This is a genomic window from Dyella telluris, assembly GCF_014297575.1.
Lineage (GTDB): Bacteria > Pseudomonadota > Gammaproteobacteria > Xanthomonadales > Rhodanobacteraceae > Dyella > Dyella telluris.
Genome location: NZ_CP060412.1, coordinates 2,455,922 through 2,571,264 on the forward strand (window position 1 = coordinate 2,455,922; position 115,343 = coordinate 2,571,264).

89 protein-coding genes (2 of these 89 running past the window's edge) are annotated in these 115,343 nt (G+C 65.5%); 54 read left to right on the forward strand and 35 right to left on the reverse strand.

The window, feature by feature from the left end:
* The 4 genes from nagA to H8F01_RS11010 all read right to left on the reverse strand — a co-directional run.
* Positions 1–547 carry the 5' end (the start) of an N-acetylglucosamine-6-phosphate deacetylase gene (nagA, locus tag H8F01_RS10995; RefSeq protein WP_187059052.1) on the reverse strand. The gene continues 608 nt to the left of window position 1, outside the view, so 547 of the gene's 1,155 nt are visible here — the first part of the coding sequence; its start codon is at positions 545–547; its stop codon lies off the left edge, out of view.
* Positions 547–1,581, reverse strand: a complete 1,035-nt coding sequence (locus H8F01_RS11000) for an SIS domain-containing protein (protein ID WP_187059053.1) — start codon at positions 1,579–1,581, stop codon at positions 547–549. The genes nagA and H8F01_RS11000 overlap by 1 nt, the downstream gene beginning before the upstream one ends.
* A 53-nt stretch (positions 1,582–1,634) precedes the next feature.
* Positions 1,635–2,687: a LacI family DNA-binding transcriptional regulator gene (locus H8F01_RS11005; RefSeq protein WP_187059054.1), complete on the reverse strand. Its 1,053-nt coding sequence runs from the start codon at positions 2,685–2,687 to the stop codon at positions 1,635–1,637.
* An 87-nt stretch (positions 2,688–2,774) separates the two neighbouring features.
* Positions 2,775–4,061 carry a sugar MFS transporter gene (locus tag H8F01_RS11010; RefSeq protein ID WP_187059055.1) on the reverse strand — a complete coding sequence of 429 codons (1,287 nt, stop codon included), beginning with the start codon at positions 4,059–4,061 and terminating at the stop codon, positions 2,775–2,777.
* A 422-nt stretch (positions 4,062–4,483) separates the two neighbouring features.
* Here H8F01_RS11010 and glk (H8F01_RS11015) point away from each other — a divergent pair, with 422 nt between their 5' ends.
* Both glk (H8F01_RS11015) and H8F01_RS11020 read left to right on the forward strand, forming a co-directional pair.
* Positions 4,484–5,569 (forward strand): glucokinase, encoded by a 1,086-nt coding sequence (glk, locus tag H8F01_RS11015; RefSeq protein WP_187059056.1) that lies wholly within the window; start codon positions 4,484–4,486, stop codon positions 5,567–5,569.
* 91 nt (positions 5,570–5,660) lie between these two features.
* Complete coding sequence (locus H8F01_RS11020; protein WP_425490104.1) at positions 5,661–8,432, forward strand: TonB-dependent receptor; 2,772 nt, start codon at positions 5,661–5,663, stop codon at positions 8,430–8,432.
* Positions 8,433–8,488: 56 nt separating this feature from the next.
* Here the strand turns inward: H8F01_RS11020 and pcp are convergent, their stop codons facing one another.
* The 7 genes from pcp to H8F01_RS11055 are packed head-to-tail and all read right to left on the reverse strand — an operon-like array spanning position 8,489 to position 13,440.
* Entirely contained in the window at positions 8,489–9,142 is a 654-nt protein-coding gene (pcp, locus tag H8F01_RS11025; protein WP_187059057.1) for a pyroglutamyl-peptidase I, read from the reverse strand.
* Between the two features lie 28 nt (positions 9,143–9,170).
* Positions 9,171–10,145 carry a 5-oxoproline transporter, DUF979 family subunit gene (locus H8F01_RS11030; protein WP_238481224.1) on the reverse strand — a complete coding sequence of 325 codons (975 nt, stop codon included), beginning with the start codon at positions 10,143–10,145 and terminating at the stop codon, positions 9,171–9,173.
* Positions 10,142–10,828 (reverse strand): DUF969 domain-containing protein, encoded by a 687-nt coding sequence (locus H8F01_RS11035; protein ID WP_187059058.1) that lies wholly within the window; start codon positions 10,826–10,828, stop codon positions 10,142–10,144. Before H8F01_RS11035 ends, H8F01_RS11030 begins: the two co-directional genes overlap by 4 nt.
* Positions 10,825–11,616, reverse strand: a complete 792-nt coding sequence (locus H8F01_RS11040) for a LamB/YcsF family protein (RefSeq protein ID WP_187059059.1) — start codon at positions 11,614–11,616, stop codon at positions 10,825–10,827. The genes H8F01_RS11035 and H8F01_RS11040 overlap by 4 nt, the downstream gene beginning before the upstream one ends.
* The gene (locus tag H8F01_RS11045) at positions 11,613–12,596 is read right to left on the reverse strand and encodes a 5-oxoprolinase subunit C family protein (protein ID WP_187059060.1); all 984 of its coding nucleotides are present in this window, start codon (positions 12,594–12,596) and stop codon (positions 11,613–11,615) included. The genes H8F01_RS11040 and H8F01_RS11045 overlap by 4 nt, the downstream gene beginning before the upstream one ends.
* Complete coding sequence (gene pxpB / locus H8F01_RS11050) at positions 12,593–13,303, reverse strand: 5-oxoprolinase subunit PxpB (RefSeq protein ID WP_187059061.1); 711 nt, start codon at positions 13,301–13,303, stop codon at positions 12,593–12,595. The genes H8F01_RS11045 and pxpB overlap by 4 nt, the downstream gene beginning before the upstream one ends.
* Positions 13,300–13,440, reverse strand: coding sequence for a hypothetical protein (locus H8F01_RS11055; RefSeq protein WP_187059062.1), 141 nt, complete (start codon positions 13,438–13,440; stop codon positions 13,300–13,302). The genes pxpB and H8F01_RS11055 overlap by 4 nt, the downstream gene beginning before the upstream one ends.
* A 528-nt stretch (positions 13,441–13,968) precedes the next feature.
* Here H8F01_RS11055 and glk (H8F01_RS11060) point away from each other — a divergent pair.
* The 6 genes from glk (H8F01_RS11060) (at position 13,969) to H8F01_RS11085 (ending at position 25,248) form a co-directional block, all read left to right on the forward strand.
* A complete protein-coding gene (gene glk / locus H8F01_RS11060; protein WP_238481225.1) occupies positions 13,969–14,940 on the forward strand; it encodes a glucokinase in 972 nt (323 codons plus the stop codon).
* Between the two features lie 132 nt (positions 14,941–15,072).
* A complete protein-coding gene (locus H8F01_RS11065) occupies positions 15,073–18,027 on the forward strand; it encodes a TonB-dependent receptor (protein WP_187059064.1) in 2,955 nt (984 codons plus the stop codon).
* A 202-nt stretch (positions 18,028–18,229) separates the two neighbouring features.
* A complete protein-coding gene (locus tag H8F01_RS11070; protein ID WP_187059065.1) occupies positions 18,230–19,264 on the forward strand; it encodes a cupin-like domain-containing protein in 1,035 nt (344 codons plus the stop codon).
* Positions 19,265–19,351: 87 nt separating this feature from the next.
* The gene (locus H8F01_RS11075; RefSeq protein WP_238481226.1) at positions 19,352–21,235 is read left to right on the forward strand and encodes a glycoside hydrolase family 9 protein; all 1,884 of its coding nucleotides are present in this window, start codon (positions 19,352–19,354) and stop codon (positions 21,233–21,235) included.
* A 21-nt stretch (positions 21,236–21,256) separates the two neighbouring features.
* Positions 21,257–23,554, forward strand: a complete 2,298-nt coding sequence (locus tag H8F01_RS11080) for a family 20 glycosylhydrolase (protein ID WP_187059067.1) — start codon at positions 21,257–21,259, stop codon at positions 23,552–23,554.
* A 149-nt stretch (positions 23,555–23,703) separates the two neighbouring features.
* Complete coding sequence (locus tag H8F01_RS11085) at positions 23,704–25,248, forward strand: rhomboid family intramembrane serine protease (RefSeq protein WP_187059068.1); 1,545 nt, start codon at positions 23,704–23,706, stop codon at positions 25,246–25,248.
* A 1-nt stretch (position 25,249) separates the two neighbouring features.
* Here the strand turns inward: H8F01_RS11085 and H8F01_RS11090 are convergent, their stop codons facing one another.
* Together H8F01_RS11090 and H8F01_RS11095 are read right to left on the reverse strand one after the other, a co-directional pair.
* Positions 25,250–26,635 carry a sensor domain-containing protein gene (locus tag H8F01_RS11090; protein ID WP_187059069.1) on the reverse strand — a complete coding sequence of 462 codons (1,386 nt, stop codon included), beginning with the start codon at positions 26,633–26,635 and terminating at the stop codon, positions 25,250–25,252.
* A 127-nt stretch (positions 26,636–26,762) separates the two neighbouring features.
* Entirely contained in the window at positions 26,763–27,272 is a 510-nt protein-coding gene (locus H8F01_RS11095) for an Lrp/AsnC family transcriptional regulator (protein WP_187059070.1), read from the reverse strand.
* Between the two features lie 110 nt (positions 27,273–27,382).
* Between H8F01_RS11095 and H8F01_RS11100 the strand changes: the two genes are divergently transcribed.
* The 3 genes from H8F01_RS11100 to H8F01_RS11110 are packed head-to-tail and all read left to right on the forward strand — an operon-like array spanning position 27,383 to position 29,309.
* Positions 27,383–28,303 carry a DMT family transporter gene (locus H8F01_RS11100; protein ID WP_187059071.1) on the forward strand — a complete coding sequence of 307 codons (921 nt, stop codon included), beginning with the start codon at positions 27,383–27,385 and terminating at the stop codon, positions 28,301–28,303.
* Between the two features lie 4 nt (positions 28,304–28,307).
* The gene (locus H8F01_RS11105; RefSeq protein WP_187059072.1) at positions 28,308–28,604 is read left to right on the forward strand and encodes a cupin domain-containing protein; all 297 of its coding nucleotides are present in this window, start codon (positions 28,308–28,310) and stop codon (positions 28,602–28,604) included.
* Between the two features lie 21 nt (positions 28,605–28,625).
* Complete coding sequence (locus H8F01_RS11110; RefSeq protein WP_187059073.1) at positions 28,626–29,309, forward strand: glutathione S-transferase family protein; 684 nt, start codon at positions 28,626–28,628, stop codon at positions 29,307–29,309.
* Here the strand turns inward: H8F01_RS11110 and H8F01_RS11115 are convergent, their stop codons facing one another.
* From H8F01_RS11115 to H8F01_RS11145, 7 genes are all read right to left on the reverse strand, one after another.
* Positions 29,310–29,969, reverse strand: coding sequence for a Pr6Pr family membrane protein (locus tag H8F01_RS11115; protein ID WP_187059074.1), 660 nt, complete (start codon positions 29,967–29,969; stop codon positions 29,310–29,312).
* Positions 29,970–30,043: 74 nt separating this feature from the next.
* The gene (locus H8F01_RS11120; RefSeq protein WP_187059075.1) at positions 30,044–30,682 is read right to left on the reverse strand and encodes a TMEM175 family protein; all 639 of its coding nucleotides are present in this window, start codon (positions 30,680–30,682) and stop codon (positions 30,044–30,046) included.
* Positions 30,683–30,750: 68 nt separating this feature from the next.
* Positions 30,751–31,512 (reverse strand): bifunctional demethylmenaquinone methyltransferase/2-methoxy-6-polyprenyl-1,4-benzoquinol methylase UbiE, encoded by a 762-nt coding sequence (gene ubiE / locus H8F01_RS11125; protein WP_187059076.1) that lies wholly within the window; start codon positions 31,510–31,512, stop codon positions 30,751–30,753.
* A 1,296-nt stretch (positions 31,513–32,808) separates the two neighbouring features.
* A complete protein-coding gene (locus H8F01_RS11130) occupies positions 32,809–34,164 on the reverse strand; it encodes a metal-dependent hydrolase family protein (RefSeq protein ID WP_187059077.1) in 1,356 nt (451 codons plus the stop codon).
* A gap of 190 nt (positions 34,165–34,354) precedes the next feature.
* On the reverse strand, positions 34,355–36,985 hold the full coding sequence (gene plsB / locus H8F01_RS11135; protein ID WP_187059078.1) for a glycerol-3-phosphate 1-O-acyltransferase PlsB: 2,631 nt from the start codon (positions 36,983–36,985) through the stop codon (positions 34,355–34,357).
* 167 nt (positions 36,986–37,152) lie between these two features.
* Entirely contained in the window at positions 37,153–38,136 is a 984-nt protein-coding gene (locus tag H8F01_RS11140) for a hypothetical protein (RefSeq protein ID WP_187059079.1), read from the reverse strand.
* A gap of 316 nt (positions 38,137–38,452) precedes the next feature.
* Positions 38,453–39,355, reverse strand: a complete 903-nt coding sequence (locus tag H8F01_RS11145) for a 5'-nucleotidase, lipoprotein e(P4) family (protein ID WP_187059080.1) — start codon at positions 39,353–39,355, stop codon at positions 38,453–38,455.
* A 216-nt stretch (positions 39,356–39,571) separates the two neighbouring features.
* Here H8F01_RS11145 and H8F01_RS11150 point away from each other — a divergent pair, with 216 nt between their 5' ends.
* Together H8F01_RS11150 and H8F01_RS11155 are read left to right on the forward strand one after the other, a co-directional pair.
* A complete protein-coding gene (locus H8F01_RS11150) occupies positions 39,572–40,600 on the forward strand; it encodes an AI-2E family transporter (RefSeq protein ID WP_187059081.1) in 1,029 nt (342 codons plus the stop codon).
* Between the two features lie 342 nt (positions 40,601–40,942).
* Positions 40,943–43,843, forward strand: a complete 2,901-nt coding sequence (locus tag H8F01_RS11155) for a TonB-dependent receptor domain-containing protein (RefSeq protein ID WP_187055204.1) — start codon at positions 40,943–40,945, stop codon at positions 43,841–43,843.
* Between the two features lie 79 nt (positions 43,844–43,922).
* Here H8F01_RS11155 and H8F01_RS11160 read toward each other — a convergent pair whose 3' ends face one another.
* Both H8F01_RS11160 and H8F01_RS11165 read right to left on the reverse strand, forming a co-directional pair.
* Positions 43,923–45,500, reverse strand: coding sequence for a tetratricopeptide repeat-containing sulfotransferase family protein (locus tag H8F01_RS11160; RefSeq protein WP_187055205.1), 1,578 nt, complete (start codon positions 45,498–45,500; stop codon positions 43,923–43,925).
* 115 nt (positions 45,501–45,615) lie between these two features.
* Positions 45,616–47,598 carry a UvrD-helicase domain-containing protein gene (locus H8F01_RS11165; RefSeq protein ID WP_187055206.1) on the reverse strand — a complete coding sequence of 661 codons (1,983 nt, stop codon included), beginning with the start codon at positions 47,596–47,598 and terminating at the stop codon, positions 45,616–45,618.
* Positions 47,599–47,736: 138 nt separating this feature from the next.
* Between H8F01_RS11165 and H8F01_RS11170 the strand changes: the two genes are divergently transcribed.
* The 5 genes from H8F01_RS11170 to H8F01_RS11190 all read left to right on the forward strand — a co-directional run bounded on the left by H8F01_RS11170 (position 47,737) and on the right by H8F01_RS11190 (position 52,330).
* Positions 47,737–48,522 carry a sel1 repeat family protein gene (locus H8F01_RS11170; RefSeq protein WP_187055207.1) on the forward strand — a complete coding sequence of 262 codons (786 nt, stop codon included), beginning with the start codon at positions 47,737–47,739 and terminating at the stop codon, positions 48,520–48,522.
* Positions 48,523–48,596: 74 nt separating this feature from the next.
* Positions 48,597–49,937 carry an NAD(P)/FAD-dependent oxidoreductase gene (locus H8F01_RS11175; protein ID WP_238480952.1) on the forward strand — a complete coding sequence of 447 codons (1,341 nt, stop codon included), beginning with the start codon at positions 48,597–48,599 and terminating at the stop codon, positions 49,935–49,937.
* 129 nt (positions 49,938–50,066) lie between these two features.
* On the forward strand, positions 50,067–50,855 hold the full coding sequence (locus H8F01_RS11180; protein WP_187055208.1) for a sel1 repeat family protein: 789 nt from the start codon (positions 50,067–50,069) through the stop codon (positions 50,853–50,855).
* A gap of 55 nt (positions 50,856–50,910) precedes the next feature.
* Positions 50,911–51,543: a thymidine kinase gene (locus H8F01_RS11185; protein ID WP_187055209.1), complete on the forward strand. Its 633-nt coding sequence runs from the start codon at positions 50,911–50,913 to the stop codon at positions 51,541–51,543.
* Positions 51,544–51,571: 28 nt separating this feature from the next.
* Positions 51,572–52,330, forward strand: a complete 759-nt coding sequence (locus H8F01_RS11190; protein WP_187055210.1) for a hypothetical protein — start codon at positions 51,572–51,574, stop codon at positions 52,328–52,330.
* 103 nt (positions 52,331–52,433) lie between these two features.
* Here the strand turns inward: H8F01_RS11190 and H8F01_RS11195 are convergent, their stop codons facing one another.
* Positions 52,434–53,627 carry a DesA family fatty acid desaturase gene (locus tag H8F01_RS11195; protein WP_187055211.1) on the reverse strand — a complete coding sequence of 398 codons (1,194 nt, stop codon included), beginning with the start codon at positions 53,625–53,627 and terminating at the stop codon, positions 52,434–52,436.
* A gap of 175 nt (positions 53,628–53,802) precedes the next feature.
* Here H8F01_RS11195 and H8F01_RS11200 point away from each other — a divergent pair, with 175 nt between their 5' ends.
* The 6 genes from H8F01_RS11200 to mutM all read left to right on the forward strand — a co-directional run bounded on the left by H8F01_RS11200 (position 53,803) and on the right by mutM (position 59,671).
* The gene (locus tag H8F01_RS11200; RefSeq protein WP_187055212.1) at positions 53,803–54,540 is read left to right on the forward strand and encodes an ABC transporter ATP-binding protein; all 738 of its coding nucleotides are present in this window, start codon (positions 53,803–53,805) and stop codon (positions 54,538–54,540) included.
* Complete coding sequence (locus H8F01_RS11205; RefSeq protein WP_187055213.1) at positions 54,537–55,322, forward strand: ABC transporter permease; 786 nt, start codon at positions 54,537–54,539, stop codon at positions 55,320–55,322. Before H8F01_RS11200 ends, H8F01_RS11205 begins: the two co-directional genes overlap by 4 nt.
* The gene (locus H8F01_RS11210; protein ID WP_187055214.1) at positions 55,322–56,677 is read left to right on the forward strand and encodes a GldG family protein; all 1,356 of its coding nucleotides are present in this window, start codon (positions 55,322–55,324) and stop codon (positions 56,675–56,677) included. The genes H8F01_RS11205 and H8F01_RS11210 overlap by 1 nt, the downstream gene beginning before the upstream one ends.
* Entirely contained in the window at positions 56,674–57,168 is a 495-nt protein-coding gene (locus H8F01_RS11215; RefSeq protein ID WP_187055215.1) for a hypothetical protein, read from the forward strand. Before H8F01_RS11210 ends, H8F01_RS11215 begins: the two co-directional genes overlap by 4 nt.
* Positions 57,169–57,306: 138 nt before the next feature.
* Positions 57,307–58,716, forward strand: coding sequence for an NADP-dependent phosphogluconate dehydrogenase (gndA, locus tag H8F01_RS11220; RefSeq protein ID WP_187055216.1), 1,410 nt, complete (start codon positions 57,307–57,309; stop codon positions 58,714–58,716).
* Between the two features lie 127 nt (positions 58,717–58,843).
* Positions 58,844–59,671 carry a bifunctional DNA-formamidopyrimidine glycosylase/DNA-(apurinic or apyrimidinic site) lyase gene (gene mutM, locus H8F01_RS11225; RefSeq protein ID WP_187055217.1) on the forward strand — a complete coding sequence of 276 codons (828 nt, stop codon included), beginning with the start codon at positions 58,844–58,846 and terminating at the stop codon, positions 59,669–59,671.
* A gap of 12 nt (positions 59,672–59,683) precedes the next feature.
* Here the strand turns inward: mutM and H8F01_RS11230 are convergent, their stop codons facing one another.
* From H8F01_RS11230 to rpmB, 4 genes are all read right to left on the reverse strand, one after another.
* Entirely contained in the window at positions 59,684–60,097 is a 414-nt protein-coding gene (locus tag H8F01_RS11230) for a thiol-disulfide oxidoreductase DCC family protein (RefSeq protein WP_187055218.1), read from the reverse strand.
* Positions 60,087–60,635 (reverse strand): DUF4166 domain-containing protein, encoded by a 549-nt coding sequence (locus H8F01_RS11235; RefSeq protein WP_187055219.1) that lies wholly within the window; start codon positions 60,633–60,635, stop codon positions 60,087–60,089. Before H8F01_RS11235 ends, H8F01_RS11230 begins: the two co-directional genes overlap by 11 nt.
* 99 nt (positions 60,636–60,734) lie before the next feature.
* Positions 60,735–60,902, reverse strand: a complete 168-nt coding sequence (gene rpmG, locus H8F01_RS11240) for a 50S ribosomal protein L33 (RefSeq protein WP_008211962.1) — start codon at positions 60,900–60,902, stop codon at positions 60,735–60,737.
* A gap of 10 nt (positions 60,903–60,912) precedes the next feature.
* Positions 60,913–61,149, reverse strand: coding sequence for a 50S ribosomal protein L28 (gene rpmB / locus H8F01_RS11245; RefSeq protein ID WP_187055220.1), 237 nt, complete (start codon positions 61,147–61,149; stop codon positions 60,913–60,915).
* A 311-nt stretch (positions 61,150–61,460) separates the two neighbouring features.
* Here rpmB and secB point away from each other — a divergent pair, with 311 nt between their 5' ends.
* From secB to H8F01_RS11260, 3 genes are all read left to right on the forward strand, one after another.
* Positions 61,461–61,952, forward strand: coding sequence for a protein-export chaperone SecB (gene secB / locus H8F01_RS11250; protein ID WP_187055221.1), 492 nt, complete (start codon positions 61,461–61,463; stop codon positions 61,950–61,952).
* Positions 61,953–61,968: 16 nt separating this feature from the next.
* Entirely contained in the window at positions 61,969–62,997 is a 1,029-nt protein-coding gene (locus tag H8F01_RS11255) for an NAD(P)H-dependent glycerol-3-phosphate dehydrogenase (RefSeq protein WP_187055222.1), read from the forward strand.
* Positions 62,998–63,155: 158 nt separating this feature from the next.
* Positions 63,156–66,182, forward strand: coding sequence for a DEAD/DEAH box helicase (locus H8F01_RS11260; RefSeq protein WP_187055223.1), 3,027 nt, complete (start codon positions 63,156–63,158; stop codon positions 66,180–66,182).
* A 1,387-nt stretch (positions 66,183–67,569) separates the two neighbouring features.
* Here the strand turns inward: H8F01_RS11260 and H8F01_RS11265 are convergent.
* Entirely contained in the window at positions 67,570–68,091 is a 522-nt protein-coding gene (locus tag H8F01_RS11265; protein ID WP_425490114.1) for a c-type cytochrome, read from the reverse strand.
* A 377-nt stretch (positions 68,092–68,468) separates the two neighbouring features.
* Between H8F01_RS11265 and H8F01_RS11270 the strand changes: the two genes are divergently transcribed.
* The 7 genes from H8F01_RS11270 (at position 68,469) to chrA (ending at position 81,946) form a co-directional block, all read left to right on the forward strand.
* The gene (locus tag H8F01_RS11270; RefSeq protein ID WP_187055224.1) at positions 68,469–69,737 is read left to right on the forward strand and encodes an efflux RND transporter periplasmic adaptor subunit; all 1,269 of its coding nucleotides are present in this window, start codon (positions 68,469–68,471) and stop codon (positions 69,735–69,737) included.
* 161 nt (positions 69,738–69,898) lie between these two features.
* Complete coding sequence (locus tag H8F01_RS11275) at positions 69,899–73,135, forward strand: efflux RND transporter permease subunit (RefSeq protein ID WP_187055225.1); 3,237 nt, start codon at positions 69,899–69,901, stop codon at positions 73,133–73,135.
* Between the two features lie 142 nt (positions 73,136–73,277).
* Positions 73,278–73,790: an SLOG cluster 4 domain-containing protein gene (locus tag H8F01_RS11280; RefSeq protein ID WP_187055226.1), complete on the forward strand. Its 513-nt coding sequence runs from the start codon at positions 73,278–73,280 to the stop codon at positions 73,788–73,790.
* Positions 73,791–74,125: 335 nt separating this feature from the next.
* The gene (locus tag H8F01_RS11285) at positions 74,126–77,254 is read left to right on the forward strand and encodes an efflux RND transporter permease subunit (RefSeq protein WP_187055227.1); all 3,129 of its coding nucleotides are present in this window, start codon (positions 74,126–74,128) and stop codon (positions 77,252–77,254) included.
* 303 nt (positions 77,255–77,557) lie between these two features.
* Positions 77,558–79,786, forward strand: coding sequence for an NADP-dependent isocitrate dehydrogenase (locus H8F01_RS11290; RefSeq protein WP_187055228.1), 2,229 nt, complete (start codon positions 77,558–77,560; stop codon positions 79,784–79,786).
* A gap of 222 nt (positions 79,787–80,008) precedes the next feature.
* Entirely contained in the window at positions 80,009–80,641 is a 633-nt protein-coding gene (locus H8F01_RS11295; RefSeq protein ID WP_187055229.1) for a hypothetical protein, read from the forward strand.
* Positions 80,642–80,725: 84 nt separating this feature from the next.
* Positions 80,726–81,946, forward strand: coding sequence for a chromate efflux transporter (chrA, locus tag H8F01_RS11300; RefSeq protein ID WP_222615656.1), 1,221 nt, complete (start codon positions 80,726–80,728; stop codon positions 81,944–81,946).
* Positions 81,947–81,996: 50 nt separating this feature from the next.
* Here chrA and H8F01_RS11305 read toward each other — a convergent pair whose 3' ends face one another.
* Entirely contained in the window at positions 81,997–82,977 is a 981-nt protein-coding gene (locus H8F01_RS11305) for a hypothetical protein (protein ID WP_187055230.1), read from the reverse strand.
* Positions 82,978–83,199: 222 nt separating this feature from the next.
* Between H8F01_RS11305 and H8F01_RS11310 the strand changes: the two genes are divergently transcribed.
* Complete coding sequence (locus H8F01_RS11310) at positions 83,200–84,246, forward strand: TraB/GumN family protein (RefSeq protein WP_187055231.1); 1,047 nt, start codon at positions 83,200–83,202, stop codon at positions 84,244–84,246.
* A 46-nt stretch (positions 84,247–84,292) separates the two neighbouring features.
* Here the strand turns inward: H8F01_RS11310 and H8F01_RS11315 are convergent, their stop codons facing one another.
* Positions 84,293–84,535: a hypothetical protein gene (locus tag H8F01_RS11315; RefSeq protein WP_187055232.1), complete on the reverse strand. Its 243-nt coding sequence runs from the start codon at positions 84,533–84,535 to the stop codon at positions 84,293–84,295.
* A gap of 293 nt (positions 84,536–84,828) precedes the next feature.
* Positions 84,829–85,773, reverse strand: a complete 945-nt coding sequence (locus H8F01_RS11320; protein ID WP_187055233.1) for an aldo/keto reductase — start codon at positions 85,771–85,773, stop codon at positions 84,829–84,831.
* Between the two features lie 120 nt (positions 85,774–85,893).
* Between H8F01_RS11320 and H8F01_RS11325 the strand changes: the two genes are divergently transcribed.
* Positions 85,894–88,110, forward strand: coding sequence for a beta-glucosidase family protein (locus tag H8F01_RS11325; protein WP_187055234.1), 2,217 nt, complete (start codon positions 85,894–85,896; stop codon positions 88,108–88,110).
* Positions 88,111–88,146: 36 nt separating this feature from the next.
* On the opposite strand, the gene H8F01_RS11330 is transcribed toward H8F01_RS11325, so the two are convergent.
* The gene (locus H8F01_RS11330; protein WP_187055235.1) at positions 88,147–88,338 is read right to left on the reverse strand and encodes a hypothetical protein; all 192 of its coding nucleotides are present in this window, start codon (positions 88,336–88,338) and stop codon (positions 88,147–88,149) included.
* Positions 88,339–88,443: 105 nt separating this feature from the next.
* On the opposite strand from H8F01_RS11330, the gene H8F01_RS11335 reads away from it, so the two are divergent.
* The 4 genes from H8F01_RS11335 to H8F01_RS11350 all read left to right on the forward strand — a co-directional run bounded on the left by H8F01_RS11335 (position 88,444) and on the right by H8F01_RS11350 (position 91,747).
* On the forward strand, positions 88,444–89,361 hold the full coding sequence (locus H8F01_RS11335) for a LysR substrate-binding domain-containing protein (RefSeq protein WP_187055236.1): 918 nt from the start codon (positions 88,444–88,446) through the stop codon (positions 89,359–89,361).
* A 203-nt stretch (positions 89,362–89,564) separates the two neighbouring features.
* Positions 89,565–90,458 carry a class I SAM-dependent methyltransferase gene (locus H8F01_RS11340; protein WP_187055237.1) on the forward strand — a complete coding sequence of 298 codons (894 nt, stop codon included), beginning with the start codon at positions 89,565–89,567 and terminating at the stop codon, positions 90,456–90,458.
* 37 nt (positions 90,459–90,495) lie between these two features.
* Positions 90,496–91,029: a pseudouridine synthase gene (locus H8F01_RS11345; protein ID WP_187055238.1), complete on the forward strand. Its 534-nt coding sequence runs from the start codon at positions 90,496–90,498 to the stop codon at positions 91,027–91,029.
* 145 nt (positions 91,030–91,174) lie between these two features.
* A complete protein-coding gene (locus tag H8F01_RS11350; RefSeq protein WP_187055239.1) occupies positions 91,175–91,747 on the forward strand; it encodes an OmpA/MotB family protein in 573 nt (190 codons plus the stop codon).
* 55 nt (positions 91,748–91,802) lie between these two features.
* Here the strand turns inward: H8F01_RS11350 and H8F01_RS11355 are convergent, their stop codons facing one another.
* On the reverse strand, positions 91,803–92,597 hold the full coding sequence (locus H8F01_RS11355; protein WP_187055240.1) for a TatD family hydrolase: 795 nt from the start codon (positions 92,595–92,597) through the stop codon (positions 91,803–91,805).
* Between the two features lie 476 nt (positions 92,598–93,073).
* On the opposite strand from H8F01_RS11355, the gene H8F01_RS11360 reads away from it, so the two are divergent.
* The 14 genes from H8F01_RS11360 (at position 93,074) to hrpB (ending at position 113,596) form a co-directional block, all read left to right on the forward strand.
* Positions 93,074–94,903 (forward strand): S8 family serine peptidase, encoded by a 1,830-nt coding sequence (locus H8F01_RS11360; protein ID WP_238480953.1) that lies wholly within the window; start codon positions 93,074–93,076, stop codon positions 94,901–94,903.
* 234 nt (positions 94,904–95,137) lie between these two features.
* The gene (locus tag H8F01_RS11365; protein WP_187055242.1) at positions 95,138–98,479 is read left to right on the forward strand and encodes an ESPR-type extended signal peptide-containing protein; all 3,342 of its coding nucleotides are present in this window, start codon (positions 95,138–95,140) and stop codon (positions 98,477–98,479) included.
* 439 nt (positions 98,480–98,918) lie between these two features.
* Positions 98,919–100,652, forward strand: coding sequence for a type II secretion system ATPase GspE (gene gspE / locus H8F01_RS11370; protein WP_425490024.1), 1,734 nt, complete (start codon positions 98,919–98,921; stop codon positions 100,650–100,652).
* A 177-nt stretch (positions 100,653–100,829) separates the two neighbouring features.
* Positions 100,830–102,047 (forward strand): type II secretion system inner membrane protein GspF, encoded by a 1,218-nt coding sequence (gene gspF / locus H8F01_RS11375; RefSeq protein WP_187055243.1) that lies wholly within the window; start codon positions 100,830–100,832, stop codon positions 102,045–102,047.
* 42 nt (positions 102,048–102,089) lie between these two features.
* On the forward strand, positions 102,090–102,515 hold the full coding sequence (gspG, locus tag H8F01_RS11380; protein WP_187055244.1) for a type II secretion system major pseudopilin GspG: 426 nt from the start codon (positions 102,090–102,092) through the stop codon (positions 102,513–102,515).
* A 5-nt stretch (positions 102,516–102,520) separates the two neighbouring features.
* On the forward strand, positions 102,521–103,012 hold the full coding sequence (locus H8F01_RS11385) for a GspH/FimT family pseudopilin (RefSeq protein ID WP_187055245.1): 492 nt from the start codon (positions 102,521–102,523) through the stop codon (positions 103,010–103,012).
* Entirely contained in the window at positions 103,009–103,407 is a 399-nt protein-coding gene (locus tag H8F01_RS11390; protein WP_187055246.1) for a prepilin-type N-terminal cleavage/methylation domain-containing protein, read from the forward strand. Before H8F01_RS11385 ends, H8F01_RS11390 begins: the two co-directional genes overlap by 4 nt.
* A complete protein-coding gene (locus H8F01_RS11395) occupies positions 103,404–104,087 on the forward strand; it encodes a prepilin-type N-terminal cleavage/methylation domain-containing protein (protein WP_187055247.1) in 684 nt (227 codons plus the stop codon). The genes H8F01_RS11390 and H8F01_RS11395 overlap by 4 nt, the downstream gene beginning before the upstream one ends.
* A complete protein-coding gene (locus H8F01_RS11400) occupies positions 104,084–104,959 on the forward strand; it encodes a type II secretion system minor pseudopilin (RefSeq protein WP_187055248.1) in 876 nt (291 codons plus the stop codon). The genes H8F01_RS11395 and H8F01_RS11400 overlap by 4 nt, the downstream gene beginning before the upstream one ends.
* Positions 104,956–106,122 carry a PilN domain-containing protein gene (locus H8F01_RS11405; RefSeq protein ID WP_187055249.1) on the forward strand — a complete coding sequence of 389 codons (1,167 nt, stop codon included), beginning with the start codon at positions 104,956–104,958 and terminating at the stop codon, positions 106,120–106,122. The genes H8F01_RS11400 and H8F01_RS11405 overlap by 4 nt, the downstream gene beginning before the upstream one ends.
* On the forward strand, positions 106,119–106,745 hold the full coding sequence (gene gspM / locus H8F01_RS11410) for a type II secretion system protein GspM (protein ID WP_187055250.1): 627 nt from the start codon (positions 106,119–106,121) through the stop codon (positions 106,743–106,745). The genes H8F01_RS11405 and gspM overlap by 4 nt, the downstream gene beginning before the upstream one ends.
* Positions 106,742–107,452, forward strand: a complete 711-nt coding sequence (locus H8F01_RS11415) for a general secretion pathway protein GspN (RefSeq protein ID WP_187055251.1) — start codon at positions 106,742–106,744, stop codon at positions 107,450–107,452. The genes gspM and H8F01_RS11415 overlap by 4 nt, the downstream gene beginning before the upstream one ends.
* Positions 107,453–107,455: 3 nt before the next feature.
* Positions 107,456–109,876, forward strand: coding sequence for a type II secretion system secretin GspD (gene gspD / locus H8F01_RS11420; RefSeq protein WP_187055252.1), 2,421 nt, complete (start codon positions 107,456–107,458; stop codon positions 109,874–109,876).
* A 1,203-nt stretch (positions 109,877–111,079) separates the two neighbouring features.
* On the forward strand, positions 111,080–113,596 hold the full coding sequence (hrpB, locus tag H8F01_RS11425; protein ID WP_187055253.1) for an ATP-dependent helicase HrpB: 2,517 nt from the start codon (positions 111,080–111,082) through the stop codon (positions 113,594–113,596).
* A 68-nt stretch (positions 113,597–113,664) separates the two neighbouring features.
* Here the strand turns inward: hrpB and H8F01_RS11430 are convergent, their stop codons facing one another.
* Positions 113,665–115,056 (reverse strand): sugar porter family MFS transporter, encoded by a 1,392-nt coding sequence (locus H8F01_RS11430; protein WP_187055254.1) that lies wholly within the window; start codon positions 115,054–115,056, stop codon positions 113,665–113,667.
* 45 nt (positions 115,057–115,101) lie between these two features.
* A protein-coding gene (locus H8F01_RS11435; RefSeq protein ID WP_187055255.1) for an SMP-30/gluconolactonase/LRE family protein crosses the window boundary here: on the reverse strand, positions 115,102–115,343 show its 3' portion. The gene runs 685 nt beyond the window's last position; only the last 242 of its 927 coding nucleotides appear in the window; its start codon lies beyond the right edge, outside the window — the gene reads right to left on this strand; the stop codon is at positions 115,102–115,104.

A 115,343-nucleotide genomic window follows, 5' to 3' on the forward strand; every position in this document is an offset into this window, starting at 1 on the left:
TGGTGTCCAGCGGCACTTCTTCCACGGCCAGCGTGAGCATCACCACGCCACGGCGATTGCGCGTGATGGCGGCGAGGTCCTCGGCGCTGGGCAGGCGGAACAGGCTGGCGTCGTGGATGCCCTTGCGCGCGGTGGCGAGGAATGGGCCTTCCAAATGGATGCCGAGCACGCCCGGCACGCCTTGCTCGATGGCCGCGTCCACGGCGTCGAGCGCCTTGCGCATCACGTCGGACGTGTCGGTGATCAGCGTGGGCAGGAAGCCGGTGGTGCCGTACTTGCGGTGCGCCGCGCCGATGGTGGCCAGCGCTTCCACGGTGGGTTCGGCATTGAACAGCACGCCGCCGCCGCCGTTGACCTGCACGTCGATGAAGCCCGGCAGCAGCAGGCGACCCTTGAGGTCGTGCTGCTGTGCGCCGGTCACGCGCGGATCGTCGCTGTGCACGATGGCTTCGATGCGCTCGCCGCGCACCAGCACCACCAGCCCGTCGCGCGGGCCGTGGTCAGTGAGCACGCGACCGTTGACGAGTGCGGTGATGGGGGTGGTCATTACATCGTCTCCGTGACCTTGCGCAGGTGCGGCGGTACGTCCGGGTCAAAGCCGCGCGCCAACGACAACTCGCTGGCGGCGCGATAGAAGCTCTGCACGGCCAGCAGCGGCGTCACCATCGGCGATACGCCATCGGGGAGCGGCAGCTTGTCCGGATCGTGGTTGCCCGGCGCGGCGATGAACACGCGTGCACCGCGTGCGCGGAATTCGTTGGCGACGGCAATGGTGTTGTCCTGCGTGCCATCACCCTGCGCGAAGAACAGCACCGGAAAACCTTCGCCCACGATGGCCATGGGGCCATGCTTCACTTCGGCGGCGCTGAAGGCTTCCGCGTGCAGGCCGCAGGTTTCCTTGAGCTTGAGCGCCGCTTCCAGCGCGGCGCCGAAACCGTAGCCGCGGCCCACCACGAACAGGCTGCTCGCCTTGGTGAGGCCTTCGACCATCGGGCTCCAGTCGCAGTCCCAGCCGCGGCGCAGATCGTCCGGCAGGCGTTCGGCGATGCCGTGCAGTTCGGCGTCGTTGCCCCAGTGCGCGGTCAGCTGCAGCACGGCGGCGAGCGTGGCGAGGTAGCTCTTGGTGGCGGCCACGCTCAGCTCCGGGCCGGCGCGCAGCGGCACGAAGGTGTCGGCCATCTGCGCCAGGGGGGAGTCTTCCACGTTCACCAGCGCCACCACGTGGGCACCGGCGTCCTTGGCGGCCTGCGCGCTGCGCAGCAGGTCAGGGCTCTTGCCCGACTGCGAGATGGCGATGAACAGCGCGCCGTCCAGGTGCAGGTCGGCATCGTAGATGGAGGAAATCGACGGCGAGGCCGAGGCCGTGATCAGGCCCAGGCGGGTCTCGAACACATACTTGGCGTAGGCGGCAGCATGGTCGGAGCTGCCGCGTGCACAGGTGACGATGAAGCGAGGCGGCTTGGCCCGCAGCTGTTCGCCGAGCTTCGCAAGGATCGGCGCGTTCTCACGCAGCTGGCGCTCGACCACGGCGGCCGCTTCATGGGCCTCGCGGTACATCAGGGTGGAGCTGGCTTGCTTCATCGTCTATCTCTTGGCATGCGTGTGGGCGCACACCGCACGACTGAGGTGCGTCCTCAGCCCTTGCGTGGCGTTGGGGTTTGCGGCGGCGCGGTAGAGCCGCGCACGACCAGTTCGGGTACGAAACATTCGCTGTGCGGCAATTCCACCGCCGCACCGGACTTGCGTTGCAGTTCGGCCATCAGTTGCAGCGCCGCGTGGCGGCCGATGTCGCTGGTGGACTGGCGCGCGGTGGTCAGCGCCGGCCATGCCTGCTTGGAGAACGGGCTGTCCTCGAAACCGGCAATGGAAAGATTCCACGGCACGTCCATGCCGCTGGAGCGGGCAGCGGCGAGCACGCCGGCGGCGATTTCATCGTTGCTGCCGAAGATGGCGGTCGGCGGATCCTTCAGCGCGAGCAGCTTGCGTGCGCCGCGGAAACCGTCGTCGAACGCGTAGCGGCCGGGCAGCACCAGCTTCTTGTCCATCGGCAGGCCATAGTCGCGCAGCGCGTCGGCATACCCCTGGTAGCGCTCCGGGCTGGAACGGTGGTGCGGTTCGCCCCACAGGAATCCGATGCGCTTGTGGCCCATCTGGATCAGGTGTTCGGTGATCGCATAGGCCGCACTGCGGTCGTCGATGTAGACGCACGGCGCGCCATCATGGGGATCTTCGCGCGAGGAAATGATGCGCACGAAGCTGATGTCGTTTTCGGTGAGCGTGTTGATCAGCTCGGCCTGTTCGGACATCGGCGGCGCCAGCACCAGGCCGGCCAGGCGATTGCGCTCCACCAGCGAGCACAATTCCTGCGCGAGGTCCGGCGAGGTGGAATCGCAGGGATGGATGAGCAGGCCGAAACCGCGTTCGCGGCAGGCGGACAGCACGCCGTCCTGCATGCTGATCACGTAGTGCGCGTTCGGATTGTCATACACCAGACCGATGGCGTAAGCATGCGTACTGCGCAGGCCGCGTGCGGACGGGTTGGGCTGGTAACCCAGCGCCTCGATCGCACGCTCGACCTTCTCGCGCGTGTCGGCCCGCACCGAAGCCTCGCGGTTGATCACGCGCGAGACGGTCTTGAGCGAAACGCCCGAACGTTTGGCGACGTCCTTGATGGTGGGGTTGCGCAACGTGAAAACTCCGGCAATACAGAAAGTGGTGGCATCGTAGCCCAGCAGGCCTGGCCTGCGGATGGCGCGCCGTGCGCGCCACCGGGCTCAGTGCGTCTGCTGACCGACGCGGTGCCCCCTCAGGCCGTAGTACAGGATGTACAGGTAGCAGGGCACCATCAGTGCCATGAATACCAGCTGGAAGTTGAAGTGCTGTTTCAGGTGCACGAACAACTGCGGCACCAGCGCGCCACCCACGATCGCCATGATCAGCATGGCCGAACCGCGCTCGGTGAGGCGGCCCAGGCCGTGGATGGCCAGCGGGAAGATCGCCGGCCACATCATGGCGTTGGCAAAGCCCAGCGCGGCCACGAAGCCCACCGACGTGTGGCCCGTGGTGAAGTACGCGCCCAGCGTGAACAGCACGCCCAGTACGGCCGACACCGCCAGGTAGCTCTGCTGCGAAATGAAGCGCGGAATCAGCACCAGGCCGGCGAGATAACCACCGAGCATGGCAATCAGCGTGTACGAGGTGAAGTGCTTGGTTTCATCCAGCGGCAGGCCGAAACCCTGGCCGTAGGTGCCGATGGCGTCGCCCGCCATCACTTCCACGCCCACGTAGAGGAACAGGCACAGCACGCCCAGCCACAGGTGCGGGAAGCTGAAGATGCCGCCCTTGGCATGGCCGATGTCCGATTCGGCATTGGCGCCGGATGCCTTGATCTCCGGCAGCGGCGAGCGGATCACCCAGATCGCCAGCAGCACCAGCAGGCCGGCCATGATCATGTAAGGCATGTGGATCTTGGCGGCGAAGGCGTTGAGCAGGGCTTCCTTCGCTTCCGGCGTCGGTGCGGCTTTTACCTGCGTATCGAAGGTGTCGATACCGCTCAGTACCAGCGCGCCGAACACCGCCGGCGCCAGCGCACCCGCCACCTTGTTGCAGATGCCCATGAAGGCGATGCGCTGCGCGGCGCTGTCGATCGGGCCCAGGATGCTGATGTACGGATTGGACGCAGTCTGCAGCAGCGCAAGACCCGCGCCGATCACGAACAGGCCGCCCAGGGCGGGGTAGAAGATGCGCATGCTGACGAACTGGCCGAAGATCACGGCGCCAATAGCCATTACGAACAGGCCCAGGCCCATGCCCTTCTTCATGCCGGTGCGGCGAAGCACGCTGGAGGAAGGAATGGCCAGGAAGAAATACGAGAAATAGAACACCAGCGGCACGAAGAACGCGGACACGTCATCGACGTTGAAAGCGAGCTTCACGAAGGTGATCAGCGGCCCGTTGAGCCAGGTGACGAAACCGAAGATAAAGAACAGCACGCCGATGATGAGCATCGGCACCACGCTGGATGAGCGTGACTCGCCGGCGGCAAGCGTAGTGGCAGACATGGATCGACTTTACTCCCCGCGGATTGCCGCTGAACGACGGACCTGGAGCGGTCCGTACTCCCCCGAAAGACCTTTTATCGACGCTATGCGTAACGTTGTCAAATTTTGACACGACCGAGCCAAGGAATGGCCCGCGCAAGCTTGGCCGCAATGACCCCCTTTTCTGCGCGCTCTGCTGCGCCGCCGCAGGCGTGGATTGTCAGCAGTGCATTGCTTTCGGATGGACAAAATATTCTTTTTTAACAACATGTTGCGTAGCAGCATGTTCTTGCGGGAAGGGCGTCATTTGCTGCGATTGCTGGCCTGCGCCAAATCGTTGTTTCGCATGATAAAACGTTCTGTTGACAACGTTGTCATTACGGGACGAGACTCGGGCCAAACCGGGCCTTCAGGGGGCTGTGCGGTACCGGCGTGACGAGGGGATGGCTGTGTCGCAAAGCGGCAACCACAACCTGGGCGCGCGTCCCTTGCCTCTGCTGCGGCGAGCCTTCCTTGCTGCGGACGTCGGGGGCACGCATGCACGCATCGGACTGGTCAGTCGCGAGCCGGACGGCACGCGCCCGGTGACGGTGCTGCAGTACCACCGCTACGCGTGCGCGGACTGGCCGAGCCTGACGGCGGTGCTGCAGGACTTCGTGGGCCAGCTGGATCGCTCGGTGCACGTGGATCGCTGCGCCGTGGCCAGCGCCGGCTATGTGCTGGGCGATGCCATCGTCAACGACAACCTGCCCTGGCCCGTGTCCATCCGCGACATCCGCGACAGCCTTGGCATCGAACAGCTGGCCGTGGTCAACGACTTCGAAGCGGTGGCCTACGCCACCCAGTTCCTCAGCAACGCCGACACCACCGCAGTGATTGAAAGCGAAGCGCCGCCCGTCGCCGGTCCGGTGCTGGTGATGGGCCCGGGCACCGGCCTGGGTTCGGCCGTGCTGCTGCCCGGCCAGCCGCACGCCACCGTGCTGGCCACCGAGGCCGGCCAGATCGCCCTGGCACCGGGCAACGAACGCGAAATCGAGATCCTGCGCTACCTGGCACGCGACCGTGCCTACGTATCCTTCGAACACGCCCTCTCGGGCCCGGGCCTGCTCAACCTTTACCGCGCCCTGCGCGCGCTGCGCCACCAGCCGCCGGTCTTCACGCAACCGGCCCAGGTGACGCAGGCAGCGCTGGAGCGCAGCGACGACGCGGCGGTGGAAGCGCTGGATGTTTTCTGCGGCCTGCTGGGCAGCTTCGTCGGCGACCTGTGCCTGCTGTACGGCGCACGCGGGGGCGTGTTCCTGGCGGGCGGCATTCTTCCGCAGATCCGCGACGTGCTGCTGACCAGCAGTTTCCGCCAGCGTTTCTTCAACAAAGGCGTGATGCGCGCCTTTCTGCAGCAGGTTCACGTACGACTGATGGAGCACGGCCAGCACGGCGTCATCGGCGCCGCCGGGCTATTTCTCGAACAGCAAGACCGAGAGGGTGATCCACGAAACCCTCGCGCCGGGGAGAACGGAAAACCGAGGTAGTTCCCAACCAACCGGGCCCATGCCCGACCGACACGCTGCAGACCATGTCCCACGGCGTCGCCTGCAGTAAAGCCTTCGAGGGGAGGACGTCATGTCACACAGAAAGACTCTGCTAGCCGCAAGCATCGTTGCCGGACTGTGTATCTCCATGTCGCTCCAGGCACAGGATGCACCGCAGACCGGCACCACCACGCCGCCAGCGACTCCGGGTTCCACCACGCAGCAGACCCCGGACCAGTCGCAGGCCAAGCAGCTGGAAACGGTGACGGTAACCGGCATCCGCGCCAGCCTGCAGCAATCGCTGGACACCAAGCGCAACGCCGATGCCATCGTCGATGCCATCACGGCCGAGGATATCGGCAAGTTCCCGGCCACCAATGTGGCCGAAGCACTGGCGCAGATTCCGGGCGTCACGCTGGATCGGGCCTTTGGCGCCACCCAGCGCGTGAGCATCGATGGCATCGATCCCAGCCTGAACCTGGCGTTCCTCGATGGCCATCCGGTGTCGCAGGCCATGTGGCTGTATGGCGACAGCCCCAATCGCGGTTTCAACTATTCGCTGTTGCCGCCGGAAATCCTGGGCTCGCTGGAAGTGTTCAAGAGCCCGGAGGCACGCCTGCCTGAAGGCAGCCTGGGCGGTACGGTGATCATGCACACCATCCAGCCGCTGGACGTACCGGCGAACACGCTCAGTGGCTCGTTTGGCGTGAACTACAACGACATGGTCGACCAGAGCCGGCCGAATGCGTCGCTGTTCTACAGCTGGCATAACGCCGACAAGACCTTTGGCGCGGATGTGTCCATCCAGCACTACGAGCAGAAGACCGATCGCCAGGGCCAGGAGATCTTCAGCTATACACCGGTGTACCAGATTGCCGAGAAGAACGCGGGGATTGCCGGGCAGGTGGCCGCTGGCCAGCTTCAGCCCACCGATCTGATGCCCACCGAGCTCAACTCGGCCAACTTCCAGCAGACCGAAAAGCGCAGCAGCGTGCTGGTGAACCTGCAGTACAAGCCGAACGATCACTTCGACAGCACGCTCAGCCTGCTGTACATGACCGATCGCCTCGACAACCTCAATGTGTCGATGTACCCCATCGCCGGCTTCAACTTCGCCGGCATCTCGCACCTCAGCTCGGGCAACAACGGCATCGTCACGTCCGGCACGCAGGTGGGTACGCCCTGTTACAACACCACCTCGTGCACCAGCACGGCGGAAACCTTCATGGATAACGACGCACGCAAGTCGTTCATCCGCACCAAGGGCGTCGACTGGCGTGGTACCTACAAGGGCGACGGCTGGCGGCTGTCCGGGCAGCTCGGCATGAGCTCGTCCAACAACGACATCAGCCAGGCCTTCAAGGAGCTGTTCTACGGCGGCGGCTTCAACTGGGACATCAACAAGGGCTTCAACTTCACCGACCTGGCATCGGCGAACAATCCGCAGTACTGGGCGGACAACGACTTCGGCGGCAACATCGGCTACAAGCCGTACAAGGCACGCGATGAATACGCGCAGGTCGACTTCGCCTATGACCTCAATGGGTTCCTCAACAACATCGCGGCAGGCGTTCGTTGGGCCGAGCACTGGGAAAGCCAGTCGTTGCTGATCTACAACGAAGGCGTGCCGAACATGACGCTCAACCAGATCGGCTACGGCGGCCTGACCAACCTGCAGGGTGCGTCCAGCATCGGCCTGTCAGGCAGCTCGGTGCGTCATGTGCAGACGCTGGGCTTCCAGTCCGTCTACAACGCCGTGGTGGATGGCAACACGCTGATCGCCAACGACCCGGTGGACTACTGGGACAACACCTTCAATGTGAACCAGCAGAACACTGCGGCCTATGCACAGTTGAACTACGGCAACGACACCGTGCACGGCAACCTCGGCGTGCGCTGGGTGCAGACCAAGATCAACTCGTGGGGCTACAACGTGCCCAGCACCTGCAGCACCTGGGATTGCGTGTTCCCGCCGGGCTTCGGCTACGTGGGCTCCAGCAGCACGAACAACGAGTGGCTGCCTGCGTTCAACATCGCCTGGAACGTCACCCCGGACGTGATCATACGCGGCGCAGCGTCGGAAACCGAAGCCTACGCGCCGTACAACCAGTACGCGCCGTACTTCGAAGCCAATGACACCGTGCTCACCGCCACGGCCGGCAACCCGGACCTGAAGCCGTATCGTTCGGTGAACATCGACCTGTCCGGCGAGTGGTACTTCAACAACGAGTCCATCGTCGCGCTGTCGGGCTTCTACAAGAACGTGCTGAACTATGTGGTGAACGCGGCGACCACGCAGGGCCGGCAGAACGGTTCGTGGGCCCAGCTGATCCAGGGTTCCACCGGGCAGATGCTGGTGGCCAACGGCCTCTGCACGGAGGCGGGCTACTGCCAGTACAGCGTATCGGCGCCCATCAACGGCGGACGGGCCAAGGTGAAGGGCGCGGCCATCAGCTACCAGCAGGCCTTTGGTGAAAGCGGCTTTGGCCTGCGCGCCAACTATACCTACTCCGATTCGCACACCGCCTCCGGCGGTCCGTTGCCGTACAACTCCAAGAACTCGTACACCCTTGCCCCCTACTTCGAGAAGGGGCCGTACAGCGCGAGCATCTCGTACAACTACCGCAGCAAGTACCTCGCCGGCGGTTACGTGGCCGGTGCGCCCGATTCCTACACCGACAGCTTCAAGGAGCTGGATGCCTCGCTGGGTTACAAATTCAACCAGAACTTCTCGCTCACCTTCGACGCGCTCAACCTGCTCGATTCGACTTACAAGCAGTACTACGGCTCACAGATGATCGAGCTGGCCAACGAATACAGCAGCGGTCGCGAGTACATTCTCGAAGCCCATTTCAAGCTTTGATTTGTTGCAACTCCCCGAACAGGGCCTGGCGTTTTGCCAGGCCCCTTTTTTTTCTGTCAGTCCAGCGTGCCTGCACCGAGGCGTTCGTCCTCGTGCCGGATGGCCGCCACCTCGAGCGCCAGGGTGAGTCCGCGCACCACATCCGCGCCGCTCATGCTGGGTGCCTGTGGAAAGCGTGCCGCCTGCGACGGCAGGTAGGGAATGTGCATGAATCCCGCGCGCATGCCGCGATGGCCGGCGGCCAGATGCAGCATCACGTAGGCCACGTGGTTGCACACGAACGTGCCGGCCGTGTTGGACACTTCAGCCGGTAGGCCTTCCGCCAGCAGCGCCTTGAGCATGGCCTTGATGGGCAAGTTGCTGAAGTAGGCGGCGGGACCACCCGCGACTATCGCCTCGTCAACCGGCTGCGCGCCCGCGTTGTCCGCGATGCGCGCGTCCTGCACGTTGATCGCCACGCGTTCGATCGACAGTCGGCTGCGTCCGCCGGCCTGGCCTACGCCAAGCAGGATCGCCGGCTGCACCTCATCCACCGCCAGGGCCAGTTCGCGCTGCGAGTCGGCGAATACCGTGGGAAGCAGGCGGGACACCACGCGGTGGCCGCCGATGGTCTTGCCGTCCAGCTGGCGCACGGCTTCCCACGAGGGATTGATGTCTTCGTTGCCGAACGGCGTGAAGCCGGTCAGCAGGATGCGCGGATGCTTGCTCATGCGTCATGCCTCGTAGCCATGCCCGTGTTCAGCGGAACACCAGCAGCCACATGAAGAGGAAGGTGGCGACAAAAATGCCGAAGGCGCTCCATGCCTGCGCACGGATCACGCCATAGGGGTTGCGAAGCTCCAATAGCGCGGCAGGCACCAGGTTGTAGTCGGCGGCCATCGGCGTAAGCAACGTGCCGCAATAGCCGCACAGCATGCCCATCGAACCGAGGATGGCAGGGTTGGCGCCGTAGCGATGCACCAGCAGGGGCAGGCCGATGCCCGCCATCATCACCGGGAAGGCCGCGAAGGCATTGCCCATGATCACCGTGAACAACACCATGCCCAGCGCGAACACCAGCAGGCACAAGAAGGCGTTGCCCTCGGGGAGGATCATGCTGGCCAGCGCGGCGATGGCAGCCCCGACGCCGCTCTGCGTGAACACTTCGCCCAGCGCGGCCAGCAGCAGCGGCAGGAGCGCGGCCCAGCCAATGGCATCGAGCAGCCGGCGTCCTTCCGACAGCCCCTGCGGCAACGATGCCTGCGCCACGCGGGAGGCGGCAAGCAAGGCCACCACGCAGGCAAGCGCCAGGCCGGTCAAGGTCATCTGCGGCTTGGCGAACAGCGCGATGCCGCCGACAGACAGGTGCTCGCCAAACAGCGCGACCAGCAGGGTCACCAGGGGAATCAGCAGGGCGGGCACGAACAGCGTGTGGCCCAGGCGGATGGCCGACGCCATGCGTGCCGACGCGCTGGCCGTTTCCGGATGCGCGCGTCGGCGAAGCAGCGGCGCAAGCAGGGCCAGTGCGATCACGGCGACCCCGGCAAGCTGCGATGGCAGCGCGTTGCCTGCCTTCTGTGCGGCCAGCACCATGTCGCCACCGGCGAAGAGAAGGCCCAGCAGTGCCCAGAACGCCGCGCGATAACCCTGGCGCTCGCGGGCATTGCGCCATGCGGTGAACAACAGGAACGCCGCGATCAGCCAGTAGGCGTATTCAATGCGCAGCAGGCTCACGCGTTGCGCTCCGCCTGCGCACGACGCTGGAGTCGTCGCTGGAACAGCCATATGCGCACCGATTGGATCACGAAGGCCGCGATGGCCGTGGGCAGGGCCCACAGCGCGATGGAAAGCGGCGTAAGCTCTATGCCGTGCTGTGCATAGAAACCCTGGATCAGCAGCACGGCACCGAGTGCAATGAACACGTCTTCGCCGAAGAAGCGCCCGATGTTGTCGGTGGCGGCAGCCACGGCGCGCACCTCGTCACGATCCGCGTCAGTCAGGCCGGGGTGGATCTTTTCGGCGGCCGCTTCGCCCATCGGCGCGAGCAGCGGACGCACCGTCTGTGGCGCGCCGGCCACGCCGGTCAAGCCCAGCATGGCGAGCAGTTCGCGCACCAGCAGGTAACCAATCAGCAGGCGCGCCAGCGTCATCCCGCGCAATCGTCCCATCCATTGCTGCGCGTGCTCACGCAGGCCGGCGTGTTCGAGCAAGCCGATGGCGGGCAGGGTGAGCACGAACAGCAGCAGCATGCGCGCCGACACAAAACTCTTGCCCAGCAGCGCGAGCAGGTCGGGCACGTGCAGGCCTGCCAGCAGGCCGCTGGTCAGCGCGGCGCAGACCACCACGGGTACGGCGTTGAAGCGCAGTGCGAAACCGATGACGATGACCGCGACGCCCAGCAGCGGCCAGTAGTTCATGCGTGCGTCTCCGTGGCGTGCGGTGCGGCAATGCCAATATCGGCGGCCTCCAGCGCGACGCGCAGCTGGCGCGCGAAGGCGACCGCATGCGCACCGTCGCCGTGCACGCACAAGGTATCGGCCCGCAGCGTGATCACGCTGCCATCCACGGCGCGCACCTGGCCCTCACGTGCCATGGCCATTGCCTGGGCGATGGCTTCGTCGCTTTCCTGGATCACTGCGTCGGGTTCGCGGCGCGGTTGCAGGGAACCGTCGGAGCGGTAGCGCCGATCGGCGAAAGCCTCGGCGGCCACCGGAATGCCGGCGGCCACGCCCGCATCGACCAAGGCCGAGTTGGCCAGTCCGAACAGGCGCAGGCTCGGGTCGAAATCGTGCACGGCCCGCGCAATGGCGGCAGCCAGTGCGGCGTCGCGCGCGGCCATGTTGTACAGCGCACCGTGCGGCTTCACGTGGCGCAGGCGCGTTCCCGCCGCTTGGACAAAGCCGTGCAGCGCGCCGATCTGGTAGAGCGTCAGCGCGTAGGCCTCGTTTGGCGTCACCGCCATTTCGCGACGGCCGAAGCCCTGCAAGTCGGGTAACGAAACGTGGGCGCCGATGGCGACGTCGTGCTGTATGGCCATGGCCACGGTGCCGCGCATGATGTCCGGGTCGCCGCCGTGGAAGCCGCAGGCGATGTTGGCCGAGCTGACGATGGCGAGCAGCGCGGCATCGTCGCCCATGCGCCAGGCGCCGAACGATTCGCCCAGGTCGCTGTTGATGTCGATGGTCTTGGCGAAGGCGTTTTTCATGCGGGTTCCAGCCGTTGGGCGATGCGTTGAAGCAGGTGTCGCAGCGTGTCGTTGCGCGTGCGCAGACGTTGCAGTGCCTCGTCCATGGTGATCTCCCGGAAGCATACGGTATCGCCCGGCCGGCGCTGCGCGAGACGTGGCAGGTCCACCGTCGCGAGCTGGCCGATGCGCGGGTAGCCACCGGTTACCGGAGCTTCGGCCAGCAGCAGGATGGGCTGACCCGAGGGCGGCAGCTGCAGGGTGCCGGGCAGGGTGGCTTCGGAGACCAGTTCGAGCGGGCGGGCCAGCTGCAGGGCCTGGCCATCCATGCGGCTGCCGGTGCGGTTGCTGTCCTTGCTGACCGTGAAGCGTTGCACGAACAGGCTGCGCTGCGACGCCTCATCGAGAGCGTCGTAATGATGGCCGCGCAGCAGCCCGAACGGCGCGCCGGCGTAGTCGAGCCACGGTTGCGGATCCAGGCCCCAGCGCAGCGCCTGCACGCCGTGTCCGGCACGAAAACAATCGTCGGGTGCGCGCGTGCCCACGGCGATGGTGTCGCCGGCCTGCAGTGCACGGCCATCGAGCGGACCGACATGGGCATGCAGGTCGGTGCTGCGGCTGCCGAGCACGGGTTCGACATCGAAACCACCGCGCACGGCCAGATAACTGCGGCAACCATGCCGCATGCCGCCGAGGCGGAGCTGTGTGCCGGCCGGCAGGAAGCAGCGGGTCCATGGCGGCAGCGTCTGGCCATTCGCGCGTGCTTCGATGATGCCGCCGGTGAGCGCGATCACGGCATCCCGGGTGAACTGCAGCGTTGGTCCGGCAAGGGTGATTTCCAGCGCGGCTTCGTCGGCATGGTTGCCGACCAGCGCATTGGCCAAGCGCCAGGCCGGCTCATCCATCACGCCGGCGCGCCCCAGCCCGAGGCTGGCGTAGCCACGGCGCCCGGCATCCTGCAGGCTGCTGAGCAGGCCGGGCTTGATCACCTCGATACTCATGACGCCACGCCGTTGCCGCTGGCGAGGCGTTGATAGGCGCGCTCGTCGATAGCCTGGAAACGTACGTGATCGCCGGGTTGCAACAGGGATGGCGAAGCGGCGGAGAGATCAAACAGGCGTGCCGGCGTGCGGCCGATCAGCTGCCATCCGCCGGGAAGCGCCTGCGGGTAGATGCCTGTCTGCAGGCCGCCGATGGCGACGCTGCCCGCAGGCACGCTCATGCGCGGCTGGCTGCGACGTGGCGTGGCCAGTGCGGCATCAAGGCCCAGCAGATAAGGAAAGCCCGGCGCGAATCCCAGCATGGCGACGCGGTAACTGGCGCCAGTGTGCCGGGCCACCACCTCGTCCGCGCTCAGGTGTGCAAGCGCGGCCACCTCGTGCAAATCGGCGCCGTCGTAACACACCGGCAGGATCACTTCGCGAGGCATGATGGTGGAGGCCGGTGTGCTCTTCAGGGCGGCAGCGATGGCTTCGCGCAGGCGATGGCCCGTGGTGGCGTCGTCGTCCAGCCATGCAGTGGGGTCAAAGCGCAGCAGCAGGCTCGCGTAGGCGGGCACGCATTCGACGTCGGGAAGCTGCGACCCGATCAGGGCCGCCGCGGCGTGCACCCGGGCGTTCACCGCCGTGTCGATGCTGTTACCGAAACGCAGCAGCCACGCGTCTTCGGCAAGTGGCTCAAGAAGCAGGTCCGTCGGCGTGCCAGTCATGCGGCGCTCCCGCGCGGGCGGGTGACGAGGGCGGGCGTCATGCGGCGCGCCAGCAGCTTCAGCGTGCGGGTGATTCGTGGGTTGCGATGGGTCACCCGGAAAGTGTTGCAGAACGGCCAGGCTTTGCCGATGCGCACTGCGGCACGCTTCCGTCCATCGTGGTAACTCGCGATGGCGAAAGGATTTCTTCACGGCACGGTGAGTGCAGGAAACGTGAACTTGCGACGCGCAGAGATGCGAGGTCTTGCGCGCTCGGCGCCGCCGGGACGATTGGATGCCCGATGCACCAGGCGGCCAGGTGGCGGCCGAAATTCCCCCCGTGGAGACATGGAATGACCTCATAAGGTCAAGCGGGGACTTCGTTGTCGTGGCGCAATGCGAAATGGCCGTCCAGAGCCTTATGTGCCCACGAATAGCTCCTTAAAACAAGGCATTGTAGAAATGTCTCGATGAGACTTTTCCGGGTGTGCCGATGCCTCTTGCTGCCCTGCCGCATAGGCCTTTTTCCTATGTGACTTCTGGATTGTTGACAACGTTGTCAGGCTTTACCCAGACTCCGGCGACATCGGTTCGCGTTCACAGGAACGTGACATCAGCATGACGAGGGGATCGCAGTGGTCGAAGGGGTCAGCCACAGCGCACGCGAGTTCTTGGCGCAAGAAGCCATGTTTCTCGCTGCGGACGTCGGGGGCACGCATGCACGCATCGGACTGGTCAGTCGCGAGCCGGACGGCACGCGCCCGGTGACGGTGCTGCAGTACCACCGCTACGCGTGCGCGGACTGGCCGAGCCTGACGGCGGTGCTGCAGGACTTCGTGGGCCAGCTGGATCGTTCGGTGCACGTGGATCGCTGCGCCGTGGCCAGCGCCGGCTATGTGCTGGGCGATGCCATCGTCAACGACAACCTGCCCTGGCCCGTGTCCATCCGCGACATCCGCGACAGCCTTGGCATCGAACAGCTGGCCGTGGTCAACGACTTCGAAGCGGTGGCCTACGCCACCCAGTTCCTCAGCCACGCCGACACCACCGCGGTGATTGAAAGCGAAGCGCCGCCGGTCGCCGGTCCGGTGCTGGTGATGGGCCCGGGCACCGGCCTGGGTTCGGCCGTGCTGCTGCCCGGCCAGCCGCACGCCACCGTGCTGGCGACCGAAGCGGGCCAGATCGCACTGGCGCCGGGCAACGAACGCGAGATCGAGATCCTGCGTTACCTGGCACGCGACCGTGCCTACGTGTCCTTCGAACACGCCCTCTCGGGCCCGGGCCTGCTCAACCTTTACCGCGCCCTGTGCGCGCTGCGCCACCAGCCGCCGGTCTTCACGCAACCGGCCCAGGTGACGCAGGCAGCACTGGAGCGCAGCGACGACGCGGCGGTGGAAGCGCTGGATGTTTTCTGCGGCCTGCTGGGCAGCTTCGTCGGCGACCTGTGCCTGCTGTACGGCGCACGCGGGGGCGTGTTCCTGGCGGGCGGCATTCTTCCGCAGATCCGCGACGTGCTGCTGACCAGCAGCTTCCGCCAGCGTTTCTTCAACAAAGGCGTGATGCGCGCCTTTCTGCAGCAGGTTCACGTACGACTGATGGAGCACGGCCAGCACGGTGTGATCGGTGCAGCCGGCCTGTACCTGGACGGGCGCACGTAAGACCCAGGGGAGAACGCAGTACCGAGTTTGCACCACACCGTTGCAATGAACCGGGCGCGAGCCCAGACACCACGCAAGCAGTCGGACGACCCACAACTTCCGCTGCCGTAATGCCTTCGAGGGGAGGAAACCATGTCACACCGCAAGACTCTGCTAGCAGCAAGCATCATCGCGGGCTTGTGTCTGTCCGGCGCCGTGTTCGCCGCAGACAACGCCCAGGCCCCCCAGGTGGGCTCGGCCTCCAGCGACCAGGACAGCACCCAGGCCAAGACGGCCGCCGACAAGTCCAAGGTGAAGGACCTGAGCACCGTCACGGTGACCGGTATCCGCAACAGCCAGCAGCTGTCGCTGGACACCAAGCAGGCCGCCGAATCGCACGTTGAAGTGATCTCCGCCGAAGACATCGGCAAGCTGCCGGCCAAGAACGTGGCCGACACCATCGCGCAGATCCCGGGCGTGAACATCTCCGACGCCGCCGGCGCCGAAGGTGGCTTCGACGAAGCCGACCGTGCCGCCCTGCGTGGCGCTGCTCCTTCGCTCACCCTGACCACCGTCAACGGTCATTCGATTGCCTCGGGCGACTGGTTCATCACCGGTGGTGGTGGTTCGCGCAGCGTCAGCTACGCCATGCTGCCGGCCGAAGTGGTCAGCCAGGTGGTGGTGCGCAAGTCTTCCGAAGCCAACCAGCTCGAAGGCGGTGCCGCTGGCTCCATCGACATCCTCACCCGCAAGCCGCTCGAGTTCGCCAAGCCGTTCACCGCGGAAGGCCAGGTGGGTGGCGTGTACTCCGACCTGCCGGGCAGCACCAAGCCGCAGTTCAGTGGCCTGGTGAACTGGAAGAACAACGACAACACCTTCGGCGTGATGGCCCAGGCCTTCTACGAAGAGCGCGAACTGCAGCGCAACGGCCAGGAAATGCTCGGCTATTCGTACATTCCCTCCGGTTCGGCCGCTGCCACGCAGCTGGGCCTGACCGACAAGGGCAATGGCAGCACGGGCGTGTTCTATCCGAACCTGCCGGGCGCCGCCCTGTTCACCCAGACGCGCAAGCGCAAGGGTGGCCTGGTCGACGTGGAGTGGAAGCCGCTCGACAACCTGTCGCTGAACTTCAACGGCTTCTATTCGCACATGGATGCCAGCGACTACAACCGCAACTACATGCTGCGCCTGCGTGACCGCCTGCCGGGTTCGACGCTGTCCAACACGTCGATCAATGACAACGTCATGACCTCGGCCGTCCTCGCACCGCAGGCCGGTGTGTCGCAGGGCATCTACGACATGATTTCCCGTCCGGGCGAGAGCGAATCCAGCCAGTACTACACGCTGGACGCCGACTGGAAGGCCACCGACCACCTGAACTTCAAGTTCCAGGTCGGCTGGACCAAGGGCACCGGCAACACCCCGACCCAGGACATCATGGAGATGGACACGGGGTACGGCCAGGGCTCCTTCTACAAGATGAACGGCCTGGGCACGCCCGCGAACTGGGGCATGACCGGCGTCAACAACGCCTATAACCCGGCCACGGTCGGCCTCGACTGGATCTTCGGCGACCAGGGCATCCACGTGGTCGACAAGGAGCGCTGGTTCCAGGCCGACGGCGAATACGATTTCGACGACGCCGCACCGCTGTCCAGCCTGCAGTTCGGTGCACGCTACGCACGCCACAACCACGACAGCCCGTTTGCGGTCGGTCAGGGTCCGAACTGGGCGTCGGCGGTGGACTTCGGCACCAACTCCCCGCTGTGGCCTGCCTCGACCGGCAACTACCCGAGCAGCTTCGGCAGCGACCTTGGCGTGGGCCAGATGCCCAGCGGCATCTGGTACTGGTCGCCGAGCCAGCTCAAGGAACTCAACGCGTTGTACGCGAACCGTGCCAGCAGTGGCCCGAACTCGCGCTTCTATCCGAATGACATCTATTCGATGAAGGAAGACAACAGCGCGTATTACTTCCAGGCCAACTTCAACGGTGACCGCTGGAGCGGCAACGCCGGCCTGCGCTACGTCGCCACCAACGAAGACATCGGTTACACCGCGGGCTCCATCCAGGAAACCACCCACGGCGGCCAGATGTGTAATTCGCCGTGGTACCCGTGCGGCACCGACGGTTCGGGCGGCTGGTACTGGAACTACTACCAGCACCACTACGGCAAGCTGCTGCCGAGCTTCAACCTGAAGTACAACCTCACCGAAGACGGCAACCTGCTGGCCCGCTTCGCCGCCTCGCAGACCATGACCCGTCAGGACTACGGCCAGCTGGCTGGCTTCCTGTCGCTGAGCGATCCGCAGAAGGAAGGCGAACTGGGTGGCGGCCTGGGTCCGAACCCGTACCTGAAGCCGATGGTGTCCACCAACTTTGATGCAGCGCTGGAGTGGTACTTCGCTCCGCGTGGCCTGCTGTCGGCCAGCATCTACATGATGGACCTCAACAACTATTACGACTACGGCACGGTCACCCAGACCTACCTCAACAACTACCTGACCTACGGCGTCAACAACCCGTCGCACACGCCGGTGTACAGCCAGTACCTGATCAGCCAGCCGGTGAACGTCAACGGCTCGCTGAAGGGTGTTGAACTGAACTACGTGCAGCCGATCGGCGACCACTTCGGCACGCAGCTCAGCTACACGTACGCCAACGGCCACACCTCGGGCGGCACGTACCTGTACAACGGTGACGGCACCTACGGCAACAACGTGGCTGCCGGTACCCGTCCGCTGTACGGCACCTCGAAGAACACGGTCAATGCATCGGCCTACTTCGAGAATGACCACTGGAACGCCCGCCTCAACTACACGTACCGCTCGTCGTTCTACGACGGCATGATGCCGGTCACCGCAGGCACGCTCGGCAACACCATGCCGCTGCTGCCGTACTACCAGGCGGGCACGGGCTACCTGTCGGCATCCATCGGCTACACCCTCAACGAGCACATCAGCTTCTCGTTCGATGCGATGAACCTCAACAACCCGACGCTGCGTTACTACGTGTATGGCCACCAGGCCGGCCTGAACTTCGGCAAGGTGCCGGAAGCGTTCTACACGAACGGTCGCCAGTACTACCTGACGGCGAACTTCAAGTTCTAAAGCTTCTTCCCGCCAGGGACCTGGCACGATTGCCAGGTCCCTTTTTTCCCAGGCAGTTCGATGGGAACGAATGGCAGGTAACGGCTGAGATGTCATCCACTGCGATGTCGGGTCACCGGCATCGCAGTTTTTGTATCACTTGCCGCCTTTTGTGCGATGGCGTTGCTATGGTGCATGGACCATGCATCGCGGAGGACGGGTCATGAGCGAACATGCCGAAGACGTACCGGCACCCCAGCCCATCGAGGAATACCAGGCCGTACCCGGCCAGCCATTGCGCCTTGAAGACCTCATGGGTCGCCATCGCCCGCTGGTCATCCGCGGCCTGGTGCGTGACTGGCCCGTGGTGAAGTGGGCGAAAGAGTCCGACACCGCCTTTGCGCAAGGCATGGCCCAGTGGGACAACGGCACCGACGTCAGCACGCTGATGGTGGCGCCCGAGGCCGAGGGCATCATCGGCTACACGCCGGACATGAACGGTTTCAGTTACCAGCACTTCAAGGTGCCGGTCACCCTGGGCCTGCAGCGCCTGGCGAAGTACAGCAGGCGACCGGACGCGCCGGGTCTGGTGATCCAGAGCGCCGTGATCCGTGACTGCATTCCCGGGTTCCTGGCGGAACATGCGTTGCCGCTGCTGGCGCCCGGTGTGGAGCCGCGCCTGTGGATGGGCAACAAGGTCACTACGCCTACGCATTTCGATTCGCAGCACAACATTGCTTGCGTGGTCTGCGGCGTGCGGCGTTTCACGCTGTTCCCGCCGGAGCAGCTGCCCAATCTCTACATCGGCCCGCTGGACTACGCGCCCACGGGCGCGGCGATCAGCCTCGCGCGCCTGGACCGGCCGGACGACCCGCGTTTCCCCCGCCTGAAGACCGCGCTGGCGGCGGCGCAGGTGGCCGAGCTGCATCCCGGTGACGCGATCTACATGCCGCCGCTGTGGTGGCACAACGTCGAGTCACTGGAGCAGCTCAATGCGCTGGTGAACTACTGGTGGCCGACGCTCGACGTGGAAGGATCCAATCCCGGTCACGCAAGAGCTGCGCTGTACCACTGCCTGATGGCCTTCCGCAGCTTGCCGGCCGCGGAGCGCGTGAACTGGCAGAACCTGATCAACCATTATGTCTTCGGTGACGAGGACGCCGTGGCGCATATTCCCGAGCATCGTCGCGGCGTACTGGGTCCGCTTACCGCCGAGACGATGGAACTTCTCAAGCAGGGAGCGCGCGCGCACCTGTGAGGTAACCCGTTTCGCTTTGCGCACCGTCGCGCAGTGATGAAGGATTCGTCAGTTGGCTGGCACCCGCAGCAACAAGGATTCGAACTCGTGAAAGCCAGGCTCCTCATTCCGTTCCAGGCATCGGCCAGCGCCACGGGCACGACAAGGTGCCGCCGTCTCGCCATCGCATTGCCGTTGCTCTTCGCGCAGGCGACGCTGGCCTCCGAAGCCAAGGTGCTGGTCGATCAGGTCGGTTACGACACCGGCGCGGTCAAGCAGGCGATCGTGACGGGTGATGCGACCTCGCCGTCGCGCGCCTTTCGTGTAGTGAATGCCGACACCGGCAAGGTGGCCATGCAGGGCATGCTGTCCGGCACCGGCAAGGTGGCGCACTGGGATGGCGAATACGCCGTCGCGGATTTCAGCAGCGTGCGCACGCCCGGGCGCTATGTCGTCGAGCTGCCGATGGACGGCCATGACGTGCGCTCCTGGACGTTCGAGGTGCAGGACAACGTGCTCGAACGGCACACGCTGTCCAACGTCATCTATTACTTCAAGGGCCAGCGTTCCAGCGGCCTGATGGACAAGGCCGACACGCACCTGGCGCATCCGGATGGCACGCCGGGTACGCTCGATATCCATGGTGGCTGGTATGACGCCACCGGCGACTACGGCATCCACCTGTCGCACCAGAATCTCACCAGTTACTTCAACCCCCAACAGGTGCCGTTGGCCGCGTGGAGCCTGCTGAGCACCTGGCGACAGCTGGAAGCGCGCAACGACAAGAACTTCCGCGAGTACAACCGTCGCCTGCTCGACGAAGGCCTGTTCGGTGCGGATTTCCTCGTGCGCGACAAACGACCGGACGGGTCCTTCTACCAGTCCATCGACGCGCCCGGTCCCGGCAAGCTGCCGCAGGATCGCCGTATCGGCGACCCGAACTGGCGCACACAGATCAAGCTGAAGCCGGGCGATCACACCGAGAAGGTCGACCAGCCCGCGCGTGGTCCGCATGCCTACGAAGCCAGCTTCCGCGGTGGTGGCGGCATGGCCATCGCTGCGCTGGCGCTGGCTGCCAGCACGGGTGTGGAAGGTGACTTCGGCACGAAGGATTACCTCAGGGCAGCCGAAGAGGCGTACCGTTTTCTGGACGCGCACAACCGCGAGCTGATCAACGACAGCAAGGAAAACATCGTCGACGACTACTGTGCGTTGCTGGCTGCGGTGGAGCTGTACCGCGCCACGCACGACGATGCCTGGCGCAAGGCCGCCGATGCGCGCGCCCGTCGCCTGATGGGGCGCCTGGTCAGCCATGGCGGCCATCGCGACTACTGGCGTGCCGACGACGGCACTCGTCCATTCTTCCATCCGGCGGACGCCGGCCTGCCGGTGGTGGCGCTGGCGGAATACGCCAGCATCGCCGACGCCACCCAGCAGGCCAGGGTGCGCGAAACCGTGAAGCGCTCGTTGCAGGCCGAGCTGGCGGTAACCGCCGAGGTCAACAATCCGTTTGGCTATGCGCGCCAGCTGGTGCGTGGCGGCGATGGCCGCGTGCGCACGGCATTCTTCTTCCCGCACGATACGGAAGCCGCACCCTGGTGGCAGGGCGAGAATGCGCGTCTTGCCTCGCTGGCGGCGGCTGCGCGACTGGCTGCGCCGCTCTACAACGGCGACACCGCCTTCCAGCAGCAGCTGCAGGTCTACGCATGGAACCAACTGCACTGGATACTGGGCCGCAACCCCTACGACAGCAGCATGCTGATGGGCAGCGGCCATCACAACGCGCCGTACATGTTCTTCGACTCCTACGCGTACACCAATGCGCCGGGAGCGATCATCAACGGCATCACGTCCGGCCTGGACGATGACGAAGGCATCGCCTTTGATCTGGGCTATGCCCAGACAGGCAAGGACGACGATTGGCGCTGGACCGAACAATGGTTGCCGCATGATGCGTGGTACCTGTTCGCCATCAGCCTTCCCCACGACTGACGCTGCACTGTGAGAACCACGATGAAGAAAACACGTTATGTGCTGGCCCTTGCCTTGTGCGGGCTCACCGCTGTCGCCCATGGCGCGACGCCCAGCCTGATTCCGATGCCGGCGCAGCTGAGCGAGTCCGGCGAAGGTTTCACGGTGACCGCGCAGACGCCCATCGTGGTCGATGGCGGCGATGCCGACGCACGCGGTGCCGCGGATTACCTCGCCTCGCTCGCCGCGCATACGCGACACCTCGCACTGCAGGTGCGCACCGGCGTGCCGGAGAGCGGCGCCATCGTGCTCAAGCGCGATCCGCAGGCGCCGGTGGCCAACGCGGAAGGCTATGTGCTGGACGTCACCCCGCAGGGCATCCGCGTGACCGCCCGTGATGGTGCAGGCCTGTTCTATGGCGCGATGACGGCGTGGCAGCTGCTGACGCCGGCACAGGGTTCCGGCGACGTGCGTGTTGAACCGGTGCATATCCGCGACGAACCGCGTTTCACCTGGCGCGGCCTGATGCTCGATTCGTGCCGGCACTTCTGGAGCACCGACGAAGTGCGCACCGTCATCGATCAGATGGCACAGCACAAGCTCAACGTGCTGCACTGGCATCTCACCGACGACCAGGGCTGGCGCATCGAGATCAAGCGCTACCCCGAGCTCACCCGCATCGGTGCATGGCGTACGCCGCCCACCGTGGGCAAGCAGGGCGAAGCCAAGCCTTACGGTGGCTTCTATACGCAGGACGACATCCGCGCCATCGTCGCCTATGCCGCCGCGCGCCACATCACCGTGGTGCCCGAGCTGGACATGCCGGGCCACGCGCAGGCGGCGGTGGCTTCGTATCCCGAGCTGGGCGTCACCGGCACGCGCCCGCCGGTATCGCCCGACTGGGGCGTGAATCCCTACCTGTACAACGTGGATGACCACACCATCGAGTTCCTGCACAACGTGCTGGACGAGGTGATGGCGCTGTTCCCGTCGACCTATATCCACGTGGGCGGCGACGAAGCGGTGAAGGATCAGTGGAAGGCTTCGCCCACGGTGCAGGCACGCATGAAGGCGCTCGGCATCAAGAGCGAAGATGCCATGCAAAGCTGGTTCATCGAGCAGATGGGCAAATACCTGATGGCGCACGGTCGCCGGCTGGTCGGTTGGGACGAGATCCTCGAAGGCGGCGTGCCGCCCAGTGCCACGGTGATGTCGTGGCGCGGTACGCAGGGTGCCATCGATGCAGCGAAGCAGGGCCACGACGTGGTGCTTGCGCCTGCGCCGCAGCTGTACATGGATTCGATGCAGAGTGATCGCCCGGATGAAACCACCGGCCGGCTGCCGTCGATGTCGCTGGAGAGCTACTACAGGTTCGAAGCAGTACCCAAGGAACTGAATGCCGCGCAGGCGAAGCACGTGCTGGGCCTGCAGGCGACTCTGTTCACCGAGCACATGCCCACCTTCCGCCACATCGAGCATGCGGCGTTCCCGCGCCTGGATGCCTTGTCCGAATCGGCGTGGACGCCGGTGAAGCAGCGCGACTGGCGCCAGTTCCTCGCGCGCATGCCCTCGCAGCTCGCCCGCTATCGCACGCAGGACATCGCCTATGCCGACAGCGCGTTCGCGGTAAGCGTGGACGTGGACCGCAACGCCGCCATCACCAGCGGCCATGCCAGCGTGACACTGGCCAACCAGGCGAAGTTCGGCAACGTGCACTACACCACCGACGGCAGCGAGCCGGGTGCTTCGTCGCCGCTGTACGTGCGGCCGTTCGCGGTGAACTTGCCGACCACCATCAAGGCGGTAGCGCTGGCGGACGACGGCACGGCCCTGGCGGCCGCGCGCACGCGCGTGCTCGACCTGCCATCGCTGCGCACGCGCAGCACCGGTGAGCTGGAGAACTGCCCGGGCAGCGACTTCCGCCTGCGCGTGCAGCCCACGCCCGATGCCACCAGCATGGCGCCGACCTACCTGATCAACGTGTTCGACAACTGCCGCATGGTTCGCGCGGCCAGGCTGGACGGCATTGCCGGCATCCGCGTGGAGACCGCCACGCTGCCGCGCAACTACGCGCTGGCGCACGATGCCAAGCTGGTGGTGGCCTACAAGTCGACGGCGCCGCAGGGCGAACTCGTCGTGCGGTTGGACAGCTGCAGGGGCAAGGAGATCGCCTCGATGCCGCTGCCCACCGATCAGCCGGCCACGTTCACCCTGCAGGGTGCGGTGGCCAAGCAGGCGGGCACGCACAACCTGTGCCTGGCGTTCACTTCGCCGATCAGCGGGCCGATCTGGGGCGTGGGCGCAGTGACGTTGCTGCCGGCCGACCAGGCGTCGCCCTGAGGTCATGCGCCGCGTCGACAGGGGACTGTCGACGCGGCGAGGAATCGGGAATCCGTTCTCTGCTACTACGTACGGACAGTTGAGCGCCACGGTCTCCCGCTGGCATGCTCCGGCGGGTCGCCGGAGGGCGACCACATCAGGGGAATGTCATGCAGCACGACGCCGCGGAAACGCAGGACGGGCAGATGATGCCCGGGATCGGTCCCGACGCGGTTGCGTCGGCGCGCCCGGCAAGCTTCGAGGTGACTTACGGCCAGAAGACGGGCATGACGACCGTACCTGCCGATTCATTCAAGTTCGCCGGCAAGGGGCGCATCAGCGTTGACGGCCAACAGGTGGAGCTGACCGGTCGCCAGCGTGCCCTGCTCAGCAAGGAACAGACGCATACGCTGCCGCTGGCGGCCATCGTCAACGTGCAACGGGCCGGCAACGTCATCCGCTTTGACCTGCAGGAGCCGGGTGCCGGCAAGCGCTACGCCCGGTTTGCCGTATCCAGCGAAGCGCAGGCGCGCGCGCTGGAAGCCTTGCTTCCTTCGGTGAAGACCGAGGCCTTTGTCGCCAGCCAGGCGGAACTGGCCGATTTCCATCGACGACTGGATGCGTTGAGCCCGCATGCACCGGTGACCCTGGTGATCGTGGCGATCAACATCATCGTGTTCGTCGCCATGTGCATCGGTGGTGCCGGCCTGTTCAATCCGGATGGCGACGTGGCCATCCGCTGGGGATCGAACTACGGCCCGCTCACCATGGGCGGCCAGTGGTGGCGCCTGCTCACTGCCAACTACATCCACTTCGGCATCATCCATATCGCGCTCAACATGTGGGCGCTGTACCAAAGCGGTCGCATGGCCGAGCGCTTGTTCGGCAGCGCGCGCTACACGTTGCTCTACGTGTTTGCCGGCATCAGCGGCAGCATCGCCAGCCTGTTGTGGAACCCGGTGGTGAACGGCGCCGGTGCCTCGGGGGCGATCTTCGGCGTGTTCGGCGGGCTGCTGGCGTTCGTGATCAATGCGCGCAACCGCGTGCCCCAGGAAGTGATGGTGGAGCACCGCAACAGCACGATCGGCTTCATCGCCTACTCGTTGTTCTACGGCATGGCGCATGCGGGCATCGACAATGCGGCACACGTGGGCGGCCTGGTGGCGGGTTTTGGCATGGGCCTGCTGCTGGCGCGGCCGCTGACGGCAGAGGCGCGTGCGCGATCCGGCATCGGGCAGTGGGTCGTGGCCATGTTGGCGGCTGCGCTGGTGCTGGGCGTCTCGTCAAAGCCGCTGTGGCGTCCCTCGCCGGATGTGCTGGCGCGCCAGCAGTTCCAGCAGACCTTGCTTGGCTTCAGCCCGCAGGAGTCGGCCGCGGTGGCTGCTTCCAACGATCTGGTGGAAAAGGTCCGCGCCGGTCGGATCAGCGAAGCGGACTGGGTGCAGGCCGTGCGCACGGACGTCGTGCCGCGCTGGCAGCGACTCCACGACGAACTGGCGAACGAGCACCTGCCCGCCGATGACAAGCAGTTCGCCCTGCAGCAGGCCATGCTGGCGTACGTGGATGCGCGACTGAAGCAGAACACGCTGATCGCCGAGAGCGAGGCTGCCACCGTGGACCGGCTCGGCATGCCCGCGCGGGTGAAGGCGGCGCGCGAAGAGGGCGATGCGGCGCTGGCGCGCCTTAACGCCATCGTGTCAGCGAAAAAGCCCTAGTTCAGCGCGAGCGGTCCAGATCCGTCCTGGGCGCGGGTAGTTCTACGCTTGCGCCGGCGATGCGCACACGGTTGCCGCCGCTGGCCTTCACGCAGTACATCGCGTCGTCCGCTGCCCGCATGAGTTCGCGCGACGAAAGTCCGTGCAATGGATACGTTGCCACGCCGATGCTGGCCGAGGTGTGCAGGCTGCGATCGGCGAGCTGGCAGGGCGCGTTGATGGCGGCGCGCAGCTTCTCCGCCACGCTGATGCTGTCGGCCATCGACTGCAGGCGGCACAACAGCACCACGAACTCATCGCCACCCATGCGTCCCACCACGTCGCCCTCGCGCAGATGGCCGCGGATGCGCTGGGCCACTTCGCACAACAGCAGATCGCCGGTGTGGTGGCCGAAGCGGTCATTCACCTGCTTGAATTTGTCCAGGTCGATGTAGAGCAGCGCAAGGTTGCCGCCGAAGTGCGTCACGTTCTCCAGTGCTGCCTCGAACTGCTGGTGGAACAGGTCGCGGTTGGCCAGGTCGGTGAGCGGATCGTGTCGTGCAATGTGATGCAGGCGCGCTTCCGCCTGTTTGCGTTCGATGGCAGCGGCCACCTGGGTAGAGACGAACTGCAGCAGTTCCTTGTCGGCTTCCGTGTAACGCGTGGCGTCCGAATAACTCTGCACCACCAGTGCACCCACCGTGGTGCCCTGCGAACACAGCGGCACACCCAGCCAGTGCTGCGCATCCGTGCCGACGATGGGCAAGGCCGGATCGGAAGGTTTGGCCGGTGTCACCAGCAGGGCTTGTCCGGTGCGGATCACCTGACCCGTCAGCGTGCCGGCATCCAGGCTCTGGGCAGGCGGAACGTCGTCGCGCTCGTCGACGAAGTACGGAAACGTCAGTTCGGCGTGCAGCGGGTCGTATAGCGCCACGAAGAAATTGATGGCCGGGAGCAGGCTGCCGATGATGCGGTGGATGTCTTCGTAGAGCGCCGGAAGGTTGTCCGCGGTGTGCGCCGCCTCGGAGATCGCGTGCAGGGCCGTCGTCATGGATTCGGCCCGCTTGAGCGCGGTGATGTCGCGTGCCACCGCGATGCGCACCCGGTCTGAATCGGACCAGCGCGCCGACCACATGATGTGGACGGTGGTGCCGTCCTTGCGGATGTAGCGGTTCTGGAAATGCGGCTGGGGGTTGCCGGCCATGATGGCGGCGGCCACTTCCAGCGTGGCCTCGCGGTCGTCCGGGTGCACCAGCTCGATCATCCGACGGCCGAGGACCTCCTCGGGCCTGTAGCCGAAGATGCGTTCATAGGAGGCGCTGACGAAGACATAACGCCCCTCCGTGTCGACCACGCAGATGGCATCCCACAGCAGATCCATGATCTTGTTGAGCAGAACAGGTTCCATCGGATGCGTGGCGGCGGCTGGCTCGTGGCTGGCGGTTCCCAGCGTTCGAGCAAGATGTGTGCCGCTGGGGCCTTCGCTGTCTGGATGCCGCCGAGCCGTCATGGGTGGGTGCCTTGGCAGGGAACCGCTAGTCGTCCAGCAAGGAGCGCGCCGTATTCCACATGGCGCGGGTCAGGGGTCGGTTTTCATGCGGAGTCTGCAGCACCACCAGCGTGGTGGTGCTGATGCTGGCGTGGATCTTCAGCAGCCGGTCCAGCACGGTTTCCAGGTGTGGGATGGACATGGCCACTACGCGCAACAGGGCCGAGTCCTCGCCGGCCAGCCGGCGGCAGTCGAGCACTTCGGGAATGTCCGCCACCAGCGAGCCGACGCGGGCGCAGATGCCGCCGTCGCAGCGCAGGCGGATCATGGCGTCGATCTCGTAGCCCAGCCGGCGCGGGTTCACCACGGCGCGGTAACCGGCGATCACACCGGCTTCCTCCAGCCGTTTCACGCGCTCGGCCACGGCCGGGGCGGAGAGCTTCACCTTGCGCCCCAGCTCGGCGTAGCCCAGGCGGGCGTCCTGCTGCAGGGCCTCCAGCAGCTGCCAATCCGTAGCATCCCAGATCGGTTTCGATTCAAAGGTAACTGCGTTCATGGACATTTCGTTCGTTGGCGAAACAACCTCATCCTACGCTGATTCATCATTCAAGCGCACCGCGGCGGAAATTACGATTCGCAACGTTCCCCACCCGGAAAAATAGTCCCATGCATACCCCGGAACGCCTCGACGGGCGTGCCCTCGCTTACATCGGCATTGCCCTGCTCACCTGGTCGTCGGCCTATGCCGCGATTGCCTATGCACTGGCCTCGTTCACGCCGGGCGAGGTGGCACTGGCCCGCCTTGGCATCGGCTCACTGTGCTTTGCCGTGCTCCTGCTGTTCAAGCGCGTGCCGCTGCCGGCGCGTCGCGACTGGCCACTGCTGACGCTGCTCGGCATCATCGGCCTCACCGTGTACCACTTGTGCCTCAATACGGCGGAAACCCGCGTAGCCAGCGGCACCGCGGCCATCCTGATCTCACTGGTGCCGGCGACGACGGCGGCACTGTCGGCCATCTGGCTGCGCGAGCGCCTCTCCCCGCGCACCCTGCTCGGCCTGGGCGTGGCCCTGATCGGCGTGGTGGTGGTGGTGCTCACCAGCGGCAAGGACGTGAAGGTGGAACCCATGGCCGCGCTGGTGCTGGTCAGCGTGCTGGCGTCGGCGATCTTCTTCGTGGGCCAGAAGCCGCTGTTCGCCCGCAACAGCATGCTGGGCGTCACCGGCTTCACGTTCTTTGCCGGCATGCTGGGCGCGCTGCCGTTTGGGCTGGGCCTGCCGCAGGCGCTGATGCATGCGCCTTCATCGCATATCGCCGCGCTGGTGTGGCTGGGCGTGGCGCCCACCTTCATCGGCTACATCGCATGGAACGCTGCCTTGCATCGCGCCTCGGCCTCGCAGGTGAGCAGCTTCATCTACTTTTCGCCACCGATTGCCGTGCTGATCGGCTGGGTATGGCTGGGTGAACGTCCGACCCTGCTGACCCTGGTGGGCGGTGTGATCACCGTGGGCGGCGTGGTACTGGCCAATGCGCGTCGACGCCCCGCCGCGCCGGCTCCCGTAGTGGCCACGCCGGCCAAGCAGAGCTGAGCACATGACGCCGGTCCACCTGGTCGACGCCGCCGCGGCCTTGCCGCAAGCCTGGTCTTCCCGTGTGCTCGCGCAGTTCGGCGGCACGCGGCTGAAGCTGGTGCGCATGGACGACACGGCGTATCCGGAAGAGATCCACGACGATGACGAAGGCTTGCTCGTGCTCGATGGCGTGATGCTGTTGCGCATCCACGGCGACACCGTGACGGTGGGCGCGGGTGAGCTGTGCATCATTCCTGCCGGCACGCCGCACAGCGTGGAAGCGGGCAGCCACGGTACGCTGCTGATCCTCGACACCTGACGTACCACCGGGAGCCCGTCCGTGACCACGCTTTACATCGCCAACAAGAACTACTCGTCCTGGTCGCTGCGTCCGTGGGTGCTGATGAAGCACCTTGGCTTGCCGTTCGACGAGCAGCTGATGATTTTCGGCGAAGGCTCCAACTGGGATGCGTTCCGCCAGTTCTCGCCGAGCGGCCGCGTGCCTTGCCTGCGCGATGGTGACACGGTGGTGTGGGATTCGCTGGCGATTGCCGAGTATCTCGCCGAAGCGCATCCAGGCGTTTGGCCATCCGATCGTATCGCGCGTGCCTGGGCGCGCAGCGCCGCCGCCGAGATGCACTCGGGCTTCGGCACGCTTCGCAACGAATGTGGCATGAGCTGCGGCTTGCGCGTGCGCTTGCACGCGATCGGTCCAGCGTTGCAGGCCGACATCGCCCGCATCAACGAACTATGGAACGAAGGATTGTCGCGCTTCGGTGGGCCGTTCCTTGCCGGCGACGCATTCAGCGCCGTCGATGCGTTCTACGCGCCGGTGGTGTTCCGCATCCAGACCTATGGCCTGCCGATGCAGGGCGCCGCGGCCGCCTACGTGCAACGCATGCTGGCGCTGCCGGCGATGCGCGAGTGGTACACCGCCGCACTGGCGGAACCGTGGCGCGACCACGCACACGAAGCGGAAACCCATCACTTCGGCGAAGTCACCGAGGACTTCCGCCTCGCCTGATCAGGCCGCTTCGGGCACCGCATCACCCTGCCGTCGCGCCTGCCACCGGCCGAGCGCGACCAGCAGCAGTGCCACCACGATGAAGGCCACCAGCACGCCGAGCGCATCGAGCACTACTTGCAGATAGCCCAGCGCCTTCACGTCGAGGAACGGATACGGATACCAGCCGTTCACCGCGCCACGCAGCAGCACGTAGGTGAAGTATCCGGCCGGATAACTCTGCCAGGCGATCACCTGCGGCCAGCGCAGCGATGCCTTCGGCACGGCCAGCCACCAGTAAAGGACGTACAGCGGTGGCATCAGGTCGTGCACGATCACATCTGCCACCAGCACCCAGCCGGTCGGCGTCCACAACTGGCGCAACATCAGGTTGTACACCGCGCTGACGATCACGATGCTCATCGCCGCCGCCGTCTGCACGCCCGGTCGCAGCAGGAAACGCGACACCGCGGTGGGCGTGTCCAACGCCGCCGCGGTAAGCACGGCCGCGATCAGGAGGTTGGTCAGAATGGTGTAGTAGCCCAGGTAGATCCACACGCCATGAAACGCGGAGTGGCCTTCATCCAGCGCCAGGCGGACGGAAAACCACAACTGCAACGCCAGCCCGAACCAGCCGAGCAGGGCGGAGAACATGGCCAACGGACGGTAGCGATACGGCATGGGGCAGGTATCAGCAAAGCAGGAACACCACTATGCCACCCGCCGATGACGGGCGCCGCACCGCAAGAAATCGCTTATGACTCGGCCAGCACGGGCTGTAGACGCTGCGTGCGGCGAAGGCCCAGCGCGTAGAACAGGCGCACGAACAGCGGGATGGTGAGCAGCAGCAGGTTGTTCCAGCCCGGCGCGAACCAGGCGGCCAGCAGCGACAACGCCGCTGCGGCAGGCAGGCCCAGTGCACGCCAGCGCGTGGCTGCCACGTGGTCCGGCGCGAGGTCCGCTCTGACGAAGGGCGGCCGGAGCGCGACCGCGAACACGCGCCATTGCAGCAGGCCGGCGGCCAGCAGGGTGCCGGCATAGACCAGCTCGGGCACGCGCGCCATCGGGTTGGAGCTCATCAACGCGGTGGCGAACGGCATGAAGGCCACGGTCATCAGCAGCAGCATGTTCGGCCACATCACGCTGGCGCTGTAATCGACCAGCATGCCGAACACGCGATGGTGCGCCACCCACAGCGCGCCGATCACCAGGAAGCTCAGGGCGAAACCCATGAAGCTCGGCTGCAGGGCTTGCAGTGCCTGCAGGTAAGCACCGTCATCGCGCGTTTCCAGGTGCGGCACGTGCACTTCGATGATCAGCAGCGTGATGGCGATGGCGAACACCGCGTCCGAGAAGAACGTCAGGCGTTCCAGTTGCGAGGCGTTGGAGCTCATCGTATCTCTCCCTGATGCGGTGGCCGTGCGTCGTATCGCGCGGATGCCCCTCGCATCCGCGGCTTCTTTCAGAACTTGTAAGCGCGATGGATGGCCACGATGCCGTTGGTGAGGTTGCGCACGTCGACGCGACCGAAACCGGCACGTTCCATCATGCCCTTGAGCGTCTGCTGATCCGGGTGCTTGCGGATCGATTCGGCGAGGTACTGGTAGCTGTCGGCGTCGCCGGCGAACAGCTGGCCGAGCTTGGGCAGCACCTTGAACGAGTGGAAGTCGTAGAGCTTGCTGAACAGGTCGCTCTGCACGCGCGAGAACTCCAGCACCAGCGCGCGGCCGCCCGGCTTGAGTACGCGGCAGATGTCCGCCAGCGCCTTGTCCTTGTCGGTGACGTTGCGCAGGCCGAAAGCCATGGTCACCGCATCGAAGCTGTTGTCCGGGAACGGCAGGCATTCGGCATTCATCTGCGTCCAGCGCAGGCCGGACACCAGGCCACGGTCGGTGAGGCGATCGCGGCCCACGCCGAGCATGGCAGCGTTGATGTCGCCCACGATGATCTCACCCGACTCACCCACCACCGGCTTGAGCAGCGCGGCGATGTCGCCCGTGCCGCCAGCCAGGTCGAGCACGCGGTCACCCTTGCGCACGCCGCTGATCGCCACGAAATGGCGCTTCCACAGGCGATGGACGCCGAACGACATCAGGTCGTTCATCAGGTCGTAGCTGCGCGCGACAGAGGTGAACACCTCGGCGACAAGCTTCTGCTTGTCGCCGACGGGGACGTCGCGGAAGCCGAAATGGGTGGTGTTGGGGGATTGGGGCTGGTCGCTCATGGGGTAATGGTAGCGGATTGGGGGGTGGGCTTCTTGTTGGGCCTGGTGGGCCTGGGGGTTCCCTTGGGGGAGAGGGTGGAAGGTACGTGCAGATGCTCGCCGGACGACTTGCTACTTTAGCCGTCACCCCTGCGTAGGCAGGGGTCCAGTGACTTTGCCTTGGGCCTTCGGGTTCTAGCGCTACCGCGACCGGGCCGCTTACGCAGCGGGCGTTCCGACCTCCTGCCGGAGGTCGGGTCACTTTTCTTTGCTTGCCCAAAGAAAAGTAACCAAAAGAAAAGGCACCCCCATCGCGGCGCCGGCCGGTGGAGCCGGCCGGTCCGTGAGGGTCGGCCGGGCTTTTCGACAGGACCTCCCTGTCCTGTCGAAAAGGGATCGGCATCCTTGCCGATCCCCCTGCGGGCCTGATCGTCCGCCCCTCACCGCCGCTCAAGGGGTCGGGTAGGTCAAAAGCCAGAGCCAGAGCCGAAGGCTCGTGCAGCTGCGCTGCACATCGCGACGCAGGGCGACGGCCTGTTGAGCGCCGGCTTAGCTTGTCTGTAGGAGCGCACCCTGTGCGCGACCACCTGACGGAGCGGTATCGACAGGGCGCTGCGGTCGCGCACAAGGTGCGCTCCTACAAGGGGGGCTTGCACCGTGTGAAGCCCGTTCCTTTCTCGCCTCAGTGCTCACCCCAGTCCTCTCCCGAACGGGAGAGGACGAGCGACAGGGGATGTTCAACGTGAACTCCCTAAGGGCAAGGAAGGATGTGCCGCGCAGCGGCACGATGCTCCGCGTTAAGTCCTCTCCGCTTCGGCGCGTTGCGAAGCGCATTGCAGTACCCGCTGTGTAGAGGCGAAGGTTGCCAAGCAACAACGTTCCTCAGCCGTTCGGGCTTATCCCACCGGCATGCTGCCAGCCTTTAAGGCCATTTTCTTTGGGTTACTTTTCTTTTGGGCCAGCAAAAGAAAAGTGACTCGGCCTCCGGCAGGAGGTCGAAACGCCTCCGCGGCGTAAGCGGCAACCTGGCGCCTGCGTGACTACCGAAGGCCGAGAGCAAAGGCACTGGACCCCAGCTCTCGCTGGAATGACGGTCAAAAGAGTGAAGCGGTGGAGCAGTAATCGACCACCGAGGCTCTGAATCCCGGCCTGCGCCGGGATGACGAGCTCGATACGGTGAGGCAAGGTCACCCCTCACCCCAGCCCTCTCCCCGCAGGGGAGAGGGAGCCAAAAGCCAAAAGCCAAAAGCCAAAAGCCAAAAGCCAAAAGCCAAAAGCCAAAAGCCAAAAGCCAAAAGCCAAAAGCCAAAAGCCGCGTTACATCACCGGCTTCCCGCCTTCCTTGTAAATCACCCCATCCTTCATCACGAAATCCATCTTCTGCATCACCGTGATGTCATCCAGCGGATTGCCCGGCACCGCCACCACGTCCGCCACGCGACCCACGGCAATCTGCCCCAGCTCGTTCTGCTTGTGCAGCAACTCCGCCGCATGCGTCGTCGCCGCCTGCAGCACGAACATCGGCGGCATGCCGGCCTGCACCATGTACTGGAACTCCTTCGCGTTCTGGCCGTGCGGATACACGGCGGCATCGGTGCCGAAGGCGATCTTCACGCCGGCCTTGTAGGCCTTGCCGGCGGTGGCCTGGATGATCGGGCCCACCTGCAGCGCCTTGGCGGCGACCTGCGGCGGGTAATAGCCGGGCTTGGCGGCCATTTCCTGCACGTACTTGCCGGCAATGATGGTCGGCACGTACCAGGTGCCGTGTTCCTTCATCAGCTTCATGTCCTCGTCGTTCATGAAGGTGCCGTGCTCGATCGAATCCACGCCGCCCAGCACGGCGCGACGAATGGCTTCGGCGCCATGCGCATGCGCGGCCACGGTGAAGCCGTAGTCGTGCGCAGTGCTGGTGATGGCCTTGATCTCTTCGATGGTCATCTGCGCGTTGTCCGCGCTGCTGCTTTCATCGAGCACGCCACCCGACGGCATGATCTTGATCACGTCGACGCCGTCCTTGTAATGCTGGCGGATGGCTTTGTAGGCATCCTCGACGCTGTTGATGATGCCGTCCTTCGGGCCCGGGTCGCCGGCCAGATCCTGGCGATAGCCGTCGGTGGGATCGGCGTGGCCTCCGGTGGTGCCGATGGCCTTGCCGGCGGTGTAGATGCGCGGTCCGGGCACGATGCCGGCGTTGATGGCATTGCGCAGGGCGATGGATTCATTGGCCGTGTCGCCCACGTTGCGCACGGTGGTGAAGCCGGCCATCAGGGTGCGCTTGGCATACACGGTGGAGCGGATGGCGTAGTCGGCGATGTTCCAGCGGAACTGGTCGGTGTAGCCGGTGGGGCTGGTTTCGCCGGTGAGGTGGGTGTGCGAGTCGATCAGGCCGGGCAGGCAGGTGCCGTCGGCCACGGTGTAGAAGGCAAAGGCGGCGCCGGCGGCGGTGGCGGCATCCTGGTAGGGCTTGGGATCGATCGCGCCGGACTTGATCTCCTTGATGCGCTTGCCTTCGATGATCAGCGTGGTCTGGCCGAGCATCTTCCCTGCCGCGGTATCGACCATGCGCGCGCACTGCAGCACGGTGACGTTCTGGGCGGTCTGGGCTGGTTCCGCAGCAATGGCGGCAGGCAGCGCCAGGGCTGCGGCGATGGCGAAGGCAACGCGCTTGGTCATGATGAGCTCCCCGGATGAAGAGGTCATCTTAGGGTCATCGGGTGACCCGCGGCTCGTGACTATCTACCTATATCGCCCGGGTCTTCCCGGTGTTCGCCTTGCCGGCCAGTCACAAAGAAACCGTCATCCCGGCCCTTGCCCCCTCTTGCGGGGTGCGCCGGGATGACGGGCATGGCGTGGGAGGGTTCCCTCACTCCTTCGTCGGCGTCTCGCTGGTAGCGGTTTCTTCCGCCGTGCTCACTTCGACCGATGCGTGCTCGTGGTGCTCGGCGGCCACGTGGCGTTCGTGCAGCGCTTCGCTGGTGGCGTCGGCCGGCAGGGGCTTTTCGCTGGCAGTGTCCTTCTCGCCATCGCCGCCGGGGGTGATCTTGAGAATGGAGTGGCGCACGTCGCGGGCCAGGATGACGCGTGCGTCGCGCACCATGTCCTCCAGTCCCTTGTCGTAGTCGAGCTTGCCGGCATCGTCGGTCCACACGATGCGGTTTTCGCGCAACTTCTGAATAAAGCCGCGGAACAGGGCCTTGTCGAAGAATTCCGGCGCGGACAACTCGTTGAGCAGGCTGAGCCGCTGCGCGGTGAGCGTGCAGGCGTTTTCCAGCTCCGCCGAGGTGAGCGTGTGCGGGCCGTTCTTCACCAGCGCGGCGATGGTGATGTAGTAGCGCTCGAACGCCTGGATCAGGCTGCGCGCGATGATCTTGAGCTGGAAGGCTGCATCGTCCTGACCCGGGCCACGTTCGAGCACGCGGCCTTCGCCGGTGGCTTCGAGCAGGCCGCGACGCACGAAGAAGTCGATGGTGGACTGCAGCTGCTGGCAGAAGCCGTCCGCATCCCACGGCAGGAACAGCTCGCCCTGGATGAACGGGTAGATGATGCGACCCAGGCGCAGCACCGAGGCGCGCGACATGCGGCGGTTGTTGAGGAAGCACGAAGCCACCCACGCCGCGGTGGCGGTGAGGTGCAGCACGTTGTTGCGGAAGTAGCTGAGCAGCACCGCCTGCTCGTCCTCGGTCACCAGCACGTCACCCAGCGGGTGGCGCACGCGGCGGATCCAGCCCATCTGTTCGCCGTAGGCGATGATGCCGGCAGGATCCATCGAGGTGAGCGTCATGCGGTCCGAGTAGGGCAGCTCTTCCAGCAGTGCCTTGGTCAGTTCCAGCTGCGCAAGCAGGTCGTTCTCGGCCATCGCGTGCTTGGGCGTGGCGAGCAGGGCCAGCGCGAGCAGGTTGATGGGGTTCACGTCCGCGGCGCGGTTGATGTTGATCTGGATCTTGTCGGCCAGATCGTCCACCACCCGGCCCAGCCATTCGGGCTTGGCATCCGGATCGTCCGAGCGCCAGTGGGGGCTGGCGGCGTCGAGCATCGGATTGAGTTCGATCGGTTCGCCGAAGTTGAGCGCCACATGGCCGTAGCGCTGGCGCAGCACCTTCAGGCCGCGCAGCAGGCCGATCAGCGATTCCTTCTCCTTGGGCTTGCCGGAGAGTTCGCCGATGTAGCTCTTGCCTTCCATCAGCTTCTCGTAGCCGATGTACACCGGCTGGAACAGCACCGGGCGGCGCGGCGCGCGCAGGAAGGCGCGCACCGTCATGGCCAGCATGCCGGCGCGCGGTGCCAGCAGGCGGCCCGTGCGCGAGCGGCCGCCTTCGATGAAGTATTCCATCGGCACGCCACGGTCGATCAGCTGCGCCACGTATTCGTTGAACACCACCGAGTACAGCGCATTGCCCTTGAAGCTGCGGCGCAGGAAGAACGCACCGCCGCGACGCAGGATAGGGCCGATCACCGGCAGGTTGAGGTTCACGCCGGCCGCGATGTGCGGCACCACCACGCCGGACATGTGCAGCTGATAGGACATCAGCAGGTAGTCCGCGTGGCTGCGATGGCAGGGCACGTACACCACTTCGTGGCCGGGCGCGGCAGCGCGGGCCTTGTCGAAGTGATGCATGTGGATGCCGTCGTACAGCTTGTTCCAGAAGTTGGACAGCAGGAACGACGCCGAGCGCACCACCGGGTGCGAATAGTCGGCGGCGATTTCCATGACCAGGTCGTGCGCGCGACGCCACGCCTTGGCCTGGCTGATGTTTTCCTTCGCCGCCGTCGCGTTGATGGCGGCGCGTACCGGCTCGGCATTCAACACCGCGTCCACCACGGTGCGGCGGTGCGACAGGTCGGGGCCGATCACCGCCGCGCGGATGCGGCGGAAATGGGTGCGCAGCACGCGGGCGACCTTGCGGGTGAGGCGCTCGGGCAGGATTTCGCCCGCATCGTTCACCACCGTGCGCAGCGACACCGGGGTGGAGAAATGCACCACCGTGTCACGGCCGTTGAGCAGCAGGGCCAGCATGCGGCGGAAGCGACCCACCACCACCCAGTTTTCCGAGAACAGCACGCTGAACCAGCCTGACTCACGGGTGGGCGCGCGGCCGACGTAGATGGATACGGGCACGATCTGTACGTCGCGCTCCGGGTCGCCTTCCAGCGAGCGCACCAGCTGGGTCAGCGATTCGGTGGGCGAGCGCTTGCGGTTGCGTCCGAACAGCCAGCCGTCACGGCGCGCCAGCGCAAATACCGATCGGCGGCGACGCGTGCCCGACAAGGGCTGCATGGGCGAGGGCAGGCCGGCTTCGCGGCAGGCGCGGTCCAGGATCAGGGCATCGGAGAAGCCGTCGCGCTCGATCACATAGCAAACCGGCACGCCAGCCTTCAGGAGGGTGGCGGGTTCGGCGGGATCGCGGCGGATGCGTACCCAGGGTTCGAGCAACTGCCCGGCCAGGTTGAACCACCAGGGGGCGCGGCTACGGGCGGGCGTGTCCGTGGTCGACATATTCAGCATAAGCCTGATTGTAACTGGTGGGGCCGGTTTATCCGGATATTCGGGAGGCGGGTCGCGGCTTCGCCACTACCTGATGCGGTAGCGGCCGGCGACGCTCCCCGTCGTCGCCCCGGCCTTTTACCGGAGCGAGGGTAAATAAGGTGTTCTGCCGGTCGGGCTCAGTGCCTGACGGGTGGCGTCGGGGCCATGGCCTGGATCGGCGCGGACGTGCTGGCCGGGGCCGGTGCGCTCTCGGCCGGCGCCGGCGCCAGCAGGCGTTCGTGCGCCTGGTGCACGTTCTGCAGCATGTCGGCGCTGTACCAGCGGCCGTCCTGCTGGATCAGCTCCGACTCGGTGGAAAGCGGTTTGCCGAGCAGGGTGTAGTCGATGCGGACCTGGGCATGGCCGTTACGGCTCTCCAGTGTGGTGACCTTCACCGAGTCGAAAATGTCGTCGACCGACAGGCCGTAGATGGCCAGTGCCTGCTTGATGCCGAGGAAGCCCGCGCTGTACTTCTGCATGGCCGTATCGAAATCCATGGCCTTCAGCTGCTCGGGCGTTTTCAGGTCCAGCTTGCGCGCCGTGGCCACGGCCACGCCGATGGCCTGCTTGGCGCGGTTCTGGTCGAACCACGGCACGTTCTGCGCCCAGGGGGCCAGCACGTTGATCACCGCGGTGGCCTGCTGCTTCTGCGCATTGGTGAGGTCTTTGCTCTGCGCCACGCCGGTGGCGGCGATGGCCTGGAAGATGCCGATCATCACCGGCACCTGGTCCTGGTACTGCGCCTTCAGCTGGGCCAGCTTGGGCTTGGCCAGGGCGAAGAGCTTGGCTTCCGCATCCGGCTCGGTGAGCTGCTGCATGTTCTTGACGAAGTCCGCGCGATCTTCGGGCGACAGCGGGTGGTCGTCGGGGCGCGGACGGGTCCAGTCGGACCGCAGGGTTTCGTAGTCCGCCGGCGGCAGGGCATGTTTCCAGAAGCCGGCGAAATCACCCACCTTGATCAGCGCCAGCGACTGCTGCACGGATTGCTCCGGCGTGTCGCCACCCACCACTACCGGCGGCGGGGCAGGCTTGTGCGTGGTCATGAACAACGCGGCGGCCGTGGCCAGCACCAGCAGGGCAATGAACGCACCAACGGCGTAGAAGACGGATGAGCGGCGCATGGGTTTCCGGTAGTGATGGCGCCCGGCGGATTCGGCTGGGCGGTCCGGCGGAGCGTAAGCGGGGCGGCTCCGCGTGAACAAGAGCCAGGACACAAGGCCGTGTGCCCGTTCAGGAGCTTTTGGGGGAGGCCCCAAAAGAAAACCCCGCGGGCGGTGGGCCTCACGGGGTAATCCGGCAGAGCCGGAAGGGAAATGGCCTTGCCTGCGGAATTATCAAGGTCAGCAGGTGTTGGCGGGGAGGATCTTACTTCCCCGTTAAACTTAAAGCAATACGTTAGCTTGTGCTGTGTAAGTGATTGTTTTTATTTGATCACTATCAATCAAAACGCAGCGACTGGATCTTCTGGCGGCGACGTTCGTCGCGCGGTGCCGTCCAGTCATTATTAAACAACGCCGGCTCCCATGCGCCATAGGTCGGGTTGGGCAGCACGAACCAGCGGGTGCCGAACCAGTCCATATAGGGCGACACGGCCTTCTGGCGGCCAGCGGCGTTGTTGGCCAGCACGGTCACAAAATCGCCGATCTGGTCGCCAAACTGCATCAAAACGCGGTATTTATGGCTGATCAGCTGGCGGCGGCAGCCTTTCTCGGTGCCGACCTGCTCGCAATCCTCCACGAAGGTGCCCAGGCCCAGGAACGCTTCGGGGCCGGATACCGGCAGGCCTTCCTTGCGCAGGTTGGCCAGGGTGACCTGGTCCAGGTCCTTGGCGCGGTTGGAAATGTAGATCACCTGGACGCCATGCTTGGCCGCGAACTGGGTGAACTCGACCACGCCGGGCAGGGCGCGGGCGCGCTGCTCGTTGCACCAGGCTGCCCAGTCGGCCTCGTTGTACTCGCCGCCGCTCTTCACCAGGCGGGCCTGGTAGGGCGTGTTGTCGAGCACAGTCTCGTCGATGTCCAGCACCACGGCGGGCTGCAGGCCCTTCGCCGGGGTCAGGCGGTCGTCCTTGGGCAGGGCATCCCACTGCTTGTCGGCCAGCGCAGCCAGCAGGCGCGCCTGCGCATCTCGGTAGGTCTGCAGGTAGATCAGGTCGTGCTCGATCGCGTTCTGGCTCCAGGCCACCGCGTTGAGGTTGTCATCGGCAGGCGTCGCCGGTGCGGGGGCGGCGGCGACGGGCGCGGCAGGGGCGCTCGGTGCGGTGGGCTTGGTGGGGGTGGTGCTGCTGCAACCGGCAAGCAGGACCAGGGCGGCAAACGCCGCCGGCAAACGAACGGACATGAAGGATTCCCGGGTAAACAGAACGTGCAGGGTTGCACGAGTTTACGACATCGATGTTTCGCGGCCCGCGCCGTCGCGGCGTTGAAGAGACGCCGCATGGCGCCATCTCATAGGCTGGTCACCGCCACTTTGTCCCCGGGGCAGGTTGACTCAAGGGCTGGCGGCTGCCACCGGCTGCTGACAGACTCAAGCCCGCCCGCCTTCGCATGATCTTGCATGGATAACACGACAGCATCCCGCCCGACGTCGCCCGCCATCCGCATCACCAGTTACCTGCTTGCTGCCGCGGCGCTGGTGCTGGTGCTGGGCCTGCACCTGCTGCCGGCGCTGTTTGCCGGGCTGCTGGTCTACGAGTTGGTGCAGTCCACCGCCCCGCTGCTGGGCAAGCGCGTGCCGGGCGATCGCGCCCGCGCGCTGGTGGTGGCCCTGCTGGGCACCATCGTGGTTGGGCTGCTGGTGCTGCTGATCCTCAGTGCGGTCAGCTTCCTGCGCAACGAGATCGGCAATCCGGAGCTGATGTGGCAGCAGCAGCTGATGCCGCTGGTGGAGAAGGCGCGCGAGCAGCTGCCGGCCACCATCGTCGGCTGGCTGCCCGACAGCGTGGATGACCTGCGCGTGATGGCCATGGAGCTCACCCGCAAGCATTCCGTGAGCCTGCAGACCATCGGCAAGGAAGCGGCGCGCGTGTTCGTGCACATCCTGATCGGCATGGTGCTGGGCGCCATCGTGGCACTGAGCCGCGCCCGACCGGCCCATCAGGTGGGGCCGCTCGCCTCGGCGCTGGGCCTGCGCGCGCAGCGGCTGGCCGAAGCGTTCCACAACATCGTGTTCGCGCAGATCAAGATTTCCCTGCTCAACACCGTGTTTACCGCGATCTTCCTGCTCGGCGTGTTGCCGCTGATGGACATCCACGTGCCGCTGGCGAAAACGCTGGTGGTGGTCACTTTCATCGCGGGCCTGTTGCCGGTGATCGGCAACCTGATCTCCAACACCGCCATCACCATCGCCGGTCTTTCGGTTTCGCTGGGCGTCGGCGTGGCGGCGCTGGGTTTCCTGATACTCATCCACAAGCTTGAGTACTTCCTCAACGCGCGCATCGTTGGCGGGCAGATCCGCGCCCGTGCCTGGGAGCTGCTGGTGGCGATGCTGGTGATGGAGGCGGCATTCGGCCTGACCGGCCTGATCGCCGCGCCGATCTATTACGCCTACCTCAAGAGCGAACTGGAAGCCGAGCGGCTGATCTGACGGCTTCATTCGAAAGTCGTAAGTTTATAGCAAGTCTCGCTTTGCCATTCGGACGTCTGGATGTCCGTAATATATTTCGATACCTGTCTCGTCTGCTATGTAAGCCAGTGTTTTTCATGGACTTCTGTCCATATTTTGGTGTGTTGTGGTGCATGAAATTGCGCCGCAATGTGTGGCACGCTTGTAAAAGAAAAGTTTGTGCTACACATCGCGCCGACAGGAACATGGAGGTAACCGGCAAGTTCGTGCCTAAGGGAGGGCGGCGACTTGCCGAGGTTCCTGTTACAGCCCGCGCCGGGGGACGGCGTGACGACTGACTACAGTCCGTAGGGGAGAACCAAGATGTTGAAGTCCAAGCTGACGGCTGCCGTCCTGGCAGCCTTGGCGTTTGGCTATGCGTCCGCGACGCTCGCAGCCACCGACGCCGATAACGCACCCGCACAAGCATCATCGCAAGACACTTCCTCCAGCTCGCAAAGCGATTCGCAAAGCGACCAGGTCAAGAAGGCGAAGAAGCTCGAAGCCGTCACGGTCACCGGTTCGCTGATTCCGCAGTCGCAGGTGGAAACCGCGCAGCCCGTGGTCACCATCACCGCGGACCAGATGAAGGCACGCGGCTTCACCACGGTGGCCGAAGCGCTGCAGCAGGCGTCGTTCGCCACCGGCAGCGTGCAGGGTCCGCAGGACAATAACTCCTTCACCACGGGCGCGCAGACGCTGAGCATGTTCGGTCTGCCGGTGGGCTTTACCAAGTACCTCATCGACGGTCGGCCCATGGGTGATTTCCCGGGCCTGTACAACGGCAGCGACATCTTCAACAACCTGAGCAACATCCCGCAGGAAATGGTCGATCACATCGACATCCTGCCGGGTGGCCAGTCCTCGCTTTACGGTTCCGACGCCATTGCCGGTGTCGTCAACATCGTGCTGAAGAAGAAGGTGGATGCGCCGGTCATCGACGTGCGCCTGGGTGGCTTCAGTGAAGGCGGTGGTTCCAGCCAGCGCATCAGCTTTGCCGACAGCTTCCAGTTCGGCGCCTTCAATACCATGATCGGCGTGCAGTACGAGCAGAAGAAGCCGATCTGGGGCTATGACCGCGACCTGACCAAGCAGTACTTCACCGAGGGAACCACCCCGCCCACGGCGTCGCGTGACTACCTGGTGCTCAGTGGCATCACCGGCAAATACCTGTTCCTTGACCCGAACAACTGCTCCACCGTGGCGTCCGGCTACGGCGGCACCGAAATGAAGCAGTACCGACAGGGGCGTGGCTACTACTGCGGTTCGCAGTACAGCGCGGGCTACGCCACCCTCGCCAACGACACGAAGACGGCGAACCTGTATTCGCACTCCACCTTCGACGTCAACGAGGACCTGCAGTTGTACGGCGACCTGCTCTACAACTACCAGGAGCAGAAGTTCACCTCCGGCAGCAACACCACCTTCTGGGGCACCAGCGTCGCCACGGCGGGCTCCACGGGCGGGTACTTCTGGGATCCGACGGTGGGCGACCTGCGCCTGATGCAGAAGATCTTCACGCCGGAAGAGGTCGGTGGCTTCGACAACATCATGAGCAAGCAGTACGAGAGCTCGTACATGCTGACCCTGGGTGGCAAGGGCCACTTCCTGGACAACTGGGACTACGACCTGGGCTTCACCCACTCGGACGACCAGCTTACCAATCGCGACTTCCAGCGCTTCACCGGTCCGATCGAGCAGTACTTCGCCAATCACGTGATGGGCCACCAGCAGGGCACGTACTCCGGGTATCCGGTGTTCACGCCCAACTACGCGGCGTTGTACAACCAGATTTCGCCGTCGGACTTCCGCAGCTTCACCGGTTACACCACCTCGCATTCCAAGACCTGGGACAACATGATCCGCGGCCAGGTGACGGACCAGTCGCTGTTCGTGATGCCGGGTGGTGATGCCGGACTCGCCGTGGTGATGGAAGGCGGCAACCAGGGCTGGGATTCCTCGCCCGACCCGCGCCTGCTGGAAACCATCACCGACGGCAACGGCAACACGCAGAGCTATGTGTACGGCACCAGCGCCACGCCGGGTGCCGGCCATCGTTCGCGTTTCGCCACCACCGGCGAATTGCGCCTGCCGTTGCTCGAACAGCTGACCATGGACCTGTCCACCCGCTACGACGCCTACTACGTCGACAACCAGACGGTGGACCACACGACGTTCAACGTCGGCCTTGAATACCGCCCGGTCGAAACACTGCTGCTGCGTGGCCGTTACGGCTCCGCATTCAAGGCGCCGACGCTGGCGGACGAGTTCCAGCGCCCCAGTGGCTCCTACAACTCGGTCACCGACTACCTGAACTGCGCACGCCTGGGCTACGCCCCGGCCGTGGCTCCCACCAAGTGCCCGCCGCCGTATGACAACACGCAGTACCAGGGCCTGACCTACGGCAACCCCGCGTTGCAGCCGATCACGGCCAAGGTGTGGAGTTACGGTTTTGTCTGGGCACCGATCGAGCGCATGTCGATTGCGGTCGACTACCTGCACTGGAACATCAACAACGAAGTGGTGCAGGTGGATCCGGACAAGCTGTCCAAGACCGAGTACCTGTGCGATATCGGCACGCTTGATCCCAAGTCGGGCACCTGCGCCCAGGCATTCAGCCTGATCACGCGTGGCCCCGGCAAGGATGGCTTGCTGGGTCCAATCACCAATATCGCCACGCCCAAGCTGAACCTGGCCAACGAAGAGGTCAACGCCATCACGGCGAACTTCAGCTACGTGCAGCCGATTGGTTCGTTCGGCGAGCTGTCGATGGCGCTGTCGTACTCGGACCTGCTCAAGCACACCACGCAGGACTTCGTGATCGACCCGAAGATCGACGTGCTGCGCGAGCCGTTCTACAGCACGGACTTCAAGTCCAAGGCCAACGGCTCGCTGACCTGGAGCAAGGGTGACTGGGGTGCAACGCTGTATTTCAACCGTTATGGCAGCACGCCCAACTACCTGGCCACGGTGCTCAACAGCTATGAAGAACCAGGCACCGGCAAGCTGGCGCCGTGGATCCTCTACAACGCCAGCGTGACCTACAACCCGATGAAGAACCTGGCGCTGTCGCTGCTGGTCAACAACCTGTTCAACTCCATGCCGCCCAAGGACGACAGCTACCCGGGCACGTTCAACCAGCCCTACAACACGGACAACTACAACGTGTACGGGCGCGCCATTTACCTGGAAGCGAAATACAGCTTTGGCGGAACCGCCAGGTAATCGCCTGCGATGGCCTTGGTGTGATGACGAACGGCCCCGCGCAAGCGGGGCCGTTCTTTTTACCGGGCGATGTCGCCTTTCAGCGTTCGAAGGCGATGCCGGCGTCGTCCAGCAGTTGCAGCAGGGGCGACAGCTGGGCTTCGTACTTCTTCCATCGCCGTACCGCCGTTCGATAGATGGGTGCGCGCACCTGCACGGCGCTGGCGGTGTTCACCGGCGCATCGTTCTTTTCGAATTGCAGGCAGCGGTCGTCCCATGGCAGGTCGCAGAATGCCAGCAGCCGGCGCGTATGTTCTTCTTGTGCGTCCACCAGGCCCTCGTACTCCACTTCCAGGATGCGACCGGGAAACACCTTGCGCCAATGGGCCATCAGCCGGTCGAACAGGACGAAGTAGCGCCCGGTGTCGAGCAGGTCGAACGAGTAGCCGTACAGCGGGGAAAGTTGCGAAAAAAGCTGGCGGAAGTTGCTGAGGCAGGTGTCCACCGGATCGCGCCGCAGGCACACGATGCGAGCGTTCGGCAAGGCGTTCGCGATGAAGCCGGCATAAAGGAAATTGTGCGGCAACTTGTCGATGAAGCGAGGGCGTTGGCCAGTCGCCGGCCGGGTGCTGGCCAGATAGTCGGCGCCCAGTCTGGTCCAGTCGACCTGCCGCGCCCGCTCGATGGTGTCCAGGTCGATCATGGGAAACGTGGTGCTGCCGCTCTGGCGCTTGAGCACCACGCCGAAGTTCTGCAGTTCCCCAGCCGAGTACACGTCCGGATGGCTCGAGATGATGCGTTCCACCAGCGTCGTGCCCGAGCGTGGCATGCCGATCACGAAGATCGGCTCGTGCGTCGGATCGCCCTGCACGGCAGCCTGCGACTGAGGAAACTGGCGTGCGATGGCCTCGAACAGCGCCTCGTCGTGGTGAATCGAATAGCCGCGCGTTTCCTTGCCGGAGGACTTGCCGCGTACCAGTCGCTCGAACGCCGCGGGATACTCCCCAAGATCTTCGTGCTCCTTGGCCAGCGCCATGTTCACGTAAGTCTGGGCCTGCTCATTGCGCGGATGCGCGTCGGCCAGCGCCTGCAGCCGTGGCACGTGGTGGTGCCCGGGCGTCTGTCGCCGAAGCTGGGAGAGCGTAAGGTGTGCGCCCCAGAAGGTCGCGTCGAGCGCTATGCAGGCTTCCAGCTCCTGTTCGGCGGTGGTGATGTCGCCCATGGCCACCAGCGCCGTCGCCAGGTTGAAGCGATAGGAGGCCTGCTCGGGCATCAGCGTCGCCGCAGCCTTGAACGCCGTGGCGGCACGATCGTGGGCGTGCCCCTGGGTGTAGACCACGCCCAGCGTGTCCAGCGTAAAGGCGTCGGTGGGATGGAGGGCCATCGCCTTGTCCGCCGCCGTGACTGCGTCGCGGGTACGGCGCACCATGGTCAGCGCCTTGGCGAACTGCGTGGCATAGTCCGCGCGGGTCGGCTCAAGATCCATCGCCTTGTGCAGAAATCCCAGGGCCAGCGGCATCTCCTGCAATTCCATGAAGGTCACGCCGGTGATGTAGCAGACACCCGCATCGTTGGGCACCATCGGCAGCAGGCGACCGGCCACGGCGCGGGCCTGGAGCCATTGGCGTCGGTTGAAGGCATCGACCAGCTGGGCATAGAGATGGGCTGGCTCGGTCATGGCGATCCGCATCGGTGTGTAGCCACCGATTCTATGAGACGAACGAAGGCTTTGGGTGGTCATGACCACCCAAAGACTTCAAGCCTTCGAAAGACGGTTCACTGCGGGAACGAGCTCAGTTCCCTGCCAGCATCGCCGCGATTTTGGCGATGTGTGATTCGGCGGTTTCGCGCACCACTTCCTTGTCTGCTTCCGGATCCTTGCCCTGCCAGTGCAGGTCGTCCTGCGGCAGTTCGTGCAGGAAACGGCTGGGCTGGTTGCTGTTCACTTCGCCGTAGCGCTTGGTCTTGGCCGACCACGACAGGGTGAGCATTTCCTTGGCGCGGGTGATGCCCACGTACATCAGGCGACGCTCTTCGTCGATGCGGCCCTCGTCGATGGCGCCATCATGCGGCAGCGTGCCTTCCTCGCAGCCCACGATGAAGACGAAGCGGAACTCCAGTCCCTTGGCCGCGTGCAGCGTCATCATGCGCACGGCGTTGCCGGGTTCGTCGCGGTCCGCGTGCGTGAGCAGGGCGAGCTGGGCGGCCAGGTCGCCGGTGGTGTTGTCGTTGCGCTGCATGGCGCGGAACCAGTCGGCCAGTTCGCGCAGGTTGCCGAGCCGGCGGTCGCGCAGCGTGGCATCCGTGGTGCTGGCCGCCACGTGGGCGGCGTAGCCGGTGCGTTCCAGCACGGTGTCGACCAGGTCGGCGGCGCTCTGGTGGATCGAGGCGCTGCGCAGCTCATCCATCAACTGCGTGAACGAAGCCAGCGCGGAGGCCGGGCGCGGCGACAGCTGGCGCAGCACGGCGTCGCTGCGCGCGGCTTCAAGCAGTGGCGCATGGCGGGTCTGCGCGATCTCGCCCAGCTTCTCCAGCGTGGTGCTGCCGATCTCGCGCTTGGGCACGTTCACCACACGCAGGAAAGCCGCGTCATCGCTAGGGTTGGTGAGCAGGCGGAAGTAGCACAGCAGGTCTTTCACTTCCGCGCGGTCGAGGAAGCTCAACGCGCCGGAAAGGTGATACGGCACGCGCGCCAGGCGCAGCGCCTTTTCCAGCGGACGCGCCTGGAAATTGCCGCGATAGAGAATGGCGATGTCGTGCCAGCGCGCCTTGTGCTTCTCCGCCAGCGTGGCGGCGACGGCGGCCACGCGCTCGGCCTCGTGCTCGTTTTCCTTGCACTCCAGTACGCGGATCTGCGCGCCCTCCGGATGCTCGCTCCACAGCTTCTTTTCATGAAGATGCGGGTTGTTGGCGATCAGCGTGTTGGCCGCGCGAAGGATGCGCTTGCCGCAGCGGTAGTTCTGCTCCAGCTTGATCACGCGCAGGCTCGGCCAGTCCTTGCCGAGCTGGTCGATGTTCTCGGGGTTCGCGCCGCGCCACGCGTAGATCGACTGGTCGTCGTCGCCCACGCAGGTGAAGCTGCCGCGGTCGCCGGCCAGTGCCTTCAGCAGGCGGTACTGCGCATCGTTGGTGTCCTGGTATTCGTCCACCAGCAGGTAGCGCAGGCGTTCGCGCCAGATGGTGCGGCATTCCTCGTCGCTTTCCAGAATGCGCAGTGGCAGGCGGATCAGGTCGTCGAAGTCCACCGCGTTGAACGCGTTGAGTCGCGTCTGGTAGAGATCGTAAATGGTGGCGGCGTCCAGCTCGCGCGGACTGCGCGCGGCCGCCAGCGCTTCCTCGGGTGACAGGCCGGCATTCTTCGCGCGGCTCACCAGGTTGCGGATGCCGAACAGCACGTCGGGCTTGATGCCCTTGGGCGCCAGTTCCTTGATGATGCCTTCGCTGTCATCCGCATCCAGCACGGAAAAGCCTTTGCGCAGGCCTGCACGTGCGTGCTCGATCTGCAGGAACTTCAGGCCCAGCGCGTGGAAGGTGCACACGGTGAGCGCGGCGGCATCCTCGCTGCTGATCAGCTTGGCCACGCGCTCGCGCATTTCCTTCGCCGCCTTGTTGGTGAAGGTGATGGCGGCGATGCGTGATGGCGCAAGCTTCTTGCGCGCGATGAGATACGCGATCTTCTGCGTGATCACGGAGGTCTTGCCCGAGCCGGCACCGGCCAGCACCAGCAGCGGACCGTCGCAGTGTTCGACGGCGGCCAATTGTTGGGGGTTGAGCATGGGACGGGCATCGGCAGAAGCGGCGCACGATGGTACCAGAGCACGACGCGGGTTCCGGGAGGGTATGCTTGCCTGAATGGCATGGAAGCCCCGCCGCCCGGCCGCACGGGCGGCGTCACATTACAAGGAGAGCGTGATATGGCGAAAACAGTCTCATGGAGCGTGTGCCTGGCGCTCCTGGCCTTTGTGCCGGGCGCCGCCGGGGCCCAGGCCAGCGATGTCCCGCTGAGTCCCAAGGAGCAGAAGCAGCTGGAGGAGCTGGACGCGGTGATGGCGCAGCCCTCGCTGGTCGCCCACCACTCGGACCTCTATTTCCGGGGACTCGGCGCCGAGGCTTACCAGGCCGGTAGCAAGCGGCGCGCGCTGTCCATGTTCATCGCGGCCTCGCGCTATGCCGACAAGCCCTCGCAGGCGATGGTGGCCGCCATGTACTGGAACGGCGAGGGCACGGCGGTGGATCGACCGCGCGCCTATGCCTGGATGGATCTGGCTGCCGACCGCGGCTATCGCGACCTGGTCATCCAGCGCGAGCTTTACTGGAGCCGGCTTACCCCGGCCGAGCGCGACGCGGCGCTGGCGGTGGGCAAGGAGATCTTCGACGAATACGGTGATGAACGCGGCCGCCGCCGCTTGCGGGCGGAGTTCCACCACGAGCTCATGCGCGGCACCGGCAGCCATACCGGCGCCGTCGGCAACGGCACCACCACCACGTCGCTGGGTTTGCTGGGCGCCGGTCATGCGGGTGCGCAGGGCTACCTCCTTGACGGCAACGCCACGCCGCTCTCGAGTTACTACAGCAGCGCCGTCTGGTCAGCCGACGAGTACCTGCGCCTGAAGGACCTGCAATGGGAGCTGCAGGGGCACGTCAAGGTGGGCGATCCCGAGCCCGTCTCCGAGTCCCCCGATACGCAACCCCCGCATTGAACTGCACACATGCGTCACCCCACGACCCGCCCAGCGCGGCAATAATCGAACCCGGGACTCTCGGAGAGCGCGGCATGCCCGAAGCAGCACCGATGACCGTAGAGCAATGCGATGTGCTCGTGATCGGCGGCGGCCCCGCCGGCAGCACGGCGGCCACGCTGCTGGCGCGCCGCGGCTACCGCGTGGTGGCGCTGGAGAAGGCGCGCCACCCGCGCTTTCATATCGGCGAATCGCTGCTGCCGATGAACCTGCCCATCTTCCGTCGCCTGGGCGTGCTGGAGAAAGTGCATGCGCTGGGCGTGTTCAAGGCCGCCGCCGATTTCGAGGCCGACAACGAGCGCGGTTACAACACCTTCGATTTCGAGCGCGCGTTGGGCAACAGCCCGCCGCATGCGTACCAGGTGTGGCGCCAGGACTTCGACTGCATGCTTTACCGGCACGCGGCCGAGAACGGCGCGGATGCCCGCGAGGGCCATGAAGTGCGCAGCGTGCAGGAGCTTGCCGCGTACGACTGGGAAGTGCAGGTGGCCACTGACGACGGCGGCGCTTACACCCTCCGTGCGCGTTACATCGTTGATGCATCCGGTCGAGATGCCTTCCTTTCCGGCAGGAAGAAGCTCAAGCGGAAGAATCCCGAGCACCAGAGCGCGGCCATCTTCGGCCACTACCGCGGTGCGGAATTCCGTCCCGGTGAACACGCGGGCAACATCAGCATGTATCGCTTCGAGCACGGCTGGATGTGGATGATCCCGTTGCCCGAGGGCGTGATGAGCGTGGGTGCGGTGTGCTGGCCGGATTACCTCAAACAGCGACGCGGAAGCCCGAAGGATTTTCTGCGCGACACCCTGCGCCAGAACCAGGCCTTGTGGAAACGGCTTGAACAGGCCGAGCTGATCGGTGATGAGGTGCGCGTCACCGGCAACTACTCGTACGACTCCACGCAGATGGCGGGGCGGGGCTGGATGCTCGTCGGCGATGCGTTCGCCTTCCTTGATCCGGTGTTTTCCTCCGGCGTGTACCTGGCCATGTCCAGCGCCGAACTTGCCGCGGAAGTGGTGGATGGCGCGCTGCGCGATCCCACCCGTGAGGCTGCGCTGCAGCGCCGGCTTGAACGCCGCATGCGACGCGGCATGAAACACTTTGCGTTCTTCATTTATCGCTTCAATGGCCCGATCATCCGCCAGCTGTTCCGTTCGCCACGCAACTATTTCCAGATCGAGCAGGGCGTGATTTCCATGCTTGCGGGTGATGTGTTCGATTCGTTCAAGGTGCGCCTGCGCATCGCGGCGTTCCAGGGCCTGTATGGCGCGATGGCGGTGTTGGGCTGGCGACGTTGGCGTGCGGATTTCCGCGACCGGCAGGCGCAGGCCAGCGCGCGTTTTGTCGGAGGCACGACGCCGTTCGACGGGGAATGACCGGGCCGTCGTTCGTTCACCCGGGACAGGCCGCAAGGAAGCGTAAGTTCGGTGCCCGGGCCAGGGACATGGGCCAGGTGCGCTGCGTGGCCTGCCCTTCACGGGAGATGGTTTTCACAGGAGAGTGGAATGAATCGATCCGTGCTTCTTCCCATGGTGCTCGCCGTAGCGGGCATGCTCGGCGGACCGGCGGCGATGGGCCAGGCCGCATCGGCATCGGGTGCACCGGCGATGGATGCGGGGCAGGCGAAGGCGTTGCGATCGCTGGAAGACATGGTCGCCATCCCCGGCGTGCTCAAGGAGCACCCCGACCTCTACTACCGCCAGCTGGCCATGAACGCCTATGGCAGCGGCAACAAGGCGAAGGCACTGAAGTTGTTCCTCTACGCCGCCGGCTATGCGGACAAGCCTTCCCAGGCGGCGCTGGCCACCTTGTACTGGGGCGGCGAAGGCACGGCCGTGGACCGGCCGCGCGCCTATGCCTGGATGGATCTGGCCGCCAGCCGCGGCTACGCGAGGCTGGTGACCTCGCGCGAGTATTACTGGAGCCAGCTCAGTGACGAGGAGCGCGCCCAGGCGCTGCGCGTCGGCAAGGAAATCCTGGCCGGCTACAACGACGAGCTCACCCTGCGCCGCCTGCGCCAGAAACTCGATCACGCACGCAGGAACGTCACTGGCAGCCGGCTCGGCTTTGTCGGCAACGGCACCGTGAATGCCGCGACCAAGGACGAGGGTTACTCGCCCGACAACCCTTCCACCGCCGGCCTGGCTGATTACTACAGCGACGCCCTCTGGAATGCCGACGAGTACGCCCGGCTCAAGGATCTGCAGTGGAAGGTACGGGTGGACGCCATGCCCAGCGTGACCGTGGGCGACCTGCAGAAGGTGACCCCAGCGCCCGCGCCGCCGGGCCAATAACGTCGGAAGGGCGCGGCGGGCGCAGTACTATGTGCGCCTGTCATCAGGACCATCCATGGCCAAGCTGTACTTCTATTACTCGGCAATGAATGCCGGCAAGACCACCACGCTGCTGCAGAGCGCGTACAACTACCACGAGCGCGGCATGCGCACGCTCATCCTTACCCCGGCGCTGGACAACCGCTACGGCGATGGCGTGGTGGCTTCGCGCATCGGCCTGAAGGCCCATGCCATCCGCTTCGGCGGCGAAGAGGACCTGCTGGCGCTGGTGCAGGCGGACGTGGCCGCGCGAGGCCCGCTGCACTGCGTGTTCGTGGACGAGGCGCAGTTCCTCAGCAAGTCCCAGGTGTGGCAGCTGAGCGACGTGGTGGACAAGCTCAACGTCCCGGTGCTGGCTTACGGCCTGCGCACCGACTTCCGCGGCGAGCTGTTCGAGGGCAGTCGCTACCTGCTGGCCTGGGCGGACAACCTCGAGGAGATCAAGACCATCTGCCACACCGGCCGCAAGGCCACCATGGTGGTGCGCGTGGATGAACAGGGTCGCGCGGTCACCGAAGGACCGCAGGTTGAGATCGGTGGCAACGACCGCTATGTCTCGGTGAGCCGCGCCGAGTTCAAGAACATTACGGAAGGACACGGCAGGATTGAACTGCAGCAGCCGGTGCTGCCGCTGGGCGAGGGGCATTGAGCCCCAGCCGCTGACCCAAAGGAACGGTATGACCAAGATTCCCTTTCCCGCCTGGCAACGTCCGCACTGGCAGGCGAGCAACGAAGAGATCTTCCTGCAGTTCTTCGTGTTCGGCAAATTCCAGTCCGGCCGCGCACCGTCGCTGGACTACGGCAGCGAGGGCCTGCCCGAGGGCGTGGAGCTGACCAGCCACAACCACCCGCAACTGCGCCAGTGGGACGGCTACCCGCTGCGGGGCAGCGTCGGCCGCATGTTCAAGGAAGACGCCCCGGAGGCTTACCGGCAGGCCATCGATGCGCCGGAAGTGCTGGTGGTGCGCGGCCGCCTTCCCGACAGCGCCGACACCGGCTACCTGCGCGACACCCTCGGCGTGCTCGCCGCGCTGCTGGACGTGGGCGGCGTGGCCATCCTCGATCCGCAGACGCTCAATCTCTACGACGCCGACACCTGGCGTCGCCAGTTCGTGGTGCGCGACGGTGCGCCCATCCGCAACCACCTGTTGATCCTGCGCGATGCGGAAGAGGCCAAGGGCCACTACTGGATCCACACGCGCGGCATGCGCAAGTTCGGCCGCGCCGACATCAGCCTCCGCAACGTGCCCGAGGCCGACAGCGACCGCGCCGGCATGCTGTGCGAACGCCTGGTGGAACTGGAAGCGCTCGGCGCCCGCTTCGAGGAAGGCCAGGAGCTGGAGGCGGACGGGATGACCTTCGTCGCCAAACTGGGCGGCGGGGTCGAGGACCCGGACTTCAACAACAGCTTCGTGGAGTTCCGCTGGCCGGAGTGATGCGGGTTGCCGCGTCCTCTCCCCACGGCGGAGGACGCGCACCGCCAGCCCATAAAAAAAGCCCGCCTTCCGGCGGGCTTTTTCATTCAGCGGTTGCGTCCGATCAGGCGCTGGCGACCGAATAGCTCTTCAGTCGACCGGCGAACTCCTGCAGTGCGCGGATACCGCTCTGCTCGGCCTCGGCGATCCACTGCTGCAGGCCCTTCAGTGCCTGATCCGCACCACGCTGCTCCATCAGGGCGGCAAGGCGGTTGCGGAAGTCGCACACGGTGCTCAGCGTCGGGCGCTTGGCCAGCACGGCCTGCATGCGGTCACGACCTTCGTTGTCCAGCCAGCGACCACCATCGGCCAGTGCGCGACGCATGCGACGCGGTACCGACTTGATGTTGTCGCCGGCGTGCTGCGCTTCGTCGCGCAGGGTCGGCATGATCACGTTGCGGTAGTAGTCGGTCATCGCGGCGAAGCGATGGGTGAGCACGCCCTTGAGCGTCTCGGCATCGGGCAGGTGCACGTTCGGGCGGACGTCCAGCGTCGGCGCCACGCGCAGCACCTTGGCCAGGCCGACCTTCTGCAGGCCGCAGATCACGAACCAGCCGATATCGAACTCCCACTTGCGCAGGGCGAACTTGGCCGAGCTCGGGAAGGCGTGGTGGTTGTTGTGCAGCTCTTCGCCGCCGATCCAGAAGCCCCACGGAATGAGGTTAGTCGCGGTGTCGGCGCTCTCGAAGTTGCGGTAGCCCCACCAGTGGCCGATGCCGTTGACGAAACCGGCGGCCCAGAACGGGATCCACACCATCTGCAGCGCCCACAGTGCCGCACCGACCACGCCAAACAGGGCAAGGCTGATGATCAGCATCAAGGTCGGGCCCCAGTACGGGTGGGCGCCATAGAGGTTGCGCTCGATCCAGTCGTCCGGCGTACCGCGGCCGTACTTCTCCATGTCTTCCTTGCGGTAGCAGGCGTCGCGGTACAGCGACACGCCATCCCAGAAGACCTTCTTGATGCCGAAGACCTGCGGGCTGTGCGGATCTTCCTCGGTCTCCACCTTGGCGTGGTGCTTGCGGTGAACCGCCACCCACTCCTTGGTGACCATGCCCGTGGTGAGCCAGCCCCAGAAACGGAAGAAATGCGAGATCGACCAGTGCAGGTCCACGCCGCGGTGCGTCTGGCAGCGGTGCAGGTACAGCGTCACCGTGAAGATGGTGAGCTGCGTCATGACCAGCATGTAGATCACGATGGAACCCCAACTGGCGTGCGTCAGGCCGTTGGAGAGGAAGTTGAGTACTGCATCAAGCATGGGAAAACACCCAGGTGTATGAAATTTCAGTCTAATCCAGGGGTTTCCGTACCCGCCAGCATGGACCAGCTCATTATTGTCGCACCCCTTTGAGGCAACGACGTTAATGTGCTGTACCGCCCAAGGGCGCTCCCTCCCCGTTGTGTGAATGTGGGGGCGCCGTGACAATCATGCAATGACCGCGCCCACCGCCGTACTCCAACTGGATCACATCACCCGACATCGCGCGGGACGACCCGCCGTGGCGGATCTCAGCCTGACGCTGGACGCGGGACAGGTACTGGGTTTGCTCGGGGTCAACGGGGCCGGCAAGAGCACCACGCTGGCCATGGTCGCCGGTGCGCTGGTGCCCGATGGCGGGGCCATCAAGCTGAATGGAAAGGACTTTCTGGAGCAGCCCGAGCTGGCCCGCCGGGGTATCGGCTGGCTGCCGGAACGTGCCCCCCTGTGGCCGGAACTGACCGTCCTGGAACATCTGGACGCGCATGGTCGCCTGCGTGGCCTGGGTGGCGCCGGCCTGGCCAGGGCGCGGCAGCGCATCGTCGAGCGCCTGGAACTGGGCTCGCTGGCGCGTCGGCTGGCCGGCGTGCTGTCCCAGGGCCAGCGCCAGCGCCTTGGCCTGGCCTGCGCACTGCTGCACGAGCCCTCGCTGCTGGTGCTGGACGAGCCCGCCAATGCGCTCGACCCGGTGCAGGTGGCCGCGCTGCGCTCGGTGATCCGCGAACAGGCGGCGGCGGGCACCGCCATCATTCTTTCCACGCACCTGCTCGCCGAAGTCACGGCGGCCTGCGACCGCGTGGCGATCCTGCACGAAGGGCAGCTGCGCTACGACGGCGCCATCACCGACGACGACCACAAGATGCTCGAACAGACGTTCTTCGATATCGCCCTGCGCGGGGCACAGGCCGCATGAGCGTGCTTGCCGTGACGCGGCTGGAGCTGCGCCGACTCGTTGTCCGCCCGCTGGCCTGGGTGCTTGCTGCTTTGACGCTGGCGCAGCTGGCGTGGCGCTTCACCCTGCTGCTTGGCGGTTTCCTGGCCGGGCAGATCAAGCTTGCGGCCCTGCCCGGCGGGCCGGGCTACACGGACCTGGTCGGTGTGCCGATGCTGAGCAGCATCCTCACCGGCGGCATCCTGCCCTTTGGCGTGGTGGAGCTGGCGCTGGTGATCGTGCCCCTGCTCACCATGTCCTCGCTGGCTGGTGAGCGCAGCAATGGCACGCTGCCGCTGTGGTTTGCCGCGGGCCTGCCGGCGTCGCGCATCGTGTTGGGCAAATACCTGGCGCTGATGCTGTGGCTGGTGTTGTGGCTCGCGCTGGCATTGGCCATGCCGCTGAGCCTGGCGCATGGCGTCACGCTGGACTGGGGCAAGCTCGCCGCCGCGTCGCTGGGTGCGCTGCTCACGCTGGCGGCGCTGGCCGCCATTGGCGTGGCCAGCTCCGCCTATGCATCGCATGCCTCGATTGCCGCGACCATCGCGCTCACCATCGGCCTGGCGCTGGCGGGCGTGAACATCGCCGTACAGCGCGCCGGTGCCACCAGTGGCGTGTTCAACTGGCTGGCGCTCAGCGGCCATCTCGAAGACATGCTGCGCGGCCTGGTATCGGTGGCGGACGTGGCGTGGTTCCTGCTGGTCATCGTGGTGGCGCTGGCCCTGGCCACGCAACGGCTTGCCGCCGAAAAGGAGCGTGGCTGATGGCGCGCTTCTTCCAACGGGTGAATGGCTGGCTGTTCGCGCTTGCGCTGCTGCTCGCCGCCGGTGCCATTGGTTACCTCACGACGCGCCACGATCATGTCAGCGACTGGACCTTTGGCGGTCGCGCCAGCCTGTCGGCGGAAAGTCGCGCCGTGCTGGCCACGTTGCATGGTCCGGTGGATATCGTCAGCTACGCCAACCCGCAGAGTGACTTGCGCCACACCGTGGCCGGCTTCGTTGAGCGCTACCAGCGCGCGAAGCCCGACCTCACGCTGCGCTTTGTCGATCCCCAGCAGGATCCCGCCGCCATGCGCGAGCTGGGCATCACGGTGGATGGCGCGTTGATCCTGCATTACCAGGGGCGCGAACAACGGCTGGATGAACTGTCCGAACGCAGCCTCACCAATGCGCTGGAGAAGCTGGCGCGCGGCGGCGAGCGCATCGTGGCGTTTGTTTCCGGCGATGGCGAGCGCCGTCCCGACGAAAAGGGCAATGCCGACCTCGGCATGTTCATGGCGCAGATGGAAGGCCGCGGCATGCGCGCCGTGCCGCTGAACTTCGCCCAGGTCACGGCGGTGCCGCAGCACACGGACCTGGTCGTGCTGGCCAGCCCGGAACTGGCCTTGCCGGACGGCGCGGTGAAGGCGCTTTCCGATTACGTGGCCAACGGCGGCAATCTTTTGTGGCTGAGTGAGCCGACCAATGACGACCTGCACCTGCAGCCGCTGGCCGACACGCTGGGCATCCGCGTCCTGCCGGGCGTACTGGTGGATGGTCAGGGCGCCGCGCTGGGCCTGAAGGATCCGCGCATGCTTGCGCTGGGTGACTACCCGCAGCATGCGATCACGCGCGGCTTCCAGCTCACTACGCTGTTCCCGCAGGTGTCGGCGCTGGCCCTGGCCGCGCGCACCGACTGGAAGGTCGCGCCGTTCCTGCGCTCCAGTGCGCAGAGCTGGACCGAATTCAAGCCGATCGACAACACGCAGAGTTCCAGCATTGCCTACGACGCCAGCGCCGGCGAGCTGAAGGGCCCGCTGGATTTCGGTTTTGCGCTGAGCCGTCTCTCGCCAAGCCCGGACAAGGCCGAGCAGCGCGTTGTAGTCATCGGCGATGGCGACTTTCTCTCCAACACCTTCCTCGGCAACGGTGGCAATCGTGCGCTGGGCGAGCGCATTTTCGATTGGTTGCTCGGTGACGATGCGCTGGTGAACCTGCCGCCGCGCGGCGCACCGGATCGCGTGCTGCAGATCACCCAGGCCCAGCTGAGCGTGGTGACGCTGGGCTTCCTGATCGTGCTGCCGCTGTTGCTGCTGCTGATCGGCGGTTTCATCGTGTGGCGTCGACGTCGCGCATGAAGCGCGCAGCAAAGCGGCGCCTGTGGCTCGCCGGCGGCGTGGCGCTGCTGCTGGCCGTGGCAGGCTGGCAGTGGCGGCAGGACAGCGCCGGCGCGCCAGGCACGCTGCTGCGGGTCGACCCGGCCACGGTGAACGACGTCGCCCTCGCCATTGGCAAGGGCCCCACCGAGCATTTCGCCCGGCGCGACGGCCACTGGTGGCGCACCGACGGCACGCCCGTGCGCGCCGATGACGGCCGCATGGGCGAGCTCACCGATACGGCCGCGGCCGCCGTGCTGAGCTGGCGCCCGGCCAGCGATTTCGACCCGGCTCGCATCGGGCTGGCCACGCCAGTTGCCGTGCTGACGCTGGACGGCCAGCGCCTGGAATTCGGCGAAACCTCGGTTACCGGTCCGCAACGCTATGTGCGGGTAGGCGATCGCGTGGCGCTGATCTCCGTGCGCTACACGCCACGCGGCGCCACGGCCGAAGCCACCCGGATCAAGGAGTGAGTAGAGAGGAGTGAGTAATCAGAGAGAGCCATCTCTCGCTCCTCACTCCTCTTCACTCACTCCTGCTTTTAGCAGCGGTACCTTGCACCGTCTCACTGACTCCCCATATGGGATTCATACCTCGACTGGAGCGACCACATGAGCAAGCAGGCAATCGGCGTAGTGGGCATGGCGGTGATGGGCAGCAACCTTGCCCTGAACATTGAAAGTCGCGGCCACGCCGTGTCCATCTACAACCGTCACCGGGATCGCACGGACGAAGTCGTCGCGCAGAATCCCGGCAAGCGCCTGGTGCCCACGTACACGCTGGAAGAATTCGTCGACTCGCTGGAAAAGCCGCGCCGGATCCTGCTGATGGTGAAGGCCGGCGAGCCTACCGACGCCACGCTGGCGCAGCTCAAGCCGCTGCTCGACAAGGGCGACATCGTCATCGACGGCGGCAATACCTTCTTCAAGGACACCATGCGCCGCGAGAGCGAGATGAGCGCGGCCGGCCTGCACTTCATCGGCACCGGCGTGTCCGGCGGCGAAGAAGGCGCCCTGCATGGTCCGTCCATCATGCCGGGCGGCCCGCGCGAAGCGTATGACCTGGTGGCGCCCATCCTCACCGAGATCGCGGCGCGCGCGCCCGATGGCGAGCCCTGCGTGGCCTACATGGGCCCCAATGGCGCCGGTCACTACGTGAAGATGGTGCACAACGGCATCGAATACGGCGACATGCAGCTCATCGCCGAAAGCTACGCGGTACTGCACAACGTGCTTGGCCTTTCCAACGAGGAGCTGGCCGAGGTCTACGCCGACTGGAACAAGGGCGAGCTCGACAGCTACCTGATCAGCATCACCGCCGACATCTTCACCAAGAAGGACAAGGAAACCGGCAAGGCCATGGTCGACATCATCCTCGACCGCGCCGCGCAGAAGGGCACCGGCAAATGGACCAGCCAGAGCGCGCTGGACCTTGGCGTGCCGCTGCCGCTGATCACCGAATCGGTGTTCGCGCGCCTGCTGTCGGCGCTGAAGGACGAGCGCGTGGCGGCCAGCAAGATCCTCAAGGGACCGGGCGCCACCAAGTTCGATGGTGACCGCAAGGCCTTCATCGAATCCGTGCGTCGCGCGCTGTACCTGAGCAAGATCGTTTCCTACGCGCAGGGTTTCGCGCAGTTGCGCGCGGCATCCGACGAGTACCAGTGGAACCTGCCGTACGGCACCATCGCGCGCATCTTCCGCGCCGGCTGCATCATCCGCGCGCGCTTCCTGCAGAAGATAACCGACGCGTACGAGCGCGACCCGAAGGTGAACAACCTGCTGCTCGATCCGTATTTCCGCGATATCGCCACCGAGTACCAGGGCGCGCTGCGTGATGTGGTGGTCGCCGCGGTGAAGGCCGGTGTGGCGGTGCCGTGCTTCTCGTCCGCCATCGCTTACTTCGACAGCTACCGCGCCGAGCAGCTGCCGGCGAACCTGTTGCAGGCACAGCGTGACTACTTCGGCGCGCACACGTTCGAGCGCGTGGACAAGCCGGGCAGCTTCCACAACGACTGGAGCTGAGTTCGTCGACCGAGGCCGGCGTGATGCGCAGCGATCGCGCTCCTACCTGAAGGCGATGATGCTGTAGGAGCGCACCTGTGCGTGACCGCAACACCCATGCTGGCCACGCTTTTCATCGAGATCCACCGTGCCTGAACTACCCGAAGTCGAAACCACCCGCCGGGGCATCGCCCCGCATCTGATCGGACGGCGCGTCACCGCGGTGACCCTGCGCCGCCCCGATCTGCGCTGGCCGATTCCGCCGGAGATCAGCACGCTGTTGCCGGGCCAGCGCATCCTGGACGTGGAGCGCCGTGCCAAGTACCTGCTGCTGCACACGCAGGTTGGCAGCGCACTGCTGCACCTGGGCATGACCGGCGTGCTGCGCGTGCTCCCGCCGGACGCACTGGTGGGCAAGCACGACCATGTCGATATCGCGATCGAGCCCAGCGCCACCGAAGGGCCGCGCGTGCTGCGTTTCACCGATGCGCGTCGCTTCGGCTGTCTGCTGTGGCAGCCCGCGGGCGAAACGCATGAGCTGCTCGCCAACCTCGGCCCTGAACCGCTCACCGACGATTTCGACGGCGACCTGCTATGGCGGCTGTCGCGAGGGCGCACGGCCGCGGTGAAGCTGTTCCTGATGGACAACGCCATCGTGGTGGGCGTGGGCAATATCTACGCGAGTGAAGCGTTGTTCGCGGCAGGTATCGACCCGCGCAAGCCTGCCGGCTCGATTTCGCGGGCACGCTACGCGCGATTGGCTGGCGAGGTGAAGCGCATCCTGGCCTGGGCCATCGAGCGCGGCGGCACCACGCTGCGCGATTTCATCAAGCCGGATGGTGCACCGGGCTATTTCTTCCGCGAACTGCAGGTGTATGGACGCGAAGGCGAGCCGTGTCGGGTGTGCGGAACGGCCATCAGGCAGGTGGTGCTGGGACAGCGCTCCACGTTCTGGTGTCCGCACTGCCAGAAGTAGCGGTGGGGCCGGTCAGTCCAGGAAGCGCCACGCCTGCGCGGGTTCGGGCAGGCGGCATTGGTCGCGGCGACCGAACATCCGGTAGCGATGTCGCGCAATCCAGCGATGCGCCGGGTCGCGCAGTGCCCGCGGTATGACGCGCAACAGGGCGGCGGCCCATCGCCAAACCCCACCCAGCTGCCGGAGCACGCGGGCGATGGCATCGGTGTCGCTGTAACCCTGCACTCCGTCGACCAGCAGGAAGGACGCCGGGTCATCCGGTGACAGGCCGTGGGTGACGAGCAACTCGCGGCCACGCTGCCCCTGCATGGCGGCGAGCCGGAAACGGCCTTCACGATCGTGTCGCAGGATGAAATCCACCCAGCGACTGCACAGCACGCAGACGCCGTCGAACACGATGACGGGATGATCGGCCTCATTGGACATGGTCGATCTCCAGCCAGCCGCGATACGCGATGAGTTGACCGAGCAGGGGCAACTGAACATCGATGTCGAAGGCATAGCGCCCGTCGCGTGCGCCGCTGCGGGAGAACACCGTGCCGAACCACGCGCGTGGCAGTGGCACGCCCAGCAGGCGGACATGGCGCAGTTGCCAGTCGATGGCGTCGCCGTCGCGCAGCAGGGAAAAATGCAGCGTCACCGGCCCCAGTCGCTCGAGCAGGCGCAGGTCGCTGCCCTGGCGCAGGGTGGATTGCATGCGCCCGCGTGCGAAGCGGCGCGTCCATCGTTCCTGCGTGGCATGGCGTTCGATGGTCAGCGAGATCGCCTGTGCATCGCCGGGTTCGGGCAAGGTCAGCAGGCGCCGTGCCCAGCGGGCGGAGGCGTGCGTGGCGCCACGTACATCGGCCCGTCCGCTGGCTTCGATGGTGGTTCCCTCCGCATGCATACGTTGTACGGCCGGATGCAGGCGCCGCCAGTCGGCAGCGTCGATCAGGGCAGGGAACAGGGCGAGAGGCTGTGCCATGGGGCTGATCTTCCGGAAGCCGGTGGCGGCCGGCAAGCGGGCAACAAAAAACCCGCCTTGCGGCGGGTTTTTCGTGGAAGCCAGGCAAACCCGGAGGGCTTACTTGATCTTGCCTTCCTTGTAGATCACGTGCTTGCGAACCACCGGATCGTACTTCTTGAACTCGAACTTTTCCGGGGTGTTCTTCTTGTTCTTCTGCGTGGTGTAGAAGTGGCCGGTGCCGGCCGAAGAGATCAGGCGGATCTTGTCTTGCTTGCTGTTAGCCATGGCTCAATCCTCAGATCTTTTCGCCGCGGGCGCGCAGGTCGGCGAGGACGGATTCGATACCGTTCTTGTCGATGGTGCGCAGGGCATGGTTGGAAACGCGCAGCTTCACCCAGCGGTTTTCGCTCGGGACCCAGAAGCGGCGCTCATGCAGGTTCGGCAACCAGCGGCGACGGGTTTTGTTGTTAGCGTGCGAGACGTTGTTACCAGTCCGCACACCCTTTCCGGTGACTTGGCAAATACGGGCCATGATGACCTCCTGTTAGGCGCCCAAGGGCGCGTTTGCCACCCGTTAGCCAGGGCGGCATCGGCCCAGCGGCACAAGTGCCACGCGATGCTGGAGATGGAGCTTTTCGCGTCTGCCGTAAGGCCCGCATCGCGTGGCGGACGTGCCCGGAAGCCCGGGTCGGCATGGTCGAGCCGCGCATTCTCTCAGAAAAACAGGGCGGTGCGCAATATTTGCCCACTTTGAGAGTCCGGGCGCATGGCAGGACGCAGGGATGTATGGAACAATCAAACCCTTTGCGTTTTCACGCACCGAACACTTACGAGGAATACCCCATGGCAGACGTCTCCGCCAACGGCCAGGCCGGCCAGCCCCAGCTGGTGCTGCAGAAGATCTACATCAAGGATGTCTCCTACGAGGCCCCCAATGCCCCGCAGATCTTCCAGGACGTGGGCGAAACCGAGATGCAGCCCCAGGTCCAGCTGAACCTGGGCCAGAAGTCCACAGACATGGGCAATGACCTGTTCGAAGTGGTGCTCAGCCTCACCCTGACCTGCTCGCTGGGCGAGCGCACCGCCTACCTGGCCGAAGTGCACCAGGCCGGCGTGTTCGGCATCGCCGGTTTCTCGGAAGAGGACCAGGCCGGCATCCTGAACAGCTACTGCCCGAACCTGCTGTTCCCGTACGCCCGCCAGATGCTGTCGTCGCTGGTGCTGGAAGGCGGCTTCCCGCCGTTCCTGCTGCAGCCGATCAACTTCGACGCGCTGTACGCCGAACAGCAGCGCCGCATCCTCGGCGGCAGCGCCGTCCCCACGCTCAACAGCTGATCCAAGGGGTCTGCTCATGGTTGAGCGTTTGACCCTGGCCGTCCTCGGTGCCGGCTCCTGGGGCACTGCCCTGGCGGCCCTGGCTGCGCGCAACCAGGTGCCGACCCGGCTCTGGGGGCGCGACGCGGCGGCGCTGAAGGCGATGGAGCAAACCCGTCGCAACCAGCGCTACCTGCCCGACGTCGAGCTGCCGACTGAACTGGTCTACGAGCCCGACCTGGCCGCCGCCCTGCGCGGTGCGCAGCTGGTGCTGATCGTGGTGCCCAGTCACGCGTTCTCCTCCATCCTGGAGGAGATCCAGCCGTACCTGGAGCCCGATGCCCGCATCTCGTGGGCCACCAAGGGCTTCGAGCCGGGTACCGGCCGCTTCCTGCACGAACTGGTGGCCGAGCGCTTCCCGGGCCGTGCGGCGGCGGTGGTCACCGGCCCCTCGTTCGCCAAGGAAGTCGCCTCCGGCATGCCTAGCGCCGTCACCGTGCATTCGGACGACGACGCCTTCGCGCATGACATGGCGCTGGTGCTGCACGCGCCGAACTTCCGTGCCTACTCGGGCAGTGACGTGCTGGGCGCGGAGCTGGGGGGCGCCATGAAGAACGTGCTGGCGGTGGCCACCGGCGTGGCCGATGGCATGGACCTGGGCCTGAACGCCCGCGCCGGCCTGATCACCCGCGGCATGAACGAAATGCTCCGGCTGGGCGTGGCACTGGGTGCGCGCCCGGAAACCCTGATGGGCCTCGCCGGCCTGGGTGACCTGGTGCTTACCTGCACCGGCGACCTGTCGCGCAACCGCCGCCTGGGTCTGGCGCTGGGACGCGGCAAGGCCATCGACGAGGCCGTGCGCGAGATCGGCCAGGTGGTGGAAAGCGTGCTCACCGCCGATGAAGTCGCGCGACTGGCTGCCAAGCACAACCTGGACTTGCCCATCAGCAGCGGCGTGCGCGCCGTGCTGCACGGCGAGGTCACCCCGGCCGAAGGGCTCAAGATGCTGATGAGCCGCGAACAGAAGCCGGAGTATCCCAAGGGCCTGTTCTCGCCCGCAGCGTAAGCGTTTCGCGCATCGGTTCAGCCCATCAGGCTGAACGTTCCAAGGAAACCCTCGCCTCCGGTTTGAAAAAACCGGAGGCTGAGACGCGCACACACGCAAGAGCCTTGCTAAGCTGAATCTTTTGGTCGCCCTAGCGGACCGAATCGGACCGAATGCGCATGCAGTCACCGGACGATAAACGCCACGACCGCCACACCTCGTCACGCGAGGAAAGCGTCAGCGAGCCGCTGCCCAACGCCTGGCGGAAGATGCTGGCGTCACCGGCGCCCGCCGTGCCGCCGGAACCGCTGGTGCTGGGCTTCTTCCTCGACGTGGTACCCGAGGACGGCGCGCCCTACGCCCACGTGGACATCGCACCGGTGCTGCTGGCGGTGGGCGAGCAGGGCCGCTTCGTGCGCCCCGCGCCGCTGGACAGCAAGCACCTTTCGCAACAACCACTGCAGCCGCACGAGCAGCGCCTGGCCGCCACCGTGCTCGGCCTGCCGCAGACGCTGCGCAAGAGCCGCAGCTACGCACGCCTGGCCGGCCATGTCGGCGATGCGCTGTTGGCCGAAGTGCTGGATACCACGCCGTGCTTCCTCGGCGGCCTGGCCGGATTGCGCCTGTCGCGTGGCAAGGGCCACCAGCTGAACTGGCAATGGCATCTGGAGAACGACGGCAGCCAGCGCCTGCTGCCGTGCATGCCCACCAACCAGCGCGTGCTGCGCATCGATGCCCTGTGGTACCTCGACGCCGAGCGCGCCGAGCTGGGCCATCTGGATGCGCCGCTGGAAGAAACCGCGTGGCTGGACCTGCCGCCGCTGAAACACGAATACAGCCAGACCCTGCGCGACGCGCTGCCGCACAGCCGCCTGTCGCACCGTCTGCCCTTGCCGCAGGTGCTGGGCGAGATGCGCCGCGCCGAGCTCGCCCCGAAACCGGTGCTGACCCTGCACGCGCTGACGCGCCACGCGCGCCTTGCCGCGGGCACGCCGCCGCTGGCCTATGCGCGCCTGGCCTTCGACTACGCCGGCGAACGCCTGCCCGGTCGCGGTGGCGAACCGCTGGTGCGGCGCGTGCGCAATGGCCAGCTGGTCGAAATCCAGCGCCGCCGCGCGGAAGAACTCTCGGCCATGGAGCAGCTCGAACGTGCCGGCCTCACGCCGGGCGTGGATACCGAAGGCCTGCCATGGGATCTGGCCGATACGCTGCCCGAGGACGCCTGGCTGTTTCCCGGCAAGGGTTACGCCGGCGCGCTGGAAGTGAACACGCCGGCGCGCTGGCTGGCGCTGCGGCCCAAGCTGGAAGGCGAAGGCTTCGTGCTCGACTACGCGCCCAGCTTCCCGTTCGAAGTGCTGGAAGGCCCGGTGCGCTGGTACGGCAACGCGGTGGAAGACACCGACGACCATGCCTTCGACCTGGAAATCGGCATCGAACTGGAAGGCAAGCGCCACAACCTGCTGCCCGCCGTGGCGCAGGCGCTGGCCGACCACCAGTTGAACCTGAGCCCGGTGCCCAACGAACCGGAAGACGCCGTGTGGTACGCGCCGGTGGACGAACGTCGCCGCGTACCCGTGCGCCTGAAGGAACTGCGCGGCCTGCTGGCGCCGCTGGCCGAATACCTGGAGCGTCCGCGCAAGCAGCTCCACCTGCCGCGCGTGCAGGCGGGCCGACTGGAAGAACTGGTCGAAGCCCTGCCCAGCGGCAGCGAGCTGGAAGCACCCGAAGCGCTGCGCGGCTTCACCGCGCGCCTGCGCGACGCCGCCGAGCGCGCCAGCGATGCGGTACCCGAAGGGCTCACCGTGGAACTGCGCCCGTATCAGCGCGAAGGCCTGCGCTGGCTCAACGCACTCGCCGAGGCGGGCGTGGGTGGCGTGCTGGCCGACGACATGGGTCTGGGCAAGACACTGCAGCTCATCACGCACCTGCTGGCGCTGAAGGATCGCGGTGCGCTCACCGAGCCGGCCCTCGTGGTGGTGCCTACCAGCCTCATTCCCAACTGGCTTGCGGAAGTCGCGCGCTTTGCACCGGCGCTGCGCGTGCTCGCGCTGCATGGCCCGCAACGCGGCGGCGATTTCTCCCAGCTGGCCACGCACGACGTGGTGCTCACCAGCTACGCGCTGCTGCCGCGCGACGTGGTGCAGCTGCGCAAGCAGCCGTTCTCGCTGATCGTGCTCGACGAAGCGCAGCAGGTGAAAAACCCGCGCACGCAGGCACGTCGCGCCGTGCTCAGCCTGCGCGCACCGCGCTGCATCTGCCTTACCGGCACGCCGCTGGAAAACCACCTGGGCGAGCTGTGGTCGCAGGTGGATCTTTCCGTGCCCGGCCTGCTCGGCGACGAAGGCGCGTTCCGCCGGCACTACCGCATTCCCATCGAGCGGCACCGCGATACCGATTGCCAGGATCGCCTCAACCGTCGCCTCGCGCCCTTCATCCTGCGTCGCACGAAGTCGCAGGTGGCGAATGAACTGCCGCCCAAGACCGAGATCACGCGCCGCGTGGTGCTTGAAGGCCGTCAGCGCGAACTGTACGAAAGCCTGCGCCTGTCGCTGGCCGAAGAGCTGCGCGAGGTCATTGCCCAGCGCGGCATCGCGCACAGCGGCATCGTGGTGCTCGACGCGCTGCTCAAGCTTCGCCAGGTCTGCTGCGATCCGCGCCTGGTGAAACTGGAAGCGGCGCGTGGCGTGCGCGATTCGGCCAAGTTCGAATTGCTGATGGACATGCTGCCCGCACTGCTCGCGGAAGGTCGCAAGGTGCTGCTGTTCTCGCAGTTCACCGAAATGCTCAAGCTGATTGCGTATGAGCTGGATCGCCAGCGCATCCCGTACGTAACCCTCACCGGCGAAACGCGCGATCGCGCCGAACCCGTGCGCCAGTTCCAGGATGGCGAAGTACCGCTGTTCCTGTTGTCGCTCAAAGCCGGTGGCGTGGGCCTCAACCTCACCGCGGCCGACACCGTGATCCACTACGACCCGTGGTGGAATCCGGCAGCGGAGGCGCAGGCCTCTGATCGTGCGCATCGCATTGGCCAGGACAAGCCGGTGTTTGTGTTCCGCCTGATTACAGGCGGTACCGTTGAGGAGCGCATCGAGGAATTGAAGGCGCGCAAGGCGGAGCTTGCGGAGGCGGTGCTGGAGGGTGGCGGTACGCGCGAGAGGCTCAGCTTCGATCAGGCGGATCTGGACGCGTTGTTGGCGCCGGGTTGACGGCTTTCGCTCCCTCTCCCCTGCGGGGAGAGGCTTGGGGTGAGGGGTCACACTTGCCTCTGTCCTTCAAAAGAGCCGTCACCCCAGTAGAAGCTGGAGGCGCTTTTCAACCGCCGAATGGCGGGTCATCCAGTGCCTTTGCTCTCGGCCTTCGGTAGTCACGCAGGCGCCAGGTTGCCGCTTACGCCGCGGAGGCGTTTCGACCTCCTGCCGGAGGCCGAGTCACTTTTCTTTGCTGGCCCAAAGAAAAGTAACCCAAAGAAATGGCCTTGAAGGCTGGCAGCATGCCGTGGGGATAAGCCCGATCGGCTGAGGAACGTTGCTGCTTGGCAACCTCCGCCTCTACACAGCGGGTACTTCCAAGCGCTTCGCAACGCGCCGATGCGCTGAGGGCTTAACGCGGAGCGTCGTGCCTCTACGAGGCACCTCCTTCCTTGCCCCTAGGGCGTTCACGTTGAACATCCCCTGTCGCTCGTCCTCTCCCGTTCGGGAGAGGACTGGGGTGAACACTGAGGCGAGAAAGAAGCGGGCTTCACACGGTGCGAGAGACCCCTGTAGGAGCGCACTTGGGCGCGACCGAAGCGCCATGTCGATACCGCTCCGTCAGGTGGTCGCGCACAAGATGCGCTCCTACAGAGAAGCCCGCGCCGGATACGGCGTCACAGCAAGAGACTCCATGTGCAGCGCAGTGTCGCGAGTCGCGAATAGGGTTCGCTCCCACCGACAAGACAAGCCGGGAGGCAGTACGCCACCGCGCATAGCGGCGCGACGTGCAGCGCAGCTGCACGAGCCTTCGGCTCTGGCTCCAGCTCTTGACCTACCCCGACCCCTTGAGCGGCGGTGAGGGGCGGACGACAGGCCCGCAGGGGGATCGGCAAGGATGCCGATCCCTTTTCGACAGGACAGGGAGGTCCTGTCGAAAAGCCCGGCCGACCCTCACGCACTGGCCGGCTCTATCGGCCAGCGCCGCGATGGGGTGCTCTTTCTTTTGGTTACTTTTCTTTACTCCGGGCATCCTGCCCTCCGCCCTTCGGGCCGGCTTCGCCGTTCGCACGTGCTCCTGCACGTGCGTGGGCAAGCAAAGAAAAGTGACCCGGCCTCCGGCAGGAGGTCGGAACGCCCGCTGCGTAGGCGGCCAGGTCGCGGAATCGCTAAAACCCGAAAGCCAGGAGCAAAGTCACTGGACCCCTGTCCTTGCCCCCTTTTGTGGGGTTCGCAGAAGTGGCGGCTAAAGAATGAAACGGTGAGGCAAGGATGTCCCCTCACCCCAACCCTCCCTCCGAAGAAGAGAGGTCGCAACCATTCAGCCCGCCCCGTTCAGGAACGGGCCCAAAAAGAAAACGCCGCCCCATGGCGGCGTTCCCAATACCCCTGTTGAATCAACGAATTACTTCGCTTGATCCACGATCCAGGTCACCGCAGCCTTGACCTGCTCGTCGGTCAGCGCCGGGTTGCCGCCCTTGGCCGGCATCATGTTGCCGTCCGGGCCCTTGTAGCCGTCGGTGGCATGCTTGATCAGCGTGTCCAGGCCCTGGGCGATGCGCGGACCCCAGTTGCCCTTGTCGCCCAGCTTGGGCGCGCCGGCCACGCCGGCGGTGTGGCAGCTGTGGCAGAGGTTGTCGTAGATGGTCTTGCCGTCGGTGCTGCCACCGTAGGCCACCTGCGAGGCGGCGGCCTTGGCGGCGGCTTCCTGCGCGGCGGCCATGGCGGCGCGGCCGGTGTCGCCGGCGTAGACGGCGCCGGCCGGCGCGATGCGCGCTTCGGTCTGGGCAGCGGTCTGCGGGTTCACTTCTTTCGGCTCATGGTCATAAATCAACCAGGCGCCGCCGATCAGCAGCAGGGTCAGTACACACAGGCCCACGATCAGCAGCGAGAAGCTGCGCATGAAGCTCTGGTCGGACTTCGTCAGGGAACCGCTCACGCAATGACTCCAATTCAATGGACAGATCAAAGGACAGCCGGAAGGCAACGCCAGTGGCCGGAAGGCAATGGTTCAGACAACAATTGGCCGAGTATAGACGAAGGCCGGGGCAAGTTTCAGTCGGCCGGGAGCGGCGGCATGTCGCGGCATTGCCCGTGACCTTGACGGTGCCAATTCATGCAAGTTTCTTCATTTTGACGCGATACGCTGGCAAAACCCTGCCATCGGTCATAGGGCACCCATGTCAACTGGCATTGTCTATTCCCGTTGATCTGACCCTATCCTTTCGCTCGACGCATTAGGTCAGGCGCGCGGAGCGCACCGATCGGGGTCGGGTGGCCTGTCTTTCATTCTGGGAGTTTTTCATGTCGCGTTTTTGGAAGATCGCGCTGATCGTTGTGGTCGTGATCGTGGTGGGAGGCATTGGCTTCCGTCTGCTGCACAAGCCTGCTGCCGAGGACGGCGCGCAGGGGCAGGGCCGCGGTCAGCACAAGGGCCAGGGAGCAGGCGAGGGTCAGGACAAGGACAAGGATGCCGCGCCGGTACCGGTGACGGTCGAGTCCGTGGTCAAGCAGGACGTGCCGGTCTACCTGACCGCGCTGGGCACCGTGCAGGCGCTCAACACGGTCACCATCAACCCGCAGATCAGCGGGCAGATGCTGAGCATCAATTTCAAGGAAGGCCAGGAAGTGAAGAAGGGCGAGCTGCTGGCGCAGATCGACCCGCGCCCGTTCCAGGCCGCCTATGACCAGGCCGCTGCCAAGCAGCAGCAGGACGAGGCCCAGCTCGCCACCGCGCAGAGCACGCTCAAGCGCAACGACGCGCTGGTGGCCAAGGGCTACGTGGCCCAGCTGGACATGGACACCTACCGTAACAACGTGGCCAACCTCACCGCCACCGTGGCCGCCGACAAGGCAGCCGTGCGCGCGGCCAAGGTGAACCTGGACTACACCCGCATCATTTCGCCGATCGACGGTGTTGCCGGCATCCGCAACGTGGATCCGGGCAACGTGGTCACCACCACCACCGCCGTGGTCACGCTCACCCAGGTCCATCCGATCTACGTGATGTTCAACCTGCCCGAGCAGAACCTGGAAGCAGTGCGCTCGGCGTCGGGCAATGGCGATCCGCTGGAAGTGCTGGCGCTGGACCGCGCTGATGCGCACACCCTGGCCGATGACGGCCAGCTCAACGTGGTGGACAACCAGATCGACACCACCACCGGCACGTTCAAGCTGCGCTCGGTGTTCCAGAACGCCAAGAGCGACCTGTGGCCGGGCCAGTTCGTCAACGTGCGCCTGAAGGTGCGTACGGTGGCCGGTGGCCTGGTGATCCCGGCCCAGGCCGTGCAGCGCGGTCCGGACGGCGACTACGTGTACCTGCTGCAGCAGGACCAGACGGTCAAGATGCAGCCGGTCAAGGTGGCCAACGAAGTGGGCGACAGCCACGTGATGATCGGTTCGGGCCTGGCGCTCAACGATCAGGTGGTGACGGAAGGCCAGTTCCGCCTCAAGCCGGGCAGCAAGGTCAAGGCGCTCAAGCCGGGCGAAGTGCCGGCAGCGCCGACAGCGGCGGAGTTGGACAAGGCCAAGAAGAACGGCAAGCAGGGCGGCGGTGGTCGCCGCGGCGGCTGATGAGCGGGACCAGAGGCACGGGAAGCAGGGCTGAGGGCGCGATGATGGTGCCCTTCGCCATCCAGGCAGTCAGCCTGCGCGTCAGCTGCTTCCCCCACCTCCGGCAATCATACGGGGCGCCGCACGGACTGGCGCCCGCCACTCCATTCGACGGCTAACCCATGGGCTTCTCCACACTCTTCATCCGCCGACCGATCGCCACCTCGCTGTTGATGGTGGCGGTGCTGCTGCTCGGCATCCTCGGCTACCGCCAGCTGCCGGTATCGGCGCTGCCCGAGATCGACGCGCCCAGCCTGGTCGTGACCACCCAGTACCCGGGTGCCAGCGCGTCGACCATGGCGTCGCTGGTCACCACGCCGCTGGAGCGCAACTTCGGCCAGATCTCCGGCCTGGCCATGATGACCTCCGACTCGTCGGCGGGCCTGTCCACCATCGTGCTGCAGTTCGCGATGGACCGTGACATCGACATCGCGGCGCAGGACGTGCAGGCGGCCATCAACCAGGCGCGCGGCACACTGCCCAGCACGCTGCCGTACCCGCCGGTGTACAACCGCGTGAACCCGGCCGACGCGCCGATCATGACGCTCAAGCTCACCTCCGACAGCCTGCCGCTGCGCGATGTGAACAACTACGCCGATTCGATCCTGGCGCAGAAGCTCTCGCAGGTGCAGGGCGTGGGCCTGGTGTCCATTGCCGGCAACGTGCGTCCGGCCGTGCGCGTGCAGGTGAACCCGTCGCAGCTGGCCAACCTCGGCCTCACCATGGAAGACGTGCGCAGCGCGCTCACCGAAGCCAACGTAAACGCGCCCAAGGGCACGCTCAACGGCGCCACGCAGTCCTACAGCATCGGCACCAACGACCAGCTGGCCGACGCGGCGGAATACAAGAGCACCATCATCGCGTACAAGAACAACGCGCCGGTGCGCCTGGCCGACGTGGCCAGCGTGGTCGACGGCGTGGAGAACGACCAGCTGGCCGCCTGGGCCAACGGCAAGCCCGCCGTGCTGCTCGACATCCGTCGCCAGCCGGGCGCCAACATCGTGCAGACGGTGGAGCAGATCCGCAACATCCTGCCGCAGCTGCAGGCCGTGCTGCCGGCGGACGTCCATCTGGATGTGTTCGCCGACCGCACCATCACCATTCGCGCCTCGGTGGAGGACGTGCAGTTCACCCTGATCCTCACCATCTGCCTGGTGGTGGCGGTGATCTTCGTGTTCCTGCGCCGCCTGTGGGCCACGATCATTCCGTCCGTGGCGGTGCCGCTGTCGCTGATGGGTACGTTCGGCGTGATGGCCTTCACCGGCATGTCGCTGGACAACCTCTCGCTGATGGCGCTGACCGTGGCCACCGGCTTCGTGGTGGACGATGCGATCGTGATGATCGAGAACATCGTGCGCTACATCGAGCAGGGCAAGGAGGGCAAGGAAGCGGCCGAGATCGGTGCGAAGGAAATCGGCTTCACCGTGCTGTCGCTGACCGTGTCGCTGATCGCGGTGTTCCTGCCGCTGCTGCTGATGCCTGGCGTCACCGGTCGCCTGTTCCACGAATTCGCCTGGGTGCTCACCATCGCGGTGGCCATCTCCATGCTGGTGTCGCTGACGCTGACGCCGATGATGTGCGCCTACCTGCTGCGCCCCGACGCGCTGCCGGAAGGTGACGACGCGCATGAGCGCCATGCGGCCGCGGGCAAGAAGACCTGGTGGTCGCGCCTGGTCAACGTGTACGAGGGTTCGCTCGACTGGGTGCTTGCGCACCAGCGCCTGACCATGATGATCGCGGGCGCCACGGTGGTGCTCACCGTGTTCCTCTACATCGTGATCCCCAAGGGCCTGCTGCCCGAGCAGGACACCGGCCTGATCACCGGTGTGGTGCAGGCGGACCAGAACGTTGCGTTCCCGCAGATGGAGCAGCGCACCAAGGCCGTGGCCGAAGCATTGCGCCGCGACAAGGCGGTGACCGGCGTGGCGGCGTTCATCGGCGCCGGCTCGATCAACCCCACGCTCAACCAGGGCCAGCTCAGCATCGTGCTGAAGGATCGCGGCGATCGCGAAAGCCTGGACGACGTGGTGGCCCGCCTGCAGAAGGAAGCCGCCGACATTCCGGGCGTGGCGCTGTACCTCAAGCCCGTGCAGGACGTGACGCTCGACAGCCGTGTCTCGGCCACCGAGTACCAGTACTCGATGTCCGACGTGAGCGCCACGGAGCTCTCCGGTTACGCCACCAAGATGACCCAGGCCCTGCGCGAGCGTAAGGAACTGGCCGACGTGGACAACAACCTCGCCGACCAGGGCACCTCGCTCAAGCTCACCATCGACCGTGAAAAGGCCAGTCGCCTCGGCGTGCCGGTGCAGACCATCGACGACACGCTGTACGACTCGTTCGGCCAGCGCCAGATCTCGACCATCTTCACCCAGCTCAACCAGTACCGCGTGGTGCTGGAAGTGGCGCCGCAGTTCCGCACCAGCACCGCGCTGCTCAACCAGCTCACGGTGAAGAGCAACGGCAGTGGCGCGTTGACCGGCAGCAATGCCACCAGCTTCGGCCAGGTGGCGTCGAGCAACTCGTCTACCAGCACGGGCCTGGGCGTGTCCAACACCGGTGTGATCATCGGTGCGGGCGGCACCATTCCGCTGGCGTCGCTGGCCACGGCGGAAGTCACCAGCGCGCCGCTGGTGGTCAGCCATCAGCAGCAGCTGCCGGCGGTGACCATCTCGTTCAACCTTGCGCCGGGCTACTCGCTGTCCGAAGCCGTGGACGCGATCCACCAGGTGGAGCAGCAGCTCAACTTCCCGCCGCAGGTGCGTGGCCAGTTCATCGGCAAGGCTGCGGAGTTCTCCACCTCGCTCACCAACGAAGTGCTGTTGCTGATCGCCTCCATCGTGGTGATCTACATCGTGCTGGGCGTGCTGTACGAGAGCTACATCCATCCGCTGACGATCATCTCCACCCTGCCGCCGGCCGGTGTCGGTGCGCTGCTGGCACTGCTCCTGTGCGGTATGAGCCTGTCGGTGGACGGCATCGTGGGCATCGTTCTGCTGATCGGTATCGTGAAGAAGAACGCGATCATGATGATCGACTTCGCGATCGAGGCGCAGCGCGATGGCATGAAACCGCACGAAGCCATCCGACGCGCATGTCTGCTGCGCTTCCGACCGATCATGATGACCACCGCAGCCGCCATGCTCGGTGCATTGCCGCTGGCGCTGGGCAACGGCATCGGCGCGGAGCTGCGCCGTCCGCTCGGCGTGTCCATCGTCGGCGGCCTGCTGCTCTCGCAGCTGGTCACGCTGTACACCACGCCGGTGATCTACCTGTACATGGAGCGTTTCTCCGACTGGCTGCAGGCGCGTCGTGAGCGCCGCGCGCTGGAACGCGCGCAGACGCGGGGCGCGATGTAACGGCAATGCGCCGGTTCGGCTTCGGCCGCACCGGTGGCAAACACAGGGAGGGGGCGCGGCCGGTTCGGCGCGCCCCCTTCGGCTTTGCCGGAGGGCCGTCATCGTCACCGTTGGCGAACTCCGTGGAACAAGGTGAGATGCAATGACGACGAGAAAACCCCAGGTGTGCGTGCTCGGCAGTGCCGAGCCGGGGTCGAAGGCCTTTGAACTGGCCGGGCAGGCCGGTGCGCTGCTCGCCCGTGCGGGTGTGACCCTGGTCAGCGGCTGCGGCAGCCCTGCCACGCGGCACGCCGCGCAAAGCGCCATCGATGCGGGCGGGCAGGTGCTCAGCATCATCCCCAGCGACACGATGCCCGACGCGGACTGGCCTGCCACCGTGGTGGTGCCTTGTGGCATGGGCGATGCGCGCAACCTGTTGATGGCGCTGGCGGGCGATGCCTGCCTGGTGATTGGCGGACGCGCCGGCACGATCTCCGAAGTGTGTCTGGCATGGCTGCATCACCGGCCCTTGCTGCCGCTGACCGGTTGCGGTGGCTGGTCCGACGGGCTGCTGCAGAACCCGCCGGATGAGCGCGGCAACTCGCCGATCCTGCCGTGGGATTCCGTCGAGACGTTGCAGGTGCAACTGAAATCGCTGGGGTTGATGGAAATTTAGACGTCTAATGTTTGGCGTCTAAGGGACATCTAAGGCCGCCCCGATAACGTGACTTTGCATACCCCTCATCGTCATTCCCGCGGAAGCGGGAATCCAGCGACTTTGCTCGGGCATTGACGGACGCGAAAGGCACTGGATTCCCGCTTCCGCGGGAATGACGGTGAGGTAGAGCCAAGGGCTGCGGTGACCCCGAACGCATCAACCAAATCCGCCGTCATGCGTTCTGCAGTCAATGTGCGGTATATACAGTTACTCGTGCGTGCGCGCTGACATGGTGTGTGCGGCTTCTCTGAACACCCTCGCGCCCCGCGCGTTGTTCCTGGTTTCCTGATGGCATGAACATTTCCGGCCCCTTCATCCGCCGCCCGATCGGCACCTCGCTGCTTGCCATGGGCGTCTTCGCGGTGGGGCTGATCTGCTACGTGCTGCTGGGCGTGGCCGCGCTGCCGAACATGCAGTTCCCGGTGATCTTCGTGCAGGCCCAGCAGGCGGGTGCCAGCGCGAGCACCATGGCCACCACGGTGGCCGCGCCGCTTGAGCGCCACCTGGGTCAGGTGCCGGGCATCGACACCATGCGCTCGTCCAGTTCGCTGGGCAGCACCCAGGTGTTCCTGATGTTCGAGGCGGGACGCAACCTGGATTCGGCCGCGCGCGATGTGCAGGCCGCCATCAATGCCGCGCAGTCGGATCTGCCCAGCGGCCTCAATGCGCCGCCGAGCTACCAGAAGGCCAACCCCAACGACGACCCGATCATTGCTTTCGCGCTGACGTCCGAAACGCAGTCCGCGCGCCAGCTCTACGACGCCGCCGATACCCTGCTTGCGCAGCACCTGCGCCAGCTCGAAGGCGTGTCGGAAGTGGATATCCTCGGCGCGGCTACGCCAGCCATCCGCGTGGATGTGAACCTGCGTCAGCTCAACGCACTGGGCCTGTCGCCCGATCAGCTGCGCAACGCGCTGACGGCCGCCAACGTCACCTCGCCACAGGGCTTCCTGTCCGATGGCAAGACCACCATGGCGGTGACCGCGAACGATTCGCTGCATTCGGCAGCCGACTTCGCCAGCCTGGTGATCGCCTCGAACAAGGGCGTGCCGGTGCGCCTGTCCGATGTGGCCAAGGTCTACGACGGCGTGCAGGATGCGTATCAGGTGGCCTGGTTCCAGGGCAAGCCGGCGATCCTGATGTACGTGTATCGCCAGTCCAACGCCAACATCATCGGCACGGTGGACCGCGTGAAGGCTGCCGTGCCCCTGCTGCGCAGCTACCTGCAGCCCGGTACCACGCTGACGCCGTACTTCGACGGCACGCCCACCATCCGCGCCTCGCTGCATGAAGTGCAGGCCACGCTGCTGATCAGCCTGGCGATGGTCATGCTGACCATGGCGGTGTTCCTGCGCCGCCTGGCGCCCACCCTCATTGCCACGGCCGCCGTGCCGTTGTCGCTGGCCGGCGCCGCCGTGGTGATGTACATCCTTGGCTTCACGCTCAACAACCTCACCCTGCTGGCGCTGGTCATCGCCATCGGCTTCGTGGTGGACGACGCCATCGTGGTGATCGAGAACGTCGTGCGCCATATCGACCAGGGCATGACGCGCATGGAAGCGGCGCTGGCCGGTGCGCGCGAGATCGGCTTCACCATCGTTTCGATCACCGCCTCGCTGGTGGCAGTGTTCATCCCGCTGTTGTTCATGAGTGGCATTACCGGCCTGTTCTTCAAGGAATTCACCATCACGCTGGTGGCGGCGATCATCGTGTCGGCGCTGGTGTCGCTTACGCTCACGACGTCGCTGTGCGGCCAGTTCCTGAGCAGCCACGAGCAGGACAAGCCGACCACGCGCCTCGGCAAGGCGCTGGAGAGCTTCCAGGCGGGCATGCTCGGCGTGTATTCGGCTTGCCTGAAGTTTTCCCTGAAGCACGCGCTGGCCTTTTCGCTGACGCCGCTGGTGCTGATCGGCGTCACCATCTTCCTGTTCGGCCAGGTGAAGACCGGCATGTTCCCGCCGCAGGACACCGGCCTGATCCGTGGTCGCGCCACCTCCGGCGCCACCGTGTCCTTCCAGGATTCGGTGGCACGCCAGCAGCGCCTGATCGACATGTTGCTGAAGGACCACGACGTGGCGCGCGTGGGTTCGCGCCTGGGTACCAGCCGCCAGGGTTCGTCGGGCACGTTCGACATCGAATTGAAGACGCACGCGCAGGGCCGCAAGGACGACACGTTCGCCGTGCTGGCGCGCCTGGCGGCCAAGGCGGCGCACTATCCCGACCTCAACGTGCGCCTGCGCCCCATCCAGGATCTGCCCAGCTTCGGCGGTGGCGGTGGTACCAGCCAGGGCGCGCAGTACCAGGTGTCGCTGCAGGGCGACAACCCGGACGAACTGACCGTGTGGCTGCCCAAGCTGGTGGCCGAACTGAAGAAGAACCCCAAGCTCAAGGACGTGGGCAGCGATGTCGACGACGCCGGCCTGCAGCAGAACATCGTGATCGACCGCGACAAGGCCGGGCGCCTGGGCGTGGGCATCGGCACCATCGATGGCGCGCTTTACAACGCCTTCGGCCAGCGCCAGATCAGCACCATTTATTCCGACCTCAACCAGTACAAGGTCGTGGTGAACGCGTTGCCGAACCAGACGGCCACGCCGGCGGCCATCGACTCGGTCTACGTGGCCAGCAGCAACGGCAAGATGGTGCCGCTCACCGCTTTCGCGCATCAGGAAGCCGGCCTGGCGCCCACGCAGATCTCGCACGAAAACCAGTACACCGTGATGAGCATGAGCTTCAACCTCGCGCCCGGCGTGAGCATGGGCGAGGCCTTGCAGATCATCCAGCAGACCGGCTCGCAGATGCGCCTGCCGGGCGACATCCGCATCAACATCGGCGGCGATTTCCGCCGCTTCCAGCAATCACAGAGCGGCATGCTGTGGCTGCTGCTGGGCGCGGTGGTGGTGGTCTACATCGTGCTGGGCATGTTGTACGAAAGCCTGATCCACCCCGTGACGATTCTCTCCACGCTGCCGGCGGCGGGCGTGGGCGCGTTGCTGGCGTTGTGGTTCACCAACACCGAGTTGTCCGTGATCGCGCAGATCGCGCTGGTGCTGCTCATCGGCATCGTGAAGAAGAACGCGATCATGATGATCGACTTCGCGCTGGTGGCACGTCGCGAGCGTGGGCTCAGTGCGATCGACGCAGCGTACGAAGCCTGCGTGGTGCGTTTCCGCCCGATCATGATGACGACCATGGTGGCGATCCTGGCCGCCGTGCCGATTGCCATCGGCCTGGGCGAGGGTTCGGACCTGCGCCGCCCGCTGGGTATCGCGCTGATCGGCGGCCTGTTGATCTCGCAGAGCCTGACCCTGCTCAGCACGCCGGCGCTGTACGTGATCTTCTCGTGCCTGGCCGACCGTTTCGCCGCCTGGCGTGGCCGGTTCCGCCAGCCGCGTCGCCTGCCGGCCAGCGAGAACGCCTGAGCAACCGTAACCCCTTGTAGGAGCGCACTTGTGCGCGACCGCGGCGCCTCATCGCCATCACGCCGCTGGGTTGTCGCGTACAAGCGCGCTCCTACAAAAAAAGCCCGCCAAACCATACCCTTGCGCATAGTCCGGCGCCGCGCTTTCCCGTCCCGCCCGAAATCGTGACAATGAGGGGCTTTCGTCCGCCCGTTTCGCCCCCACGTGGAATGGCTCAGGACGTTTGGTGCGTCCGCGCCGGGCCCTGCCTGCGCGTCGCGCCTTCCTTTTGGTAATGCGCAGCCAGCGAGGTCACAGCAGACAATGTCGAACACGCCCAAGATCATCTACACCCTCACGGACGAAGCGCCGTACCTCGCCACGCATTCGCTGCTGCCGATCATCAAAGCCTTCACCGGCACCGCCGGCATCACCGTGGAAACGCGCGACATTTCGCTGGCCGGCCGCATCATTGCCCAGTTCCCGGACATCCTCCCGGACAACCAGAAGATCGCGGACGACCTGACCGAACTCGGCCAGCTGGCGACCACGCCGGATGCCAACATCATCAAGCTTCCCAACATCAGCGCCTCGATGCCGCAGCTCAAGAGCGCGATCAAGGAACTGCAGTCGCAGGGTTACGCGCTGCCGGATTACCCGGAAGATCCCAAGGACGTCAGCGAGTGGAACGTCAAGGCGCGCTACGACAAGGTGAAGGGCAGTGCCGTGAACCCCGTGCTGCGCGAAGGCAATTCTGACCGCCGTGCGCCGCTCTCGGTGAAGAACTACGCGCGCAAGCATCCGCACAAGATGGGCGCGTGGTCGAAGGATTCGCAGACCCACGTGGCCCACATGGATGGCGGCGACTTCTACGGCAGCGAGAAGTCCACCGTGGTCGACAAGGCCACCAACGTGAAGATCGAGTGGTTCGGCAAGGACGGCACCAGCAAGGTGCTGAAGGAAAAGACCGCGCTGAAGGACGGCGAGATCATCGACGCCGCCGTGATGAGCAAGAAGGCACTGGCCGCTTTCATCGACGCGCAGATCGAAGACGCGAAGAAGCAGGGCGTGCTGTTCTCGCTGCACCTGAAGGCCACCATGATGAAGGTCTCCGACCCCATCATGTTCGGCTTCGTGGTCAACGAGTTCTACAAGGACGTGCTGGCCAAGCACGCCGACGCGCTGAAGGGCGTGGGCTTCGAGCCGAACAACGGCATCGGTGATCTCTACGCGCGCCTCGGCCAGCTGCCGCAGGCCACGCAGGACGCGATCCTTGCCGACATCACCGCCGAGTACGCCAAGCGCCCGGCGCTGGCCATGGTCAACTCCGACAAGGGCATCACCAACCTGCACGTGCCCAGCGACGTGATCATCGACGCGTCCATGCCGGCGATGATCCGCGACTCCGGCAAGATGTGGAACACCGAAGGCAAGCTGCAGGACACCAAGGCGGTGATCCCCGATCGCAGCTATGCCGGCGTGTACCAGGTGGTGATCGAGGACTGCAAGGCGAACGGTGCATTCGATCCGGCCACCATGGGCAGCGTGCCCAACGTGGGCCTGATGGCGCAGGCCGCCGAGGAATACGGCTCGCACGACAAGACCTTCCAGATCGCCACCGACGGCGTGGTCAAGGTCATCGACGAGGCCGGCAAGGTGCTGCTGGAACAGCCGGTGGAAGCCGGCGACATCTGGCGCATGTGCCAGACCAAGGACGCGCCGATCCAGGATTGGGTGAAGCTCGCCGTGACGCGTGCACGCCTCAGCAACACGCCGGCCGTGTTCTGGTTGGACAGCAAGCGCGGCCATGACGCGCAGGTGATCGCCAAGGTCGAGCGTTACCTCAAGGACCACGACCTGTCGGGCCTGGACATCCGCGTGCTGTCGCCGGAAGACGCGACCAAGTTCTCGCTGGAGCGCATCCGCAAGGGCCAGGACACCATCTCGGTGACTGGCAACGTGCTGCGCGACTACCTCACCGACCTGTTCCCGATCATGGAACTGGGCACCAGCGCCAAGATGCTTTCCATCGTGCCGCTGATGGCCGGTGGCGGCCTGTTCGAAACCGGTGCGGGCGGTTCCGCTCCCAAGCATGTGCAGCAGTTCCTGGAAGAGGACTACCTGCGCTGGGATTCGCTGGGCGAGTTCCTGGCCATCGCGGCCTCGCTGGAACACCTGGCCAACCGCTACGACAACGCCGACGCCCGCGTGCTGGCCAAGACGCTGGACGAGGCGAACGGCAAGATCCTCGACAACAACAAGTCGCCGGCCCGCAAGGTGGGTGAGCTCGACAACCGTGGCAGCCACTTCTACCTCGCCATGTACTGGGCGCAGGCGCTGGCCGCGCAGAACGACGACGCCAAGCTCAAGGCCAAGTTCGAGTCCATCGCCAAGGTGCTGACCGAGAACGAAGCCAAGATCGTCGGCGAGCTCAATGGCGCGCAGGGCAAGGCCGTGGACATCAAGGGTTACTTCCACGCCAACACGGACCTGATCACGCAGGCCATGCGCCCGAGCAAGACCTTCAACGACGCGCTGTCATCGCTGGGCTGATCGCACCCTGCAACAGCTGAAAGGAAGGGAGCGGCCGGCAAGGTCGCTCCCTTTTTGTTTGGACGGCCGGTAGGTGCGGGCCGTGCGCCTTGCTGTTTCGACCTGTGCTTTCGTGCTTGTTTCGGATCCTTCCGCTGCGCATGCATCGCGCCCGCGCGTATGCTTTGATCGTCCACGAAGCAGCGCGCATCGGCGCAACGCCACATTCCCGAGAGGCCTCGCATGAAGCGCAACCCGGCATATCCGCGTTCACGTCGATGGTCACGGCTGACTACGCTGCTGGCTGCGCCCGCATGCTGCGTTCTAGCGTTTGCCCATGCGCAGAGCGCGATTCCCGAGGGCAAGTACAACCTGTGGCTGGCCGAGCAAGCCGCGCCACAAGCGCCGTTCTATCTGGCGCGCATGGCTGGCGTGGCCAGCTACAAGTCGTTCAGGGCGAATGCGACGCTGGCTTTCGGCTGTCGAACCGATGGTGGTGAAGTCTCGGCGGAGCTGGTGGTCGATCCACAGGCACTGGGCTTTGACGCCGATCCTTACGAGGGCCCGGGCGCCCCGGCCAGCGGACCCATTGCCCTCACCAGCGGCGACGATCGCGCGGTTCGCATCAAGGTCAGCGGATCGTATGGCGACGGCGGTCCCTTCAATACCGGCACGCCTTTCCGTTTCAACTTCATGCCGGGCAAGGCTGCGCTGGCACGATGGACACAGGGCGCTACGCGCGGGAAGAACCTGCGCATTGTCGTGCCGGCATCGTCGGGCGCCGAGGCCATGACGGTGATGTTCCGCTGGCCCGACGATGACGCCGTGTTCCGTCGCGTGGTGACGCCTTGCCTGGGTGGCATGCCGCAACATTGAACCGGTCACCGTCCTGGTGCGGCGGCGCTCCATTCGCGCGTCGCCGCCATGCTTCGGCAAGGTGGAGGCGATACGCTGCGCCCCATGGACCCGGTACCCGATCCCGCACGCGAATCGACCACCGCCACAACGATGGAGGTGTTCTGCGCCTTTCTGTCGCTGGGTCTGCGGTCGTTCGGCGGGCCGATCGCCCACCTGGGCTATTTCCGCCGCGCCTTCGTGCAGCAGCGCCGGTGGCTGGACGACGCACAGTTCAGTCAGCTGCTGGCGCTGTGCCAGTTCCTGCCTGGTCCAGCGAGCAGCCAGCTCGGGTTCGCCATCGGCTTGCATCGTGGCGGCTGGCGTGGGGCGCTGGTGGCCTTCATCGGTTTCACCCTGCCGTCGGCACTGCTGATGCTCGGCTTTGCGTGGTGGGCCCCGTACCTGCACGGCGTCTGGGGCCAGGCCATGTTGCACGGCCTGAAGCTGGTGGCCGTCGTGGTGGTGGCGCAGGGTGTGTTCGGCATGTGGCGGTCACTGACGCCCGATTGGCCGCGGCGTGCGCTCGCCATCGCCGCCTGCGCGGTGCTGCTCTGGCGGGCCGACACGGGGATGCAATTACTGGTCATTGCCTTGGCGGCCGTGCTCGGGCCACTGGTCTGTGCCCATGTCGAGGCGCATCGCGGTGCCGCTTTCACCCTGGGTTATGGGCGACGCACCGGCGTCGTGTGGCTGTCGATCTATGCGGTGCTGTTGTTGCTGGTGCTGGGCATGGGCACTCGCGGCAACCTGTGGGTGCAGACGGCGGGCGCCTTCTACCGCGCTGGCGCACTGGTGTTTGGCGGTGGCCATGTCGTGTTGCCGTGGCTACGACAGGCGCTGGTGGAGCCGGGCTGGATCGACGAAGGCAGTTTCCTCGCCGGTTACGGCGCCGCCCAGGCCATGCCGGGGCCGATGTTCTCCCTTGCCGCCTACCTGGGCAGCCGCATGGCGGGCGGGCAGGATGGCGTCGTCGGCTCGCTGGTAGCCCTGCTGTCCATCTTCCTGCCCGGCTTTCTCTTGCTGAGCGGCGTGTTGCCGTTCTGGCAGCGGCTGTCCGGTCGCGCAGGGGCCGTGCGGATCATGGCGGCGATCAATGCGGCCGTGGTCGGCGTGCTGGCGGCGGCGTTCTACAACCCGGTGTGGACCGGCACCGTGCACGGCGCGTCCGATGTCCTGATCGCTGCCTGTGGTTTCGTCATGCTGACCGTGGCCCGACAGCCGGCGTGGGTGGCTGTGCTGTGGTGCGTGGCAGCCAGTTGCGCGGGCGGGTGGATTGGTTTCTGAAGCAGGCATTGCCGCCTGCCGAAAGGCAGGCAGCATCCACCGACCGTCGTTTACTTCTGGTGGCAGGCCATGCAGGCATGGCTGCTGGACAGCATCATGGGCGTGGCCGGCTTCTGGCCCGGTGACGTTGCCGCGTTCAGTGCGGTGACGTTGGCTTGTGCATCGCGCATGCGCTGTTCCAGCACATCGCGATACGGCCAGTTCGTGAAGTCCGGCGAACGCGTGGCCAATGCGTACACCTTCTGCGCGGTCCGCCAGTCGCCGGACTTGGTGAGCATGTCACCCATGTTGAGCAGGAAGCCTTCTTCGTTGTGCGGAGCGCTGGGCGAATTGAGGCAGGCGCGTGCATCGCGCGAGCCGGCGCTCGCCTTGAACATCAGGCCGGCAAGCCGGTCCAGGTCGGCACCGCGACGATCGAGCGTGGTGTGCGCACACACCTCCAGGTTCTGCCACTGCTGCTCCAGCGCGTGCCTGAAACCGTCGCTGTCGGCCGGCTGGTTGCTTGCCACGTAGCCAGCGGTGAAGAGGTTGAACGCCGGCCAGTCCTTGACCGCCTGCTGCATCACCGCGGCGCCCTGATCGCGCAGTGCGGCATCACGGTCGATCTGTGCTTCGGCCAGCATCGCACTGGCAAGAAAGCCGCGGTAGCGTGCGTCGTCCGGTGCCAGGTCCACTGCTTTCTGGAAGTACTTGCGCGCGAGCACGGCGTCGTCGGTGATGGTGGCAGGAGCCTGCTCGAGGCGGCGGCGCTCAGACAGGCGCCACATGTGCAGCCAGCCCACGTGCGCGGCGGTGACCGGGTCGGTGGGGTTGCGCAGGTAGGCCGCCGTGCTGGCATCGAGGCTGGCCTGGATCTTCGCGTAGTCGCCGCTGCGAAAGGTTTCCCAGAACAGCTCGTCGGCCTGCGTGGTGGCAGGCTGGCGTGTCGCGGCCGGGGTTTCAGCCTGCGCGCGGCTGCCAGGCAGGCCACCGGCCACGGTGCCGGCAAACAGCGTGGCAGCGATCAAGGTGTGGCCCAGGGCGTGTTTCATGGTCGTCATCCGTGGCGGGTCAGTGGGCCTCAGCTTGGCGATGCCCGGACCTGGACTGCAGGGTGGGTTATCAACTTTTGGCGCTGACAGCTGTCACTTCTGAAGGCACGGGACGGCCGGGCAGCTTAAGGCGCGCATGAATGCGTGCCGGGGCTTCACGAGAACGCACCCCGGCCCTGTCGGATAATTTGCCCTCAACGGTCCCCGCTACTGGAGCCACGCATGCGTTCACCGCTGTTCGCCGCCCTGTTCGTGCTCGCGGCAAGCTCACCCGCCTTCGGGCAGACGGCCAGTCCCGCTGCGCCATCGACCTCGGCCGCCATCAACCTCGATGCCGTGTCGGTCAGCGGCGTGCAGCCGGGGCCTGGGCTGTGGAGGGTAAGCAAGGGCGATCACGTGATGTGGGTGCTCGGCACGTTGTCGCCGCTGCCCGATCGCATCCAGTGGAAGACCGACGAAGTGGAGCAGACCATTGCCGACTCGCAGGAAGTGCTGGGGCCGCCGTCGATCGCGCTCAAGCCCAAGACCAACTTCTTCGGCAAGCTGTTCCTGCTGCCGTCACTGGTGGGTGCCCGCAAAAACCCGGATGGACAGACCCTGCAGCAGATGGTGCCCGCTCCGGACTACGCGCGCTGGCAGGTGCTCAAGCAGCAATACATCGGCAATGACCGTGGCATCGAAAGCTGGCGTCCGATCTTCGCCGCGGTGGAGCTGTACGACAAGGCCATCAAGCGCTATGGCCTGACTTCGTCGGGTGGTGTGAAGGACACGGTGCGCGACCTCGCCAAGAAGCACAACGTGAAGTTCACCACGGTGCGCTACACCATGGAGGTCGAAGAGCCACGCTCCGCGGTGAAGACCTTCAAGTCATCGCCCATGGATGATCGCGAATGCTTCGGACGCACGCTGGATACGGTCGAGCGCGACATGGGACGCATCACCGAGCGCGCCAATGCATGGGCCACGGGTGACATCGACATGCTGCGCCACCTGCCGATGAACGACCAGCGCGAGTCGTGCATCTCTGCCGTGACCGAGGCGGGTTTCGCCAAGCAGCTGGGCTTCAACGACGTGAAGCAGAAAGCGGAGTCGATGTGGCTGAGCGCTGCTCAGCAGGCGCTCAATACCAATACGCAGACCTTTGCCATGTTGCCGATGGAGCAGGTGTTGTCGCCCAAGGGATTGATCGCGCGCCTGAAGGCGCAGGGCTATCAGGTTGAAGCGCCCGATGGCAGCGATGCCGAGGGGCAGCCGGCGACATCACCCTGACTCCCGCGTTGCATGAAAAAGAAAGGCCCCTTGCGGGGCCTTTGCTTCAACGGTGATTGCACTTGCCGCACTGCACGTGGCTCGGGCCGCAGAGCTTCAGCGTGCCGACGCACATGTACCAGGGAAGCGGAGCGTGGGTTTGTCGGTCAGCGGAGGATGGAGCGGTGGCGGCTGCGCTGGCAGGGTCGTCCATGTTGTAAGGCGCGGTGACCGCCCGGGCGGATGGTGATGCCGTGGCGCAGGCGAACGAAACGGCAGCAAACGCAATCGATAGCAGGATCTTCTGCATGACGTGTCCCTCTGCAAGGAAAAGGAAGTTGCACGCCGCCCTTTGGCTGGCGTGCAACCTCAGCTTGCGCTGGTGATCACGTGGATGCTGTAGGTCGGCATCCGGTGCGTGTGTAGCGCTCCGCGGCGGCAACGCACCCAACGTAGCCCGGATGAAGCGCAGCGAGAATCCGGGTTGGCCTTGCGGAAGCCATATGAGCTTGCCAAGTCCGTGCTTGCCTTGGTTCCATCCGCTCCTGCGGCCAGCTATGGGGTCCGCGCTCCTGCGCTTCATCCGGGCTACGTGTGTACGTGTTATGCGCTTGCCTTGTCCAGCGCTGCAATCTCGTCCTTGTCCAGCTTCAGGCTCACGCCATCCAGCAATTCCTTCAGCTGCGGCACGCTGGTAGCGCTGGCGATCGGTGCGGTGACGCTGGGACGGGCAATCAGCCACGCCAGGGCCACCTGCGCCGGCGTCGCGCCATGCGCCGCGGCGACCTTGTCCAGCGCGGCCAGCACGGCGAGCCCCTTTGCGTTGAGGTACTTCTGCACCGAGCCACCGCGCGCGGCGCTCTTGGCAAAGTCGGCCTCGGTGCGGTACTTGCCGCTCAGAAACCCGCTGGCGAGCGCGTAGTAGTTGATGACGCCCACGCTCTCGGCGATCACTAGCGGTTCGAGGTCCTTCTCGTAACCTGTGCGGTTCACCAGGTTGTACTCCGGCTGCAGCGTCTCGTAGCGGGGCAGGTGATATTCGGCCGAGATCTTCAGCGCTTCGTCGAAGCGGTCGGCGCCGTAGTTGGAGGCGCCGATCACGCGCACCTTGCCCTGTTCGATCAGCTTGCCGAAGGCGCCCAGCGTTTCGTGCAGCGGCACGGTGGCGTCGTCTTCGTGCGACTGGTAGAGATCGATGTAGTCGGTCTGCAGGCGCTTGAGCGAACCCTCGATGGCCTGGTTGATGTTCATCGGCGACAGGCCGGGGTGCTCGGCCCATTTGGCGACCTTGGTGGCGATGACCACCTTGTCGCGCTTGCCGCTGCGCTTGAGCCACTTGCCGATGATGGTTTCCGATTCGCCGCCGCGGTTGCCGGGCACCCATGCGGAATAGACGTCAGCCGTATCGATCAGGTTGAAGCCGGCGTCGACGAACGCGTCGAGCAGGTCGAACGAGCGCTGCTCGTCCACGCTCCAGCCGAAGACGTTGCCGCCGAAGGCGAGGGGTGCGACGGAAAGGGACGATCGACCCAGGGGACGCAGTTGCATGGGTGTGCTCCGTGTTCGATGTGGCGGGAAGAGTGTTGGTGCATACTCGGGGACCCGAGCGAGTATACGCGCCACCCGTGTGAGGTCGGCGCGTAGCCGTTCCGACACCGGAGGCAAGTGATGAAGAGCAAGGCAGCGGCAGTGCGACGCGCGGTTCTGGCGGGCGCGATTGTGATGGGTTTGTGCATGGGCGCAGGCACGGCGACCGCGCAGACGCTGACCCGTCCATGGAACGACACCACGCTTTCGCCGGATGCACGGGCGAAGCTGTTGCTTGCGCAACTCACGCAGGACGAAAAATTCCACCTGTTGCACAGCTATTACGCAGGCCCGGATCGTTCGCCCAATACGCCGTTCCCGAAGGGCGCGATTTCATCGGCCGGTTACGTTGCACCGATCGATCGCCTCGGCATTCCCGCACTGGAAGAAAGCGATGCGGGCCTGGGCGTGGCCAGCTCCGATCGCATGCGTCCGGGCGATCATGCCACCCCGTTGCCGGCCGGCCCGGTCACTGCAGCCACCTGGGATCCGCACGTCGCCTATCGCGGTGGCGCCATGATTGGCAGCGAAGCGCACAGCAAGGGCTTCAACGTCTTGCTTGCCGGTGGCGTCAACCTGACGCGCGAGCCGCGCAATGGCCGCAACTTTGAATACGCCGGTGAAGATCCGCTGCTGGCGGGCACCATCGTGGGCGAAGCCATCAAGGGCATCCAGGACCAGCACGTCATCTCCACCATCAAGCACTTCGCGCTGAATGACCAGGAGACGGCACGCACCACCATCGACGTGAAAATCGGCGAGCAGGCCGCGCGCGAATCGGATCTGCTGGCGTTCGAGCTGGCTATCGAGCACGGCAAGCCGGGATCGGTGATGTGCTCGTACAACAAGGTCAATGGCGATTGGGCGTGCGAGAACGACTACCTGATGAACCAGGTGCTGAAGCGCGACTGGAAGTACGACGGCTTCGTGATGTCCGACTGGGGCGGCGTGCACAGCTCGGCCAAGGCCGCCAATGCCGGGCTTGACCAGGAGTCGGCGGGCGAGGTGTTCGACAAGGAGGTCTACTTCGATGCCCCGCTGCGCACGGCGCTGGCCAAGGGTGAAGTGAAGCAGTCGCGCATCGACGACATGGTGGAACGCATCCTGCGCAGCATGTTCGCGGTGGGCGTGTTCCAGTATCCGGCGGGCAAGGCGCCCATCGATGCGCAGGCCAACCTGAAGGTGGCGCGCGAGACGCTGGAATCCGGTGCGGTGCTGTTGCGCAACGAGCATGATCTGCTGCCGCTGGACCTGGGCAAGACGCAGTCCATCGCGGTCATCGGTGCGCATGCCGACAAGGGCGTGCTGGCCGGTGGTGGCTCATCGCTGGTCACCGCCATGGGCGGCAACGCCGTGCCAGGTATCGCGCCCACCACCTGGCCGGGCCCGGTGATGTATCACCCGTACGCTCCGTTGAAGGCGCTGCGCGACGCGGCGCCCAAGGCCAGCGTGCAGTTCGCCGAAGGCAACGACGTGGCCGCTGCCGCTGCGCTGGCTGCGAAGTCGCAGGTGGCCGTGGTGTTCGTGCAGAAGTGGCAGGCCGAGTCGGTGGACGCGGCGGACCTGTCGCTGCCCGACAACCAGGATGCGCTCGTCGCGGCCGTGGCCAAGGCCAATCCGCGGACCATCGTGGTGCTGGAAAACAGCGGCCCGGTGGCGATGCCGTGGCTTGATCAGGTGGGTGCCGTGCTGGAGACGTGGTACCCGGGAGGCGACGGCGGCAAGGCCATCGCAAACCTGCTGTCGGGCAAGGTCAATCCCTCCGGTCGCCTGCCGGTGAGCTGGCCCACGGATCTCTCGCAGCTGCCGCGCAAGGATCTTCCGGGCGCCACCGGTGGCACGCCTCCCGAAAGCGTCGACTACGCCATCGAAGGCGCCAACGTGGGCTATCGCTGGTACCAGTCCAAGGGCATCAAGCCGCTGTTCCCGTTCGGCTTTGGTCTTTCGTACACGCAGTTCCAGCACGGCGCGCTCAAGGTGGATGCCAGCGGCAACCAGCTGAAGGCGACGGTGGAAGTCACCAACGCCGGCTCGCGCGCCGGTGCCGACGTGGCCCAAGTCTACGTGCGAGTGCCCGGGGCGAAGTCCAACCGCCTGGCGGGTTACGCCAAGGTGTTCCTCAAGCCGGGTGAACACCGCACGCTCAGCATTCCCCTCGAACCGCGCCTGCTCGCCGACTTCGACGTCAGCAAGCACGGCTGGGTGATCAAGGGCGGCCAGTACACCGTCACCGAAGGTCGTTCCTCGGAAGACCTTGGCACGCCGGTCGACGTGCAGCTTTCTGCAGCGAAGCTTTGAAGCACGGGGCGCCGGCCTTCAGTCGGCGCCCTCGTTTCAGCCGCAGCCGCTGTGGGCAAGCTTGGCCGGAGCCAGCTTCCCTGCCACCTTCGCCGACAGGGCCGGCGTACGTTCCCTCTTTCCCTTGGGGCGCGGATTCGGGGCAGCGGTATCGGCCAGCCGACGGGCCAGTGCCGGGTCCGAGATATGGCCGTGCAGGAACAACAGGTTCGTGAACAACGAGCTCATGACGTCCTCCCTTCGTGCCTTCGTTTAAGCAGGTGCTCAAGATAGAGCCCGCCCGGGTCGCGAAAAAGCGATATATTCGCAAGCCAGACTTGAAGGATTTTCAAGATGGCACGCATCTCGCTGGATCTCCTCCAACAGTTCGTGCAGGTGGCCCGTCTGGGTAACCTGTCGCGCGCGGCCGAGCAGGCCAACCTCACCGTGAGCGCGCTCAGCCATCAGGTGCGGCAGCTGGAGCAACGCATGGAGCGCAAGCTGTTCGAGCGCGGCCCGCGCGGCGTGCAGCTCACCCATGAAGGTCGACGCCTGATGGAGGCGGTGGGGCATCACTTCGAGGGTATCGACCGCGCCATGGCCGGGTTTCGTTGTCGTCGCGATGACGTACTCACGCTCAGTGCCATTCCGGGCGTGATGTCGAGCTGGCTGGTGCCGCGGCTGGCGCGGTTGGTGGCGGCGCATCCGGAACTGCAGCTCAACCTGCAGTCCAGCGTGGAGCTGGTCAACTTCGAGCGTGATCCGGTGGATGCGGCCGTGCGTTATGGGCGGGGCCCGTGGCCAGGCTTGATCACCGAACGGCTGTTCGGCGAATGGATTGCGCCCGTCGCCTCGCCGGCGCTGCTGGAACGCGTGGGCGACGTGGACCCCAACGATCTGGGCCAGTGGCCCTTGCTGGGTGACCCCGGTGATCGCTGGCGCGACTGGTTCGCGCAAACGCAGGGTGAACCGCCTTCGCGCTACGTCGCCCACTTCGACAACACCGACGCTTTGCAGCGTGGCGCGCTGGAAGGCATGGGCGTGGCTCTTGCACGCATGGTGATGGCGCGTCCGCTGATCGAGGCGGGTCTGCTGAAGGTGCTTGGCAATCGCTACCAGCAGATTCCCGAGGCGTACTTCCTGGTGTATCCCGAGCACGCGCGGGATCACGTCGGCCTGCGCACGTTCCGGGAGTGGCTGCTGGGCGAAGCGGGCAAATATGCCGAGGCGATGTCTTACGCCACCGGCAACAACGGCCACACGGCATCGTAGGAACGTGGGTTCTTTCCGCCGGGCTACCGTCGAGAGGGGCGATTCGTGCCGGGCCACCAAAGACCGCCTCAAGCCTGACGTACTCCACCAGGTCATTCAGCGAGTAACATTCGCGTCCATCCACCATTTGTATACATGGTGGCAGGCAAGGTGGGTTGGCTAAGCTACGCCTGTCTTTCCATTGGTTTTCTAGGGGTTTTTCGATGAACAGCCGTGTGTTCCTGGGACTGGCAGTGGCCCTGCTGGCGGCCTGCAGCAGCAACTCCGCGCCCGCCGCCGCGCAACCGCAGGACCAGCCGTCCGCGCTGGTGCCGCCGACCAGCGCCAGCGACTTCACCGCGTCACAGCTCGACCAGGACATTGCCGGTGACTGGCGTTCGCCGGAACACAGGGCGCGCGACGTGTATCGCCACCCCAAGGCGACGTTGCAGTTTTTCGGCATCCGCCCCGACCTTACCGTGGTCGAGATCACCCCTGGTGGCGGCTGGTACACGGAGATCCTCGCGCCGCTGTTGCGCGACAACGGCCACTACATCGCTGCCACGGCCAAGCCCGCTGCCGATGGCGAGGCCAGTCGCGATCTCACCGGGCTCAAGGCCAAGTTCAGTGCCGACCCTGCCCATTACGGCAAGGCGCAGATGGTGGAGTTCGATCCCAAGGCCCCGTCATTCGGCGCGCCCAATTCGGCCGACATGGTGCTGACCTTCCGCAACGTGCATAACTGGGTGGAAGCCGATACTGCGCCGGCCATGTTCAAGGCGTTCTACTCCGTGCTGCGACCCGGTGGCGTGCTGGGTGTGGAAGACCACCGCGCGGCCGACACCGCCAGCCTGGATGCCGTGAAGGAAAGCGGCTACCTGCCGACCAACGTGGTGATCAAGCTCGCCACCGATGCGGGATTCCAGTTGCAGGAGTCCAGCGAGATCAACGCCAATCCCAAGGACACCAAGGATTACCCCAAGGGCGTGTGGACCTTGCCGCCCACCTTGACCCTCGGTGACCAGGATCGCGCCAAGTACCTTGCCATCGGCGAATCCGATCGCATGACGCTGCGCTTCGTGAAGCCGGCCACGTCGGCCACGCCGTCGCATCATTGAACGAAGGCGATGGTTCGCCCGGACCATCGCGCGCTGCATGCTTATCGCCCTCAACAAACCCTATGGCGTGCTCTGCCAGTTCAGCGATGCGGATGGCCGCCCCACGCTGGCGGCCTACGTCCGGCAAAAGGACGTCTATCCCGCAGGCCGCCTGGACCATGACAGCGAAGGCCTGTTGCTGCTCACTGACGACGGCCGCCTTGCGCACAAGCTCACCGATCCCCGTCACAAGGAATCAAAAACGTATCTTGTGCAGGTCGACGGGCAGGTCAGCGACGAGGCGATCGAGGCACTGCGTCGCGGCGTCACGCTCAACGACGGCCCGACCTTGCCCGCGCACGCCGAGCACGCCGCGGAGCCCGACTGGTTGTGGCCGCGCGACCCGCCAGTGCGGTTCCGCAAGCTTATCCCTACCAGCTGGTTGCGGCTGACCATCCGCGAAGGCCGCAACCGCCAGGTGCGCCGCATGACGGCATCCGTGGGCTTTCCGACGCTGCGACTCATTCGCGAACGCATCGGCCCCTATGCCCTGGACGGACTCGCGCCAGGACAAACGCGCGCCATTGGTTGATGCGAACGGTCTGAAGACTGCAATTCCAGTGGATTCTGGTGTGGCTGGGTAAGCGCTACTCGCTAACGTGAGCAGGCACATGAAACACGAGGCGCCATCGCCTCGATGCCTGTGTCAGTCCGTTCTCACGTTGAAGGAGCAAGACATGAAAGTCATACGGATGGCCATGCTGGCCTGCGCTGTCGCCGCTGCGGTCGGCTGTGTTTCCGAGAGCAAGTACAAGAAGGAAGTGGCACAGGCCAACCAGTACCAGGCCGAAGACGCGCAGCTGACGGCGATCAACCAGCAGCTTTCCGCGAAGCTCGGCAAGGACGATGCCACCATCAAGCAGTTGAAGGGCGAGCTCCGCGTCACGGTGGTCAACGACGTCCTGTTCGCCGAAGGTGGTGTCGCGCTGGACGCGCGGGGCCAGGAAGCACTGGACAAGATGGCGCCCACGCTGTCCACCTTGAGCAAACAGCGCGTGGCGGTGGAAGCCTTTACCGACAACGTGCCGATCGGACCTGCCCTGAAAGCACGCTTCCCTTCCAATGTCGAACTGTCGTCGGCCCGCGCAGACGAGGTTGTTCGCTATCTGGCGAGGAAGGGCGTCCCCGATCGCCTGATGTCCGCCCAGGGCTTCGGTGAGCGCCACCCGATAGCCAGCAACGACACGCCTGACGGGCGTGCGCAGAATCGCCGCGTGGAAATCGTCATTACCAACGCGCCGCTTCAGTAATAACGGTTCCCCTGCACGAAACGCAAAGGCCCCGCCATGGCGGGGCCTTTGTTGTTCAGAGAGCCGGAAGCCCGAAGAACGCCCGGGCTGTCGCCGTGGTGTGTTCGGCCGTCTCCTCCCAGGTCTCGCCACGGTCCCGCGCGATCTCCTCGCAGATATGCCGCAGAAACATGGGCTCGTTGCGTCGATGCGACGGCTGCGGCCTTACCGTGCGAGGCAGCAGATAGGGTGCGTCGGTCTCGATCATAAGGCGGTTGACCGGGATGTCCTTCACCAGCTCGCGCAGATGTGTGCCCCGGCGCTCATCGCAGATCCAGCCGGTGATGCCGATATGGCAGTCAAGATCCAGGTAGTCGCGCAGCGCCTCGCCCGTATCGGTAAAGCAATGCACCACCGCGCCGGGGATCTTGTCCCGATAGCGGCGCAGCAGCGCGACAAAGTCGTGGTGTGCATCGCGCTGGTGCAGGAACAAGGGCTTCTGCGCATCCACGGCAGTCTGCAGCTGCTTCTCGAATACTGCCAGCTGCACGTCACGCGGCGAGTAATTGCGGTTGTAGTCGAGCCCCGTTTCACCCACGGCGCGTACTTCGGGATGCGTGGCAAGCTCACGCAGCAATGCATCCGTGGCGTCGTCGTACTCGACGGCGTGGTGCGGATGCACGCCGGCGGTGGCGTAGAGCAGGCCGGGATGCGCCTGTGCCAGTGCCAGTGCATGCGTGCTTCCATCCTTCGACGCACCCGTCACCATCAGTTGGGCAACGCCATGGTCCTGCGCACGCTGCAGCACGGCATCAAAGTCGTGCCGGAACGATTCGTGGGTAAGGTTGGCGCCGATGTCGACGAGTGCCATGTCATTTTGTGTAGTTGGGGATGGCGCCCATTTTTCCAGAGTTTGACGCTTAAGCAAGCGCCATTTTCACGTCGGTGATCTTCACACGGCGTGTTTGCACGCGTTTGTCGAAGCGCGTCGCTGCATCGCAACCATGCGTGGAAGTATCGGCGGAAGTCTACTTCGGCGTTGGACATTCGATGCATTTTGCAGTCGCCGTAATCCCATTGTTGGGCTCACCGGAACACGCGGATAGTCAGGTTGCTTCCGCAAGCGGAGCCGCGAAACGCCACCAGCAGTGGCGAACCGCGGGCCAAATGGCGGAAGGGACCCGGTCCACTAAGGCCGTCCATTCGCGTTACGGGGAGTTCAACTCAATGCCACGCTACAAACTGAAGGGAGCGCTTGCCGCTTCCGTTGGCCTCGCTTTGTCTGCATCTCTTGGTGTTCATGCGCAGAGTTCGGTGGGCGGGGAGACCTACAGCATCCGAACAAACATGAGTGCCTTGAACAACGGCGAGACGTATAGCCGCTTCATCATCCGCTACCGGGATGGCACGCCCACCGCGCCGGCAAGCACCGCCCAGAGCGTTACAGCCGCAATGACCCGGGCAGCGCGGTCGCAGTCATCGCTGGCAGCGAAGGTGCCGGCGGTGGGCTATCGACGTCGCCTGGCTGCGGGCGGTGAGCTGGTGACGACATCGCGGAAACTCAGCGCTACGGAAGCCGCAGCCTTCATGCAGTCGGTGGCCAGCGATCCTGCGGTGGCTTATGTGGCGCCGGACGTGATGCGCAAGGCTATTGGTGTCAAAGGCCCGGCCGTCTTTGGCCCTAACGACAATGGTTTTGCGAGGTATCAGACGGATTACTTGGCGGGCGACGGCACGCTCACGCCGACGAACGCAGTGCCCAACTGGGGCGGCGCGAACATCACTGGCGCCTGGACCCTGGCCGACGGTACGGGTGTGACGATCGCCGTGCTCGACACCGGCATCGTGAAACATGCCGATATCAATACATCGTTGGGTGATGCGGGCTACGACTTCATCAGCGACAGTTTCGTTTCGGGCCGGCCGACTGACGGCCGCGCTCCGGGTGGCTGGGATCTTGGTGACTGGACCGTGGGGGCCCCTTACTCGTCCGGTCCCAATGCCTGCGTCAGTCCCAGCCAGGCCGAGAAAAGCTCCTGGCACGGTTCTCACGTTGCCAGTGCCAGTGGCGCGGAGCTCACCAACAACCTCACCGGACTTGCCGGCATCGCGTACAACGCCAACGTGTTGCCGGTTCGTGTGCTCGGCCATTGTGGCGGCTACGACAGCGACATTGCCGATGCCATCGTCTGGGCATCCGGGGGGCATGTGGAAGGCGTGCCTGACAACCGCCATCCCGCGCAGGTGATCAATATGAGCCTTGGTGGCCCGGGCACGTGCACGGCGAGCGACATTACGGCGCAGGCCATTGCGAAAGCACGCGCCAACGGTGCGACGGTGGTGGTGGCCGCAGGCAACGACGGAGCGGACGTTGCCAATCATGCGCCGGCTACCTGTCCTGGCGTGATCACCGTGGCGTCGGTGGGTGTGGGCAGTGGCCTGGCCTCTTACTCCGACTACAACTCACCTGGGGAGAACATCGTAAAGCTTGCGGCATTTGGAGGCGGCGTCTATCTGAATGAAGTGCCGCTGGGAGCGGCCGTGCTCAATCCGGAAGGCTTTGCGTGGCAGGCCATCAATACGGGTACCACGACGCCAGTTGCCAGCCCATTGGGCGATACCTACGGCGGTATGGCGGGCACGTCGCAGGCCACGCCGCATGTGACGGGTACGGTGGCACTGATGCAGTCGGCGCGGCTGGCGGCGGGGCTCCCTCTGCTTACGCCGGATCAGGTGCTGCAGGTGCTTCAGACCACGGCACGGCAACCGCATACGCCAGCCAATCCTGCAAAGACGTTCGGTGCGGGCATTCTTGACGCGGGTGCTGCGGTGACCGCTTCGATCAGTTCGCAGCCGGTCGCCATGGCCCTGCAGAACGGCACGGTCCTGACAGGGCTGGCGGGTGCGACAGGCAGTCAGACGCTCTACAAGATCGATGTGCCAGCCAACGCCCGCGCCCTGGTCATGCGCACGTCCGGTGGTACGGGTGACGTGTCGCTCTATATGAAGGCAGGATCCCCGCCCACCACGGCGTCCTTTGATGCTTCGTCGGTGCATGCGGGTAACGCCGAGTCGGCCTCGGTGACGCGCGTGACGGCTTCGACCACCTATTACCTGCTTGTCGTGGGTGTGCAGGCTTATGCGGGAGTCACCCTGCAGGCGTCCTTCACCCCTTAAACGCCTCGTGCGCCGCAGACGATAGTCGGCCCCCAAGGGTGGGCGTGCCAAACCATCGTCGCTTACTTCATTTGATTTTCGGCGCATGTACGGGGCAAGGCTCGCCACTTGGCGTGCTCTTGCCGGCGTGCACCACGCCTCTTCACCAGCGCGCCTCAGTCCGGGCGTTCGATGTGCAGCAGGAGGGTGAAGTGTGCATGGGGACCGTTCGCCGAATCCTTTCAGGAGTTCGACATGAACAAGATCTACCGCAAAGTATGGAATCCGTCGCTCGGTTGCCTGATCGTCGCCTCTGAGCTGGCCAGGGCCAAAGGCAAGGGCGCGTCGCCTGCATCGGCCCGTACGGCAGCGCTCGTCCTTGGTTTTGCGACATGGATGTGCACTTCGTCCGCAATCGCGTCAGGTGCGGATGCTGTCGTCGGCAGTGGCCAGGCGAGCAGCAAGAAAGTGGCGTTGGGCGGACCTGTCGCGCTGCAAGGTAGCCAGGAGGTATCGGACCATCTTTTCGATGCCAATGGTGCTACGGATGGCAGCGAGGACGCGTCGGCAACGGGCAACCACTCCGTCGCAGCGGGTGCCTCGGCTACGGCGAGTGGCGCCGGTGCCGTGGCAATGGGAGCGAATGCACTTGCCAGCGGCTTGAATTCGATTGCGCAGGGAAATAGAGCAACGGCTTTGGGCCCCAATACCGTCGCGATCGGAAATAGCGCCCAGGTCGGCATTGCCGGATCGGCAATCAAGAACGATCAGAGCATGGCTATCGGCGCAACGGCCATGTCCATCGGCCAGAACAACATCGCGTTTGGCCCCGCTGCACATGCGGCCGCGCGGGATAGTTCGAACAACTTCACTCAACCTGTCGTCAATGCCATTGCCATCGGCAATGGTGCGATCTCCCAAGGGAACGGTGACATCATGGTGGGTGCGAGTTCGGTGAGCTACGGTGCCAGTTCCGACTCCACCGATCCCACGACCAAGGTGGTCATTCCGGGGCAGGTGGAGGAGTACAACACGGCGATCGGCACGGGCACCATCGTTTCCCGTGGCGCCAGCCGAAACACGCTGATCGGCGCGGGCACGGGTGTTGCGGCCAATACGAATTCCGCGGTGGTCATAGGTGATCGTGCCATTGGATATCGAAGTTACGAAACCGTCATTGGTGCGGGCGCCTACGGCATAGGGCAGGGCGCAACCGCCATCGGTGGCTATCTCAACTGGTTTCCGGCCATCGGTCAGACCTCTGTTCCCGTCATGACACGCGGCGGTGGCACCGGCACGACCATTGCGTCGTCTTATGGCGCCCAGGCCATTGGCTCGTCGGCGCTGGCGCAATCCAACTATTCAACTGCGATCGGCCCTGCCGCAACGGCAAGTGGCACACGCCTTGCGACGGGACAGATAGGAACCCAGGGTACCGATCCATCAGTTGTCGGTGGCTCGGTGGCGGTTGGCTTCCTATCGCAGGCCCAGAACGATTTCAGCATCGCGCTTGGTTCCATGTCCAAGGCAACCGGTGACCACGCGGTAGCCATCGGCCATAGCAGCACGAGCGCCGGTGCCCAAGCGGTAGCGCTCGGCTATCAAAGTTTCGCGAGGTATGGCCAGAGCACCGCCATCGGCAGCAACTCCGTCGCGTGGGGCATCCAGAGCATTGCGTTGGGACAGGCAGCGACTGCTGCTTGGATCCGTGACATCGCCATTGGTGCCAATACCTTGGTGGATGGCGGCATGGGCGTGAACAACACGGCCCTTGGTGCGGGGGCCACCGTGCTCAGAGCGGCCGACGGCAGCGATGTCAGCAACGCCATCGCCTTCGGTGCATCGGCCAGTGCCTCTGCGGAATCGGCCACGGCGCTGGGCGACTCCGCAGCCGTATCGGGTGCTTACGGAACCGCGCTGGGTGCGAGCAGCGATGTGACCGGCTTTGCAGCTACGGCGGTCGGCAATGGCAGCACCGCAGCGGGTGACTACGGCACGGCGGTAGGTACCGCGAGCTTGGCGGAAAACGTCAACAGTACCGCCATCGGTGCTTCCAGCTACGCGGCAGGCGCAAACAGTACCGCGGTGGGAAGCAACAGCGCTGCCTTCGCCGACAGCAGCAGTGTCTATGGCGCCGACAGCATGGCCACCGACGTCGAGGCTACCGCGCTGGGTTATCGCAGCATGGCCCAGGCTGTTGGCGCGACGGCGATCGGTGCGAATGCCATCGCAACCGGTAAGAACAGTGTCGCCATCGGTGCCAACAGCGTCGCCGAACAGGACAATACCGTCTCCATCGGCAGCGCAGGAAGCGAGCGCCGCATCACCAACGTGGCCACCGGCACGAATAACACCGACGCCGTCAACGTGGCGCAACTCAACGCGGCTGTCGCAGCCGGTGGCGGCGACATTCTTCAGCAGGCGGTGCTGTTCAACGGTCCTGATGGCGAAGCCAATGCCAACGGGCAGAAGCTCGTCAATCTTGCTGCTGGCACGGCCAGTACGGACGCCGTCAACATTGGCCAGCTCGGTGGCGTGACCAGTGCGTTGGGTGGAGGCGCCATGATCAACGCCTATGGCGCGGTCATCGGCCCGGTTTACCACGTCCAGAACGGGATACAGACCAACGTCGGCGATGCGCTGTCTGCGCTGGATGGCGCGGTGACCAACTTGAATGGTCGCGTTACCACCCTGGAGAGCCATGGCGGTGGCGCACCGCCGCCTTATATTGATGGCAATAGCGGCATCTCCAGTCAGGCGCATGCCAACGCAGGCAACAGCGCGGGAGTGGCGGTTGGCTATAACGCCAACGCATCGGGAGACAACGCCTCGGTATTGGGCCAGAACGCAACGGCGCTGGGCAGTTACGGTACGGCGATAGGCAACGATAGTTATGCCGCTGGCCCTCACGACACGGCCCTGGGCGGCAACGCCAAGGTGCATGCAGACGGCAGTGTCGCGGTCGGCGCGAACAGCACCGTTGCCGCAGCGGCAACCAACTCGGTTTCCGTCGGCGCGGACAGCGCGGTGACAGCGGCCTCGGCCACGGCGATCGGTCAGGCAGCGTCAGCGACGGCCAGCGGCTCCGTGGCGTTGGGGCAGGGCTCGGTGGCAGACCGCGACAACACGGTCTCGGTCGGCTCGGCGACCAACAATCGCCAGATCGCCAACGTGGCAGCGGGCACGCAGGGCACGGATGCGGTCAACGTCAACCAGCTCACCACCCAGACCCAGCAGGCCATCCAGACCGCGAATAGCTATACCGATGCCAGCAGTCGACAGGCTGTGCAGTCGGCCAATGCGTATACCGACCAGACATTCCAGAAGGTCAACGACCAGTTCAAGCAGCAGAGCAAGCGTATCGACCAGACCGGTGCCATGGGGGCTGCCATGACGCAGATGGCGGTCAACACCGCTGGCCTGCGCACCGACAACCGCGTGGGTGCCGGTTTCGGTGGGCAGGGGAGCCAGACCGCGCTCTCGGTGGGTTACCAGCGCGTGCTCAACAAGGAGGGGTCCGCCACGCTCAGTATCGGTGGCTCGGTCTCCAACGGGGGCAATGCGTCCTTTGGCATGGGTGCCGGCTTCGGCTGGTAGTGACGTTCAACCCGCTATCCGGTGTGGCTGCCGGATAGCGGGCCCGCACGGGAGCCATGGTGCCTGCTCTGGTCAGTGCGGTGATTTGGACCGATCCATGCGCGGGGCCTTGAGTCGCAGGCTGGTCTGGCCTGGCCGAATTAAGGGCGCTTCAGGCGGTTTTCGATTCGCGGGGCTGGTGCTTGTGGGCGCCGGCCTTTTTTCATGGCCGCGAAATGTTGCGAATTCCGTGTCGGTTTGGTTGCAACCGACCTTCGGCGAACCCGAAACACGTCCTGATGGGGAACGTGGAACGCCGGAAGCGATTTGCTGTCCGATTTCATGAGCCGAGGTGAGAAACCGTGCTCGCGCGTGAACCGGCGGGTATGTTAACAATGCGACTTTGGTGCCGTTGGGGGCGGTATCCATGGAGTCGGGCCATTTGAAAACGGGGTGACGCATGTCGGCAGTTGCCAAGCCGGCGGCCAATGTGGAGGTTGCGGCGATGGAAAGCCGCGAGGCGGCGGTCTGCGCGCTGCTGGTCTCCCGTGGGCGGCTGAAGGACACGGACCTTGCACGGGCCCGTCGTCTGCACGAAGAGTCACCCGAAGGCACCCTCACGGCGCTCATGGCGCGGCTGGGCCTGGTGTCCGAGCGCGATCTGGCGGAGGCCTGGTCCGAGCTGCTGCATACCCCGCTGCTGGTTGCACGCGAGGCACCCGATATGCCGCCGGCCGAGCTCGATGTGTCCGTGCGCTTCCTCAAACAGCAACACGTGGTGCCGGTTCGCGTGGGCGAAGACGGTCTGGCCCTGGTGGTATCCGACCCCGCCGATCCCTACCCGTTGCAGGCGATCCAGCTCGCGGCGGGTCGTCCCGTCACGCTGCGCATCGGCCTGCGCTCGGAAATCGACGACCTGATCGAGCGCTACTACGGCTCCGGCCGTTCCGCGATGGGCGCCATCGTGGAGAACCTCGACGGCAGCGCCGCCGTGGAAGACGACGTGGAGCACCTGCGCGACCTCGCTTCCGAGGCGCCGGTGATCCGGCTGGTCAACCTCATTCTTCAGCGCGCGGTGGAACAGCGCGCATCTGACGTGCACATTGAGCCTTTCGAAAATCGACTGAAGGTGCGCTATCGCATTGATGGCGTGCTGCACGAAGTGGAAGCGCCGCCGTCCAGCTCCACCGCTGCGGTGATTTCCCGCGTGAAAATCATGGCCAAGCTCAATATTGCCGAGCGTCGCCTGCCGCAGGATGGCCGCATCCAGTTGCGCGTGCAGGGCAAGGAGCTGGACCTGCGCGTGTCCACCGTGCCCACGAGTTTTGGCGAGTCGGTGGTGATGCGTATCCTGGATCGCGAATCGGTGGTGTTCGATTTCGCCTCGCTGGGATTCACCGACAACTTCCAGCAGCGCTTCGTCGATGTACTGGAGCGTCCGCACGGCATCCTGCTGGTCACCGGCCCGACCGGTTCGGGCAAGACCACCACGCTGTACACGGCGCTGGCCAAGATCAACACGCCGGACGTGAAGATCATCACCGTCGAAGACCCGGTCGAATACCAGATCGAGGGCATCAACCAGATTCAGGTGAAGCCGCAGATCGGCCTGGATTTCACCGGCGCGCTGCGCTCCATCGTGCGCCAGGATCCGGACGTGATCATGATCGGCGAAATGCGCGATCTGGAAACCTGCCGCATCGCCATCCAGTCCGCGCTCACCGGCCACCTGGTGCTGTCCACGCTGCATACCAACAGCGCGGCGGGCGGCATCACGCGCCTGCTCGACATGGGCGTGGAAGACTACCTGCTGGGTTCCACCGTCAACGGCATCCTGGCGCAGCGTCTGGTGCGTCGCCTCGATCCGGAAACGGCGGTTGCATACGACGCACTGCCCGAAGTGATCGAGCAGTTCGAACTGCACAAATACACCGACGAGCGCCCCATCCGCTTGTGGAAGCCGGGCAGCAGCGCGGCCAATCCCACCGGCTACCGCGGGCGCCGGGCCATCATGGAGTTCCTGGTGATGACCGATCCGCTGCGGCGCCTGGTCATGCAGCGCGCGGATGCGGGCGAGATTGAACGGGCAGCGCGTGCCGAAGGCATGCGCACGATGTACGAGGATGGCATCGCCAAGGCGGTGGCGGGCGTCACCACCATCGAGGAGGTGTTGCGTGTCACGCAGGAGGGCTGAGACGCTGACCGAGCATGCACGCGCGCGCTTGCCTCGTCAGGAAGCGACAAGGCAGGCGCTCGCCACAACGCATGGTCTCCCTCACCGTCATCCCTGCGAAGGCAGGGATGACGAATTTGTGGCGTTGTGGCAAACGAGTACGCCTTCGTGGGGCCGGAATGTAGCGCGAGTGGCGCCATGACCCAGTTCCGCTACCGCGCCGTCAGCGCCACCGGCGAAGTGCTGCAGGGCCAGATGGAAGCCTCCAGCCTGGAGGAAGTCGTCGGTCGCCTGCAGGACCAGGGCCATACCCCGCTCGATGCGCGCGCCGCCGACAGCGACGCCGGCAGCAGTGGCATGGCGGGCTGGTTCAAGCGCGGCCCGTTCACCGGCGACCAGCTGGCGCAGTTCACGCACCAGCTGGCGACCTTGCTGGGTGCCGGCCAGCCGCTGGATCGTGCGCTGGGCATCCTGATGGATCTGCCCGAAGGTGCCGGCGCCAAGCAGCTGATCGAGCGCGTGCGCGATCGCGTGCGTGGCGGCACACCGTTGTCGCAGGCGCTGGATGACGAGCACAGCGTGTTTCCCAAGCTCTACATCAGCCTGGTGCGCGCCGGTGAAGCCGGCGGTTCGCTCGAAGACACGCTGCGCCGACTGGCCGATTACCTTGAGCGCTCGCAGCAGCTGCGCGGCAGCATCATCAATGCACTGATCTATCCCGCCTTCCTGATGGTGGGCGTGCTCGGCTCGCTACTGTTGCTGCTGGCCTACGTGGTGCCGCAGTTCGTGCCGATCTTCGAAGACATGCAGGTGCCGATTCCGCTGATCACGCAGATCGTGCTGGCGGTGGGCAGCACCTTGCAGACGTGGTGGTGGGCCATTGCCATCCTCATCGTGCTTGGCGTGCTCATTGCTCGCTCGCGCCTGCGCGATCCGGCGGCGCTGCTGGCGTGGCATGCGCGCTTGCTGACCCTGCGCGTGGTGGGCCCGTTGATCCTGAAGGTGCAGACCGCGCGCATCGCACGCACGCTGGGTACTCTGTTGAAAAACGGCGTGCCCCTGCTCACGGCGCTGGGCATCGCGCGGCAGGTCACCGCCAATCGTGCACTGGATGAAGCGCTGGCCAAGGCCTCGGAGCAGGTGAAGGAGGGCACGGGCCTGTCCTTTGCGCTCGCACAGTCCCAGCGCTTTCCGCGCCTTGCACTGCAGATGGTGCAGGTTGGCGAGGAAGCCGGCCAGCTCGACACCATGCTGCTCAAGGTGGCCGACACCTTCGAGCTGGAAAGCCGGCGCGCCATCGATCGCCTGCTGGCGGCGCTGGTGCCGGCGCTCACCATCGTGATGACGGTGTTGGTGGCGATCATCATGGCTGCGATCCTGCTGCCCATGCTCGACCTCACCAGCCACATCCAGTAGTTCCCTTTCCAAGCACCCTTTCGAACGACGATGAGGTACCCCATGCGACAAAGGACTTTCGGCCGTCACAACACGGCGCGCGGCTTCACCCTGCTGGAAATGCTGGCGGTGATCGTGCTGATCGGCATCATCGGTGCCGTGGTGGTGACGCAGGTGGGCAAGAATGTCGACAAGGGCAAGTACGGCGCCGGCAAGGCCCAGCTCACCACGCTCAGCCAGAAGATCGAGAACTACGCGCTGGACAACGGCGCGCCGCCGCAACAGTTGCAGGACCTGATGGTGAAGCCGGCCAATGCACGCAACTGGCAGGGGCCGTATGCCAAGGAATCGGAGCTGAAGGATCCGTGGGGCCATGAGTTCGGCTACAAGGCGCCGGGTGATCATGGTGCCTTCGATCTCATTTTCTACGGGCAGGATGGCAAGCCCGGCGGTGACGGCTACAACGCCGACGTGGGCAACTGGCAGTAATCCGCATGAGGGGGAAACCGCCACGCGCCATCGTCCGTCGCCCAAGGCGTGGCGTGCGCGGCTTCACCTTGCTGGAAATGCTCGCGGTGATCCTGTTGATCGGCATCGCGGCGGCGGCGGTCGCGGTGTCGGTCACGCAGGGCCTGGCCAGTGCGCGCGTCAGTGCGGCGAGTGGCGAGCTGGCCGCGGCGCTGCGCGCGGTACGCACGCAGGCCATCGTGCACGGCAACGAGCATACGTTTGAGGTGAATACGCGCGACAACACCTATCGTGCGGACAACGGCCCGTCGGTGCGACTGCCCACGGGCATGCGCATTGGCATCACCAGTGCGAAGGAAGACCAGGTCGACGGCCACACCGGACGCATCCGGTTCTTCCCGGACGGCAGCTCCACCGGGGGCCACATCACGTTGCAGCGGGACCGGCGCCAGTGGCGCGTCAACGTATCGTGGCTCACCGGTGCGGTCAGCGTGGCTGACGTGAGCGCGAAGTCATGACACGTCGTGCGCGCGGCTTCAGCCTGCTCGAGGTGGTGGCGGCCACCTTGCTGCTGGCCATTGCTTTCGCCGCGCTGCTGAAGGTGGCCGGCGGTTCCATCGAGCTGACGCGCAATGCCGACGATCACAGCCAGGCCGCGCTGTGGGCGCGCTCGCTGCTGGACACGGTGGATATCACCACGCCCCTACAGCCCGGGCGCACGGAAGGCCGCTTCGACGCCAACTATCGCTGGCGGCTGGTGGTGACGCCGTGGAGCCCCGCGCCCGCCGGTCAGAACAACGTGCCGGTGCGCGTGATGAAGCTCGATCTCGACGTGATGTGGGGGCCGCGCTTGCGCGAGCGCACGGCCCATTTCAGCACCTTGCGCGTGCTCGGTCCGGTGAAGACGTCATGAGTCGATCCGTGCCCGCTCGCCTGCGTGGATTTACCCTGCTTGAGGTGCTGGGCGCGCTGGCGCTGTTCTCGCTGCTGCTGCTCGGCGTGTACTCCGGCGTACGCACGGCAACGCACACGGTGCGCTCGGGTGAGGCGACCATCCAGCGGGTGGATCAGGTGCGTTCGGCCCAGCAGTTCCTGCGACGCGAGCTGGCACAGGCGCGTGCCGTGCCGCTGGCGCATACGGACAAGGGCGATCCGATTTTCTTCAAGGGCGATGCGCACGAGCTGCGTTTCGTCGCTCCGCTGCCAGGCTATCTCGGCAAGCTTGGGCCGCAACTGCAGCAACTGAAGTTGATTGCCAACGGCGACGGTACCTCGCGGCTGGAGGCAAGCTTTGCACTGATGCCGCCGGACGGCACCGCGCCGAAGGCGCTGGGCGAACCCCAGGTGCTGGTCGATCGCGTGCGCCAAGGCAGCTTCAGCTATCGCGCACCCGACAGCGCGGATCGTCCCGGCGACTGGCGCAGCGGGTGGGACGACACGCGGTCCATGCCGCGCATCGTGCGCATCGCGCTGCAGCTCGATGGCACCACCACATGGCCGCAACTGGACGCACCGTTGCGCGTGGATGCCGCAGCGGTGCAGGGTCAGGCGGCCGACCTGCTGCAGGGCCTGCAACGGAAAACCGTGCCATGAGCGCGCCAGCCTGCCGCCAGCCAGCACGTCGCCAGCATGGCGTGGCCTTGCTCGTGGTGCTGTGGGCATGCACGCTGCTGGCGATCCTGGTGGGTGGCTACGCGGTGCTGGCACGTACGGAAGGCCTGCAGGCGCGTTACCAGTTCGCCCAGACCCAGGCGCACTACGCTGCCGAGGCCGGCGTGATGCGCGCCATCTACGCCCTGCAGGATCCGCAGGCGGACCAGCGCTGGGTGTCCGATGGCCGCAGTTATCCGTTCGCCTTCGACGGCGCGAAGGTCAACATCAGCATCATCAGCGAGACCGGCAAGGTGGATCTCAACGCCGCGACGCCCGACGTGTTGCAGGGCCTGTTCCGGGCCGCCGGCATGTCCGACATGGATGCGCAATCCGTTGCCCGCAATATCGTGGACTGGCGCAGCTTTTCGTATTCACCCCCGGGCACGGTGCCCAATGCCGCCTACGCCAATGCCGGGCTCGACTATGGCCCCCGGCATGGCCCGTTCGGCACCGTGGAGGAACTGCAGATGGTGCTGGGCATGACCCCCAAGGTTTACCGGGCCGTGGCGTCGCAGGTGACCCTGTGGTCGGGCCGACCCCAGCCGGATCCGGGCACGGCCCCGCCGCTGGCGCTGGCCGCCATTCCCGGCATGACCCCCGCGCAGGCGCAGGCCATCGCCGCTTCCCGTACCAGCGGGGCGCCGCAGCCGGCCCTAGGCGCGATACAGGGAGTGACGCATAGTATCCGGGCAGAGGCCACGCTGGCTGACGGCACGCGCGCGATACTGCGCGCGACGGTGCGAATACAGGGCATCCGCCCGGGCGCATTGCCGTATACCGTGCTGCGTTGGCAGGAGGGAGAGGGAGAATGAGTACAGCCATGCAGCAACCGCTGCAACTGCAGCTCGACCGCGCGCGTCGTGCGTGGCGTGGTTCGCCCATGCCGCGCTTTTTTGCGTGGTGGGGCGGCGAGTTGACGGGGCTGTTGCCGCTGCGCTGGCGCGAACGCTTCGGCGGAGGCCTGGCGTGGCATCTCCTGCAATTGGACGGCGAGGAATGGACCCTGCGCAGGACCGGCGATGCCGTGGTACTGGCGCGCTGGAACAGCCACCTCGATGCGGCCAGCCAGCAGGTGGCGTTCAAGGACGCCCTGCGTGGCGTGGATGCCGAAGACCTGCGCATCGCACTGTGCCTGGACAGCGCCAACGTGCTGCGTCCTCGCCTCAACCTGCCGCTGGCGGCGCGGGACAATCTGTCCCAGATCGGCGCTTTCGAAATGGACCGGCAGACACCGTTCCGCGTGGAGCAGGTGCGTTACGACGTGCGCGAAGTGCGCGCATCGGCGCCGGCCGGTCGCTTCGCGGCGGAACTGGTGGTGGTGCCGCGGCAGACGCTGGACCCGCTGCTGTCCAAACTCGCAGCCTCGGGCCTGCAGGTGGATGCGGTGGACGTGCTGTCCGGCACGGAGCGCCTGGGCGCCAACCTGTTGCCGGCCGACCTTGCACCCCGTCGCAAGCATCCGCGGCAGCGCCTGAACCTGGCGTTGGGTGCGGCAGCCATCGCATTGCTGCTGCTGTCGCTGCTGCAGTTCCTGCACAACCGCGAGAGTGCACTGGAGCAGATGCGCACCGACGTGGAAGGCATGCGTGCCGACGCGCAGCAGGTGTCGAGCCTGCGCCAGCAACTGCAGGACAACGCCGGCGCGGCGGGTTTCCTGGCCGAACGCAAGGCGCACACCATCTCGGCATTGTCGGTGCTGCAGGACCTCAGCCAGCGCCTGCCGACCACGGCATGGCTGGAGCGCCTGAGCATCGACAACAGCGGACAGGTCGGCTTCCAGGGCCAGAGCCCGCAAGCGGCGCGTCTGGTGGATGCCTTCAAGGGTTCCACCGTCATCACCGATGCAAACTTCCAGGGCACGATCCAGGTAGACCCTGCCACCGGCAAGGAACGTTTCTACATGGTGGCGCAGTTGCGCAAGCCGAACGAGGCCAAGCCGAAGACAGCGCCCGCCGCAGCGGGGAGCGCGCCATGAAGATGACCGCGCTCAAGCCGCGCGAAAGTCGCATCGCCGCCGTCCTGTTGTTGCTGGTGGTGCTGGTCGTCGCGTACTTCGCCCTGCTGCACTGGTGGTTTGTGGCGCCGCTGCAATCGATCCATGCGGAGATGGACGACCTGCGCGACACGCACGCCCGCTACGCCGCCGCCATCGCCGACAAGCCGCAGCTGCAGCAGCGCATTGCCGCGATGGGCGCAGGGCAGGCGGCCAGTCACGCCTTCCTGCCGGAGGACGATCCCAACGCGGCCGCCGCCGGCCTGATGCAACGCGTGGTCGATGCCGCCGCGGCGCACCCGCAGGGCGGCTCGTGCGATGTCACCCAGAAAATGCCGGTGACCAATCCCCCGGCAGCGCCGGATGAGCCCTATCGCAAGGTGGCGGTGAGCATCAGCCTGCGTTGCGATGTGCAGCCACTGGCCGAAACCCTGCACGACCTGGAGCAGGGCACGCCGTATCTGTTCGTGGACGACCTGAGCATCTACCGCAATCCGGTGGCGGCGCTGCAGCAGGCGGCCGCACCGCTGGAAGTGCAGTTCACCCTGTCCGGCTATGTGCGCCAGCCGCGCGCCACGGGCGATACGCAGGGAGGCGCACCGTGAACGCCGCCGCGCAACGTCGCCTGACCCCGGTGCTTGGTGTGGTGGCCACCTTGTTCGCCGTGCTGCTGCTGGTGCTGGTCGCCGGCGTGGGACGAGGCGTGTCATGGGGGCCGTCGCGTCCCACTCAGCCGCTGCCTGCCGCGCATGACCAGGGCCTGCCGCCCCCAGTACCGCTGGCGCAGTTCTCCGCCGTGTGGATGCAGCCGTTGTTCAACAACGACCGCAAGCCCACCATGCATGCCGCATCGGGCGGCGCGAGCCTGGGTGACATGTCGCTCACCGGCATCATCCTCACGCCCGCGCTGCACATGGCGCTGCTGCGCGACAAGAGCGGTGAGCATGAAGTGCGCGTGCGCGAAGGCGATGCACTGCCCGACGGCAGCTGGCGCCTGGTGGAACTGAAACCGCGCGCGGCCGTGTTCGAATCAGGCACCGGCCGCACCCAGCTGGAACTGCCGGCAGGCGCGCCCATCGATGCGCCCAAGCCGGACGGCAGCACGCCGCCGAACCCGCCGGCGCCCGGCGCGATGACCGTCGCGCCCGCGCCATCGAACGGGGCGGTACCCAATGCCAGCAATACGCCCAACCCGGCCCTGCAGTCGCCCAATGGCGCCGACTCGCAGGCCGACCGCATCCGCCTGTTGCGCGAAGCCATCCAGAAGCGCCGCGCCCAACAGCAGGCCGCGACACCCGAGGGAGCCCATTAATCCATGTCCATCCAGCGCACGCCGCGGTTGACCCGCATCAGTACGCTCACCCTGGCCCTGTGGCTGGCCGGTTGCCAGTCGCTGCCTCCGCAGCACGACGACGGCGCCCTGCAGCGAGAAGCCATGGCCGGTACCGAAAAGCCGGTGCCTGCACAGCTGCCGCTGAATACGCACAACAATCCGCAGGACCTTGGCACGATGCCCAAGCCACAGGTGACCGAAGGAAGCGGCCAGTTCGTGCGCGCCACCGGCCTGTCGCAGCCGCGCAAGGCGGCCAGCGGCGATGGCGCGGTCACGTTCAACTTCGAGAACCAGCCGGTGCAGGCGGTGGTGAAAGCCATCCTCGGCGACCTGCTCAAGCAGAACTACACCATCGTGCCGGGCGTGCAGGGCAACGTGTCGTTCTCCACCTCCGAGCCGGTGGACAGCGGCCAAGCCATTCCCATTCTCGAGACGCTGCTCTCGTGGACCAACAACGCACTGGTCATGCGCGACGGCCAGTACGTGGTGATGCCGGCGAAGGACGCCGTCGCCGGCAACCTGACACCCAGCCTCAACGCCGTCGCGCCGCAGGGCGGCCTGCAGGCGCGCCTGTATCCGCTGCGCTACATCTCGGCCAGCGAGATGCAGAAGCTCATCAAACCGTTTGCGCGGGCTGACTCCGTGCTGTTGGCCGACCCGTCGCGCAACGTCATCGTGTTGTCGGGCACGCCATCGGAACTGGACAACTATCAGCGCACCATCCACACCTTCGACGTGGACTGGCTGCGCGGCATGTCGGTGGGCGTGTTCAGCCTGCAGCATGCCACCGTGGCGGAACTGGGCCCGCAACTCGACCAGATGTTCGGCCCCAAGGGCGACACGCCGCTGGCCGGCATGGTGCGCTTCCTGCCGATCGAACGCACCAACGCCATCGTAGTGATCAGCAGCCAGCCCACGTATCTGCAGGAAGTGGGCGACTGGATCACCAAGATCGATCGCGGTGGCGGCAACGAACCGGAGCTGTTCGTCTACGACGTGCGCAACATCAAGGCATCGGATCTCGCGCAGTACCTGGCGCAGATCTACACCAACGGCGGTGGCGGTGGTGGTGGCAATGCCGGCAAGGTCGGACCCGGCCTCAACGGTTCCACGCTGGGTTCGGGCGACAACGCCAATGGCTCGGCCAGTGGCATGGGCAGCACCGCGGGCAGTTTCGGCAGCAGCACGAGTGGCGGCATCCAGGGCACCGGTGGCGGGTTTGGCAGTGCCGGTGGGCTCGGCAACGGCACCAGTTCCGGGTTTGGCAGCAACGGCAGCGGCAGCAGCTTCGGCAGCAACGGGGGCGTGGGCAACACGGGCGGTGGCGCCGCGGGCGGCATGTCCTCGTTTGGCGGCAACAACGGCAATAACAACAACAGCGCCAGCCAGCAGTACACCTCCGAAGACGGCTCCATCCGCATCAGCTCGGTGGATTCGAACAACCAGTTGCTGGTGCGTGCGCGGCCGTCGCAGTGGTCTGAAATACAGCAGGCCATCCAGCGGCTGGACAACGTGCCGCTGCAGGTGCAGATCGAGATGCGCATTCTCGAGGTGGATCTCACCGGCGAGATGGAATTTGGCGTGCAGTGGTACCTGCAGGGCCTGGCCAACAGCACGCCGACTTACGACGGTAATGGCAACGTCAATGGTGCCACGTCGGCCTACCCTGGCATGAGCAAGAAAATCTCGCTGGGCTCGGGTGGCAACCAGTACGCCGGCGAACCGTTCTTCTATTCGTTCCTGAGCGGCAACAGCAAGCTGCAGGTGGCAGTTCGCGCGCTGGAAACCAACGGCAATACCAAGACGCTGTCTGCGCCGTCGCTGGTTGTGCTCAACAACCAGGTGGCACACATCCAGGTGGGTGACCAGGTGCCGATCAACCAGACGTCCATCGTCACTGGCCTGGGTACGACGACCGCCGGCTCCACCGCGAGCAGCGTGAGCTATCTGCCGACCGGCGTGATCCTAGACGTGCAGCCGCGCGTGAATCCGGGTGGTCTGGTTTATCTCAACGTGCAGCAGCAGGTGAGCAACACCACGGGTTCGGCGAACTCGCAGGGCAACTACACCATCCAGCAACGCGCCGTGGGCACGCAGATCGCCGTGCAGAGTGGTCAGACGGTGTTGTTGGGTGGCCTGATCCAGCAGAACGAAAACAGCACGGATACCGGTATTCCGGGACTCAACCGGGTGCCGGTCATTGGTCGGCTGTTTGGAACGACCAACCACAACCGCAATCGTACCGAGCTGATCGTGTTGATTACGCCGCGCGTGATTACCAGCGCGGAAGAGGCGAAGCAGGTAACGGACGAGTATCAGCGGAAGTTTGAGTCGCTGGCGCCGTTGCGGGCGGCGACGGGGGAGGCTGGGGCTGGGAGTGGTAACTCGGCTGCGCATCACTAAGGTGAGCCAATCGCTCCCTCTCCCCCTGCAGGGAGAGGGTTGGGGTGAGGGGTCACACTTGCCTCGGTCCTTCAAAAGAGCCGTCATCCCAGCAGAAGCTGGGATCCAGTGCCTTTGCTCTCTGCCTTCGGTAGTCACGCAGGCGCCAGGTTGCCGCTTACGCAGTGGAGGCGTTTCGACCTCCTGCCGGAGGCCGAGTCACTTTTCTTTTGCTGGCCCAAAAGAAAAGTAACCCAAAGAAAATGGCCTTAAAGGCTGGCAGCATGCCGTGGGGATAAGCCCGAACGGCTGAGGAACGTTGCTGCTTGGCAACCTCCGCCTCTACACAACGGGTACTTCCAAGCGCTTCGCAACGCGCCGATGCGAAGAGGGCTTAACGCGGAGCGTCGTGCCGCTGCGCGGCACCTCCTTCCTTGCCACTTGGTGGTTCACGTTGAACATCACCTGTCGCTCGTCTCCTCCCGTTCGGGAGAGGACTGGGGTGAGCACTGAGGCGAGAAAGAAACGGGCTTCACACGGTGTGAGAAACCCCCTGTAGGAGCGCACCTTGTGCGCGACCGCAGCGTTCAGTCGATACCGCTCCGTCAGGTGGTCGCGCACAGGGTGCGCTCCTACAGGCAAGCTGAGTCGGTACGCAAGACGCCGTCGCGCCTGCGACGCGATGTGCAGCGCAGCTGCACAAGCCGTCGGTTCCGGCTTTTGACCTTCCGGCCCCCTTGAGCGGCGGTGAGGGGCGGACGACAGGCCCGCAGGGGGATCGGCAAGGATGCCGATCCCTTTTCGACAGGACAGGGAGGTCCTGTCGAAAAGCCCGGCCGTCCCTCACGCACTGGCCGGCTCTATCGGCCAGCGCCGCGATGGGGTGCTCTTTCTTTTGGTTACTTTTCTTTACTCCGGGCATCCTGCCCTCCGCCCTTCGGGCCGGCTTCGCCGTTCGCACGTGCTCCTGCACGTGCGTGAGCAAGCAAAGAAAAGTGACCCGGCCTCCGGCAGGAGGTCGGAACGCCCGCTGCGCAAGCGGCCCGGCCGCGGCAGCGTTAGAACCCGAAGGCCAGGAACAAAGTCATTGGATTCCCACCTTCGCAGGAATGACGGGTAGGCAAGGCAGGAGCACCTTCAGCCTGATCACTACCTACATCAACGACACCGCACCCCATACCCCAGCCCAAACCACCTCAATCCCGGCCCGTTATCATTCCCCCAATGAACACCCCGCCGTTCTTCCCCATCACTCCGCTGCTCCCCGAGATCGCCGCCTCGCTCGCAGCACACCCGCGCCTGGTCCTCGAAGCACCACCCGGTGCCGGCAAGACCACGCAGGTGCCGCTGGCGCTGCTCGATCAACCCTGGCTGGCGGGCGGCAAGATCCTCATGCTGGAACCGCGCCGTATTGCCGCGCGCGCGGCGGCGCAGTTCATGGCCAAGCAGCTGGGTGAGGAAGTGGGGCAGACCGTCGGCTATCGCATCCGCTTCGAATCGAAGGTTGGTCCTGCCACGCGTGTCGAGGTAGTGACGGAAGGCATCCTCACGCGCCTGATCCAGGACGATCCGGAACTCGCCGGCATCGGCGCCATCCTGTTCGACGAATTCCACGAGCGTCACCTCGCGGGCGATCTCGGCGCAGCACTGGCGCTGGATGTGCAGGGAACGCTGCGTCCGGAACTGCGCATGGTGGTGATGTCCGCCACGCTCGATGGCGAGCGCATTGCGCAGTGGCTCGATGCACCGCGCATCAGCAGCCCGGGGCGCAGTTTCCCGGTGCGTATCGAGTATCCGGCCGCACGTACGCAGGAAACCACGGAGCATCACCTGGCGCGCGTGGTGCGTCAGGCGCTCGATGAGAATGGTGGTGACGTGCTCGCGTTTCTGCCGGGCCGGCGTGAGATTGCGCGCACGCAGGCGGTGCTCGAGTCGGCACTCGACGAGAACGTGGATATCGTCGCGCTGCACGGCGAGCTGTCGATGGCGGAGCAGCAGGCGGCATTGAGTCCGGCCGAACCGGGTACGCGTCGCGTGGTGCTGGCCACCAACGTGGCGGAATCCAGCGTGACCTTGCCGGGCATTCGCGCGGTGGTGGACAGCGGGTTGGCGCGCGAGCCGCGCTTCGATCCCAACTCCGGCTTCACGCGATTGGAAACGGTGAACATCTCGCAGGCCTCGGCGGACCAGCGTGCAGGCCGCGCGGGTCGCGTGGCGGAGGGCACGGCGTATCGCCTGTGGCCGCAGAGCAAGCGCCTGGATGTGTCGCGCACGGCCGAGATCGCGCAGGCCGAGTTGTCGGGCCTGGCGCTGGAGCTCGCCGCGTGGGGCATTACCGCGGCCAGTGGCAACGACTTGCCATGGCTCGATGCGCCGCCTTCCGGTGCGTTGGCGCAAGCGCGTGAGTTGTTGGCGCAGCTTGGCGCGCTCGCCGCCGATGGGCGCATCACGCTGCTGGGTCGCGACATGCTGGAGCTCGGTGCCACGCCGCGACTCGGCGCCGCGGCCTTGCGTGCCGAACCGGAGTTGCGCTCGCTGGTGGCCGATCTGCTCGCGCTGATGGAGGCCCGTTCACCCTTGCGTGGCGAGCAGGCGCGTACCGACGATTTCCGCGCCCGTGTAAGTGCGTTGCACGTGTGGCGCGACCGCCATACCGCGGGTGCGCGTGGTGGCGCCGATGCAGGCGCGCTTGCTGCCATCGAACAGGCGAGCAAGGGCTGGCGCCGTCGCCTGGACGTGCGTTCGGCGGCGAGCGGCGTGCCCGACAGCCATGCCGTGGGCGATCTGCTGCTGCATGCTTTTCCCGATCGTGTGGCACGTCGCGACGATGTCAATCCGCTGCGCTATACCCTCGCCAATGGCCGTGGCGCGCGCCTGCACGAAAACACCGCGCTGCATGGCGAGCCCTGGCTGGTGGCGCTGGATGTGCGCTTCGACGCGCGCGACAGCCTGATCCTGGCGGCGGCTCCCATCGATCTTCGGGTCCTCGAGCGCGACTACCCGACGCAGTTCAGGCGCGAGCGCGCCTTGCGCTGGAACGATGAGCGCAACGCGGTGGAAGCCTTCGACGAGCAACGCTTCGGCCAGATCGTGCTGGAGCGTCGCAGCGTGCCGGTGAAGCCGGAAGACGCCTTGCCTGCCTTGCTCGCCGCCGTCCGCGCCAAGGGTGTTCATGTGTTGCCGTGGAGCGACAACGCCACGCGCCTGCGCGCACGCATGCAGGCCCTGCGTGGATGGATGCCCGAGCTCGGCCTGCCGGACGTCTCCGACGCTGCCTTGCTGGAATCATTGGAGGATTGGCTGGCGCCCTACCTCAACGGCAAGCGCCGGCTGGATGCGTTGAGCACCGAGGAACTCTCGCAGGCGCTGGGATCGCTGTTCGATTACGAGCAGCGCCGCCAGCTCGATGCGCAGGTGCCGGAAAGCCTGACCGTGCCCAGCGGCATGTCGCGTCGACTGGAATACGCCGAAGGCGAGCCGCCGGTGCTGGCGGTGAAACTGCAGGAGCTGTTTGGCCTGGCCGACACGCCGCGCGTGGCCAATGGACGTATTCCGGTCACGCTGCATCTGCTGTCACCGGCGGGGCGCCCCATCCAGGTCACGCAAGACCTCAAGGGTTTCTGGGAGCGCACCTACCCCGAGGTGAAGAAAGAGCTGAAGGGGCGATACCCGCGTCACCCGTGGCCCGATGATCCGTGGACGGCGGTGCCGACGCATCGCGCCAAGCCACGCGGCACCTGACCGTAAGAAAGAAAAGGCCGCCGACCTTGCGGTGCGGCGGCCCTTCATGGGTGCGATGACGTGGTTGCTTAGCGACCGATGTCGCGCAGGCGCTTGCCGCTCATCAGGTTGCGTTCGATCTGCTCCAGCGTGACGCCCTTGGTTTCCGGCACCAGCCAGAAGGTGAGCACGATGAACACCGCGTTGAGCGCGGCGTAAAGCCAGAACGTGTTGGCGTTGCCGATACCGTTGAGCAGGCTCAGGAAGCTGATGCCAACGAGGTAATTGCAGGCCCAGTTGGTGAAGGTAGAGCAGCCGATGCCGAAATCGCGGCCCTTGAGCGGCTGGATCTCCGAGCACAGCGCCCAGATCAGCGGGCCGGCCGACATGGCAAAGCCGACGATGAACATCAGCAGCATCGCCACGGTGAAGATCTGCGAGACCTGATCATGGATGCCGATGTGCATCATGGTGCCCACCACGCCCAGGCCCACGGCCATCACGGTGAAGCCGGTGTAGAGAATCGGCTTGCGGCCCCAGCGGTCGATCAGTGCAATGGCAATGAAGGTGGCCAGCACGTTGGTCAGGCCCACCAGCGCGGTGAACCACATCTGTGCGGCCGTGTCGTAGCCCATCTCCTTGAAGATGCGCGGCGCGTAATACATCACCACGTTCATGCCGGTGAACTGCTGCATCAGCTGGAGCAGCACGCCCAGCCACACCGAGCGGCGGAAGTTGCGGTTCTCCGTGAACATGTGCCAGCCGCGCTGGGGCGTCTTGAGCTGTTCGTCGATGTCGGCGACTTCGCGCGACACCACGTCACTGTCACCACGCAGGCGCTGCAGCACATCGATGGCCTCCTGCCGGCGACCACGCATCAGCAGCCAGCGCGGGCTGTCCGGAAGAAACAGCACACCGAAAAGAAACAGGACGCCGGGAATCGCGATGATGCCGAGCATCCAGCGCCAGGCGCCGCTGTAACTGAACGCCGTGTCGGAAAGAAACGCCACCAGGATGCCGATGGTGATCATCAGCTGATAGGTGGAGATCATGGCGCCGCGGATGTATTCCGGCGCCACCTCGGCCAGATACAACGGCGCCGTGAACGAGGCGATGCCAATGGCCACGCCCAGTACCACGCGCGAAGCGATCAGCGTTTCCGGGGACGATGCCAAGCCCGAGAGCAGCGAGCCGATGACGAACAACACGGCGCCCAGCACCAGCGAACGCTTGCGGCCGAGGTGGCCCGACAGCCAGCTGGCGGCCAGGGCGCCAGCGGCGGCGCCGAACATCATGGAGCTGACGATCCACTCGATGGTGTGGTCGCTGACCTTGTATTCGGCCTGGATGAACTGCGTGGCACCCGAAATGACACCGACATCGAGGCCGAACATCAGGCCCGCCAGCGCTGCGAGTATGCAGACGAAGACGACAGTGGCCTTGGATTGCGCCGAGGATGGCGCGAGGACTTGGGCATTCATGGTTAGTGCTCCCCCCCGGGGGCGTGGTGGTGGCCTCTAAGGGCTTTAGTGATTGGGCCGCGAACCCGACGCGGCGGCGATGACCTGTGGCGGCGGACCCGCGAAGCGCGGCTCCTGCAAACCGTGGAAACCCGGCTCAGCGACGAACAGTGCACCGGCAAGGGGCTGTGACGCAAGCTTGGCGTCATCCAGGCCGTCGCGCGCGCTGGTGATATAGAGCGTGGCGAAGTCCGTGCCGCCGAATGCGGGCCGGGTGGGTTGCGAGGCGGGTACATCGACAATGCGAT

Excerpts from the sequence above, each read along its gene's own strand:
- H8F01_RS11280 (WP_187055226.1), top strand. The coding sequence starts at position 73,278 with ATGACGACGAGAAAACCCCAGGTGTGCGTGCTCGGCAGTGCCGAGCCG.
- glk (WP_187059056.1), top strand. The coding sequence starts at position 4,484 with ATGGCTGTGTCGCAAAGCGGCAACCACAACCTGGGCGCGCGTCCCTTG.
- gspE (WP_425490024.1), top strand. The coding sequence starts at position 98,919 with ATGTCGGCAGTTGCCAAGCCGGCGGCCAATGTGGAGGTTGCGGCGATG.
- H8F01_RS11000 (WP_187059053.1), bottom strand. The coding sequence starts at position 1,581 with ATGAAGCAAGCCAGCTCCACCCTGATGTACCGCGAGGCCCATGAAGCG.
- rpmG (WP_008211962.1), bottom strand. The coding sequence starts at position 60,902 with ATGGCTAACAGCAAGCAAGACAAGATCCGCCTGATCTCTTCGGCCGGC.
- ubiE (WP_187059076.1), bottom strand. The coding sequence starts at position 31,512 with ATGAGCGACCAGCCCCAATCCCCCAACACCACCCATTTCGGCTTCCGC.
- H8F01_RS11195 (WP_187055211.1), bottom strand. The coding sequence starts at position 53,627 with ATGCTTGATGCAGTACTCAACTTCCTCTCCAACGGCCTGACGCACGCC.
- H8F01_RS11185 (WP_187055209.1), top strand. The coding sequence starts at position 50,911 with ATGGCCAAGCTGTACTTCTATTACTCGGCAATGAATGCCGGCAAGACC.
- H8F01_RS11175 (WP_238480952.1), top strand. The coding sequence starts at position 48,597 with ATGCCCGAAGCAGCACCGATGACCGTAGAGCAATGCGATGTGCTCGTG.
- H8F01_RS11260 (WP_187055223.1), top strand. The coding sequence starts at position 63,156 with ATGCAGTCACCGGACGATAAACGCCACGACCGCCACACCTCGTCACGC.
- hrpB (WP_187055253.1), top strand. The coding sequence starts at position 111,080 with ATGAACACCCCGCCGTTCTTCCCCATCACTCCGCTGCTCCCCGAGATC.
- H8F01_RS11330 (WP_187055235.1), bottom strand. The coding sequence starts at position 88,338 with ATGAGCTCGTTGTTCACGAACCTGTTGTTCCTGCACGGCCATATCTCG.
- H8F01_RS11350 (WP_187055239.1), top strand. The coding sequence starts at position 91,175 with ATGAAAGTCATACGGATGGCCATGCTGGCCTGCGCTGTCGCCGCTGCG.
- H8F01_RS11395 (WP_187055247.1), top strand. The coding sequence starts at position 103,404 with ATGAGTCGATCCGTGCCCGCTCGCCTGCGTGGATTTACCCTGCTTGAG.
- H8F01_RS11190 (WP_187055210.1), top strand. The coding sequence starts at position 51,572 with ATGACCAAGATTCCCTTTCCCGCCTGGCAACGTCCGCACTGGCAGGCG.
- H8F01_RS11325 (WP_187055234.1), top strand. The coding sequence starts at position 85,894 with ATGAAGAGCAAGGCAGCGGCAGTGCGACGCGCGGTTCTGGCGGGCGCG.
- gspM (WP_187055250.1), top strand. The coding sequence starts at position 106,119 with ATGAAGATGACCGCGCTCAAGCCGCGCGAAAGTCGCATCGCCGCCGTC.
- H8F01_RS11065 (WP_187059064.1), top strand. The coding sequence starts at position 15,073 with ATGTCACACCGCAAGACTCTGCTAGCAGCAAGCATCATCGCGGGCTTG.
- H8F01_RS11080 (WP_187059067.1), top strand. The coding sequence starts at position 21,257 with ATGAAGAAAACACGTTATGTGCTGGCCCTTGCCTTGTGCGGGCTCACC.
- H8F01_RS11200 (WP_187055212.1), top strand. The coding sequence starts at position 53,803 with ATGACCGCGCCCACCGCCGTACTCCAACTGGATCACATCACCCGACAT.
- H8F01_RS11090 (WP_187059069.1), bottom strand. The coding sequence starts at position 26,635 with ATGGAACCTGTTCTGCTCAACAAGATCATGGATCTGCTGTGGGATGCC.
- H8F01_RS11310 (WP_187055231.1), top strand. The coding sequence starts at position 83,200 with ATGCGTTCACCGCTGTTCGCCGCCCTGTTCGTGCTCGCGGCAAGCTCA.
- H8F01_RS11140 (WP_187059079.1), bottom strand. The coding sequence starts at position 38,136 with ATGCGCCGCTCATCCGTCTTCTACGCCGTTGGTGCGTTCATTGCCCTG.
- H8F01_RS11045 (WP_187059060.1), bottom strand. The coding sequence starts at position 12,596 with ATGAGTATCGAGGTGATCAAGCCCGGCCTGCTCAGCAGCCTGCAGGAT.
- H8F01_RS11070 (WP_187059065.1), top strand. The coding sequence starts at position 18,230 with ATGAGCGAACATGCCGAAGACGTACCGGCACCCCAGCCCATCGAGGAA.
- H8F01_RS11150 (WP_187059081.1), top strand. The coding sequence starts at position 39,572 with ATGGATAACACGACAGCATCCCGCCCGACGTCGCCCGCCATCCGCATC.
- pxpB (WP_187059061.1), bottom strand. The coding sequence starts at position 13,303 with ATGACTGGCACGCCGACGGACCTGCTTCTTGAGCCACTTGCCGAAGAC.
- H8F01_RS11365 (WP_187055242.1), top strand. The coding sequence starts at position 95,138 with ATGAACAAGATCTACCGCAAAGTATGGAATCCGTCGCTCGGTTGCCTG.
- gspD (WP_187055252.1), top strand. The coding sequence starts at position 107,456 with ATGTCCATCCAGCGCACGCCGCGGTTGACCCGCATCAGTACGCTCACC.
- H8F01_RS11285 (WP_187055227.1), top strand. The coding sequence starts at position 74,126 with ATGAACATTTCCGGCCCCTTCATCCGCCGCCCGATCGGCACCTCGCTG.
- H8F01_RS11130 (WP_187059077.1), bottom strand. The coding sequence starts at position 34,164 with ATGACCAAGCGCGTTGCCTTCGCCATCGCCGCAGCCCTGGCGCTGCCT.
- H8F01_RS11105 (WP_187059072.1), top strand. The coding sequence starts at position 28,308 with ATGACGCCGGTCCACCTGGTCGACGCCGCCGCGGCCTTGCCGCAAGCC.
- gspF (WP_187055243.1), top strand. The coding sequence starts at position 100,830 with ATGACCCAGTTCCGCTACCGCGCCGTCAGCGCCACCGGCGAAGTGCTG.
- H8F01_RS11170 (WP_187055207.1), top strand. The coding sequence starts at position 47,737 with ATGGCGAAAACAGTCTCATGGAGCGTGTGCCTGGCGCTCCTGGCCTTT.
- H8F01_RS11115 (WP_187059074.1), bottom strand. The coding sequence starts at position 29,969 with ATGCCGTATCGCTACCGTCCGTTGGCCATGTTCTCCGCCCTGCTCGGC.
- glk (WP_238481225.1), top strand. The coding sequence starts at position 13,969 with ATGTTTCTCGCTGCGGACGTCGGGGGCACGCATGCACGCATCGGACTG.
- H8F01_RS11180 (WP_187055208.1), top strand. The coding sequence starts at position 50,067 with ATGAATCGATCCGTGCTTCTTCCCATGGTGCTCGCCGTAGCGGGCATG.
- H8F01_RS11400 (WP_187055248.1), top strand. The coding sequence starts at position 104,084 with ATGAGCGCGCCAGCCTGCCGCCAGCCAGCACGTCGCCAGCATGGCGTG.
- H8F01_RS11020 (WP_425490104.1), top strand. The coding sequence starts at position 5,661 with ATGTCACACAGAAAGACTCTGCTAGCCGCAAGCATCGTTGCCGGACTG.
- H8F01_RS11040 (WP_187059059.1), bottom strand. The coding sequence starts at position 11,616 with ATGAAAAACGCCTTCGCCAAGACCATCGACATCAACAGCGACCTGGGC.
- H8F01_RS11010 (WP_187059055.1), bottom strand. The coding sequence starts at position 4,061 with ATGTCTGCCACTACGCTTGCCGCCGGCGAGTCACGCTCATCCAGCGTG.
- H8F01_RS11305 (WP_187055230.1), bottom strand. The coding sequence starts at position 82,977 with ATGAAACACGCCCTGGGCCACACCTTGATCGCTGCCACGCTGTTTGCC.
- H8F01_RS11390 (WP_187055246.1), top strand. The coding sequence starts at position 103,009 with ATGACACGTCGTGCGCGCGGCTTCAGCCTGCTCGAGGTGGTGGCGGCC.
- H8F01_RS11155 (WP_187055204.1), top strand. The coding sequence starts at position 40,943 with ATGTTGAAGTCCAAGCTGACGGCTGCCGTCCTGGCAGCCTTGGCGTTT.
- pcp (WP_187059057.1), bottom strand. The coding sequence starts at position 9,142 with ATGAGCAAGCATCCGCGCATCCTGCTGACCGGCTTCACGCCGTTCGGC.
- H8F01_RS11340 (WP_187055237.1), top strand. The coding sequence starts at position 89,565 with ATGAACAGCCGTGTGTTCCTGGGACTGGCAGTGGCCCTGCTGGCGGCC.
- H8F01_RS11145 (WP_187059080.1), bottom strand. The coding sequence starts at position 39,355 with ATGTCCGTTCGTTTGCCGGCGGCGTTTGCCGCCCTGGTCCTGCTTGCC.
- gspG (WP_187055244.1), top strand. The coding sequence starts at position 102,090 with ATGCGACAAAGGACTTTCGGCCGTCACAACACGGCGCGCGGCTTCACC.
- H8F01_RS11160 (WP_187055205.1), bottom strand. The coding sequence starts at position 45,500 with ATGACCGAGCCAGCCCATCTCTATGCCCAGCTGGTCGATGCCTTCAAC.
- H8F01_RS11230 (WP_187055218.1), bottom strand. The coding sequence starts at position 60,097 with ATGTCCAATGAGGCCGATCATCCCGTCATCGTGTTCGACGGCGTCTGC.
- H8F01_RS11255 (WP_187055222.1), top strand. The coding sequence starts at position 61,969 with ATGGTTGAGCGTTTGACCCTGGCCGTCCTCGGTGCCGGCTCCTGGGGC.
- H8F01_RS11205 (WP_187055213.1), top strand. The coding sequence starts at position 54,537 with ATGAGCGTGCTTGCCGTGACGCGGCTGGAGCTGCGCCGACTCGTTGTC.
- H8F01_RS11355 (WP_187055240.1), bottom strand. The coding sequence starts at position 92,597 with ATGGCACTCGTCGACATCGGCGCCAACCTTACCCACGAATCGTTCCGG.
- H8F01_RS11095 (WP_187059070.1), bottom strand. The coding sequence starts at position 27,272 with ATGAACGCAGTTACCTTTGAATCGAAACCGATCTGGGATGCTACGGAT.
- H8F01_RS11210 (WP_187055214.1), top strand. The coding sequence starts at position 55,322 with ATGGCGCGCTTCTTCCAACGGGTGAATGGCTGGCTGTTCGCGCTTGCG.
- H8F01_RS11320 (WP_187055233.1), bottom strand. The coding sequence starts at position 85,773 with ATGCAACTGCGTCCCCTGGGTCGATCGTCCCTTTCCGTCGCACCCCTC.
- H8F01_RS11100 (WP_187059071.1), top strand. The coding sequence starts at position 27,383 with ATGCATACCCCGGAACGCCTCGACGGGCGTGCCCTCGCTTACATCGGC.
- rpmB (WP_187055220.1), bottom strand. The coding sequence starts at position 61,149 with ATGGCCCGTATTTGCCAAGTCACCGGAAAGGGTGTGCGGACTGGTAAC.
- H8F01_RS11335 (WP_187055236.1), top strand. The coding sequence starts at position 88,444 with ATGGCACGCATCTCGCTGGATCTCCTCCAACAGTTCGTGCAGGTGGCC.
- chrA (WP_222615656.1), top strand. The coding sequence starts at position 80,726 with ATGGACCCGGTACCCGATCCCGCACGCGAATCGACCACCGCCACAACG.
- H8F01_RS11315 (WP_187055232.1), bottom strand. The coding sequence starts at position 84,535 with ATGCAGAAGATCCTGCTATCGATTGCGTTTGCTGCCGTTTCGTTCGCC.
- H8F01_RS11290 (WP_187055228.1), top strand. The coding sequence starts at position 77,558 with ATGTCGAACACGCCCAAGATCATCTACACCCTCACGGACGAAGCGCCG.
- H8F01_RS11385 (WP_187055245.1), top strand. The coding sequence starts at position 102,521 with ATGAGGGGGAAACCGCCACGCGCCATCGTCCGTCGCCCAAGGCGTGGC.
- H8F01_RS11360 (WP_238480953.1), top strand. The coding sequence starts at position 93,074 with ATGAGTGCCTTGAACAACGGCGAGACGTATAGCCGCTTCATCATCCGC.
- H8F01_RS11120 (WP_187059075.1), bottom strand. The coding sequence starts at position 30,682 with ATGAGCTCCAACGCCTCGCAACTGGAACGCCTGACGTTCTTCTCGGAC.
- H8F01_RS11405 (WP_187055249.1), top strand. The coding sequence starts at position 104,956 with ATGAGTACAGCCATGCAGCAACCGCTGCAACTGCAGCTCGACCGCGCG.
- H8F01_RS11295 (WP_187055229.1), top strand. The coding sequence starts at position 80,009 with ATGAAGCGCAACCCGGCATATCCGCGTTCACGTCGATGGTCACGGCTG.
- secB (WP_187055221.1), top strand. The coding sequence starts at position 61,461 with ATGGCAGACGTCTCCGCCAACGGCCAGGCCGGCCAGCCCCAGCTGGTG.
- H8F01_RS11270 (WP_187055224.1), top strand. The coding sequence starts at position 68,469 with ATGTCGCGTTTTTGGAAGATCGCGCTGATCGTTGTGGTCGTGATCGTG.
- H8F01_RS11165 (WP_187055206.1), bottom strand. The coding sequence starts at position 47,598 with ATGCTCAACCCCCAACAATTGGCCGCCGTCGAACACTGCGACGGTCCG.
- H8F01_RS11085 (WP_187059068.1), top strand. The coding sequence starts at position 23,704 with ATGCAGCACGACGCCGCGGAAACGCAGGACGGGCAGATGATGCCCGGG.
- H8F01_RS11035 (WP_187059058.1), bottom strand. The coding sequence starts at position 10,828 with ATGAACTACTGGCCGCTGCTGGGCGTCGCGGTCATCGTCATCGGTTTC.
- H8F01_RS11215 (WP_187055215.1), top strand. The coding sequence starts at position 56,674 with ATGAAGCGCGCAGCAAAGCGGCGCCTGTGGCTCGCCGGCGGCGTGGCG.
- gndA (WP_187055216.1), top strand. The coding sequence starts at position 57,307 with ATGAGCAAGCAGGCAATCGGCGTAGTGGGCATGGCGGTGATGGGCAGC.
- H8F01_RS11345 (WP_187055238.1), top strand. The coding sequence starts at position 90,496 with ATGCTTATCGCCCTCAACAAACCCTATGGCGTGCTCTGCCAGTTCAGC.
- plsB (WP_187059078.1), bottom strand. The coding sequence starts at position 36,985 with ATGTCGACCACGGACACGCCCGCCCGTAGCCGCGCCCCCTGGTGGTTC.
- H8F01_RS11275 (WP_187055225.1), top strand. The coding sequence starts at position 69,899 with ATGGGCTTCTCCACACTCTTCATCCGCCGACCGATCGCCACCTCGCTG.
- H8F01_RS11430 (WP_187055254.1), bottom strand. The coding sequence starts at position 115,056 with ATGAATGCCCAAGTCCTCGCGCCATCCTCGGCGCAATCCAAGGCCACT.
- H8F01_RS11235 (WP_187055219.1), bottom strand. The coding sequence starts at position 60,635 with ATGGCACAGCCTCTCGCCCTGTTCCCTGCCCTGATCGACGCTGCCGAC.